The organism is Bacillota bacterium (assembly GCA_024653485.1).
Classification (GTDB): Bacteria; Bacillota; SHA-98; order UBA4971; family UBA4971; genus UBA6256.
Window position 1 is genome coordinate 1 of sequence record JANLFY010000006.1, and the last position, 115,343, is coordinate 115,343.

Here is a 115,343-nt window from a genome sequence, read left to right on the forward strand (position 1 = left end):
CCCGTCATTACTGCACTTCAGCCCCTTTGTGTGCCCAGGCCTTGTCGAACTCGGGGAGTATGTGGTCGTCGTATGCCAATGCCCCATGTCAGAATTAAGCCTGGCGAAACAAACAGAACACTTCTTGGGGGCGCTCGCGGTATCGTCCTTACAGCCGATGGAGTGAGTGAGGGTCTTGAATGATACGATACAGCCGCCAATTCTGACATTGGCGGCTGTGCCCGGCTGCATTCCTGACTGATCCAAGGCAAGAACAGTCCCCTGTTCCTTCATGTCGGAGACAACGTAAGAACAGAACTCTCAATGTGTGCCAAAGAGTATGGCACCCTGCTGCTGCAGTATTCTTTGGAGTTCCGAAACGTCCTTTTCCAGTTCTCTAGGTGTGATGCCTTGCTTCGCACATAGGACCGCAGCCACCCCAGCCGCTTGGCCGGTGACCATCGTTTGCTGCAGGAACCTATGATAAGCGTCCCGATCAGTCGAGATCATCTTGCCTGCCACCAGAAGACTCTCCACTCTCTTCGGAACCAGACACCTGTATGGGATGTCATGGGAGCCCCCGTCTTTCGGCATTACCGCGTTGGTTGCTATGGTCTCTGTGCCGACGACATGGTGTCCGCCAGCAGGAAAGCCGCTCTTTCCTATGACATCAGGGAATTTCCTCGCTTCGGCCACGTCTTGAGTGGTCAGAACGTAGTCGCAGATTATCCTTCTGCCTTCGCGGATCCTGAGCTCCGGGCAGATCCTGGTAATGTACGCGTCTTGGAAACCAGGAACGTATTTCTTGAAGCATTTGAAGGCCATCTGAATCTGTCTTCGTGCCTCGATCTCACAATAGGTCAAGTCCCACGCATCATCGGGGCTCCGACCGGCAACATGCGAGGAATGCTGGAAATGGGCGAGTATCCTCCTATTCTTGTCATCACCTTTCGGCATGATGAAGAATCCCATGCCGCTGAAGCCATGCCATTCCTTCCTGGCAAGCGCTTCTCTCAAGATGGAGAAGAAACCCCTAATCTCTCCCAGGTCGACTATGTTGTCGGCTCTCCTCAGGATCTCATACATCTCCTCGCGTGACCGTCCGGGGACGTCACATCCATAGAACTCCTCAGGATTGGCCCGCACGTAATCCAGGAACTCCTCCCAATCAACTCCGTCGCACGTAAAGGACAGAGTGTGCGGCTGCAGCTGCTCTCTGGGGACCACTTCCCAAGGCGCTCCAGCTCTAGAAGCAACATACCCCTCACCTGTACAGTCAATGACCACCTTGCCCATGATCTCCACCCGACCGTTAGGGTTCTCCACGGCCACTCCGGTAACCTTGTTGCCTTCTTGGAGGACATCAACGACAAGTGAGTGAAGGAGCAAGGTCACGCCACTCTCTGTCATCATGTCAAAGATCAACAGCCCCCACCAATCGGGGTCGACATACGAAAACGTGTAACCGGACCCTTCCCTGTATTCGCTGTGGTTATGGGGCAGTGCGTGGCCTTCCTCAAGCAACCGCTTGTGTGTCTCCTCGACGATCCCGCCGATGATTTGCTCGCCTCGCTGGTTGAACAACCATGCGTAGGCGAATCCTGGGGGACCGGATACGTTCATCTGACCGCCCAAAGCGCCGAGCCGCTCGATCAGGAGCGTATCTGCACCAGCTCTTGCCGAAGATATGGCTGCCGCCACGCCCGACGTGCCGCCACCGCAGACGATTACATCGAACTTCTTGTCATGCCTAATTGTCTCGTAAGCCACTGTTGTTTCCCTCCTTCAGACGCAACGTGGTTCGGTCCCACACACTCAGAAGACGAGCGTCCACAGGTACGAAAGCGGCATCAAGAGCGGAATCACAGGGATCGTGTTGGCAACAGGGACTCGCTTGAGCCCCATCATCCGGATTCCGACCAATAGAGTGATGATGCCGCCGCCGCCGACGAAATCCGCAATCATCACCTCGCTGATGTGAGGTAGTATGATGGAAGCGAGCGAGAAGAAAACGACACCGACGACCAACGTGGGAATGCTGAGGAGTACAATCAGGTAGCCGGCAGTCGTCGCGAAGATCATCGCCGTGAAGAAGTCGAGAATCGACTTGATGACTAGAAGTGTCGTATCTCCCGTCATTCCCTCGTAGAGAGCGCCGATGATACAGCCAGCGTTAGCGCTGAATAGCACCAGAAGCGTAACGAAATCCTCGACAGCCTTCTCATCTAACCTGGTAGCTCCCGACTGCAGTCTCCTTTGCAGCCTCATCGAGATGGTATTGAGATAGTCTTCGATACCTAAACGCTCACCGACCGCAGTCCCCAGAATCAACGCCAATACGACTGGCTCGATGTTGATAACCTTCACGATCAGGGTAATCCCAAGGGCCAGAGCGCAGGTTGCAAAGATCACCGGCAGTGTGACCTTGATCCTTTCTGGAATCCGATTATGGCCACACGCTCCGATCAAGCCTCCGAAAACAATCGCCGTGCAATCCACAAGCACCCCGACAGGCATTCGTCAGTCCTCTCTTCACATGTTCTTAAGCCGTTGGTTTTCTGACGGGCCTACCTCCAGGTTTCATTCCCGACCACGATACACGACGTCTAGCGCAGCAGAATTCTAGGCAGCCAAGTGACTAGTCCGGGAAACACGATCGCGAGGATCACGGTAAGGACCATTGCGGGTAGGTATCTTACAGCTTCCTTCGTTACATCCTTCACGGGCAAGTCATTCACGTTAGCGACTACGAAGAGACACAGGCCAAAAGGTGGAGTTATCGCACCTATGATTAGAGCAATGATCATGACAATGGAGAAGTGTATTGGGTCGACTCCCAAGGCAGTTACCGCGGGCAGGACAATCGGGGTCACCAGCAGCGCCGCGGATCCTGTGTCAATGAAACAGCCGATGATCAGGAACACTACGGTGCAAATGAGGAACATCAGGATCTGACTTTCTCCAGCTACTGCCCTTAACATTGCTTGAAGAGCTTGCGGGAGCCCTTCGAACGTGACGATCCAGGCGAAGAAACTCGCGACCGACATGATTAACATGAATACCCCTGCCGCGCGGACAGTGTCATCAAGCGTCTCCCACAGGCTCTTCCACGTTAATTTCTTGTAGCATATTCCCAGAATGATGGACCACCACACTGCAAGAACTGCCGCTTCCGTGGGTGTGCAGACTCCGCCGCTAATAGCGCCTATTATGATGACAAACGTGAGCAACGGAGGAATCGCTTCCGGGATAGTCTTGATGGCTTCGCGCCAAGGAATCCTGGTCTTCGGCCATGTCTTGCCTTCTGTGGTGAAATGAGCTCGGAATGCGACCAATCCCATGAGCGCTAAGCCGAGTATGACCCCGGGAAGGATACCTCCATAGAATAGGGCCGCTACTGAGATCTGCGCAATGGAGCCCACAAGTATCATGATGCTGCTCGGCGGTATAATCGGCCCCAAGATGCTCGACGCTGCTGTGATACCGGCAGAAAAGTCCGCCTTGTACCCGGCCTTCTTCATCATAGTCATCTCTACAAGACCAAGACCGCCGGCATCGGCGACAGCATTGCCTGACATCGACGCAAACAACATGCTAGCTAGAGCGTTCGCGTGAGCAAGGCCACCGCGGAAACGTCCAACCATCGCCACGGAAAAGCGAAACAGCCGATCGGTGACTCCTGTTGTGTTCATCATCCGTCCAACAAATAGAAACCCCGGCATCGCGATAAGTGTGAATGACAGCAACTGACTCATCATGCTCTGAGCAGCTACGGTGACCGGGATGCCGGGGTTCATCGCCACCAGCCAGACCAACGTAGCAAAGCCAAGCGAGAAGACCACGGGGACTCCTACCAGCATCAAGACCAGAAAGATGACGAACATGATGATTATGCTTGCCATGTGCTTCGACCCCCCACGAAACGGACACGTTTCGATGTCGTTTCTTCTCCTTGGCATCAGCTAGCCGCATCTGACCATCCGTACTTTCCTTTGTCTGTGTGTACCGGTTCTTAGCATGCATCCTACCCTACCGACAAGTCCCTCTCCCGTGTCAGCTTCACGACGGTGTCACGACCAGGAAAGATCTCGTTAAGGATATCGACGAGCACCGCGAAGATCATGACAACGCACATGGAGAAGAGCGGCCAGTAGAATAGATTCCTGGGGATCCCGAGGGCAGCTGTCCTGTACACTATCTTCGGTAACAGCATGTGATACGAGCTGACGCAGATTAGTGTGAAGACAGCAACCGCTAGTACCTTACTCACAAACGACACTGCACGTTTGAACCTTGGCGACGCGTTGCTTATGAGAAAGTCCGCTACGACGTGCTTCTTCTCGATGGTCACCACTGCCCCGCTTACATAGCCGAGACTAACCATCAACAGAGTAGAGATCTCTTCTGTCCACGTAAAGGGGTTGCGGAACACGTACCGGCTGACGATGCCGGCGGTTATTACCAGCAGTATCGCCGCGAGGATAAGGTTCCCGACGATCCTGAGCACCTTGTTGCAGTAATACACGGCGTAATTCAGGGCACTCATTTGAAGGTCTCTCCTCTTTGCCGTATAAGACCACCCTAGACTGCCGATTATCGGCGGTCGCGAAGGCCCCCTACTTGGCTAGTTGCTGTAACACGGCCAAGTACTTGTCGAACACTCCCTTTGACCATTTCCCGGCCTTCTCGAAGTCGTAGGCAGCCTTCCTTGCGGCAGCAGCGAACTTTGCGAGTTCCTCTTGGGGGTACTCAATGACTGTGACCCCGCTCGCAGCCATTTTGTCGATATAGCTCTTGAGCTGCTGATCAACAGCCTGTGAGTACCAAACACCGACTTCCTGACAGGTCTTGAGCAGGATCTCGCGCTGAGCAGGGGATAGAGATTGGAACTTTCTTTCGTTCATCCAGATGGCGAAATTGACGTAGCTAAGATCCAGCTTGAGGACGTACTTCGCTACTTGGTAGAAGTTCATGGTGTAGATGGTATCAAAGGTAGCCACCGCCGCATTGATGATCCCTTGTTGCAGGGCCAGATAGACTTCGTCGTACGCGACCGCAGTCGGGTTCATACCCATTGCCTTGAAAGTTGCCAGCGAATACTCAGAGGGGATCGAGCGTACTTTGAGATTCTTGAAATCCTCAAACCTGTATAGTGGGACCTTCGAAACGAGTTCTGCCGGTGGCCTTATCCAGTTGCTTGCCAGGGTCCTGACTCCAGCGGTTCTCAAGAACTCATCTTCCCAGGCCTTGTAGAAATCGCTTTGAACGAACTTGGCAAATATGTCTTTGCTTGGGCACTGACCCATGAAACTGGTAACAGCACTGTCCGGAACGCCCCAGTCAGCCATGTAATGAGCGCCCTCAGTGAACATGTCTATGTTGCCGTTGATCACCATTTCCATCTGCGTCATTGCCGTGCCTAGCTGAGAAGCAGGGAAGAAATTGATCTTCAGGGACCCGCCGGTTCTCTCTTCGACGAGTTTGGTCACCCTTCGCATCGCCTCTGACGCCAGGTCTTCCGAGGGAGCCGTGCAGCCCCACCTGAGGGTGACCTTAGGGTCCTTGGAAGCATCAGGGAAAGTCTGTTCTGAGAAGCCCGAGCCCGCACAGAGAGCAACTGCCGCCGCCAACAACAACAGCACCATCAGCCCTTTCCCTTTCATGGGAACTCCCTCCTTGAGTCTTTCGAGTCCGGACTTAAGCAGCAACCCAGAGCCGGAAGGTCTTTCTCCCTTGTCAACTGCCATGAGTCGAACAGTACTTTCGTCGTTATCGGGGACGTTGACAGCGGTCCAGCACCATTCCTCCTTCTCGCGTGCGTTGTGTTCACGGACGTTAGCAGGCCTATCTCTTGAACTCCTCAATGCTTCTGGCCCTCTTGCCATTCGGAAGACAGATAGGTTCCACGATGCCCTCGCTGTGCAGTGCCCACGGGAGAATCACACCGGAGTGGCCACCCCTGCCGCCCACGACCACGACTTCTACATCCTTCGGACTGCGTGTTACGGGCATCGGGTGCCTATCCTTGAATTCGGGAGGACGCACGGGCACGAGACCCCTGTTACGGACCATCGGAACCTCGTGGTAAGCGTATGTGTGTATGTGCTCCTGGATCATCTCCTTCGTGTAGCCGGCTTTCTTGAGCATCATGCCGTGGTCGGGCGTCAGGCACACCACCAAGGGGCCAGGGATGTAGGCGTTGTTTGAGCCAAGTGTGGTACAGCAATGCGTGATTGTGTCCAGCAGATCATGTCCGTCCAGACTCAAGAAGTCGATGATGTCGTGTAGGGGCTCGGCCTTGAGCACGTACACCGTAGTGGTTTCCGAGTCGAAATGGTCTTCATTGATCATGTTCCACTGCGCAAGCTCGGGTTCCTCTGCGAAACAGTAGGTAAACTCTGCCTGCGAAGCAAGACAGTCCAGATCACAGATACCCGGAACGGCACGACAGACATTCATTATTACCAGGTTGACAGCGCGTCCGATCGTCGCGTTCATCGGCCAGCCAGGCCCCAAACAACCCTGTCTGCCTGAAATGCCGATCTCCTGCGCGATAGGTCCGCTGACCAACACCAGGTTTCCGCCCGGATGAGAGGTCGTGACGGATTGGAGCAGATTATACTTCGGATTGTTCATCGCCTTGAACGCAGTCACCAACACAGGCATCGCTTTGGGAGTACATCCGGCCATGACAGCGGCCACCGCAACATCCTTCACTGTAATGTCTTTGCCGGTAGGGCCAACCTGGTTGCAGAGGACCATGTCCTCGTCAAAAGGGCAATAACTCATCATTCTCTCGTATCGTGCTCGTGTGGGAGGGATGATCGGAAGACCATCGCTCATGTGTTCGTCGTTGAAATACTCGTTGATCTCCTCCATGTAGCAACCAGGTTCCAGCAACTTGTCATCGTCAACCGCGATCCTCTCAGTAATCGGCAACAGGCCGTCCTTGGCTGGGGGGACTCTGTCCATCTTGAAATCGATGTGAGCTAGTTTGGCAAGCTCCTCTCCGGTAGCAGTGAGAGACCCAATTATGTAATCCCACTTCAGGTCGACCTGCTCCCTTACCTCTTCTTCGGTACTAGCCTGATAGACGTCCACCGGGCACAGGCAGAGATTGCCCGCTCGGTACACGCCCACCCCTTCGGCGATAGCCGATCCCGGAGGCGCTGTCATATACACCGTGGGGATACCCAGCTTCTCCAATGCAATTGCCACAACTGTTGTAGCTGCAGACGTACCCATATCTCCAAAGGCTACAATGGCCGCGGTCGGCTTTTCCTTCGCCAGCATCGCCGCATAATCTTCCAGCTTATCAGTATCCTTACCACGAACGGTTTCTCTATAATCAACGAAGTTCGTGATCCCCAGTTCGGCCAGGCGTTCCTTGATCCTTACGAATACTTGGTTGTAGTTGCAGAAAGACAGCTTCGTGTTGTCGTAAAACAGTATCTTGCCTTTTCTCAAAGCCTCAATGGTAGCTCTAGGCGCCAGTTCAATGACCGGCCGCTCCTGATAGCCGCGCGGGTCCAGCAGTGGGTTGAGTTTCCTATGACTCATGCCACGTCTTCCTCTCCTCGACTGATTACCTTGAGTCAGCAAGCTTGCACTCTTAGTGTAAGTGCTTAGCTGCGGAAAGATCAATTCTGAGTTGGCATGGGATCCATTCCATTCAGTCCAGACATGGTGCGCCACTGTTTCTCATGATGTTCCTGACTCAACCATGTCGCTAGTGACGCGTGCGAATCCGTGTCGCGGGGCTTGTGCGTGGCGCCCGCTTCCGCCCTCCAGTGGCGGGCCGCAACATGCACGGCTGTTATGCACTCTTCGCGAGCTCGTTCGCTGCGCGAGGGCTCCTTAACAGAAACGTCGACTTCTCTTCTCATATCCCGAGGTGCAGCAAGAGCCACCGACCGTTCCGGTGCCCCGACAACGTCTAGGCTTCTCCAGAACTCATCTTCATTGCCAGCTAGCGATAAGAAGGAGGTGATAGGCGGCTCTCGAAACTAGAGATCGAGTCCTCCAAGGCAAACGTGTTACGACTCCGGGTCGGGAGCATGTCTGAGCCACCTCTGGGAGAGTCCCGTGAACGGTGAAAGCGAAGGGAGGGTCAACGGAGTGAGGTTGGATCACTTGCGGTGTTTTGAAGCTGTGAAGAACCACCAGTGTTTTTCCGTAGCCGCTGAGAATCTATACATGTCGCAGTCAGCACTCTCAAAACAGCTAAAGGCCCTCGAAAACGAGCTAGGGGCGGTCCTCTTCAGCCGTAAGCACGCGGCGGTTCACTTGACTCCGGTCGGGGAAAGGATCTGTATCTATGTTGAGACCATTCTAGATGCGTACGACAAGATGGTTCAGGAAGTAAAGGACTACACTGCCAGCGAGAACAGGAAACTCAGGGTTGCCTCCTTTTACGACATGGCACAATATGGAGTTACCAATCTGATCATCGGCTTTGAACGAGAACAGGCCGACTTTCACGTAGAATCCAGGGAGTGCGACCACACGAAGATGCTTCACCTGCTCGACGACAGAGAAACTGACATAGTCATCGGTTATCGAGAGTTCTGGCCACAGCAGCTGGATTACTACGTGGTGCCCCTGAGAAGAGATGAGCTAGTGCTTGTTGTACACGAGAGCCACCGCCTCGCGCCAAAGAGCTCGATTTCATTGAGCGATGTCAGGCATGAGAAGTTCTGCTTCCCGAGGGAAGATGGGGCCCTATTCAAGCTCTTCTATGACGCCTGCATGGCGGCCGGTTTCGTTCCCAAGCTCACATTGTCCGATGTCCGGCTGGGGACCATCAAACAGTACATACGTGCAGGTATGCGCGTTACACTACAAACACGCATCCGCGCGGCCAACGTATTCTACGAGCCGGATTTCCGCCTGATCGACATACAGGAGACTCCTCTGCTCACGGTGACGATTCTGACCAACAAGAACCTCTTGTCAAGACTTGGCTGGGAGTTCATTCAGTACGCGTATGGGTTCTACAATAACATGGCTCAAGCTGGCATTGGAGTTACTCAATGACTCCACGATGTTGCAGCCAAGAAGCGGGCCAGGGCACGGTAGCCAGTTGCCTCGCGTCACGGCAGCACCGCTGACGACGCCATCGCCGAAGACGAGCGAAGCCATTCCAGCACGGGGTCGCGTCCCTCTCGAATGTCCCGGACGGTCGTCGGAATGGGAATGTCCGGGTAGAGCGCGTCCGCCGGGTCGAAGGCGGGGTCGGGCCTGACGAACGACGTGGTAGAAACCGAGAAACGCCAACCGGTATTAGGCATGGCGAAACCAAGTATGTCGCCGTATTCCGTAGGCGAGCCACCCGTCGGGGCTCCGACCACCTTCGCCAGGCGGTTGTCCCGCAGAATCGCCGCGAAGTCCACAGCTGAGCTGAAAGAGAGCCACGAAGTCAGGACGTACACTTCCCCTCGAAAGAGCTCGTCCGCGGCGGCCCGGGGCTGGAGCGGATAGGGCAGCCACCGTCCGTTGAAGAAAGTCTCGCCCATCCACGTAAGCAAGCGAAGCCAAGGACCTCGCTGCTTGGCAAGTTGCGGCGAGTAGCGTGTGGCACGGGACGGAGCGCGCAGGTCTCCATACTCATATGGCAAGTACTTGAGAAACGCGCCCACCACCATGGAATCTCCGCCGGCGTTGCGTCGCAGGTCGATGGCGATCCTTTCGACTCCATCCTTTCGCGCCGCGGAGAAGAACTCGTCCACTGCCCTGCGGTAACTCCTCGTGTTGTTGCATTCGTCCAGCCAAAACAGGCCGCACCGACCGGAGTGATCGATTGCCCAGCCGAACCACGGCCGTTCCTTTTCTCCGGACGTCGGCGCGCCGCCGAGCACCACTCCAATGACATACGCCGTCTCCGCGGCCCCGGTGGAACCGGCGTCCTGTGCAGACCTTGGCATTGGGCGCACGCTCAACTCAAGCCTCTCTCCCTGGCGCAGGACTTCCAGCACAAGTGTCCGCCCTTCTCGACCGGCTCTCTGAACCGCGCGAGCGAGGTCGTCCGCCGAGCGTACAGCGGCCCCGTCCGCAGCGAGCACCCTGTCGCCGGGCTTCACGCCTGCTTCAGCCGCCGGCGACCGAGTGCCGCCGGTTGCCGCGTCGGGGCCAGACACGGTCCCTGTGACCGTGAGCTCGTCCCACATGGGGATCTTCGCAGCAAGCACTCTGCTCGCGCCGGCCGCATCCTCCGGGCGTCGGACCACCATCTCAACCGTCTCTTCGACCGTCTCTTCACGCCCGGACGTCCTGTCGACTTCCCGTTCCGGTTCCCCTTCCTCTGATCCTTGCCTGGACACCAACCCCAGGCCCTTCAGGACCAGCGGGTTCGCCAGGTACCGGCCGCCGAGAGCCTTCACCCAACAGAGGTTTGCATGGGGAACCCAGGCGCAAAGGTCCTCAAGCAACCGCTCGGGCGTGCGGCCGCCGAGGCTGATGAGTTCGTCGCCGGGCTGCACGGGAAGATCCGGGTCGAGAACTCCGCTCACCACGACCCCGTCGTCGGCCCACGTCAGCTGCACGGGTAGCGTCCCGGTGAACTCTGGCAGCCGCAGGGAGGTGTGGGCGTCCCGCAAGGAGGCCAGAACCTCGTTGACCAGGGCAAAGAAGCGCCAGGCCGGCAAGGGCTCGCTCAATTCGGCTTTGGCGGCATCTACCCGCGCCGCGAACTCTTGCATTGCGGAGCGGCTCTCTGGGGACCGGCCTGCCATCGCGGGATGGACCTGCCGTATCGTTGAGCTCAGATACTCAAGGTCTTCCAGCATGTCTTCCGGCTCGAGCAGCATCTCTACGCCCCAGGCCTGGGAACGCACTTCGTCCTGGGAACGCGCTTCGTTCGAATCCCGGAGGTCTGACCCGTTTGTGACCGCTCTCGCTCTGGTGACCGCTCTCGCTGCCGCGCCGAATTCACCTGACGGCCGCACGGCGAGCCCCGCCACCACCGATACGGCAACGGATAATACCAAGAGCGCCGTGACTGTGTTCCTTCGCACTCTCGTTTGCCCATTCCGGCCGCCGCGGGTGTGGTATCTCCGCTCAAGTCGGAAGTGTGCCATCACTGCTCCTATCCATCCTTTCTATCCTTCTCCCAGCCTCTCGCACGAGCCACCGCCTCTCGCCAGCCGTCGTACATCCGCTCCCGATCATCCTCTGCCATAGCAGGCTCGAACCGCCTCTCTGCACGCCAAGCCCTGGCCAATTCTGCCCTGTCCTTCCAGAAGCCCGTCGCGAGGCCGGCAAGGTACGCCGCGCCGAGCGATGTCCATAGGGTCGTGTTCCACCCAGCCGGGCCGCGGATACATCTGCGGGAACTCCCTGGCCGCGAAGGCCACGGGCCGTGCGTCGTGGTCGAAGATCATCGCGCGGGAGCTCGTCGTGCCCAGGTCCAGTGACATGACGTAGCCTCTTCTCATCTCTCTCCCTCCTCAATTGGATCTCAGGCGAAGACCCAAACACCCGCGCCTCGGAGCACCGATGACGCCGCGAAGCATCCGGTGTGTCCTCTTAGAATCGAAATCCGAGCAGATTCCAGTGGTTGAGCCATAATGCGAAGGCGGCACATGCCACCGCCACCAACATGAGGTGCACCCGCCCTCTCAGCGTAGAACCGTGGTTCCTCCACGCCAAACCAGCGGCGGCCGCCACAGCCGGAACGAGGAGCGTGGCGACGAGCGCCAGGGCTACCAGCACCCGCAGACTCGCGGGCGCGCCGAAACCTATCTCGCTCGGGTCGCGCAGCACCACCAGCAAGAGAACGACCACGACGAGGAACAGCCCGCTGACGAGCCCCGCCAACCACCTCGCCGATCGCGTGGCCAGCCCCCGTGCTCGCCTGTGCGACTCAGACCCCGCTTGCCGACCGTGTCCTCGCTCCCGCCTCAGCGAAACCAGGGCGGTCACCGGCCAACCTATCACCGCCGAAAGAAAGAGAAGGACGCACACCGCCACTATGCCGATCTGGAAAGAAGGTGTCTTGTACCACGGCGCCTTCTCGCACATCCAAGCCGATCCCATGAGCAGCCTGTCAGGACCTCCCGCCGGACCAGCGCTGAAGGCTATCCTTCCCGGGCCGCCGACTTCCCGGAACAGGCCGGGTTCGACTTGCTCGAAGCGCTAAGTGCCGAGCACGGGCGACAGCGTCACGAGCAGCGACGGGCCTGACCCGTTCGCGTGGCCCAACGCTTCACTCGGCGGCGCCTCTCTCACCACCACGACGCTCAAGAGTTCGATGAGCCTGTCAACGGTGGTCCGGGGCACGCGGGTCGAAGTGTAGATGCCCGTGTACCTCCTCACGTCCCGCACCCGTCCCCCGCCGTCGGTCGGCCCGGCCGCCTCTGCCGTTTCGGCGCCGTCGATCGCGCCTGCGCGGAACGTGAGGTTCGTTGCGGGACTCGCCCCCGCGCCCACCCTCGAAGGTCCAGTGAGCCACTCAGCGTAACTTGCGAAGTAGCGGTCTAGAAACGCTCGCACGAGCTGGTCGCGGGCGGTCGCGCCGTCGGGGCTGTTGTACACGACGAAGATGCCCACGTCATGGGACGGTATCAGGCGTAGCTCCGAATGAAAGAGGAACGTGTCCCCGCCGTGCCCGATGGTCCTCAGGCTGCCGTATGGTTGTTCGAGAAAGCCGTGGGCGATTCCACCAAGGTCGGGGTCCTGGATGAAGCTCGTTGTGTGCATCGCGCGAGCCGTCTTGGGCCTCAGGATCTGCGTCCGGCTGTCCTCGGGCCTTTCAGCCCTCAGGTGTGAGATCATGAACTTCGCCATGTCCACGGCTGTGGCGCTGACAGCGCCTGCGGGAGCGGCGGGCAGGTATTCGAAGAGCCCAGGCTCGAAGCGTGCCGAGGCCGGCGAGTACTCGTACCCGACGGCCAATCGCGTCTGGAGATGCGGCGGGACGGGCTGGCGGGGGGTGGTGTGGTCCATGCGGAGGGGTTTGAGGATGTTTTCCTCAATGTAGGTGGCCCATGGCATCCCGCTGACGCGCTCGACGACGTATCCCGCGAGCGCAGCTCCGTAGTTTGAGTAAGCGGTGACCTCCCCAGGCGGCCGAACCCGCCGGGGCAAGGTGGCGGCGAGCACCTCGCCGAGGGGCAGGACGCTCTCGGGATCTCGGTTGAACAGGCCTACGTTCCGGTCTTCGAAACCCGCCGTATGGTTCATTAGGTGAGCCATGGTTATCGGCTCTGGATACGTCGCGGGCACGCGGAAGCCGCCGCCCTTCAGGTAGGCGTTGACGTCCTCGTCCATGTCGAGCGCTCCCCGCTCGACCAGCTGCATCACGGCGGTCCACGTGAATAGCTTCGAGACCGAGCCTATCCGAAAGAGAGTCTGCGCTGCATCCACGGGTGTCCGCGTTTCCAGGTTCGCGTAGCCGTACCCTTTGGCGAAGAGTATCTCCCCATCTTTGACCACGGCAACAGCTGCGCCCGGGATGTGGTACGCTTGAAAGTGGGCGGCCATGACTCCATCGAAGAACGCCTCGAGTTCCGCGGGGGTGAGGAGGCGGTCCACCGAAGCATCCAGGTCCTCCTGGTCCGGCGCTGCCGGTGCTGCCGCCGCTGCCTGCGCGGTCGGTACGACCGACGTGACAGGCGCGACAGGCGCAGCCGCCGCGGCCGGCGCAGCCGCCGTGGCCGCGCAGTAAGGTGTGAGCGCACACAGCGCGGTCAACGCCGTCAATACGACGGTCAACGCGACGAGCTTCACGAGCTTCGCGCGCGGGTCGGCCGAAGGACCGGGCCCGCGCGCAACCGTACCGAACACTCCGAATCTCACTCCAAGACCATCTCCCCCACCGTGACTCCGTTCCTCACCGATGCGTTCGTTCTGAGAAGGGCACTTCGACAGTGTTAGCTGCTCTTCCTCCCGAGGGTGGCGACGTTACCCGCGTCGCACGATCGTTGCCGCGCGGTCGTTTCGGGGCTCTATAGACCAGGTCCTCGCATACCTGCTTCTTCGCATTCAAATGACCCCGTAGAGAAGCCTTTCACTGAATTCCTGGTCCGAGGGAGAGGAGTCCATCACATGGGTGAAGAACGAATTGGGCGAAAGCTGAAGCGAGCGGGCCGGCGCAAGTGGCTAGCCTGCCGGGTCTTGAGCATGCCACAAAGCTGAAGAATGGGCGCCGAAAGCGGTCGGCTCTCAGCCGGGAACGCCCGTGAGCCGAGACGCGGGGGATGTCTATGAGGGGAGACGATGAGGAGCCATGGCTGGACGGCTTGCGGGCAGAAGGCTTTGTAGAGTCTCGGGCGGACTGGTGTCGCCCGCACTGTGTGTTCTTGCGGTCGCAGCGGTTGTCGTGACACACGCCGCAGCGATCGGAGGGCTTTCGGGGCTCGCGGACGCCTCACCGGCATCTGAAAGTGCCGCCCTGCACGAGCAGGCCATCCGGCAGGTCGTCGCGGACCTGTACCGGGCAATGACGCTGAAGGACATCGACCTGATGCTGTCGCTTTTCGTTCAGCGCGACTCACGAGAGGACGAGGATCCGAAGACTGTGAGGGCCCAGATACTGACAGAGCTTGAGCCGGTGGTAGCCATTGCGGGGGACTTCACAAGAGCTAGCCTCGTTCTCGGCGATGGAGTCGCGGTTGTGCGTCTCCCCGAGGTCATGACGGTGAAGGACCCACGTTCCGGGGCATACAAGGACGTGCGCGCGAACGCTGAATTGAGATTAGCGCTGACGCGGTCCGGGTGGAGAATCGAGTCGAAGCGCGCTCTGCCGCCAGATACCGCAGGGAGCCAGGCCTCTGAGATAGGAGGGCGGGCACCTGACACCACACGAACAATCCTTGTCGCGGTGGAGCCCGTGAACGTCGATCGCTCTGGTGACGGGGACGCCATTGAGGCTTCGATCGCTGATGCCGCGACGAGCCCCGCGGCGCCGCCTGTTGCGGCGCCTCTCGACGCCACGATCACTGTCGACGCGTTGCACCCAGGCCACGTCATCAGCCCTTACGTCTATGGGAGTGCCTGGGGACAATGGGTCGGCAAACTCCCCCCTGACGATGAGATCTCCGACCTTCGCGTCAAGCTCATAAGGTTCGGGGGTAACAACATAAGCCGCTACAACTGGAGGATTGACACGTACAACGACTGGTGGACGAAGAGAAACGTAGTCCAAAGGCCCGGGCTCCTCGAGTTCGTGACCTGGGCGCGCAGCCACGGCGCGGAGCCGCTCATCCAGGTTAACGCCTTCGGGTTCGCCCCAGCGGAGACCGCGTCCACCGAGATGGTGAGGATAATGGATGCCGAGGCGGCCGCGGACTTGGTGCGGTTCCTCAACATCCAGCACGGGCTCAAAGTCAGGTTCTTCGAAATAGACAACGAGCCGTTCATCTGGCACGAGACGCACCGCGACTACCAGAAGCGGCCTATCGGATACGACGAGTACCTCGAGCGATTCGCGGAGTTTTCCCGAGCCATGAAGGCAGTGGATCCCTCCATCATCGTCATGGGCCCCGCCAACTGCAACCCCACGTATTACGTTCGGAGCGCGGTCGCGGCCGACCGCGTCCTCAAGGGCGATTGGATCCCGTACATGCTGAGGTACTGTGCGGAGTATGAAGGTCGTCACGGCCTCAGAATCCTCGACGCGGTGTCTTTCCATCGCTACCCGATCTATAGGTCCTTCAACGCGAAGGAGGTCCACACGAATCCGCAGGACATCCTGGACGCGACACGAGAGTGGTGGGACCCATCTTACAACCCAAGCCTCATCGACCCTACGTCCGAGTCGGCTGTCCGGGGCATCCTTCCACTCTTCGGGCGTTGGATCGACCAGAACTACCCCGGCACCGGTCTGGCCTTGACCGAGTATAACCTTGACTTCGACAGCTCCGTAGAATATCCACCTGGAGTGCGAGCGCTCTGGCTTGCAGAGACGATCGGCCAACTCGCCCGCCACGACGTGAGGTACGGTGTGTACTGGAACCTTCAGGAAGGGGCTGAGCACGGCCTTGTGGGAATGGACGGGCGCCCCTCTGAGGCCTATTACGCCTTCAGGTTGTATTCTCGCAATTTGACCGGCAGGATGCTGCCGGTCAAGGGCGAGCGCGAACGGGTTCATGCATTCGCCGCCCTGCGCGATGACGGCACGATAGCCGTCCTCCTAAACACTCTTGACCTCGCGCAAGGCCACGACGTCGAGGTGGTGATCTCGGAGGTCTCCGGCCCGAGAAGGGTGCGCCTATCGCTCCAGCCGGGCTCGGTCGCGGCCCTTACCGTCGTCCCAGGGCATGGTCCGGCGACCGCAGAGGTCTTCGACCCCTGAGACCTTAGTTTCCTAGTCTCCTCGTCTGAGTCTCTGCGCGTCGGGACTTGGGGCCTTCACCACGAGCACGCTGAACTCCCCCGACCGGTCTGCCTTGAGCCCGTGAGGTATACCTTTCGGGCTCAGCACGATGTCTCCGCCGGACGCGCCGATCTCTTGGTCGCCGACCACGACCCGACCCGAGCTGGAACGAATGTAAAGGAACACGTCAACCGGCGTCGAGTGCACGGGTGGCTCCTGTCAACTCCTTTCTTGGGGATTTTGCGGCCTCTTGAGGCTTTCCGCTGCCGCCGCTTCTTAGTACTGACGCCTCGATGTTGACGTCCCAACTTCGAGGACTGTGGCGCTGTCGCCTGCGGCTCGGAAGGATTCCGCAATGAGTCGGAGAATCGTTTGTCCGAGACGACCACCGCCGGGATACCATGAACCGCCAAGGGCTGCGACTCGCGGAGATCCTTGCTCCCGCCGATCCGCGGCTACAATGCCTGTGTGGGATGGCGAGCGGTCACAAAGTGGAAAGCTAGTGTCAGAGAGGGTTCAGCTATCCGGCGCCGGTCGAGATCAGTAATCCGACACCGACTGAGATCGGAGACTGCCTGCTCATGAAACCGCCCAGTATCGCTGGAGGTGGAAATGCATGAAGCTCAAGGGATCCAAAACCGAGGCGAACCTCAGGGCCGCTTTCAACGGCGAGTCGCAGGCCAGGAACAAGTACACGTTCTTCGCGTCTGTCGCCCGCAAAGAGGGGTACGAGCAAATCGCCGCGATCTTCGAGGAAACCGCGGAGAACGAGAAAGAGCACGCAAAGCTTTGGGCGAAGGCTCTTGGAATGATCTCGGACACCTCCGCCAACCTCGAAGAAGCCGCGAGCGGTGAGAACTACGAGTGGACCACTATGTACCGGGAGTTCGCCGAGACCGCGCGCGAGGAGGGATTCGAGGATCTCGCCAGAGCCTTCCAGGAAGTCGCCGAGGTCGAAGAAGCCCACGAGAAGCGTTACCGTGCCCTTCTGGAGCGCGTGCACAGCGGGACTGTCTTCCGTCGCGACCGTCCGATCAAGTGGCACTGCCGCAACTGCGGGTACATTCACGAAGGCACCGAGCCTCCGGAGGTGTGTCCGGCTTGCGCTCATCCGAGGGCGTTCTATGAGCCCCTCGCGGAGAACTACTGAGAGAAGCGTCAGCAAGTTCATACCCGTCCCGCTCGAGCTCGTTACGAAGTAGTCTGCAACCCAAGGTTGAAACGGGGTTGAGGTGGCCTCCCCGCATGGAGCGTGGGGCGGGGCACGACGCCCCGCCCCACGTCGTCATAAGAACCACAAACTCCCACGGACCACGCACTTGAAATCGTGAACGAACTCCCTTAGGTCGCGGGCGGAGTTCGCCACAGTCCATCCATGCGCGCGAAGTGCTTCTGATTGAACGTCCAGACGATCTCGTGGCTTTGCCGGGCAATAGCAGCAAGGAGCGCGTCGCTGAAGTCGACACCCTTGTCACGGTAATCCGCGAGGGCCTCCAAGGCGGTGCCCTCCTCATCAACCTCGATGCCTCGGATGCCCAAGAAATCGCGTATGGCTTCGTAGGTCTGCTCCCGGCCGAGTCCTTCATGCTCTAGGACATACACGACCTCGCACAGGGTGTGAAGAGCGATTCTCAGCGGGCCCGACCCGCGCTCGCAACATTCGATGAGGGCCTTCGCTCTCGCGCTGTGGTCGGCATGATCGTTGAGGAGATGCGAAGAATTACATTGGAGTCTAACCGTCCAGTCGTCTCGCCCTTCACCTATCGTCCTGTCCTTCACACCCGAGCACTCTCTTGGCTCGAGGCTCCCTCGCTTTGGCTCGGGCTGCTTCGAGGTCCATTGGCTCCATACCTGGCCGACGCAGCTTTCCGAAAACCTGGGCTGAAGGGACGTTCGCGGGTAGGCGCTCCAAATAGACGCGGTTGCGCTCCTGCCGGAACATGATTCTATCACCCCTCTGAATCGATAGAAACTCTCGGACCTCAAGCGGAAGGGTGATCTGCCCCTTCGAGGTCAACCTTGCCACAGACAGGCTCATTTTCTTCCCTCTCCTCCCGCTTAGTCGGGCATTCATGTCCCCCCGGTGACCGCGCGCCGGGCGCGTCGGACGAAGGTCCGTCAGTCCGTCAGATCCATTATACAACTATACAACGCCCCTTTTATGGGCAAGGAAGTTGCCACTTGTTCTCAGTATGTATCGGTGATTCTCACTGTGTGCTCATCGTCTTACCGTTGACGAGTCACCGCCCCTCCCGGCCAAGCCCTTCCGCCAGCTTGGAAATGGTTTGCGAATACGGGGCAGACGTGCAGGGCTTCGGCCGGCAGCCGGGCCCAATGCCCGCAAGGCGGCTGGTGCAAGGCCGAGATTCCGACGCAAGACGGTAAGTAGTGCAGGCTGTTCTAAGGCAGCAATATACTGCAACGTTGCGAAGAGCAGGAGGACACGGCCGTGGAACGTATCTTGGTGCACAGCATCCGTCGTGTTCTGAGGTATGTTAGTTTCTGAGCCGGCGGCAACCTTTCGCGTCAGTTGCTGCCCTTTTCCGCTAACGATAGGATGGTGCTAGGGCTGCCGATGCCGCTTGATATCTGTGAGTCTCCGGCAGTTCTACCTGGAAGCCGGAATCTTCTGCACATCTAGCTTGGAGCCCCCTGACGCTTATCAGAGGTCTCCGTGCGCAAAGTGCTTCCGATTGAGGATCCCCAAGGGTCTCAAGGCCATGCCAGGCAGTACCAGCAGGCAGTGCGTCGCGAGAGCTGACTCGTCTGCCTCAGTGGTCGGCAAGGGCGATCAGGGTTGCTTCTCTTCTCTCGGTTTCAATGCCCTCGATTGCCATGAAGTCGCAGATAGCGCCGTGCATATCCTTCAACACGCGTCCCACGCTTACTGATACATAAGTCATGCCCTTAGACCTTCCCCCGTGGTGCCGGCACGGCCAGGTTGAGACAACCCTGTTGAGCAGTCTAAACGGATCGCTATGATCATCAGGAGCGGTGGCTGCTAGAGCACGCAACGCCCTCACGGAGAGCCTGAAGGGGACAGTACGGTCTGCTCAACCTGCAGGCTGCAGGGCCTGTTTTCCGTCAGTTACGTGAAATCGCATTGCTGCGATGGTTGAGGCAGGCCTTGCCGTGAACAGCTTCAAGCACATGACCCGGCCGCAACGTGCTATAAGACTGGAATCGTGTGGAGATGCTCTGGCGCACGTATGCGGCTTGATACTGGAGATTTCAGCGATCTTGTGCTGTGGAGTGGCTCAGAGGTTGTTCACTCTAGGTGTACTAATACACTTGCATTAGCCGAGCTGACTCAGTGAAACCTCGCCGAGTGCAAGGAGGAATCGGCAAATCCATGTAGAAGAATAATGTTATAGCGTGAAGTGCAAGGTCATTGCAGCGCAGGGTTTATGGTTTGGTACGAGCTTGTGAAATCGTTTGCATCCACGGTCGGGCGGCCTTTCCAGTGTGCGCTGCTGTCCTTGAGGGTGTCGGCCCTGCCGGCGTCCCAAAACCCTTGGAGCATGTTTGGCCTTTCCAGCCCCCTCAGGACTGGCCCGCATTGTTACAGGGGGACGTTGCCCATATTGACAGCTACTGGGTAATCCTGCGCGGTATTGTCGGGTATTCGGGTACGTGTACGTGCTGAAGGGACGGAAGCTCCTGAAGTCAGCGATTTGGTACTCGTGTTCCCAGGATTATCGTGCTATTGCCTCGGACCTAGAGGTACGCACTCGCCAGGATAGTGAGCTAGGCTCTAGGCTGTTGAAGGCGTCAGTCCTTCAGCAACTGGTACGCGCGCCAGGAGGCAACGGCCAACAGCGACGTGCAGCGCTGGTACACAGTCCAGATCCGTGGAAGCGCCACGGGTAGTACACAGGCAAGGGTGATCCGCGAGTGAGCAGAGTGGTGGTTGTGGGAAGCATTAATATGGATCTCGTGGCAACAGTGGAAGCCCTCCCACGCGAGGGGGAAACCGTGACAGGAACCTCGTTCAAGCAAGTGCCCGGCGGAAAGGGCGCGAACCAAGCAGTCGCGTCAGCAAAGATGAGCGCTGCGGTTGTGATGGTTGGAAGAGTCGGAGCGGACCCGTTTGGGGACGCGCTTCTTTCAAACCTCGAGGCACACGGTGTGAAGACCAGCCGAATCCTTCGAGATGGCCTCCACCCTACCGGAGTTGCCCTGATAACAGTGGACAGGCTCGGACACAACACGATCGCAGTATGCCCTGGGGCCAATGCCAGATGCTCGCTGGATGATATTGTCTTTGCCGAAGATGTAATCGCCCAGTCAGATGCGGTCATTGCACAACTCGAGGTCCCGATCACCACGGTGAGCCAAGCGTTCTCGTTTGCGAGGGCGCATGGGAGACTGACCGTGCTCAACCCCGCTCCCGTGACAGATCCCGCTTCTGTGAAAGCCCTCTTACAGCATGTGGACATCGCCGTCCCCAACGAACTGGAGGCAGAGGCTCTCACGGGCGTCCCCGTGGCTCGTCAGGCCGGCGGGACGGATGGCTCTATCTCGGCTGATTCCAATGAACCAGCCCCAGTAATCGGTGCGCTTGAGGCGGCCAATCGGCTGCGCGACCTAGGCGCGAAGCGCGTGGTCATAACACTTGGTGAACGTGGAGCAGTGTTTGTGGGTCCTGAAGGCGAGATCGTCACGCCGCCGTTCCGGGTTCAGGCCGTTGATACCACAGCCGCCGGTGATGCTTTCGTGGCCGCGTTCACCGTGGCCTGGCTCGAAGGCAGACTGCCTGACGAGTGCATGAGATGGGGATGCGCTGCAGGCGCCATTGCTGCCACGAGGCCCGGTGCTCAGCCTTCCCTTCCGACCCGGCACGAGGTAGAGGCTATGCTCTCAGGTTCTGCGTTCTTCCCGTGAACTAGCTGGGACACAGACTGTGACCCAGTGCAATGGATCTATGAGACTGACATCTGAACTTGTCACAGTGCACGCACGCTCAAGATATGCTGGCATAGACTGGCTCTCGACCCAAGACTTCAGCGAAGGCCAGCCCTACAGGCAGGACGAGCTCCTCAACAGAGTGCGCTTTACCTGTCACCTCCTCCATCGACGTCATTATGCTTGCTTCCAATCCGCAAGGATTGATCATTTCGAACCACCGCATGTCTACAGAAACGTTGATGGCGAATCCGTGAAATGTCACCCACTTGGCAACGCATACCCCGATGGAAGCGATTTTGCGGTTGGACACCCAGACTCCGACAAGACCTGGCTTGTGCTCGCCTCGTATGCCGTACCGCCCAATAGCAGTGATTATGGCTTCCTCATAGAGCGCCAGGAGCCTATGGAGGTCCCTTTCCCCGCGATCGAGTTTGATGATGGGGTATCCCACTAGCTGGCCGGGCCCGTGGAACGTGACGTTTCCACCCCGTTCTGTCTCGAACACCTCCACGCCGCGTTCCCTCAAGAAATCCCTGGATACTACGATGTTATTCCATCCCCCGCCTCTGCCCAGAGTAATGACAGGCGGGTGTTCCACCATGATTAGGCAGTCGGGCACCTCGTCTGCTTGCCGCTTCTGAACTCTCGCCCGTTGGTACTCATACGCGTCTCGATACTCCACCCGACCGAGGTTGAGTATCTCGATAGTCCTCACGGGCTAATCACTACCTTCAGCCCCTCGCGCTTCTCCGCCACTTCGAAAGCTCTCTTCGCATCATCTATGCCGAACCTGTGAGAAACCAGCTTGCCTACAATAGGGTTGTGGCGGACGAACTCGATTATCTCTTCGAACTCGTTGTTGTTGAAGTTCCTGGAACCAACGATTTCGATCTCCCTGTCCACTATGTGCTTCTGCGCGTTTACACACACGTTGGGACACACGCCCACCTGCACGAGTCTACCACGGAGTCTCAACGTCTCAAGTGCGGCGATTACCGCCGAGGCGCTGCCCGAGCACTCGATCGCCCTGTCCAGACCCTTGCCGCCAGTAATATGCATTACCTCGGGGTAAAGATCTGAAGTGCGGAAATTGACTGTGTGGTCCGCGCCGAACTCTCTTGCGGCCTCCAGCCTCTTTTCGTTTATGTCCACCGAAACCACGGTCGCTCCGAAGCGTTTGGCACAGAGGACCGCCATGATTCCAAGCGGTCCTGCCCCAAACACCCCCACGATTTCACCTGGGACTATGCCGGCCTTCCTGACCGCGTGATAAGGTGTTCCGAACGCATCACCGATGATCACACCAACTTCATCGGAGATGTCATCAGGCAGCGGCCTAAGGCTGGCCTCCGGGACAGCTACGTACTCAGCATCACCACCGTCGAGTTCAAAGCCGATGACCTTCAGATCCCTGCAGAATATGAGATCCCCGTTCTTGCAGTGTTCGCACGTCCCGCACGTCACATGGCAGTTCACGATCACTCGGTCTCCGATTCTGAACCTCCTCGCCTTGTCCACCTCTGCTACTATACCGACCACTTCATGGCCGGGCACTGTGGGAAGAGGGTTCGGGGCCGGGAGGAGGACTTCCAGGTCAGTCCCGCAGATTCCCGAGGCCGTCACTTTGACCACAACAACATCGCCCTTGGCGGCCGGCCTGGGCTTTTCCACGATCTCGACCCGGCCTCTGCCAGCAAACTTGACCGCCTTCAGTTCCACCACCCCCGGACTCAAGTCTTTGAAACCTGTGAAAGATACGCCGCTTCTTCAGAGCAAGACGAGGGAAAACGGGCGCTCCAGGCTCCTTACGACTTCGCGGAGGAAGTCTGCCGCCTGGGCACCATCGATAGCACGGTGATCAAATGAGAATGACAATCCCATCATCTTCCGAACACTTATCTCGCCGTTGCGCACCACCGGTTTGTCTGCTGCACGGCCAACACCAAGTATGGCCGATTCGGGCGGGTTGATTATCGGTGTAAAGAAATCGACTCCGTACATTCCGAGGTTCGAGACTGTGAATGTTCCGTCGGAGACATCCCTTTCTGAGAGAGCGTTGGCCCTCGCCTTAGCCGCAAGACCCTTGATCTCACCCGATATGGAGAGGAGGTCCTTTGAATCTGCGTTGCGCACCTTTGGAACGACGAGGCCATCTTCCAGGGCTACTGCGACTCCCACATTTACCTCGGAAAAGAGCCTGAGGCCCTGATCTGAAAAACTGCTGTTGACCCTTGGAAACCTGCGAAGGGCCTTCGCTACTGCCTTCACAACGAAGTCCGTGAGCGTAATCTTGACGTCCGCTGCCTCTGCATTGAGTTCCTCGCATAGACGCACCGCGTCTGTCATATCCACCTCGGTCATGAGAGTGACATGAGGGGTCGTCTGGCTGCTCGCGGTCATGCGCTCAGCAATGAGCTTACGCATCGGGCTTAACGCCAATAGATTGGAATCCGGGTCTCCGGGAAGTGTCCGGCCCTCCTGAGCCGGTGCCTGACGTGCGGGAGCGACACAAGGCATACCCTCGTCAGGAGCGTTGCCCGTGCGATCTGCAATGTACCGCTCTACGTCTTCACGGGTTATCCGGCCATCCGGCCCGGTACCGGTCAGCTCGGACAGGTCAATGCCATGATCCTTCGCTATTCTTTTGGCGATCGGAGAGGCAATTACCGCCTCTTTCAGCTCATTCCTCGCGGCAGACTCAGCTGCTGGCTGCGCCGCGAGTCCGGAGGGCTCCGAGGGACCCACCTGAGCGGGCGACTGGAAGTCCAGCCCGGCCTCGGCCATTGCGGAACTGAAATCCTCGCCAGGTGCTGCGATGACAGCAAGAGGGGACCTTACAGGGTGCTCACTCCCTTCGGGTGCAACGATCCTTACAAGCACCCCTGACGCTGGAGCCTCTATCACATTGGTTATCTTCTCGGTCATGACTTCAAAGAGAGGCTCCCCTTGAGTAACCCCGTCTCCTTCTCTCTTAAACCATGTCACCACCGTTCCAGTCTCCATCGTGGAGCCAAGCTTGGGCATCCTTACGATCGTTGCCATAGCCCGATCCAGCCTCCTTGTCTTAGTACCGCTAGCACAGTCTGGCAGCCCCTTGCCCCTTGCCTCCGGACTTGACGGAGCATCCACCTCTGGGACCGCCTTTGGGAGGCTAAAGGGTGTTCTACTGTGTCATCATCTCGCCGGCAGAGACGACTATCGACTCGCCAGTGATGTGATCAGCGAGGTGAGATGCCAGGAATACCGCCACCTTAGCTTGGTCTTCTGGCTTGCCTAGGCGCTTGAGCGCGGTTTTCTCAATCCATTCACGCTCGACCTCAGGAGTTGTCATGAAGGTCCTGCGGACCATCGGCGTATCCGTAGCGCCAGGCAGAATTGCGTTCACATTGATGCCATAAGGGCCAAGTTCCAGAGCCATGACCCTGGTAAGCCCGATCACAGCCGACTTACTTGCGCAGTATGCTGCTTCCTTCAAGGTCGGCTTCTTTCCGGAACACGACGAGATGTTTATAATTCTCCCTGAACGCTGGCTTACCATGGCCCTCGCAACAGCCTGGCCCACCAGGAATGTGCCTTTAGCGTTGACACTCATGACTTGGTCCCAGTCATCCTCGGACATGTCGATAAAGAGAGAATGCTTGAGGATTCCCGCGCTGTTAACAAGGATGTCGATTCGCGCAAACTCTCTTAGGGTCTTATCCACCATCGCCTGAATGTCGACTGCCTTTGTGACGTCGACCTTGAACGCAAGGGCACGCCGTCCCATGCTACGGACTTTCTCCGCCACAAGCTCGGCACCGTTCAGATTCAAGTCGCACGCCACTATGTGCGCGCCTTCTTGAGCGAAATGCAGAGCGATAGACTCGCCGATCCCCTGGGCAGCTCCCGTGATTACGGCTATCTTGTTGGAGAGCAACACGTGCAAGACTCCCCCTTCTGCTGGACCTACTAGATCACCAGCACATCCGGAAGTTCGATATACTGGCCGTTGATCTCGAAGTTGAGAAGAGGCCAACCCTTGGAATTCGACAGCACCGAGGTTCCTTCTGGAGTGACCATGATAAGCTCCTCAACCTTTGTTCCAGCGATTGTGGCCAAGTGTCCCATGGGCTGGTGTTCAGACACATTCCATGATGGATCCAGCATGGCAGCTGAATGGAGAATCACATACCCGGTTGGGCCTCCGACGAAGTGCGCCTTCCACTCTTCCGGAAACCCCACCTCCGCGTAGGCCTCCTTTACCTTCGCGAGCAGGTCCTGGAACAGGACACCGGGTCGGGAATGAGCTGCGTTGACCGCCTCAATATAGCATGCAGCACGATGGATCCGTACAAGATCCTCCGGGATTCCGCCAAGCGCCACCATCCGACTCACATTGCAGTGCAGCCCCCATTTCTGCGCGACAGCATGAAGGAGCGCGGTCTTCCTAATCCGTCGCGAGGTTGGTATGGGATGCCGATAATCCCTAATCCTGTCGTCTGCTGCGACGATCACTACTTCGGTCTGGATGTGTCGCGAGGCGAAAGCCGAGATGAGCCGTGCCGCGACATCGAGTTCCTGCTCCCCGGACCGAACCGAGTTCGCTACATCACCAAAGCACAGGGCGCTTTCTAAGGCTAGAACCCGGCACCGCTCGACCTCAGTCACCGTAAACGGATAGTGAAGCCTCATGATGTCTTCGGCCACATTGTCAGCACCGAAGAAGGGGGCGTCACAAGCCAAGCGGCCTCTTCCTGCGATTCTGCGAATCACTTCCTTGCGGTCGGGTTCGTACCACGGGTGGAGCACCATTTCGAACCCCTGGCCAGCGATTTCCTCCCGCATTATCCTGGGTCCGTCCATGGGGTGCGCGATCAGATACTTGGCCTTCTTGGTCACGAGCACGGGGGCACATCCATACTCCGAGTTCAGGAGAACATGGTTGTCGCCTCCGCCAGTCAACCAAGAGAAATTGGACCGCAACGTCAAGACGACGGCGTCGAACCCACGCTCGTCCATGAAGTTCCTGAGTCTCTGTTCCTTTTCGTAGACATCTCGAAACGCCTCGTTCATGGCTGAGCTCCTTCGTGAGGTCAAGGCTTAGGAACCCACCGTCTCTTTCACCGCCGCCACGATGTCGTCGACGGAGGGAAGCACGTAACGCTCGAGATTCGGGCTGAACGGGACCGGAGCAAACTTGCTTGCAACCCTCTTGATAGGTGCATCGAGGTAATCCACGGCTTTCTCGGCCACGATGGCGGAGACCTCAGCCACAACACCGAACGGCCGCCAGGTCTCTTGGACTGCTACCAAGCGGTTCGTCTTCCTAACGGATTCCAGGATGGTCTCCTCGTCAAGCGGGCTTATAGTCCTGAGATCGACGACCTCGACGTCAATTCCGTCGATGGCGAGCTGTTCGGCTGCGCGGAGGCTGAAATCGACCATGTACGAGTAGGTCACGATTGTCACGTCCTTGCCAGCACGTTTGATGTCAGCCTTCCCAAGCGGAACGATATAGTCCTCCTCCGGCACAGGCCCTTTCACCTTGTATAGCTGCTTGTGTTCGAAGAATATCACCGGGTTGTCATCGCGAATCGCCGCCTTGAGGAGGCCTTTCGCATCATAAGGCGTAGCCGGCAGAACCACTTTTAGGCCGGGCACGAAGCCAAACCACGATTCAAACATGTGGGAATGCTGAGCCGCAGCCGATAGGTACCCGCCCACCGGGGCTCTCAGGACCATGGGAACGGAGCAGGTCCCGCCAAACATGTATCTCATGTTCGCCGCCTGGTTGACCAACTGGTCAGAGGCGATGGTGATCCAGTCGGAGTACTGAAGTTCCACCACCGGGCGACATCCCGTGAGGGCCGCGCCGACGGCCGCCCCGACATACCCCGCCTCGGAGATCGGCATATCCAGAACGCGCCCCGGAAACATGTCGTAAAGGCCTTGTGTCACACCGAAAGCTCCCCCATAGGGACCCACATCAAGGCCCATCACGAATACCCGCTCGTCGCGGCGCATTTCTTCGGCTAGTGCTTCGCCGAGTGCCTGAGTGTATGTGAGTTCTCGCATCACTGTGTCCTCCTTCCGACCGCCTTCCGGAGATCACGCATAGACGTCCTCAAGAGCCTCATGGAGTTCCGGCTCCGGGCTGGTCTCGGCGAACTTCACAGCGGCCTCGAGCTCATCCATCACCTCACGCCGGATGCTCTCAAGCTCTTGGGCAGTAGCGATCTTCTCTGTGGTTAGGTACACCTCAAACCGTCCGATCGGCTCTTTGGCCTTCCACTCCGCCACTTCCTCTTTCGTACGGTACGTATCGGGCTCGCCCTCGAAGTGCGTATGCCATCTGTAAGTCTTGCACTCGATCAACGTCGGACCTTCACCTCGCCGGGCCCGTTCGACCGCCTCGTTTGCCGCCCTGTATACGGCGAGCACGTCGTTGCCATCTACTATGACCCCGGGGATAGCGTAACCCACTGCGCGGTCGGCGATATGCTCGACCTTCCGAACTTTGGACTGGCGGGTTCCGACGCCGTACAAGTTGTTCTCGCAGACATAGATGACTGGCAGGTCGAACGCGGACGCCAGGTTGATGGACTCGTGAAAGGTCCCTTGGTTGGACCCACCGTCCCCGAAGAAGGCCACGGCCACCTGCTTGGTGCCTCGCATCTTCGCAGACAGGCCCGCGCCGGTAGCTATCGGGATTCCTCCGCCGACGATGCCGTTCGCACCGAGAATTCCGAGCTCGGTGTGAGCCATGTGCATCGACCCACCCTTGCCTTTGTTGTATCCTGTCTTCTTTCCGTAGAGCTCGGCCATTGCCCTATCCAACTTGCCGCCCTTCGCGATAATATGCCCGTGGCCTCGGTGAGTGCTGGTGATGTAGTCGTCGTCGTTCAGAGCGGAGCAGACTCCAACTGCCACGGCCTCTTCGCCAAGGTAGAGGTGCACGAAGCCTGGCAGCACACCCTCGGCAAAAAGCTTCGATACTCTGTCTTCGAAGTACCTGATCCGCAGCATCTGTCGATACATTGTGATCATCTTCTCATGAGACAGTTCCATCGTTGTCACCCCTCATGCCACAGTTCGTCAGAACTCGAATATGTTCTTGACCTCAGCAAGAGCCTCCTCAGTTGAGCCCGTGGGCTCGAATTCAAATCCCACGTACCCACTATATCCAGCATGCTTCAGAGCCTCGTAAACCTTACGGTAGTTTATTTCACCAGTTCCCGGCTGGTGGCGTCCGGGCACGTCAGCGACGTGCACATGACCGATGGCGTCAATGTTCTCGGATATCGTCGTGATGAGGTTGCCCTCCATTATCTGCATGTGGTAGAAATCATAGAGCAGCCGGATGTTGGGACTTGCCACTTCTCGGATGAGCTTGAATCCGAGCTTGGAGTTGTTCAAGTAATAACCCTTGTGGTCTACCAGCGTATTGAGAGGCTCGAGAACCAAGGTCACCCCTGCCTTCTCAGCGATTGGGGCAAGCTCTTTGAGCCCTGCCAGCACGCTTTCATACTTCTCCTCAGAGGAAATCTCATAAGGCAAGGGCTTCACGGAACGGTCCTCACTCAGCTCATCCGTGAGCAAGAAGAGCCGCTTTACGCCTGCACTCCTAGCCTTCTCAATGGACGTCGCGATGTTTGCTACGAATCTCGGCCTGTCCTTGGGATCAATGAGCGTACCACCGAGGTTGCTCTGAAACGTGACGATCTCGAGACCTAGACTCGCCGCACGGTCAACAATGGTTGAGAGGTCCTTGTTGTCCCAGTTCCAGAACTCCACTCCGTCAAAGCCCCACTCTTTCGCTTTGGTAAGCCTCTCCAGAAAAGGAACCTCCGTAAATAGCATCTCAATACAAGCGCTGAACTTCATGCAGCAGTCCCTCCCGCGCCAGAGTCGTCACGGATATACGACAATCTTCACACCCTCTCCGCTCTTGAGGAGCTCAATCCCTTTGCAGATATCGGTGAGCGCCACCTTATGAGTCACGAGCTTACCGAGGTCCAGCACACCGGTCTCCAAGACTTTCACGGCCTGGGGGAAAGTCGCGTTGGCAAGCCAAGTCCCGTAGATCGTCAGGCTCTTGAAAGTGATGTTGCATTGCTGGATCTCCTGCCTGACACCGGCATTCACTCCGAATACCAGTACCGTGCCGCCTTTCCGGGCGAGGTTGACAGCGTCTGCAAACAGCCGGCCAGCCACGTCCGCGACAACATCGGCACCGATGCCAGTCTCGAGACGCACGACCCCCTCGAGGTTTTCGGTAGTCGGGTCAACTACGATATCTGCCCCACTCAGCCCGGCGTACTTTCGGCGCAGCTCGGTCGGTTCAGACACGATGACCTTTGCACCCGCAGCCTTGAACATCTGAGTGAACAGAAGACCTATGGGCCCTGCCCCAAGCACCACAGCCGTTTCACCAGGTTGGATCCTGGCCGCCTGGGTACCGTTGATTACGCATGCTAAGGGCTCAGCAAAGACAGCGATCTCCGGCGGCACCCGGGGTGAGATCTTGTGGAGTTGTTGAGCTGGAACCTTGCTGTACTTGGCGAAGGCGCCGTCGGAGTGGATGCCTATGGCAATGATGTTCTCACACACGTTGGGCATGTGATTCTGACAGTATACGCAGTGCCCACAATAGATATTCGGGTTGACAACCACACGGTCTCCCGGCTTGAGGTGAGTCACCCCTGACCCAACCTCGAGAATCTTACCAACGTATTCGTGTCCCAGAATCGTGTTCGGCGTCGCAATGTATCCTGGCGGAACAGCGACGATATGTACGTCCGTCCCACATATGCTGGCAGCCTCAACTTCAAGGAGTACGTCATCGGGCCTGCTTATCTTGGGAACCGGTACTTCATCAAGCGCCAAGTTGCCTTCGCCGCGAAAGACTGCCGCAAGCATCATTCCAGACATACCTGTACCTCCTTCCCCTAGCTCGCCAGCCCAGCTCTAGAAGACTACACCGGAGTAGAGGGCGATATTGGCGTATGACTTGCATTCACCAGTTCTGATTATGGCTCTGGCGTTCTTCGAAGCCGCCTTGAATTCCTCATGACTCACTTCGGTGATTCTTCCGTCGAAAATGGACTTCACCCTCTCGTAGAGGTCCGGACTCTTGTCCTTCATCTCGCAAGCAATCGCGACCCGCTCCACCTGGAGCTCACTGAGAATGGCATCGAGGACGTCAACGAATCTCGGAACCCCTGGCTTCACAGCCACGTCGACTTTGGTCGTTCCGGGTGGCACGGGAAGTCCGGCATCAGCTATCACAAGACAATCACCGTGACCCATGTCAGCGATGAGGCGACTAATCTCAGAGTTCAAAAGCGTGCTCTTCTTCACAGCTAGGCACCTTCCACAAACGGTTTTGCAGTTCCATACCGTCACCCGCAAGGCCAAATGGAGTGGACGAGCGCTGAAGCTCTAGGAGCCACTTACGGTTCGGACGGACTCCCGGATTATCAATTCAGTAGGAAGGACGACTCTCTTGACCTGCCTACCGCGCCCGGAGATCCTCTGGAGCAGAAGCTTCACTGCAACCTCGCCCATTCTCCTTACGGGTTGTGCAACCGTGGTGAGCTTAGGTTTTACGAGCCTTGAAAGCGGGACGTCGTCGAATCCGACCACTGATATGTCGTCTGGCACCTTGATGCCCGAGCTCTCCAACGCTTGCATGAAACCGATGGCGGCAAGATCGTTCACCGCGAATACGGCTGACGGAAGCCCCGACATCTTGGCAAGTCTCATCCCTGCCTCAAATCCAGACTCAAGGGAGAAGTCACAGTTCAAAACCCATCCAGGAACAACTTCCAGGCCTGAGTCGTTCATGGCCGTGACGAACCCCTCGGCGCGATGCTTACTGGTTGGAAGATGAGTCGGCCCCCGGAGACATCCTATCTTGGAATGCCCCTGTGCGATCAAGAACCTAACTGCGTCGATTGCCCCCGCGCGTCCATCACTGACCACCGTATCGGCCGTCAAGCCTTCGATCTCGCGGTCCACGAGGACTACCGGAATCCGCGAGTCTTTCTGAAAGCTGTTAATCGCCTCAGCGAGATCTCCAGCAGTCGTGAAGATGAGACCATCCACCTGTTTCTCACGCATCAGAGCAAGGTAGGCGATTTCGCGTCTCTTGTCGTTCTCGCTGTTGCACAAGACTACGTTGTAGCCGTACTTGCGAGCCGATGCCTCAATTGCTTTAACCAACTCAGCGAAAAACGGGTTGGCAATATCGGGGATCATGACGCCAAAAGTCTTACTCCGCCGAGAGCGAAGACTTCGAGCGAGCGCGTTTGGAGTATAATTCAGCTCTTTAACTGCTCGCAGTATTCTGTCCCGCGTTTCGGGTTTCACATTAGATGAATTGGCCAGGGCCCGTGAGACCGTGCTAGGCGACACTCCGGCCCTCATGGCCACGTCCTTAATAGTTGTCACTGGTACTCCTTCCTAATGCCACCTGCATGAGGCAGCATTGCAGAGCTTTCTATACTTCATCCTGAGTTCGGGAGAGACCTACGCTCGCACGCAGGTCTCTCCCGAAAGACCTTGCCCTAGAACTTGACGTTAGCCCACAGGTTCGGATCGTTGACGTTCTCCTTGGTGATGGCTGTCGGCGGGATTCGGTGGATGGGATCCGCAATCTTCTCGCCCTTGATGGCCTTCAGAGCCAGCTCAACGGCGGTCTTGCCCATTCCATGGAGATCCTGCGAAGCAGAACCGTCGGCATAGCCACTTCGAATAGCGTCGCAGATGTTCGGACCTCCGTCAACCCCGACGATTACCACGTGCTTCGGGTCGCCCACGGGGTAGAGTTTACCAAGCTGCTTAAGTGCAGCAAGGACTGTTTCGGTGTAGAGATTGTCAGACGGCAGGTATATCGCGCCGATATCTGGATTCGCCTGGAACGCATCCATAGTGGCAGCATTTGCAACCTCGGGCTTCCAGTATGCCGGGAGCACCGAGACGACCTGAAGGTTGGGATACTTCTTGACTTCCTCCATAAACCCCTCGTGCCTCTCCAGACCAGCACTGGTTGCCAGATCACCCTGCAGAACGAGAACCTTCACCTTTTTATTCCCGACGGCCTTGGCCATGAGCCTCACGGAGAGACGGCCACACTCCCTGTTGTCTGACTCGACCATAGCGGCCACTTTACCGCCGGTGACGGAACGGTCGAGCGTGATCACCGGGACGCCGGCTTGGTTAGCCTTCACAACGGCGGCAGAGAGAGCAGCAGAATCAACTGGGTTTAGGATAACGGCCTTGGCACCTTTGGTGATTAGGTCCTCGACCTCGGCCATCTGAATCTCGGCAGAGTTCTGCCCTGAAAAAGTGGTCAACCCGTTGCGATACTGGGCAGTCCCCATGAGAACGCCTTTGTAAATGTTCAGCCAACCAACATGGTCCAGAGCAGCCATGACGAGGCCGAGCATAGGCTCACCAGGAACGACTGCGGACTTGCCAGTCTCCGCCAGCTTGGCAAGCTCCTTGACTCTGCTCTCAAGGTCTTGCTGGGCTGCGCTGGCCACCATCGAGAAGCTGAGAAGGAGGACCACTGCAATCGAGATGAGCCGAGTGACTTTCATTCTGTTTTCCCTCCCATTGCGAATTGAACATCGACGCCGTTGACCTAATACTTCACTTAAGCCCGATGATTGCGACGACCTCGCTGGCAATTACACGGGGACCACCTCCTTATACTCCTGAACACTTAGTCGATGGTACTAGCGGTGTTTCGAATACATAACCTTCAGGGTGTCTACAAGAACAGCCACGAAAATGATGGCGCCCTTTGCGACTTGCTGGTAGAAAGCTGAGACGTTAAGAAGGTTCAGTGCGTTGTTGATCACGCCCATGAGGAGAACACCTATCGCTGTCCCGCTGATGAAGCCGACGCCACCCGAAAGGCTCGTGCCTCCAATGACCACGCTGGCAATAGCATCGAATTCGAAACCGGTCCCCATAGTCGGCCAGAAGGAGTTGAGGCGCGAGGTGACCAGAATTCCCGCTACAGCCGTGAAAAGCCCGCCAAGGAGATAGACCTTCAGGACCGTCCGTCTCACGTTGATACCTGAAATCCTGGCAGCTTCTGGGTTTCCGCCTACCGCGTATACTTGCTGGCCGAATACGGTCCTCGACAAAATCACGTGTCCAACGATAAAGGCCACGATCGCAACCACGATAGTAACGGGAACAGGGCCTATCATCCCAAAGCCGATGGCCTGGAAGACCGGAGGCAGGTTGTACCACGAACGTCCCTGAGAGACCACCATCGTAAAGCCGCGGAACGCCTGCATCGTCGCCAGAGTCACAATGAACGCAGGCATCCGGAGGTATGCAACAGAGAAGCCGTTGACAAATCCAGCAATGAGACCCCCGGCTATCATAACCAGGAGTCCGAGGTACTGGTTAAGACCATGGAAAAGCATCAACGCGACGGAAATCGCGCTCGACAGAGCCACGATGGCGCCCACGGACACGTCAATCCCTTGGGCGACAATGATGAACGTCATGCCGACCGCGATGACGCCGATCGTTGACGACTGCAGAAGGACATTGCTGATGTTCTGCCACGTCAGAAACCTTGGCGAGATTATAGCCATAGAAGCACAAAGAATGAGGAATGCGAGATAGATGCCGTAACGCAGAATGACATAGAGAGCGCCAACAGAGCGGGTTCCCTGCGCCATGGCGGTCTCTGTCTTGGTGGTCATTGTTACCTGTCACCTCCGGTCTCTAACGCCAGGACCGCTTCCTGTGTGGCCTCGTCGCGTTTGAGGTCTGCAATCAGCCGTCCGTTTCGCATCACAAGGATCCGGTCGCTCATTCCTAGAACTTCCTGCAGCTCAGACGAGATCATCAGGATCGCGGCACCTTTCTGGGCCAGTCCGTTCATAATCTCATGGATCTCTGCCTTCGCGCCGACGTCCACACCACGCGTCGGCTCGTCGAGGATGAAGATCTTGGGCTCAGCCTCGAGCCATTTACCGATGACTACTTTCTGTTGGTTGCCACCACTCAGGTACTTGACCCACCTCCTTGAGTCAGGGGTCGCGATCCGCAGGTTCGATATCTGGCGCTCAGCCGCCCTTTCCTGAGCTTTCTCGTCTACCCACCAACCCCATTTCGTGAACTTGTGGAGACTGGCGAGCACGATATTCATCCTTATGGGCTTGTCGGCAATGAATCCCTCGTTTCTCCTGTCCTCGGTAACAAACCCGAACCCGTTCCGTATGGCGTCTTCCGGGCCCCTGATCGAGATGGGGCGACCCAAGACCTTCACCTTGCCGCTATCTACCGGATCGAGCCCGAAAATGGCGCGGGCAAGCTCAGTACGTCCTGAACCCATCAGTCCGGTTATCCCGACGATCTCCCCAGCCTTAAGAGCGAAGCTTATGTCCTCGAACACTCCGCGCCGGGTGAGCCCTTCCACTCTGAGTAGCTCCTGATTCATTGGAACATTGGATTTTGGAAACATCTCCCTGAGGTCTCGTCCGACTATCATCCGGATGAGTTCCATCTTGGCGGTGCTCGCAATGTCAACCGTGCCGACCTTCTGGCCATCGCGCAGGACAGTCGCCCGGTTACAAACTTCGAAGATCTCGTCAAGCCTATGCGAAATGTACACGATGGAGACGCCTCGTGAAGCCAGTTCCCTCATGAGGCCGAAGAGGACTTTGGTCTCCCGCTCAGTGAGGGACGAAGTTGGTTCATCGAGGACCAATACCTTCGTGTTCCGGAGTAGCGCCCGGGCTATCTCTATCATCTGCCGCTCGCCCATCCGGAGCGAACGCACAGTTGCCGTCGGCGAGACATTCAGGCCTATTCGGCTGAGAACCTCCTCCGTTTCGCTGCGCAGGCGTTTCCAGTTAAGGATGCCGCGGCCATTCTGGAAGGCCTCTATGAACAGATTGGACACCACTGGCATGTCGGGGAACAGGGCCAGCTCCTGGTGGATGAAGGAGATCCCGACGTTCTGGGCAGCCCTCGGGTCCGGAATGCTAGTCTCAGTGCCATTGATGAGGATGCGGCCGCTGTCGGGCTGGATCACACCACCAAGGATGTTCATCAGCGTCGACTTTCCCGCTCCGTTCTCACCTACCAGAGCGTGGATTTCTCCCCGCCTGACTTCCAGGCTGACGTTGTTCAGTGCCACGACGCCCGGGAAGACTTTGGTTATGCCCTGCATTTCGAGGGCTATCTCGTTACCCTGGTACACTGGTTTCCCCCCCAACGTGCGAGGACTAAGCCATGGAGCTGCAGGCTACGGAAGAATCGCCTTTCGTATCACCGAGAGGGTTCTGATCGGGTTGCCAGTCTCGATGAGTTTTCCGATCTCATCCATTCCGATACGCTCGATTAGCCTGAACATACCCTTGTACCATTCGATGCCCTCAGTGACAACCTCGACACCATCCTCGCGGTAGGGAAATACATCGAGGGAGTACCAGCCGTCGTATCCCGTGCGCTCAAGCCAGTACAGGAGCTCCAGCGTCTCAAGGGTGTGCACCGAGGCTGGCATCATATCATCATCCCAGGTGCGATAGTTGTCGTTGAGGTGCAAGTGGAACAGCTTGTTGCCAAACCTCCTAATCAGGGCAACGTCATAAGCCATGCTCTCGAATCCCTGCAAGGCATGGCCGATATCCAGATTGATGCCTACGTTAGGCCTGTTGACTTCCTGAATGAGCAAGAGTGCAGTGCCCACGCTGTTGACGTGAGCATGCATGCGAGGTTCGCGAGGCTTGTACTCGACCGCGATCTTCACATCCGGTCGGTAGTCAGCACACTCGATAAGCCCCTCGACGATCCAGTCCCACTCCTTGATGTAATCGGACTGGAACACATAGTCGAATCCGTCATGTCCGAACCACGGGCTGACCTGGCTGCATCCAACCTTCGCTGCAAGGTCCATTGCCTTCTTGACCTGCGAAATCGCCTGTTCTCGGACCCTGGGATCCTTGGAGCTGAACGTGCCCCATCCCCACTTACCTTGTGACCAGAGCTCCGGAATAATCATAGAAACCTGGAATCCCGCGTCGACCACCTGCTGGAGGTCCTGATCGGCCGTCTCCATTCTGAGATGCCATCCACCGACGAGTTCCACGCCGGTGAGGTCAGGTACCTGGCGCGCCCGCTCCAGCATTTCGGCAAAGCTTCTCTTGGGAGTATAGCCCTCGAGGACGTAACGATCTGAACAAGCACCGAACGCCACCATAACCGACGAGAACTTGTGCTCTCTCATCCTTACCACTCCTCATCTATGAATATGGGACTTCGATGAGGTGCTAGCTGTCGACCTCTCATCTCTGTCGAGTCTGAAGAGCGCCGGCCCCTCTTCCAGGTCGGGCACCAATACGGCCTTCAACACTTTGCCTTGCCGCGCATCGGTAATCGCCTTTCTTGCGTCCTCAAGGGAATAGGTCGCGATGAGTTTCTTGGGGTCGATTTTCCCGGAGGACAAGAGCTCGAGAGCGAGCTTGTGGTACCTCGGATGGTACGAGAACGTTCCAACGACGGTCTTCTCGTTGTAGTGAATCTCGTTGCCGTTCAGATGCACCGTCGGATTCTGTCTCGGAAGCCCGCCGAACAGTGCAATACGCCCCCGCTTCCGTACAAGCTCCACCGCTTGGGTCGAAGCCTCTGGCGCCGGAGTGGCAACTATTGCCGCGTCAGCGCCGACACCGTTTGTCTGTTCCTGTACCGCCTCCACGGCGTCCTGAGGCGCTGCCACCCTATCCACGTGGAAAAGCGCTGCCGCGTTTGCGGCACGCTCAGCCGATGGCTCGACGAGGATGACTTGCCGCGCCCCGCGTAGATGGGCTATCTCTGCGTGTAGACAGCCGATAGGGCCTCCGCCAAGGACTACTACCGTGTCTCCGAGGCCCACCGCAAGCCTGTCTTGGGCTGCCAGAACCGAGCACATTGGCTCCGAAAGCGCGCCGTCCACGAACGAGAGGTTCGGCGGGAGGTGGTTCACGATGCCGCGCTCCAGGATGTCTTTCGTAAGAGCCATGTACTCCGCAAACCCTCCGTCCACGTCTCGGCCAAGGATCTTGAGGTTGTCGCAGAGGTTGTAAAGACTACGCTCGCAGTAGTAACACTTCCCACAACGGATATCGGCCGCCAGCGAAAGCCTGTCACCCACGGAGAACTCGGTCGCGCCCTTCCTGGCCTCGATCACCTCTCCGGTGATCTCATGCCCCATGATGGGGCTTCCCGCAACAGGACCAAAGAAGTAGCGCCTCACATCTCCTCCGCATACACCGCAAGCACGGACACGCAAGAGTATGCCGTCTTCCGGGCAAACAGGTGTTGGAACCTCAACTACACTCAGTGCTTCGATGCCTTGAAGTACCGCAGCCCTCACGCCTGTGCCTCCTTGCGTAGTGTTTTCCCTACCGCTCCACCGGGATGAGTGACGGCAAAGGACTCTTTGGTGTATCCCTTCAGCTGCTGGACCGCCACACACAATGCGTCGCCCGCAATACCGTTGGCGAGAGAACTCCCGGTGGCTATCATCCCGAATGGGTCGGCCTCGGCAGGGACCCTTACGATAACCACCTGATCTGCCATGGACGCCAGAGTTGACTCCGGCGCTTCCGTCATGGCGATCACACTGGCTCCGCGTCTCCGGGCTATCTTGGAAAACTCGATGACTTCATCAGTCTCGCCACCCTTTGAAATCGCGATGAGGACATCGTTTGGGGTTATAGCGCCAGACGAACCGTGAAGGCTATCCGTTGCGTGAATGAAGACCGACGGGGCCCCTGAGCATGACAGAAGATGGGCTAGCCGCCACGCCATTGCATGCGAGGTGCCAACGCCTGTCACGAACACATGTCCCTTGCATCCTAAGACCAGTTTGAGCGCACCAATATACCCGTCGTCAACCTGATCAGCCACCATCTGAAGCATGCGTGCCTCTTTCATGATGGTGTCGCGAAGTAGCGCCAAGATCTCCTTATCATTCATCTCGTGACTCCTCCAAACCCACCCGCGAACGCCAGACTATATTCGGTGACAGATCGGCCTCAGGGCCGGGTATAATGAACGATAGACATCGTACTTCTCCAGATACATCTCATGCCGGTCGTAATCTGGCGTGTAGACGGCTTCGGTGCGAACAAGTTGATCGACGGCCTCAGTCAACGAGGTAAAGACTCCCGTTGCTAGACCGCCGAGCAATGCGGCCCCGAGGCATGCAGCTTCGCGAACGGCGAGTGTGGCTACCGGCACACCGAGCACATCCGCTTTCACTTGTAGCCACGCCGGAGACTTGGCGCCTCCACCCACGGCTCGAAGCTCTCGGACTTCCACACCCAGGCTATAAAGCGTGTCAAGGTTGATCTTTAGTTCATAGGTTAGGCTGTCGAGAATGCCCTTGACCACATCGTATCTAGTTGTTCCCAGAGTAAGTCCTACGACAGCCCCCTTCGACTTCGGATCCGACCACGGCGTACCACTTCCAACTAAGTGCGGAAGAAACAGCACATGCGAAGGGTCCTTGGGCACACGAGATATGATGAGATCATAGACATCGCACCCGGACTCGGCGGCCTCCCGAGCCTCGAGATGCCCGAAAGTGTCTCGGTACCACCTCAGCAGGAGCCCCCCCGTATGGTTGAGCGTTATTGTGAAGTAGATGCCGGGTACCACATGGTAATAGCACGGGTACTTGCTCCTCAACATCTCATCGCTTAGAATCGGCCTCTCGAATGGAATCCCCATTACTTCTGCAGTACCCGTGGAGACTGTAGCCATCTTCTCGCGCACTACGCCCGCACCGAGCGCGGCACAAGTCTGGTCGTGCCCCCCGGTGGCAAGACTGACTCCCTTTGGAAGCCCAAGCTCGCGGGCAAGCTCGGGGGCAATCCGTCCGGCGAAGTGTCCTGAAGGCACCACTGTTCCGAGTTTCTCGGACGGGATGCCCACAGCATCCAGGATCGACGATGACCATTCTCCTGCCGAGATGTCAAATGCCATCGTTCTGGAAGCCATGGACAGGTCCACAAGCGGCTCTCCGCCGAGCATGGCCAGAACGAACTCCTCGTAGTGCAGGAACTTCCAGGTCTTCTCGAACACATCCGGGCGATTGTTCTTGAGCCACATGATCTTGGTCAGAGCGTTCAGTGGATGGATGGGCATGCCGGTGTGCCTGAAGATGTTGTGGGCTCCGAACTTGTCGTCAAGCCAGCGGCACTCTTCCTCTGTACGAGCGTCCATTCCTAAGATTGCGGGGTATATGATATTCATGTGGGAGTCCACGGGTATGATTGCGTCGCCCTGAACGGAAAGGCCTATTACAGTCACCGGGTCGTTACGCGTCACCGAAGCAACCGCGCCTCCGATGACTTCTCGCACGGCCGCCATGACTTCAAGTGGATCCTGCTCGGCCCATTTGGGGTACGGACACGAGTAACCATACTCCTTGAACGAGTACCCGATCACCTGGCCATCCTGGCTGAAGATGGCCGCCTTGCATCCAGTGGTTCCGATGTCCAACCCGAGCAGGCTCATCGCTCCTCACTCCCGCCACCGCTACGCGCCACCTTGCGAACATCTCGCGATCAATGGTGGCTACTAAGGAATTAGGGCGCTAGGAACACGCCATGGGATGGGACTGCGTGCACAGCGGCACGCAATGCTATCCATGGCAACGTTTGCAATAACGTTTCCATAACTACAGCCACCCTTCTATTTGTTCGCCATAGTATCCGCCTGTTCCTCCTATAAGCCAAGAAAAACTCGCAATGGCAGCAGTGGCATCTGCTCCCTGTTTCCCGAGTGCAGTCGCATACATAACGTGGACACTCGCTATCACGACTGATTGAGTCAACGAGACAACCATGTCGCATCCCCCGACCCTTCGACCCGTCGAAACCTCGCAATACATCCTGCGGGCTGCGGGTCACTCCTTGTTAACCCGAAGACTCTCATCGATGTATGACAACAACTCTTTCAGACTCCCCCTCCTTTTCTGGAGAACCCCAACCCATAGAGCTTCCAGCACGCACAGTTGGGCCACACGGTGGGCCATCAGCTCTCCTGTCGAGGACTCCGCAAACGCGGCGGTAAGGAGCACATGATCCGCGATCCTGACAATTGGCGAAAGGGGGAAATTGGTAATTGCGACGGTTGTAGCCCCAGCTTTCTTGCTTTGCTTCAGAGCCCGAATTACTGTAGTGGTTTGGCCAGAGTGGGATATGCCTACCGCCATATCTCCCCTTCTCAAGAGACTCCCTGTTACTAGACTCACGTCAGGATCTGATGAGTACGATGTCTGGTAGCCAATTCTCGCAAACTTGTAGCATCCGGCATGCGCTACTGCGGCCGCATCTCCGATTGCGAAGAACACCACCCTGGAAGCACTGCTAAGAGCCTCAAGGACTCTACGATATTCATCCACGTCGATGGCTGCCAACGTATGCTCGATCGTGCGGACGGAGGATTGAAACACCTTTCGTAAGATGTCTCCATAGTCGTCGCTTGGCTGCACGTCCGGATAAAAGCCCCCACCCCCGGGTTCGCTCGTTGGCTCAAGGGCGGTCCGAAATTCTCGATAGTTCTCATATCCAATCCGACGGGCAAACCGCGACAATGTTGCGGTGCTACAACCAGCTGCCCTTGCCACCTCTGCAATGCCCATTTCAACGACGCTCTTCGGGTTTTGCAGGACGAACTCCGCTGCCTTTCTCTCGGCGGAGTTGAGCGAATCATATACCCGCTTGATTTTCACCGGTGCGGGCAACATTACTGGCAAGTCCCCACCGGCATCGCTATTGCCCTCCATTGCGCGCCTCCTCTTCTAGTTGAGGATCCCGTCTTGGATTCTCCGAAGCTGTAATAGCGTGGAGTCAACGAGTTCCACCGAATCATAGGTGATGATCTCGTCTTTCCTGACGTCACGTACCAGCCTTGCACCTTTCGCAAGCCCAAGGGGGAGCATCTTCTCATTCCGGGCGATGTGTCCCAATTCTATACTGCCTCGGTAACAATACTCACCGATGCCGTCCAGAACTGTTCCAGCAGGCAGATGCCTCTTTGCAATTGCTATGCATTCGGCAGTCAGGGGCCTTTTCAGCGGCTGCATCGTCGCCTCGTGATACAAGACAGCCTGAGCCGCAGTCAGAGGCGTCTCCATCCCGCAGAGATGATATGGGCGATAGAGCAGGTAGTTTGGACCGTTTCCCATGTCCCTCTGAATCAAGCTGTCTATGAGCCGCGGCTGGTCTGTAGTCACGACTAGAAAGACGCCCGGGTGCACATCACCAATGGCAAAGTCTACGACTCCTTCTCTTTCCAAGATGCCTCCTTGGTGCTTGCGGCAGAATACCTTGGCTAGGTCTTTTACAACACACTTCGGACCATGCATCCCACGGATGTCGGGAACAAGGCCGGTTGCGTTGGCAACAGCTGCCATCTCAACCATCGTCTTTGACCCATCCACAAACTCCACCAGCATCCTGGGACTCATGCTCCTGGTCTTAGCCCTCTCGGCCCACTCATCAGGGGTTGCATAAGGATCCAAGGGATTGTTTTTTCCCTTTCCCGCTGCTACCACCTTGAGCCCCAAGGCCTTGGCAAACCTGTACAGCTCCATTATCGAGCCCGGCTCGTCGCCCGCCGTGAGAGTGTATATGACCCCAGCGTTGTCTGCCAGCTGCCTCAGAATTGGCCCAACCGTGACATCGCATTCTAGGTTCATCATCACAACGTGTTTCTTGTGGTTGATAGCGTCAAGAGCGATGCGAGCGCCCATTTCCGGGGACCCGGTGGCATCGATGACTACCTGAACCTGAGGGGTCCTCGTGGCCATTTCATATCTCGTTGACACCAAAACCCGGCTTTGGCCCAGCATCCGCGCCGCCTCGTAGGCGCTGTCCACGAGCGTAGGTTCGCGGTTGTCCTGGGCAAGCTTCAAGCCCTCGAGCACCGTTGACGAGTCAAGATCGACCGCGACGCAGATCTCTATGCCCTTCATCTGCCTAACCTGGGCAAGTATGTCTTTGCCCATCTGCCCGACACCTATCAAACCAACCCTAATAGGAGTCCCTGCTCTGTGCAGCTCCTCAAGCTTTTCGTCGATAGCGTACATCGTCTCGCCCTCCGATCTTGTACGAGCTGCGACCAACTGCTATAGCAATCTTCAGGGATTGATGAACCCGTGGCCGCTCCGCGAAGAGTGACTCCCTGTTCTGCCAAGGTGAAGAGGTCTTTCCATCGGTATCATACCATAGACACCTGGCGATGTGAAGACACATTTTGCATACAGGCTGAGTGATATGAAAGTACTGAGAAACGGGCAATGTGGGATTGCGCATAGTCGTGCGGTAGTCGCCATTATGCAGCAAACGTGGCTAGCCCATGCATTTCATACCATCGTCGCCCACATGAAAATGCTGTGACTGGTCGATAGAGACAGCATCGCGAGACCGGCTCTGAGAGGCGCGGATGCGCCGGGCGCGGGGCACCTCGGCACCAATGGAAAGTCCGGTCAAAGACGTTGGTGCTGGGTAGCGAAGGCGGTTCCCCGGAAACACTATCACGGCACGACGAAGAGGGGGGAACGGCCGTGGAACGAATCCCGGCGCACCGCATCCAGGGCATTCTAAGATCCCTTGGGTTCTGGGCTGGCGCGACCGCCACTGCCACCGTCCTCACGGCAACTCTAGATCCCGATGATCGCCTCGACCCTGTCGGCACATTCCCGCGCCCTCGCCGCGGCGGTATCCCCGTCCGCAGCTTCAGAGCGGATGTGAATGAACGGCTCCGCCGGGTCTGGAAGCACCAGCAGCCAACCATCGTCGAAGAATAGCCTGAGGCCGTCGATGAACTCTCTGGGCATGCCGCCTGTCTCTTCGGCCAAGATACGCATAACCCGTCCCTTGAACTCCCACGGGCAAGGCACCGAACGGCTCACCATGGGCGGAATGGCCAAGTTGTCCACGATGCGTGACAAGCCGATCCCCTGCCGCGCCATGAACTCGAAGACCTTTGCCAACGAGAACATGGCATCGAAGGCAGGCTGGAAGCTGGGAAAGATGAATCCTCCCTCAGTGTCGCCGGCGAACAGGAGGTCCTGCCCTGCCTTGGAGGCGAACTCCATCAGCGAGCGGGCGTCTTCCCTTGTCCGCACTATCCTCGAGCCATGCTCCGCGGCGATGCGGTCGACTGCGCTCGTGGCAGCCACGGTCGCGGCGACGAGGAACCCTCCATCCTTTGACGCCCCGCGCGATGCGTCGCACCTCGCTTCACGGCTCGCGCTGCCGCCAGTGCACCCGCTCGCGCAGCCGCTCGCGTCTCGCGTCGCCAGCCAAACCATGGCTGCAAGCAGGGTGTTGCCTTCCACCACCCTCCCCGTCTCGTCTACGAGCGCCAGCCGTTCGCCGTCGCCCTCTACCAACACTCCCACGTCGGCTCTGAGAGTGCTCACGGTCTCCGACAGCTTCTTGAGGTGCGCGCGCCGTTCCTCCAAGGTTTTCGGGGCGCGCGAGTGATCGGGATAGGCGTTTAGGGCAACCATTTCGCACCCTAGACGCCCAAAGATGCCTGGCAGAAACATGGAGAGCCTGCTGTACGCGTAATCCACCACCACGCTCAGCCGAGAGCCCGCGATTATCCCGGCGTCAACGTAGTTGAAGAACGACTCCGTGTACGGTTCCAGCACACGGCCGGGGAACTCCAGCTTGCCCACCTCGTCCGCATCCGTCCTCCGAAAGTCCTCTCTGAAGAAGATGTTCTCGATCTTGCGCTCGTGGGCCCTGGGCAGGTTAATGCCCTGGCTATTGAAGACCTCGATGAGCGTGAGCCGAGGATTATCGGGCGAGACCCGGATGTGCACTCCGCCGTCCACGCCGAGGGTCTTGACGTTGTACCGGCTCACCGGCAGAGGCGTCGACCTCAGGTCGAAGATGTTCGTTCCCACCGTCATCAGACCGCAGATGATCGACCGGAGGATCATACGAGAGGCGGGATGGTCATCGCGGCTGGTGGTGACGGTCGCGCCTTTGCCGATCGAGCTTCCGAACGAGGCCCCCAGCTTCATCGCGAACTCCGGCGTGAGCTCAATGTTGGTGAGCCCCGTCACGCCCCTGTCCTTGAAGATGGACCCCGGCCATTTCGTGCCCCATATGAGGCTCATGGTCACACGCGAGCCCGGCTCGATTATCTTGTTCGGCCATACCTTGATCTGGGGCTGGAGCATGGCGCCTTGTTCTATCCTGCACCTGTCGCCCACCACCACGCCTTCCTGACACGTGACGAAGTCCTTGATGATTGCGTGCTCGCCCACTATGGCGCCTCGTACCTCCGTCCCCTGGCCAACGAACGTGTCCTGCCACAGCAGGCTGCGTTGGATGACAGCGTCCTTCTCGATTATGCAGTTGTCCCCTAGAACCGTGTACTCAAAGCAACCCGCGCCCGGCCCTATCCGGCAGTTCCTGCCTATGACGAGAGGTCCGGAGAGGCGTGCGCTGGGCGCGATCTCCGTGCCCGCTCCGACCCAGATGTCGGTGCCGATCTTGTTGCCCGGGATGTCTACCTTCACTCTACCCATCACCGCGTCTATCTGGGCTTGCCTATACTGCTGGACGTTGCCTACATCGCACCAGTATCCCGAGGCCACGTGCGCGTATAGCCTCTTTCCATCGCGCAGCAACGCCGGGAACACGTCCTGACTGAAGTCGGCGGGCCTCCCCGCGTCCACGTAATCGAGCACTTCGGGCTCGAGGATGTATATGCCCGTGTTGACCGTGTCGCTGAACACCTCGCCCCAGCTCGGCTTCTCCAGAAACCTGCGTATCCTGCCCTCGTCGTCGGTGACCACGATGCCGTATTCGAGGGGATTGTCCACGCGCGTCGTGACGATGGTAGCCACCGCCGACTTGACTTCATGGGACCTCACGGCTTCACGAAGATCGATGTCGGTGAGCGCGTCCCCGCTTATGACGAGCAGCCGCTCCCTGCCGAAGACCTCGGCTGCCTTCTTCACGCTTCCGGCCGTGCCGAGGGGAACGTCTTCAACGGAGTAGGACAGATGAAGGCCGAGTTCCGTTCCGTCGCCGAAGAAGCTCTCGATCTCATCTGCAAGGTAGTACAGGGTCACCGCTATGTCTGTGATTCCATGGCGCTTCAACAGCTCGAAGATGTGCTGGATTATGGGCTTGTTCACGACGGGCACCATCGGCTTGGGACGGTTGCACGTGAGCGGACGCAGTCTCGTTCCCTCTCCGCCTGCCATGACCACCGCTTTCATGTCAAGCCCCCCTATCCTGTCCAATCCTAGTCCCGGCCCTCCCCCTTCGTGGACCTGGCGGACAGGACCGAGAAATCAAGCCACGGGAATGGGTCGTCGAGACGGTTCACCGCCTCGAGGCAGCGCCTGGCTTCCTCGCACTCTTCCTCGCTCATCCCTGCCCCTTCGAGCAGCCGCTCGGCGTAGTCCATCAGCTTGTCGAACCTCTCGGCGTGCTCCCTGAAGCGCCTCGCTCCATACTCCGTGGCTTGGCGCTCCGTCACGAGGAACGGCCAGTCGCTCGACATGAGCAGGAAAAACTCCCTGAGCGCCTGAACCTTGATCTCCCCCAAAAGACCGGCGCAGCGTGACCAGTCCGCTTCACGGCCTGAGACCGGCCCGCTCTCCATCTCTTGGACAGGCTTGATAGGCCGGCTGGATTCACCGGGTCGCAGCGGCTCGTCAAGCTGGCTCAACGGGTGCTCTGTCAACTCGGGTGGCTCGGGTGACCCAGGCACCCCCGCCTCGGCCTCGGAGAGTGCGGCGAGCCTCTTCATCCGCGCCTCTGCAGCGTGGATCATCTCCCACATCCAGGCGGTGCCGTCGTTGAGCCAAACGTCGTGCCTACCTCCCCGCCCCCAAGACGACTCCGGCAAATCCACGGCATCGTTCGCGGGGTGGCAGTCCAAGACCTGTCCGGCCGACCTCGCTATCACGTCCGCGCTCCCCGAGATCCCCTTGAGCACCTCGCCAAGCCAGTCAATACCCTCGTACCACCAGTGTCCGAAGAGCTCGGTGTCGTAAGGCGCCACGATCACGGCGTGCTCCCCCGTCTCCGCCCACCAGGCGTCGACGAGCTCGTGAATGAGCCCCACGAAGTGGGCGGCGTGTTCCCTGAGCCTGGACGACGCCGCGGCCGCGTCGTAAAGCTCCTTCGCCCCAAGATCCGTGTCCCTAGACGTGACCCGCCAGTACTGAAGGCCCGAGACATCGTCCTTTCTGTGGAACTCCCGGTACAGCCCATCGCCCGGGTAGCCCAGCCAGGAAGACCACACCTGCGCCGTCACTCGCTCGTTCCGCCCGAAGCAGGCCACTTTCGTTCCGCCGACGAGGTAAGGTCTGAAAGTGGTTCTTCGAGGCGCCGCGCTCCGGGCGGTCGCCGCGACGTTCCCCGTCCCGGTTCTGGCCAGGCTTGCTTCCACGCCGCCGGCCGCGCCTTCGTCCTTGGCGCGCCACCCGCCGCTCGCTACGCCTATAGACTCGCCGCCCTCTATGGCATGCCTGTCGACGAAGAAGTACTCAAGCCCGAGAGCCTGCAGGTAGCACTCAAGCCCCGGCCTGTATGCGCACTCAGGCAGCCATATACCCCTAGGGGCTCTGCCGAAGCGCTTCGTGTGACTCTCGCATCCCACGGTGAGCTGAGCTCGAATTGAGGTATCCTCTTTCAGGAGCGGCAGGTAAGCGTGGGTCGCCGCGGACGTGATGATCTCAACCGCTCCGCGTTCCTGAAGCTCGCCCAGGGCCCCCACGATGTCGCGGGCGTACTCGTCGTTGAAAGCGCGTATGGCCCGGTCGTACCTTGAGCAGTACTCCTCCGCCTGGCGCCGGCGGGCGTCATCGCCGGCGAGCCTGAACCGGCCCCGGTCGTCCTCGGCGCGCGCAAGGCGCGCCTCCGCCCATTTCACGAAGCCTTCCCTCATGTAGTCGTCGTCGAGCTGATCGAGGAGGATCGGTGTGATTCCCACCGTCACGCAAGGAGACGAGCCTCCGGACGCGGATTGCCCCGGCTTTGCCTCGCTCGCCGCCGTTTGTCCGTACCTGGGTATGGTCCGGAGCAGCTCTAGTAGCGGGATGTACGATTCCAGCATGACCTCGTACAGCCACTCCTCGCCGAAAGGCCACATCCCGGCCTTGCGGCAGTATGGTATGTGGCTGTGAAACACGAACACGAGAGAACCCCTCGGTCCGGTGTCACCCGCGCATGGACGCCCTTCACTAAGCACTTCGCTTGGCACTTCGCCAGACATCCGCCGCGCGCAGCGCCGCATGCCACGTCCCATAGGCTAGGCCGAGAGGCGTGCCTGCGTCCTTGTTGCTCGGTGGCAGAGGCTCGACGGTCGCCGTTCGATGGCCTGAGGACCGCGCTCTGCTCGGTTGGCTGCACCCCTCCCAGCTCGTCGCACCCGAGGGAAATGGCACGCGAGGCCGCTCCCCCCTTTCATGAGTGTGGTACACGTGTCTACCACGACACTCGCGCCGCTTCGTCCAAAACGCGCTGGTACACCGAGTGGGTCGAGGTCGCCGCGGTCTCCCAGCCGAACCTCGAGACCGCTTCCTCTTTGCCGCGCCTCGCGATGAAACCGCGAAAGGCCGGATCCAAGAGAACCCGCTTTATTCCCCAGGCGAGCGAAGCGGCGCTGCCGGAGCATACCTTGAAGCCCGTTTCCTCGTGCTGAATGACCTCCGCAAGCCCTCCGGTGTCGGACGCCACGACGGGCGCTCCTTTCGCCATCGCCTCCAGAGCCACTATGCCGAACGGCTCGTACAGGCTGGGAAACACCACCAAGTCGGCGGCGGCGTAGAGCGCGTCGCGCTCCTGGTCGCTTATGCGGCCCGTGAAGACCACCGCTGGCCCCAGGCCCATGTTCGCTGCTTTCTCCCGCAAGACGCCTGCGTAATACCCATCACCGGCGATGACGAACCGTGTGTTCGGTATCTCCGCGAGCACGCTGGGAACAGCGTCGAGCAGCACGTGAACGCCTTTCTCGTACACGAGTCTGCCCACGTAGAAGACGATCCTGTCCTCAGGATGCGCGTAGCGAACTCGCGTCGCGCGGACCAATTCCGCGTCTGGCCGGACTGCCGCATTGGGATCCACGCCGTTCGGGATGACGTCTATCTTATCCCCGGGAAGCGAGAAGATCCTCCTCAACTCGTCCGCCATGTAGTGGCTGCAGCATATGACCCGCCATGCCTCGTACGTGATCATCCACTCTACTTCGTGGATATACTTCTGGAGGTCGGAGTGGATACCTCTGTTCCGGCCGTACTCGGTGGAGTGGATCGTCGCGATGAGTGGGATGTGCATGGCGTGTTTGAGGGACTTGGCGGCAAAGCCGACCAGCCAGTCGTGTGCATGCAGGACATCGTAGCCCGGCCTGCCGCGCGCCTCCAGCACAGCTCGGCTGGTAAGACCGAAATTCGCCTCCATGACCGTTTGGAGGAAGCCGCCGCCCGCGCCGTATGGATCCGCTCCGGCCCGAATCGTAGACCGCGCGACCCTGGATATCTTCACGCCGTCCTGCGCGAAAGACTCGGCGTCTCCCCTGGAGCTAGCGCAGATGACATGTACCTCGTCCCCCTGTTTGACCAGGGCTTGGGCGAGGCCCGCCACTGCCGCGCCGAGCCCCCCAACCACCTCTGGTGGGTACTCATACGAGAGCATCAACACGCGCATGGGCTCCGCCTCCTGCATTGGCAGGATTCGACGACGCCCTGAGGGTATCCTTCCACCAGGCCGGCTTCTCGGCCACAAGGGACACGAAAGGCACCCGAGACCGCGCAAAGCGAGTGAGCCCGCCGGACCGGGCCGGAGGACCGGAAACCCCTCCTGATCGGGAACAAGGAATCAGCGCATCGATGTAGTAAAGAATAGGCGATGACAACGGGCAGCCGCACACGCGATGGGCCAATGCGATGGCCGGGGCGGGTGCGGAGCATCCAGATTGAGCATGATGGGACATGGGGGAACGGACATGGAGTTCATGGAAGTCGTCAGGGAGCGCAGAAGTGTGAGGGCGTATCAGGATCGGGACGTGCCTGCTGACAAGCTCGAAAGGATTCTCGAAGCGGCAAGGCTCGCGCCGTCGGCAAGCAACCGCCAAATGTGGAAGTTCATAGTGGTGCGCGATCCCAATAGGCGCCGGCTTCTTGCTGAAGCAGCCAACGGCCAGTCGTTCGTGGCTCAGGCGCCGGTGGTCATAGCCGGGGTTGCCATGAGAACGAGCCACGTCATGAGCTGCGAGGTCCCGAGCTATGCGGTGGACCTCGCCATTGCCATGGAGCACATAGCGCTCGCCGCCGCTTCGGAGGGTCTCGGCACGTGCTGGATCGGGGCCTTTTCACAGCCGAGGGCGAGAGAGATCCTTGGGGTGCCGGATCAATACAAGATCGTCGCCCTGATGCCCCTCGGATACGCCGCCGACGACCCAAGGCCGAAGGCACGAAGACCGCTGGAAGAGATAGTGCAGTACGAGCGGTTCTCTGAATAGGGTTCGTGAGAGCCTCCTCTTTGCGCAGGTCTGACCGACGGCTCCACGCTCGGTCCGCGGAGGGACGAGTGACGGTACCGGGGCTTGGCGTTCGTCCAGAGGGACGTGCGAGATCAGCGCGAGAGCAGTGCGAGATCAAGTGCGAGCTCAGAGGAACGACCCTCGGACCGACCATCGAGAACCGGAACGACTGATGACGATGTGCGAGTATGCGAGTAAAGGTGGAAGGAGGAGCCGCTTTGCGCCCGGCCGGCACCGCGTATGAAGCGCGCACGACGAACTACGCGCACCACGAACCGCGCACGGAGACGCCGTGAAGAACGGGGGCGGGAGGCGGCGACTTGCGATGGCACACAAGGGCAGATCCAAAGACGGCCAGATTCCCAAGAAGCGCTCAAACAACGGCAGGATACCCAGGAAGATCCGCTGGACTCTCGAAGAGGTCCGCGAGATGCCGACAGACAAGATCCTCGCAGCTCTTCACAGCTTTGGAATCCCCATCTCCATGGAAGCCCTCCGTGAACAGGTAAAAGAGTTCTGCTCCGCCGAAGACCTAAGCGAGCACTGGTTCGACACTTACTCGGTCACTGCCACCGGGTGGGACGAAGACTTCCCGTGGTTTGCGGCGTGGGTCCTTTGGGAGCGGCTCGACGGTGACACGATTCCGTACGAGAGTGTCACGGAGCTCATGGCTGAGGGGCTCGGCCCGGCGTCCGGCGGCTTCGGTGGGCGCGGGTATGATGATGAAGATGATCCCCTGCTGCTGATCGGTGCCGACGATCTCGACGAGGGCGCGGACGATCTGCCTGTCTTTCCCGACGATGAACGCTCCGGCAAGATTACAGAAGACGAATGGGAAGACGATGAGGCATCTGACGTGTTCGACTTTCCCGGCTCGCCAGCAAGGGCGTCAGTGTGCTGGATGCAGCTTCGGGCCTGGGATTACGTAAAGGCCCTCTTCTCGGGCAAGGCAACGTCTATCGAGGAGGCGATGGAGATCTGCTCCTGCGCTTCGTCGCTGGACGAATGGTGCGTGGCACTTGCGGACAATCTGGGTTTCGAGTCCGCTTCGAGCCCAAGCCTGGCTCGGGAGCGATTGCGCTTTGCCCGGGAGTTCTGCGAGTTGTTCCCCGAGAGCGATGAAGAGTTCATCAGGCTGATGCGGTCCGCCGAAGCAGAGGCGCTCTTCGCCCTCGGCCGCATCGAAGAAGGCGAAGAGGTCTTCGCGACCCTCATGCAGCAGTGGCCCGACTGGACGTGGGGTTACGTCTATTGGGGGGATGCGTACATCCGCGCGGGGGAAGGGCATCCCGAGCGGCTGGCCAAGGCAAGGGAAGTGTTCAGAGCCGCGCTTCGGCTCGCCGACGAGAGTGACGCGGAGATCATTCGGGATCGCCTCGAGGATCTCGGTGATCTATAGAGCGGCTTGAGAGCGGCTTGCGGCGGGAGCGCAGGTGTCACCTGATACGCGCTTGAATACCATTGTACTAGAGGTGGGAGGAGTTGGCTGAACAGGGCCCGTGTTGCGCGGTCAGGCGGGCTCAATGAGGCTGAGAACGCCGCCAAAGGGAGTCTAGCTCCGCGTGGCAAACATTGTGGCAGACATTGAGACACGTCGATAGTGGCCGTTGCCGCGGCCTGTGGTATGCCCCTGCAGACGCACGAACGGGGAGGCGTGTATATGCATGGCGCATCGTCACTCAAGGTTCTGGCCGACGTGCTGACTCTCTCGAGAGGCTTTGTTGCCATTGTCCTTCTGCGAGCCTGCAGTTTTCCGGATCCCGCCAAGGTTGTGCGTTTCGTCGTGCTCCTCACCCTGCTCGGATGGACCACCGACGTCTGCGACGGCAATCTCGCTCGGGCGTCGGGACGGACCGGGGGCAGGATAGCATCCGCGGACCTGCCGATGGACGTGCTCATGATGTGGAGCGCCGGTTATGTGTTCGCGCGAGCTGGAATCATCCCAGGCGCGCTCTTCTTCGCCTACTCCGTGGGCATGGCTCTGGCCGCCCTGCTCTCGCGGTTCAACAGAGCCGTGGTGCTCGGCTTCTGCGCACCCCTATCTGCTCTTCCGCTCGTCATGAGTTACGTGTACGCGCCCAGCTGCTTTTTCATGTTTGTACTCTGGATCGCCGTCGTTCTCATTACTGACTGGAACCGCTTCACTCAGGTCGTCGACTCGTTCATAGACGCATTGCCGGATCCTGAGCGGCGTGTCATAAGGAACGTCCTGGGACGCCTGGGGTTCCATAATACAGGCGTGTCCCGTTGAACAAGTGCTGAGCGCTTCAGGGTGCGGGAGACCCCGCGAGGGCGAGCTCCTGCAGAACGGGCCCCTGAAGGGCGCGATGGCCTGCCGTCCACCCGGCAGGCCATCGAATCCTCCTAGCTCAAGGCGGCTTTCCGCCGCCACAGACCACGTCTCCGCGGCCTAAGGAGCAGGTTTACCTGGCAGGCCACGTTGCCTTCTGCCTCGCGCGCGACTCGAGACGAGTCAGGCTTTCCGTATCTGCACCGCCTGCCAGCGGTTGCCGCAGGACTCACACTCCATCCAATAGGTGTAGAGGAACCCTTCCTGGCACGCGGTGATCCCGATGGTGTATTCGCGGCCGGCTTCTCGCCCGCACTTCGGGCAGATCCTGAGCACCCGGACCCCCCCTTCCGTGGGAATTACCAGATGAGGCATCGGGAGCCCGCGTTCACTGTCATTCGAACTCCCTGGTTGCCATAATATGCTCCCACCACCCGTTCCGGATACCATCCCAATGCCCGAAGGGGACGGGCACCTCATGACTTCTTCGCAGCCGCGACCTCGTCATCGGCGGCGATCCGCCTCATGGCCTCAAGGGCGATGGAGATGATCATGTCCTCACCGCGCAGGAAATCCTCGTCGGTTGCGTGGTTCGCGATTGGGATGCTCACCTTGCCCATGGACTTGACCACCTTGCACCTGGGCCCCCCGTCCATGACGAAGAGCGCGCCGCATCGAAAGTGCCGGTAGTGACCCAGAATGAATACCGTGTCGCTTTCCATCTCGACACAGATTACCCCGGCATCGACCAACATCTTCCTGAACTCGGGGTTGGGCGGAGCATAGAAAGCGTCACCAGCCGACACCACGCCGATGTGGATGTGAGCCCCCAGCTCGCGCGCGACGTCGTATAGAGCGCGAGTGACGAAGAAGTCGGCGACTGCGGGAAACGGCCCAGGAAGGAACTTGTACGACGTCCCGCCGTCCCTGTAGGTCGCGGTCGCGATGGCGATGTCCCCGACCCCGATGTTCTCCTGAAGCCCGCCCGCCGAGCCGACGCGGATGAACGTGTCCGCGCCCATCCTACCCAGTTCCTCCATGGCGATGGCGACCTGGGGCCCTCCCATGCCGGTTGAGCAGACCGTCATTCGCACGCCACCGTAAAAGCCGGTGTGGACGAACATGCCTCTCGTCGCGCTCACCTGCCGCACGTCATCCAGCCGCTCGGCTATCTTGCGGCCACGAATGTGATCGCCCGGAATGAAGCAGTATCTGGCAATGTCCTCGTCAAGGGCTTTGATGTGATGCTGAGTGTACTGAGGCCCTCCGACGTTCAAGACCTCCAGCCTCAGCTCACGCTTTTCCGGATTCCCGCTCCCTGCCATCCTCTCACGTCTCCCTTCCCCTGGTGTCAATCATCGAGGTGTCAGTCTCTCGTAGCTGTCGCCGCAAAGCTCTCGCCGGCGATACCCTCCGCGGGCACTCCAAGGAGGTCTGCAACGGTCCGGCCCAGATCCGCGAAACTCCCGCGCGTGCCGAGGAAAGCGCCGGGTCGTATCGCGCTGCCGTACACAAGCAGCGGGACGTATTCTCGAGAGTGATCCGTGCTCGGCGTGGTGGGATCGCAGCCGTGGTCGGCGGTGATCATGAGCACGTCGCCTTCATTAAGCACCCCCGCCAGTTCCTCCATCATGCGGTCGAGCTCGGCGAGAGCGCGCGCGTAGCCTCTGACGTCGTTGCGGTGTCCCCACAGCATGTCGAAGTCTATGCAGTTGGCGAAGATGAGCCCTCGGCCCCTCGTGCGGGCAAGGCGGATCACCGCCCTCATGGTGTCCTCGTTGTTGGCTGTGTGATCCGACTTCGTGAGACCTTGAAAGGCAAATATGTCTTCAATTTTCCCGACCCCCACGACGTCCATCCCGGCCCGCTTCACGTGATCGAGCACTGTGAGACGCGGAGGCTTGATGGAGAAGTCCTTGCGGCGCCGAGTCCTTGCGAAGGTGCCCGGTGTGCCCTCGAAAGGCCGGGCGATCACCCTGCCTACTCCGTGTTCGCCTACCAGTATCGAGCGCGCCTTTCTGCACATCTCGTAAAGCCGCTCCACCGGGATGACGTCCTCGTGAGCGGCCACCTGGAACACGCTGTCCGCTGAGGTGTACACGATGGGGAACCCGGTTGTCATGTGCTCTTCGCCGAGCTCCCTGATGATCTCTGTGCCTGACGCGGGCTTGTTGCCGAGGACCTTCGTGCCGATGGCCCTTTCGAAGGCGTAGATGACTTCGGGGGGAAAACCGTGCGGATACACCGGAAATGGTCGGTCGAGGACGATGCCGGCGATCTCCCAATGACCTGTGGTCGTGTCCTTGCCCGCGGATTCCTCCGACATGCGCCCGTAAGCAGCAAGCGGATCCGGAACAGCAGGTACTCCCGCCAGCGGCTCCCCGAAGGTTTCCGCGATGTTACCCAAGCCCAAGCGTCCCAGGAACGGCAGGTCCAGTCCTCCTACCGCCTTTGCGGTGTTGCGCAACGTGTCGCTTCCCGCATCTCCGTATTCGTCGGCGTCCGGGAGCGCGCCTATGCCAACACTGTCCATCACGATCAGAATGACTCTGTCCACGTTTGGCCTTCCCACGTGGCGTGTTCCTCCAGTTGTGTGGATTCGTCTCAGAAAGAACGCAATCGTGCTACACGGCAGTCCATCAGCGCGACCGTGTATGTCTGCCCTATTCCTGCAGCGCGGTTACGATGACCTCGTCCCCGTCCCTGACACTCCTCAGCACCTTCGCTTCACCCTCGACCCGGCCGAAGACGTTCACCGGGCTTGCGGGGCGGATCTCATCGCCTCGGCTTACTGGCGTGGGCCCAAAGAATATGCAGAAGGCCCGTCCGGGCGGCCAGTATCCCAGGTCGCCTTCTTCTACGATGTCTTTCGCGTTCTCGCTCTCAAGCCTCACGGGAATCTCGAAATAGACCTCGCTGCCCCACCTGTTCGCCCGCCCGATGATGGGCAGCGCCGCCCAGACGGCGTCGGCGGTCGCTGTAGCGTTCAGCACAGCTTCCACCTTGACGTTGCCCGCACTTATGGAGATTCTCCTTGACATCTGTTCTTCGCCTCCATCAGCACAGAAGGTTACATTCCCGCGGCGAACAGCGACACGAAGTCACGGATCCTCGTCTCCCAATCGCCGAGGACAACCAGGTGGTGGTTGCCCAGGGGGTTCGTGAGGATCGTGTCAGTGACTGCCCGACTTCGGAACTCCACGGTCAACTGGGTCCTGCACATATCATCCCTCGAGCCGCACTCGATAAGCCTGGCCCCGACCGCAAACACCTCTGCGAGTTGCCGCCCTCCTATGCGGGCGACCGTCACCGGGCCGCACGGGAGGTCGCCATGGATCGCCGCTCCGATTCCCGACTCGAAGTGCGATCTTATGGTGTAGGACGTTGCCATGGTTCTCGGCATGGTGCAATGCGCAAGAACCACCCTTGCCTCGCGGGGGTAAATGACCGTCGGGTTAGCCATGAAGCTGGGCTCCCCGGTCAGCTCGCGCAGCAAGAGCATACCCAGAGCGGAGAGCACATCAGCCTCACATGCCGCCGGAATGCCGTCCTCGTTGAGGCGGGCCAGGGCGTAGCAACCTGTGTTCTTGAGGAGCGGAAGAAGGTCAAAGCACTTCACGGTCACGGCATCGAGCCTGTGCTTCCTAACGAGGGCATCGAGTCCGACGTAGATCTTCGCGGCGCCCAGAAGGGTAGCACGGTCCGCCCCAGCCACGCGTTTCGCGCTCTTCGTAAACTCCTCCGCCGCATCCAAAGCCGCGCTTTCATCAGCATCCTGCGCCTCGTGGACGAGTTCCTCGAGATCCATGTATACGAGGCGGGGACCCCACACCCGCCTCACCTGCTGAGCCAGGCGCCAGGGATCCATCACCTCCACGTCTCGGGTCCCTACGACGCCGAGACGCGCCCGCTTCATGGCGACCCTGGCCGCGAACAAGGCGAGCTGTTCCTCGAGATCGTGCCGCCAGTCTGCGACGGCTTGCACGATGCGACCTTTCCTTCCCTCAGCAGCGAGGAACGCCAGGATTTCCAGGGCTGCCGCGACCGCGTTGTCCGCGGGGTGGGCAAGGATGAGCGCAGGTTCGTCTGACCGCGCGAGGAACTCGAGTACAGGCGCCTCAATACCGCCGCTCAGAGCCAGGATCAGGGTGATGTCTATCCCTACTCCTCCTTGGCCCTCACCATAGGTCTCCCCCTCCGGGCGGGCCTCAGGGGGCGCAACACTGAAATCATACCCTGCAATCGCCCGAAGTTCCTCGATGTAGCGCGAGACCCGTTCTTGCATACCGGCTTTGTCTCTAAGAGGCGACCCGAACGGAACGACGCTTACCCGCACCATCTGAGATTCCCTCCGGTCTGCATAGCTTTCTCATCAGGGTGCCTGCGCACCTTTCCTTTGCTCTTGCGGTCGCGCCTGGAGACGTCACTTGGGCCTCTTCAACGTGCTGCCGCATTGGGCACGACCTGAAAACCGGCGACAAGAAAGTGCCGGTCGAGCGTGAGGACTCTCTTGATGTCTCGTTTCCTGCATATTACGAAGCTGGTGCAATCAACCATCGAAAGCTTCTGATCGTCGTGCTTCTCGAACATCGCCCACGCCTCCTCGAAGATTGCGGGGGTCACCCAGTCTATGAGCAGTCGCTCATCAGCTACAGCTGTCTGCAGTGCCCGGTAAAACGACACTGCGATCCCGTGCCCCATGTTGTGCCGCAGAAAGGTGATGGTTTCGGAACAGACGTCGCTGGACGTTACAACACCCGCGCCGCGTTCCAGCACCTCGCGCCACTCTTTTGCAATGGACTCATGGTGCGGATCCTTTTCCGCGACAAGCGCTACCCAGGCCGCGGTGTCAACAAAAACCATCACAGCCTGCGGCCCCCCTTCCGACGCCCTGTGGTCGTCGCAGAGTCCTGGTTGTAGAGATACCGGTCGTGGTCTTGCGCCGCGTCGGGAGGGACATCGCCCTTGTACATACCCACGAGACCAGCCAGCGGGTCATCAGACCTGCTCTTTCGCCCTCTGCGCTCAAGCTCATCAAGGTACCCTGCTACAGCCTCCCGGACGAGCGATGCCTCCGACACCCCCCTCATAGCTGCCCACTTCTTCAAGAGGCTGTCGCTTTCGTCGTCCAGATAGATTTGTTTTCGCTTCATGTCCTCAGATCCCTCCCCATGTTGTCTATATACATCGTTATGTGTCTATTGTATACATCATACCAATTATACCATACGTCCGGCGGGCGTCAATGAGGCCGCACATGTTTTCTGCGGTGGCCTGCAGGCCGGATTCCACCGGGGTCTCCCGTGAGGGCCCCTGTGCGGGAAAGGGGATCAGGTACCTGGTGCACTGCACGCAGGCATGCAGGAACCTTCCCATTCCTAGCGAAGTTGATTTTGGAGGCCGGGTCGTTGGCGGCTGTTGGCGGTTAAGTCCCTGGAAGCTGAAGTCCCGGGTGACCAGAGTCGTGGGCGGTCGGAGTCGCAGGTAGTTGAAAGCGTGGGTGGATGGAGGTGGCCGGCGTGACCCAGGTAGACATCATACGGGCGGTGCAGTCCATCGCAAACCCCGCGCTCGACGTGGCGTTCGGTGCCATCACGATGCTGGGCGCGGAGGAGTCCTTCGTCGCGATCGTGGCGGTTCTGTTCTGGACGGTCTCAAAGCGACTTGCCATGAGAATCGGCGTGCTCCTCATCGTGTCCTCATTCGCCAATTCCGGACTCAAGGACCTTTTCCGCATGCCGCGCCCCTCTCCGGATGACGTGCGGGTGATAATGCCCGGGACAGGTGGAGGATACGGGTTTCCCAGCGGCCACGCTCAGGCCGCGACGGTCTTCTGGGGCTACCTTGCGCGCGCCGTCTCAAAGCGCTGGTTCACCGCTGCCGTCATCGCGCTGGTCTTCCTCATCGGCCTCTCAAGGGTGTACCTCGGAGTGCACTTCCCCGGCGACGTGGTGGGCGGGTTCTGCTTTGGCGCGATCATCCTCGTGGCGTACCTCTGGGTCACTGGCCGTCCGGAGCTGCGCGCCGCAGCTTCGATGCCCACTTGGTGGCTCGCGGCTGTCGTCGCCGCAGCCCCGTTCGCACTGCTTGTACTCTACAGGTCGGCTGATGCTCTCAAGATGGTCGGCTTCCTCTCCGGGGTGGGAGCGGGTTACGTATTGGAAGACAGGTTCGTCCGCTCGGATGAGTGCGCGCCCCTCGCGACCCAGATCCTGAAAATCGCTGTCGGCCTCGGAGGGGTGTTTGCGCTTCGCTTCGGCTTGAAAGCCGTCTTCGCGCCGGAGGAGCCGACTCTCGCGCTGGTGCGGTACGCCGCGATGGCGGTGTGGGCCAGCCTCGGAGCCCCATTCGTGTTCACGCGAGTGCTCGGCCCTGCCCGACGGCGGTGACGGAGTGATATGCAACAGGGAACGATGAACCGGGGGTGAGTCTCGAGATGAACAGCACGTTCGCCTTGCGGGCCAGGAAGATCCAGCGCTCCGAGCTCGCGGCTCTCTTCGCGCTGGCCGAAGAGCCAGGGGTGATTTCGTTCGCGGGCGGGTTCCCCGACCCGGAGTGGTTCCTGCCGGAGGTCGTCGAGATAAGCCACGAGATCATGAGTGCGAATCGGGGTGTGGCCCTTCAATACGGTCCTACGCCGGGCTTCACGGCGCTCCGTGAGTTCATGGCAGCTAGGCTCGCGGGCCAGGGCATCAAGTGCGACCCCGCAGACGTCCTCATAACCAGCGGATCTCTCCAAGGACTGGATCTCGTGTGCAAAATCTTCCTGGAGCCCGGCGACGTGGTGCTCACCGAGGCGCCCACGTACATCGGGGCCCTTCAGACGTTTGCAAGCTACGAAGCGGAGATCGTCAGCGTCCCGATGGACTTTGACGGGATGATCACAAGTGAGTTGGAACCCTTGCTCGTCGATGTGCGAGCGGGCAGGAGGGCAGGAGGCCGGATGCCGAAATTCATCTACACCATCCCGTCGTTCCAGAATCCGTCCGGGTGCACGTTGAGCCTGGAGAGGCGGCAGGCCCTGCTCCGAGTCGCGTCCAGGTTCGGCATCCCCGTGGTGGAGGATCATGCCTACGCCGAGCTCCGCTACGAGGGGGCGGATCTCCCTTCGCTGAAAGCCCTTGATTCCGCTGTCGGATGCGATGGCATCGTGATTCACCTCGGCACGTTTTCAAAGATATTCTCGCCCGGGCTTCGCCTGGGCTGGATGGTCGGCCCGAGGCCGGTCATGGAGAAAGCCATTCTCTTCAAGCAGGGCACGGACCAGTGCTCCAACTCCCTCGGTCAGATGATGGCGCTCGAGTACGGAAAGCGCGGCCTGATCGAGAAGCAGATAGGTGTGACCGTGGCAAGCCTCAAGAGGAAGAGGAACGAGCTCCTGAAGGCGCTCCGAGCGTGCTTCGGGGAAGCCATAGTCTACACCGTCCCCCAGGGCGGCTTCTACACGTGGGTGACATTCCCCGAGGGCGTCGACACAGTGGCTCTCCTGCCACGTGCCGTGAAGGAGCATGGCGTGGCGTACGTGGCCGGCCCGTCGTTCTACGCGGATCGCTCCGGCGCGAACCAGGCTCGCCTGTGCTTCAGCCAGCCTAGGGTCGACCAGATCGAAGAGGGCATCAAGCGGCTCGTCGCATGCCTCGGCGCCTGAGCCTCGCGGTCACCATCTCGCGCTCCTTCCGGCGCCATCGCCAGCGCGCCTCGTCCCGTTCGCGCCGCCACGGCTGAACCGGGCGAGCTCGCGCCTAAGCCGCGCCTCCACGCTCTCGGGCAGCCGGCGCACGGGAAGCGGAATGGGCTCATCCGTATCCGGCTCCACTGCACCGTTCTCACCGGCACAGTAGCCCCAGCGATTTCCGCCCCTGTCCGCGCGCTTGCGACCGTCCGACAGGTCGGATGTGCCCCGGTCCCCGCCCGCACCAGGCGTATTCGCATCAAGCGCGAAGGGCGCGAAGACATCGCCCCCGCGTTCTCCTCCGCCCCGGCCCTCCCAATCCCCCGGCGCCACCCCGGCTCTGCGCGCCGGCCTCTCCACGGGTTTCGGGACATAGGGCTCCATCTCCAATAGATCGTGGAGGATGACGAGGGCCGCTTCCTTGTCCGGGATCCGGCCCCGGGGTGAGAGATCGGGATCGTTCTGCGCGAAGGGCGGGACCGGTGCCCCGACGCATGAAGGGCAGCCGTCCTCGCACTTGCACGCCTTCACCATTTCGAGGCAAGCACGGAGCACGTCCTCGAGCGACCTGTAAGCACGCTCGGCGAACCCCACCCCGCCGGGATAGCGGTCGTACACGAACAGCGTCGGCGAGCCGGTATTGAGCGAGTCTACCACCGCCCCCACGTCCCTTGGGTCGCACATGGCATAAAGGGGCACTACTTCGGTGATGACGTTGCCGATGCCGTATAACCCCTCGGATGGGTCCCTGCCCCACTCGCGCACCAAGTTGAGCGTGGATAAGGGCGGCACGAGCCAGAAGGCGACAGTCCCCATGACTTGAGGCGGGAGGCTCACCTTCCCGAAGCCGATGCTCTCGCGACCGTGGAACTTGATCTTCTTGAACATGTACACGAGCGAGGTCACGGTGACGTCCCCGAACGACGCCGTGGCCCTGCGGAACTTCATGCTCTCTTGTTCGTTCTCGATCTTCACAATCGATTCCGAGATGGACTGCGTGAAGTAATCGACGTCGGCTTTCTCCACGAAGGCCGCCTTCTTTTCCACGTCGAGCTGGGACACGAAGTACGTCTCTCCATCGTGCAAGTAGATCGCCTCGGGGTGAATCTGCTCGAACGCGGAGAGCTCGTCCATGGTGCCGATCACGCGATTGGCCGCCGTGTCTTTCGCAGAAGGCGCCCGGCGGTCGCGCCCCGCAAACGAGCCTGTCCACGGCATCGTCTCGGACCGATAGTCCTGGGTCGTGTCCACGATGGTGTACGTGTTGTCGGACGCGTTCCTCAGCTTGACCGCTTCGGACGGGTACGAAGGATGCGACCAGTACCACCTGTTCCCACGGCGCACGATCTCCCGCTGCTCTTCGAGGATCTCGAGGATGGCAGGCATGTACTCCCCAAACCGTGCCATATCCCTCGCTCCCAGCGGCAGCTCGAACGCGGCGCAGCGCAAGTGCCTGGCGAGAATGTACGGGTTGTGCGGGTCGATTACCGCCGCTTCGGTGGACCGCCCGAAGAAGTACTCCGGATGGCTCATGAGATACTGGTCTATGGGCGTGGACTGGCCGACCAGAATCACGAGGGCTTCCTCCTGGCCGCGCCCCGCCCGCCCGGCCTGCTGCCACGTGCTGGCGATGGTCCCTGGGTAGCCCGTGAGAATGGCTGCGTCAAGGCTGCCGATGTCTATGCCGAGCTCGAGGGCATTGGTGGACGTGACTCCTAGCAGCTCACCAGAGAAGAGGCGCCGCTCAATATCGCGTCGCTCCTCCGGAAGATAGCCCCCGCGATACGGCTTGATGGCGCGTGCCAGCGACGGGCTCACCTGCTGGAGACGCTCCTGGGCAAACCTGTAGATGAGCTCCGCGACCACACGTGCCTTCACGAAAGCGATTGTCTGGACCCTCTCCCGAACCAGGTCCACCAGGAGCCGCTCCGCCTCCGCGCTGGAGCTTCCTCGTTCAACGCGCGCAGCGTCTATGAATGGCGGGTTCCAGAACACGAACTTCTTCGGCCCCCGCGGCGCGCCGTCGTCGTCGATCAGCGTGATCGAGCGGTCTATGAGCTTCTCCGCGAGCTCCTTTGGGTTCGCGATCGTCGCCGAGCAGCAGATGAACTGCGGCCTCGCACCGTAGTGCTCGCAGACACGCTCGAGGCGTCGGATGACGCAGGCGACGTTCGAGCCGAAAACGCCCCTGTAAGTGTGCATCTCGTCCACGACCACGAAAGCCAGGTTCGCGAAGAACTGGCCCCACGCCGGGTGGCGCGGCAGGATGCCCTGGTGGAGCATGTCAGGGTTCGTTAGGATGATGTTTCCCTCGTCACGCAGTTTGCGCCTAGCGTTCGGAGGAGTGTCGCCATCATAGGTCCCCGCCACGATCGGCATGTCCGGGTCTATCTCTCGATAACGGAGAAGGCCGCGCAGCTGATCTTGAGCCAGCGCCTTCGTGGGAAACAGGTACAGCGCCTTCGCGCGCCCGTCGACGGCGAGCCTCTCGAGGACCGGCGCATTGTAGCAGAGGGTCTTGCCGCTCGCAGTGGACGTCACGACCGCCACGTCGCGCCCTTCCCGAATCGCCCGTATGGCCTGGGCTTGATGGGTGTACAGTCGCTCGATGCCGACCTTCGCCAGGATAGCCGCAACGCGCTCGTGGAGCGGCGGGACGACCTCTTCGTACCGCGCCTGCCGCTCAGGAAGGCTCTCAACGTGGACGATCTGGCCACGGTACTCCGGTGCAAGTTTGAGCCGTTCTATGAACCTTGCTGCATCCATGTCATTCGTGGCGCGCCTTCGGAGCGCTTTCCCGTCTCGTCGTCGCGCCGTCGCTTCCCCCATTCCCGCGGTCCTCTTGTGGCGCTGCCTGATTACGTCTTGATCGTGAACCACGTCCCGCCCGTGAGGGCCGTCGCGTTGCCCATGAGGAGCGCCATGCCAGTGACTCGCGCTTTCTCCGCAGCCGTCCGGTTCGCGCAGCCCTACGGTCCGGAGCTACTCGATCATAACGAGAGAATACCAGTTCTGCTGCTGACTCTCGTTGGCCAGCGTCTCTATGGGAAGCCCCTGCTTTCGCGCGGTGGCGTACACATCTATCCCCATTCCCTGCATCGCCGGCCTCGCCTTGCCGGGAAAGCGGCAGGGCTTGTCCTCAGGCAGGCTGCACTCGGCGCACAGCCCGCAATCGCTCATGCTGAACGCGAAGTAGTACCCGTCGACGTACGCCTGGCTCTCTACCGCGAAAGAAATCCTCTGTGAGGAGTCCTTGTCATGCGTATGGATGAGAACGGCACGCCTGTAGCGCGAGAGTGTCATCTCAGCCTCCCACGGCTTCAGCGCTCCCGGAGCTGACGGGCACACCCAGCACTTGCCCCAAGTGGAGCATCCATACATGCACTTCAGATATGTCCTCGGATCAAACACCACGTCTCGTGCATCGATCACGACAGCATCCACGGCTCCGAGACTCCTCGCCAGTTCAGCGTATTTCTCGTACCTCTGCTCCAATTGTTTCCCCTTCTTCCACACCATATGATCTACGCAATCGTGCTGCGGCTTCGCGGCCCCGCGGCTCCGCGGCTGCACCATTTCCACCGTCGCCACGCTCCGTTGCCGAGCCCGGTGCGGTCACTTGGTACTTCGACAACTCCGCGCGGCTGTCCTGCCTCAAGCAAGAGCTCGCATCGGAAAGCGCGTACGCGGGCGCCCGCGACGCGAACGCCCTTGAGCACCTTCGCGAAAAAGGGGGCGCCCCTTCCAGAGCGCCCCCACCGCGCGGGTTACGGAATGACCAGGGTATCTCCAATCTCGATGCGGTCGGGATCGGAGATCCCGTTTGCCTGGGCGATCGCCGCGACCGTCGTGCCATAGCGCTGGGCGATCTGGAAGAGCGTTTCGCCGACCTGCACCACGTGTACGCGCCCCGTTGTCGCCTGTTGGCCGCCTCCGCCCACAGGCGGCCCAGGCAAGCCCCCGGATGGTGATGTTGCGTCGTTCACGCCTACGACGGCTGACACAGTGTCCACGCGGGTCACCATGCACCAACCTCGAAGCACGATCCTCACATTGGCTGCCCTCGGTGCGGCTTGCACCGCGACTACCCTCACGACATCCACGTCGCTTACTGCGAAGAACGCCGGAATAGCCCCCGGGACGGCAAGGGTCACGGAGAACGGCACCGTCTCTACGGAAGCGAACACCCTCTGCGAAGGAAGAGCCACAAAGAGCACGGTCACCCTGAGGGTGCCCTCCACTATCACCACGCCGTCGAGCACGACTGTGCGTGTTACCCTCGCCCGCGCGAAAGCTTGGACCACCCTGCCGATCTCTGGCAGGCTCGCAGGGATGACGAGCCGCACCGAGACGGTAGAGTTGTCCTCAACCTGGCCTACCATCTCCTCAACGAGGAAGTCCTTCGTGACAGGGACCAGAGGGTCCGGAAGGTGATCGATGGCTGTGACGAGCGTGAGATCCTTGTCGATCGTGACCACCACCGAAACGCGGAGAACGGCTCTCACTCGAAGCGTGCGCGCGTTCACGATCTCCGCGTCTGCCGCTTCGACTTGCACTGACGCGAATGCCGACATCCCCGGCTGCACTCCGGGCAGACTCACTATCGTGCTGAAGCTGAGAGCGCCGTCCACGGAGAACACGGGCTGGCCAGGGCTCACGGCCACGTAGAGCACGCGCAGGGACACCGCTCCGTTCACGACCACCTTGTTCAGGAGCACCCGAGCCGTGGACACGGACGCCGCGGCGTCGGTCCGCACGATCCGAGCGGCGCCGGGCTTGTCGGGCGGTATGGATATCGTCCCGACGGCGATGGTCTCAGCCTCACCCTGCAAGACAGCGCGTTCCACGGTGACTACTCGGCGCTTGGCGACCGGCACCACAGGCACTTTCACCGTAGGTATGACGATGGTAGGCGGCACTTCCACGACGACCTCGGTTATCTCCTCCTTGAGCACCCGGACTCGTATGGTCACGAGCACGTTGACTTCGACGGTCCTTGGGTCGATGAGCCGCGATGTCGCGAAGACGCTCGTCACGATCACCTCGGGCGTCATGCCTGCAAAGACTCCAGGCACGCTCACGCTCCCGAACAGGGAGAGCGTGCCCTCGAAGGCGTGCACCGGTTGCGAGGGCGCCGTGGACACGTACAGGATGTTCACGTTCACGTTCCCTTGGATGACCACGGCTCCTGGCACGGCCGTAACCTGGGTGATAGTGACCCGTGCCTGTGTGTCGAGGATCGACGCGATGTCTGGCTTCGGGGGCGGCACGACCAGACGCCCACTGGCCACAATGCTACTGGTGACATCAGCTACGACTACCTCCACCCGGACCTTCTTTCGAGGGAAACCCGCGACGGTCACATCTGAAGACACCTCGCTCCCTCCTTTCTTCAAGCTTCTTACCAGGATATGATATGTTTGGATGATGCGGAGCGCCACCGCCGCGTGTACCCCTCCACAGGCAGGCGGAACGGTGGAACAAAGCGGGCCGCCGTCACATAGATGAGGAGGCCTCACCCCCACGGGAGGCCGTCTCGTTACACGCATCCCATGGGATGAGACATCCCGTGGATATGAGAAGGGACCCCAGTACGAACACTGGAGGTCCCTTTCTCCGGATGCCCGCGGCTGAACCCATCCGAAGACCTTCCCGTGACGGCACTTCGCCTTGCGGGCGGCCTAGTTCATGTCTCGGAACTCATCAGGCACCAACACGTCGATGACCACGTGCTTCTGAACAGTCTTTGTGACTTTCACGAACAGCTCGATGATCGCCTGGATGAGCACGTTCCTCGTGCCGATCTCCGGCGGCGGCGTGACTCCTACAGGCAGTAGCTGGGCCGTGGCGAACTCCACTCTCGGCCTGACGAGGATGTTCATCCCGCGGAACGCGCCCGGCAGGTCAACGAACGTAGTGAAAGGCACCTCGAGGTGCATGTGGTGAACCGGCTGATCCGGGAGCGCGGCAACGTATATGACCTGCAAGACAAGCCTTCCCTCGAGGATCACCTTGCCGTCGAGGATTTCAGACCGGGTTATCTCAACGGCGGAGCTGAACACGCTTATGATCTTCGCGGCGGGCGGCTTCTCCTCCGGAATCGTGACTTCCTGGCGGATGTTGACCTGGTGGGTCACCTCATTGACGACATCCTCGATGGCCACCAGCTGCCGTACCGCGTTGATGGGGATCCTGTCGGACCTTACGTCGGTCACCACTCTCATCTGCTGGATGTCGGTGACCTTGGCGAATATGCTTATCACGAGGTCCTGCATGATCGTCATCGGGTCGACTATGGTAACCTGCGCGAACTCAACACTCGGGAACAGCTCGACCATGAGGCCGGGCATCGCCCCCGGGACCCGGATGTTGGCAAGGAAGTTGACCGTCTGGTGCATATGGTGGACGGGCTGGTCGGGAAGGTTCGCCACATATAGTATCTGAGTCCTTATCTGCCCCTGCACTATGACTAGGTCGGGGATGACCCTCACCTCGGTGGGCATCACCTCAGTGCTGATGATATCCAGGATCTTGAGCACCGGCGGTTTGCCTGCCGGCACCATCAAGGTATCGCTCAGTATCACCTGGCCAGTGTTCTCGCCCACCACCCGTTCGACTCGCACGAGGTTCTTCTCGACCTTCACCGGAATGCTCTTGAACATCACGTCGGTGACCACGTCGAGCTGCACGAGCTGCGTCACCTTCACGAACAGCTCGATGATGAGTTCTATCTCTACTTCCCTCGGGTTCCTGATCACTATGTCGGAGAACGTGACCCTCGGTCTCACCAGGACCGTCATCCCAGGCTGCGCTCCAGGGACGTCCACGAACTGAAGGAAGCTGATGGTGTGCTCCATGTGGTGCACGGGCTGCTCGGGCAAAGCAGCGACGTAGATCGTCTGCACAGTCGCCGTGCCTTCCACGACCACCTTGTTCGGCAGCGGCGTCCCGGTCGCCGAGACCGTTACGTTGACGATGCTCAAAATCTTTTGGACGTCAGGCTTTCCGGTGGGCACAGACTGCACGCTTCTCAGGGTGACCGTAGCCACCTTCTCACTGACAACCTCGAAGAGCTTCAGCCGCTCCCTCCTCAGAACCATTACCCTTCTCCCTCCCTTTCCCACAATCGTGCTTTCCCCAACTCCGCGAAGAAGCGACGGTCGGTCGGCACCACTCCGCACCCTACCGACTCGCGCACGCGCCCTGCCGAGCCAGCGCGACGCCCGCCGTTCGGCCGAAGGCCACGGGCACGGTCCCGTGGCCTTCGCCCAAGCGCCCGACGCCCGGATCGTCAACGCATGAAAGGGTGGCGCTCCTGGCACCAAGAAGTTGACCGCGATCGGTCGTCGAGCCGCCCATCACCCGGCCTAGCCTTTCGGCGCCGGGCAGGCAGGGATCTGGATGACCTGACCCACCTGAAGATTCTCCGGCTGAATGCCCGGGTTGGCCTGGATTATCGCCGCCACGGTCGTGTTGTACTTGCGCGCGAGGGCCCATAGAGTATCGCCCGGATGAATGGTGACCATGACAATGGTCGGTTGGGGGCACGGTACCTCCGGAGGCGTCACGACCACCACATTGACCACCACGTTGAGCTGGACGGGTTCAGTGACCTTCGCGAACACGCTGACGAGGACCTTCGCCGTGAACTTCCTATCGTCCACCAAATCGAAGTCCACGTGCTCGATTGCCACGCGTATCTCGGCCAGGAAACCTTCCTGAGTGCCGGGAACCTCCACCACCTGCGTGAACTTCAGGCGATGAGACATGTGGTGCACCGGCTGATCGCGCTCGGGCGTCTGGGCGACATAGAGCGTCTGGAGCTCGACAACGCCCTCGACAATGACCTTGCCGTCGATGATCCTGTAAGACGCCTCCTTGACCGACGTATCGATCCTCAGGACGCGCTCGATGTTCGGTTTCTCCCTCGGAACCTCGAGGGTTTCCTTGAGTATCGTCTGGACCGTGTCCTCGCCGATGACGTCCTCCACTCGGAGTAACCTTTTCTCCACATCGAGCACGGTGGTCTTGGAGGTCACTTCGGTGACGACCTCGAGCTGCCTGACCACCGTTACCTTCGCCGTCAGCTTGATCACCACGTCAACGCTGACCGTGCGGAAATCGAGATCGCTAAAGCTCACCGCCTCCAGCACGAGCCTCACTTGCGCCCGCATGCCCACGGCCGCCCCAGGCACCTCGATCACCTGGGAGAACCTGAGCTGGGTCGAGAAGAAATGCACCGGCAATCTGGGCAAATAAGGATCGTGAGGCACCGCCGCGTACAGGACGTCCACATCTATGAGGCCTTCCGCCACCACCTGTCCGTCCAGCACCTGAATGTCGGTGAGGCGGGGCTTCGCCTCTACGCTTATGACCGACTCTATGTCCGGTTTCTCAGGCGGCACCGTAAGCCTGCCGGTGACGAGAGCCTGAGCCATCGCCTCCCCGACCACGTCTTCAACCTTGAGGAGCTCCCTAGCCACCTGGAGATCCGCAGGGCCGGTGACCTCGGTCACCACCTCAATCTGTTCGGTCCTCGTCACCTTGACCATCGCCGACAGAACGATCCGCACATCCAGGGTCCGAACATCAACCAGGTCGAACGAAGTGTCGTGGATGTCTACATTGATGAACGCGTTCATCGAGGGGTCAGTCCCGGGGATCTCGGCGATGATCTCGAAGGACACGTCCTGCTCAAAGAGTTGCACCGGCTGGGTACCGGCAGCCACCCGCCCAACGTAGAGCGCCCTCACCCTGATGGTCCCCTCCACCAGGACCTTGCCCTTTATGAGCTGGAATGAACTGGTCAGGATGTCTGCGTCGACACTGATTATCTTCTCCGCGGTAGGCATCTTCTCAGGGATCGTGAGCATCTCGCGCAGCACCTTGCGCGCGGTGGTTTCGCCGACGACCTGTTCGACCTTGAGGAGCTCCTCTTTGAGCTCGATACCCACAGCCATCTCCTCTCCCCCTTTCTCGTGACAGGCATGAAACCAGTACACTCGCTTTTCATTTCTACTATATGCGGGCGACTAACCAAAATGTGCGCATATTTCTCTCTGCGACGCCCCTTTGGGGACGTCGCGCGCCCTCAGCTCAGCGTGCGGGCCCGGACGCCTCGCCGCCATGGGGACAGCACGCCTCTATCGTCGGTCTACCCCGCAAAAGACGCAGAGAGCCCGGGATCTACACACGTCCACGCTCCGACCACGCTCGAAGACGCCACGACCACCGAGTCCAAGCGGCACGCGTCTCCAATCCGCGCGCCGGCCGCAAGCACGCACCTGCGGATCCTCGCCCCCTTCCCGACCTGGACATTCTCGTGAAGCACCGACTCCAGCACGTGCGCCCCTTCCCCCACGCTGCACCCGTTCCCGAGCACGACCCGCGGGCCCACTTCCGCTCCCGCCTGAATCGACACCCGGTGCCCCATGAGCACGGGCCCCACTAGGCGGGCCGTCCTATGGACCGCAACGCTCCGCCCGCTCCACACGCCTCGACCCGCCTTGCGCCCCGGAAGCACCACGTCCATCCTCCTGTCGAGGATGTCCATGTGGGCTTTCAGGTAGTTGCGCATGGTGCCGATGTCGAGCCAGTAGCCTTGGTGCGAATACACGCCCACGGGGGCGCCTTCTGCAAGGAGCGCGGGGATTACCTCCCGTTCGAAAGAGACTTCGCGGCCTCGAGGCACGCCGGCGATGACTGAGGGCTCGATCACGTATATCCCCGCATTTATCGTGTTGACAGCGGTCTCGTCGGAAGCGGGCTTCTCGACGAAGCCTGTGACGCGCCCGCTCGAGTCGAAGAGGACCAACCCGTAAGCAGCAGGATCATCAACAGTAGCAGTGGTAATGGTGACCTCGTTTCCTTGCTTCTCATGTTCAGCAAGGAGCTTCCCGAGGTCTATGTCGGTGAGCACGTCGCCGTTGATCACGAGTGCTCGCTCCTCGCCCAGGCACGATTCGCAGTTCTTCATGGCGCCGCCGGTCCCGAGCGGGATGTCCTCCACGGCGTATTCAACGGACACGCCCCACCTTGCCCCGTCCTGCAGGTGTCGGGAGAACTCGGCCGCCATGTAGTTCAGACTCAGCACGATCAAGTGTATCCCGTGGGCCCGGAGCAGCTCGATCTGGTGCTCGATGAAAGGTCTCGTTACCATCGGAACGAGCCCCTTGGGGACGCTCTGCGTGAGGGGAAGAAGGCGAGTGCCTTTACCGCCTGCCAAGATCACGGCTTTCACGCGTCCTTCCCCCCACCACGGAGGTCGGTCGTGGCTGCGAAGGTGCCGCGATCCAGGCCGCTCCCCTTGCGCGAGACCTCCCACGCCACCCTGGCCCTCCAGTACTCCAGCAAGTCGGAAAGGGTCTTCTCGAACGGGATGAGAGGCTCCCACCCGGTTCTCCGCCGGAACTTCGTGGCGTCCCCAAGCAACACCGGAACGTCTGAGGGCCTCATTCGCGCGGGGTCCTGTTCAATTCGGATCGAGACGGTGGACATCGAGAGGAGCATCTTGGCGACGTCCGCGATCTTGTGGTCGCGACCGCTTGCGATGACGTACACCTCACCCGGCTCTCCCATCTCCAGCGCGAGCCAGTATGCGCGCACGACATCCCTCACGTCAGTGAAGTCCCGCCTAGCCTCGAGATTCCCCACCTTGAGCACTGGTTCAGCCAGCCCGTGTTCTATTTCCGCGATCTGCCTCGCAAAGCTGGAAGTGACGAACACCTCGCCACGCCTCGGCCCCGTATGGTTGAATGTGCGTGTGCGGATCACGCGCAGACCGTAGCTACGGAAGTACTGGTACCCAAGGAAATCCTGGGCTATCTTGCTCACCGCATAAGGGCTCTGCGGGCGGAGAGGGTTTTCCTCGTTGATGGGCACCTCGTCCTCTCGTACCAGGCCGTATTCTTCCGATGAGCAAGCTATCTGAATGAGGGGGTCGATCCCGGCGCGCCGGACAGCCTCAAACAGGTTGAGTTGCCCAAGTACGTTGTTCATCAGTGTCTCGGCCGGAGCCACCCACGACGTCGGCACGAAGCTCTGCGCCGCGAGATGGAAGATGAGATCCGGCCTAACCTTCTGAATCGCCTGATCCACGGCGGTCGCGTCCAGGAGATCGCATTCCACCAGCCTAATCCGGTCTCTGATGCCCTCGATGTTTTCGGTTCTGCTCCTCCACCTCACCGTTCCATAGACTTCCACGTCCTTGCGATCCAACAGGTAGTCCGCCAAATGGCTTCCTGCGAAGCCGGTGATCCCTGTAATAAGGGCTCTCATCATCTTGCCCCTCTCCTCCCCGTCGCCCGTCGGCGGTCACCGTCAGGCGGGTAAAACGGAGTCGCGGAGGGCTTTGAACCTGGTCTTGAACGCGTCCCATACGAGCGGGTCCTCGTCGCCGAGGTCTGCGACGGCAAGCCCGGCCAGATTGAGTTTGAGCACGAGCTCGATGTAGGTTGCGACGCTCGCGGCATCCATGAAGAAGACGGTGTGGTTCACGCGGAAGGACCGGTACCTGAACGTGCAGGCACCCCCGGGCTCAATGCGGCTGACCGAGGGCTTATACACGGAAAGGATGTCCGCGATCTCGGAGTATGCGCGGCGCGTGGGCGGCACCCCTGGAGCGGCCGAGAAGTCCACGCCGAAGAGCGGGATCTCGAGAACCGTCTTCCACGGCGGGAGCTGACGTACCATGTTCTTGAGGACGGTGCGGGCAAGCGTTGGGGACGCTGGAGCCGCGGGCGCTGATGAGCCTTCCGGTGCCTCGTGCAGCCGAACGATGACGTGTTTCGCGACCTTCGCCAGTTCCTGAAGATCCGGTGGCTTTCCCTCGGCGCGACCGACGTCAGTGGCGGCCGGAGCGGGGATCTCAAGGCTCAAGTCCCGTCCATCACGCTCGAGCACACGAGCGAGCTCCCGCACGAACGAGGTGAACGCATACACGTCCGTGGGTCCAGGAGCGCCCACGGATAGCACGATGCCGTGAGAACGGCTTCGCGCCGCAGCGGCTGATATGCTCTTAATCGCCGTGCGTCGAGCGGCTGTGTCCATCAAGACAGCGTCGAGCGTGCCGTCGTTCTTGTCGTCGCTCCCGCACGCGCGCTCGCGCTCAAGCTCGCCTGGCGGGGCGTCTTCCTCACCGTCGCCGTCCCCGTCTCCTGAGGTGTCGGCAAAGACCACGGGTACAACCCTGATGTCGGCCAAAGACGCGAGGGCCGCGATCCTCATGACTGGCTCGCCAGTGAGCGTGCCGTCAGCGCTCAAGGTAAACCATCGCGGGGCCACACTGGAGATGAACGCGAGGTGACGCTCGTAGGAATCCCAAGATCCCCCGGAGGCGTCGCGCCCTGCGCAGAACGCGAAGAGCCGGGAAACGGGGATGTTCAGACACTGGCCTTCGCTCACCTCAGGGTCGGGCAACCGGTTGGCCCTGAGGAGAAGCTCGATGGGAACGTTATACCGCCGCGCGACATACGCGCAGGTCTCGCCGCGTGCAACGAAGTGTCGGAGCATCGGTTTTGCGAGTCCGGAGTGTACCAAGGCGAATACTTCTTTGCCCGCGATGCCGTCCACCCGCAGTCGATGGGCTTTCTGTAGGTCCCGCACGGCGTCCTTCGTCAGGATTCCGTATATGCCGTCTATCTCCCCTGTGTAGTAGCCCAAGCGCAACAGCTTTTCCTGAAGCGAGGCCACATCGTGACCCCTCGTTCCTAAGCGGAGCGTCCGCTTCCACATTGTTCCATATTGGGACTCGGTCATCTCCAAAATGCCCTCCGCGCAGCGAAGCCCATCCCCGCTGCAAGCTCATGCTGCATTGTATGTCAAGATCTAGCGCAACGTTACGGAGCACTCAGCGTGCGGACCGGGTTCCGGATGTCCCGAACCTCGCGTGGGAGCATATCCTCTGCAGCAATCGACGGAGCCCGCCTCGGCTCGGGCGGCGCGCCGCCTGGTCGACGAGCGGATTGATACCAGTGACGACCTGAAGCACCACGGTCTCGAGAACGAGCCCGTCGATGCGAGCGGTCGCGAGGACGCGCACCTTGTCCTCGTCGATCCAGGCCTGCTGGAGGCCCATGGAAAAGCGCGCTTCGATGCTCATGCCTGAGCGAAGCGTCGCCTCCTCGACGACCACCCGGAGCTCCTCGGTCCATGACACGGCCCGCACGAGCCCCCCGGAGGCAACGCAGTATGCCCATATCGAGACGGTTGCGGACGCCACGGCCAGCGCGTCGAATACGTCCCACACGGGGTCGAGCACATCCAGGGTGGCACCGGCGACTTCCCGCGCGCCCTCGGGCGCGTCCCGGCACCAGCTGAGCATGAGCTCGCGCGCGATCCGTCCCACCACTCGTTCGACGCGCACAGTCTCCGTCTTGACGACGATTCCTTCAGACGCGCCCGCCTCGTGCACCGCGCGGTGCCTCCCAGCGCCCCAACCTCTTCCCAGCGTCTTGCCTCGTGGAGGAAACCCGCCCTGCGCTGCGCCTCGCCCCGGCGTCGTATTGAATGGGTATTCAGGACGGCGTGGCCGTATTCTGACGTCTGTCGCGCCTCTCACTTCCTATGGTCCGCGCCCAGCACCTCTTTGTAGGCTTTCACGGTCGCTTGGGCGGCGCGCTCCCACGTGAAGTTCTGTTTCACGAGCGCCGCGAGTTCCGGACGGCGGGGCGCCCCATAGGCCGCAAGGATCGCCGTCCTTATGGAATCGAGGTCCGAAGGGTCGCAGTACCAGGCGAGATCTCCGAAGTATTCCCTGGCCGTGCCTCTATCAGTCGACACCACGTTGCAGCCGGCCATCGCTGCCTCGAGGCTGGCGAGGCCCGGCGTCTCGAACCAGCTCGGCAGCACGTGAACCCGCGCTGCGACGTAGGCGGCGGCGATCTCCCGTTGGGGCATGGAGCCTAGGAAGTGGACGTGCGCGTCTGCCTCGTTCCGGCAGGCTTCGTAATAGAACGGGTCGTTCACGGGTCCTATGAACACCACGGGAAGCCCCAGACCCCGCGTTGCCCTGATGAGCGCAAGCTGGTTCTTCCTGGGCGAGATCCTCGCGCAGCACAGCACGAAGTCGGTCATGCCGAACTTCCTGACGAATTCCTGCGGGTCCGCGTCCGAAAAACTAGGGTCCGCGCCGTTGGGCACCACTCGGAAGGGCGCATCCACCCCCAGGTCCCTGTGGACCAGCCACGCCTCGGACTCCGCATTGGGAAGGAGCATTGCCGCGGACTCAACAACTCTCCGGCGCAGAGGGTTGTCTTGGCGCCAGAACTTGAGCAACGCGCTCCGCTGCCGAGGATTCTCGTGCATGATGTACTCCTCGGGATTCCAGTAGATAGGCGACACCACCACAGGCTTTCCCGCCCTCACGGCGTTCTCGCATTGGGCGGCGGTTTCGGCCACTCTGGTCAAGTTGAACAGGTGGACTAGGTCGTAACCATCGAGAGCAGGTGACAGTGCGCCACTGTGATCCGCGTCCACACCCAATCCGCCGAGGGCCTTTTTCGTCTCCAGTATCTGCACGGTATCGCCAGCCGGAAGGGCAAGGAGATCGCCTCTGCTCTGGAGAAGGACGCGCATGTCTTCGCCTCCCTCTGGTCCTTACGTTTGAAAGGCAGGTATCATTCCTGATACCTGCCCTGTCAAACGCACCGCCGTCCAGCAACGGTCGCGCAGCATCGAGGGGCTACGGGTCTATCACCACTCCGATCTGAGCGAATTGGGTCACCTTCACGTCTATCCTGACCACTACCTTCTCCGTAAAGCTGCCGGTCGTGGGGTCGAACTCCCAGATGATGTTCTCTATGAATGAGTGGTCCTGCTCATCCATGCCCTCGCGGACCGGCACTTCCGGATTGATGGGAGTGACCTCCACCATCTCGCTGAAGGGCAGATCCTCCGCCAGATGGTGCACTAGATCATCAGTGCCCACGTAGAAGATCTGCTTGTGCACGACTCCCTGAACGATCACCTTTCCATTCTTCACAATGGAACTGATATCACTGATCCTGGCCTCCACATCCACGATCTTCGTGGCTGCCAGCGTCTTGGTCTCCTCAATCAGCTTCTGCTTCGTGCCGTGTCCGATCACGAGATCGGTCGCGATGACAGTCCCGTACGGGTCCACGGCTACGGGTATCTGCTCCGTCTCCGTGACCTTCACTCCGAGGAGCAGGATGACCTTCTGTGTCAGAGTCCCGGTGGCGGGATCGAACTCGAACACTAGGTTGTCGACGACGGAATGGTCCTGCGAGTCCATCCCCTCCTGCACCGGGAAGTCGGGGTTGAGCGGTGGCACCTCCACGAGCTCGCTGAACTCGATGTCTTCCGCGAGGTGATGGACGAGATCGTCTGTTCCCACGAAGAAGATCTGCTTGTGTAGGGTGCCCTGGACGATGACCTTACCGTTCTTCACGACGTGCCTTATCCTGGATATGCGCGGGATGATCTCGATGACCTTCGTAGCGGCCAAGGTCTTCGTTTCCTCGATGAACTTCTGCTTGGTCGCCTCGCCGACGACCACCGCGGCCTTGATGAAAGTGCCGTACGGCGACAGAGCCACCGCGAGCTGCTCGGTTTCCGTGACCTTCACCTGGAGCCTCAGTATGATCTTCTGGGTGAGGCTGCCGGTCGCGGGATCGAACTCGAACACGCTGTTCTCGATGACCGACAGGTCACGCTGGTTCATGCCCTCGGTGACCGGACGGGTGGGATCGAGCGGCACCACGTCCACGAGCTCGCTGAAGTCCATGTCCTCCGCAAGGTGATGCTCGAGGTTGTCGGTACCGATGAAGAAGATTTGCTTGTGGACCGTGCCCTGGACAATGACCTTTCCGTTCTTCACGATGGATCGCACGTTGGTCAGGACCGGTACGATCTCCACTATCTTGATGGCCGGCACCGTCTTGGTCTCTTCCAACAGGACCTGTTTCGTGCCGTGACCGATGACCCTCTCCACCTTGATCGTTGCTTTCTGGTCCACGATCTGTGTTATGTCAACCATCTGTGAGCCTCCTTTCAAACCCCTGAGGGAGCTTTCTCTCGAGCTCATGAGGAAGGCGGGCGCAGCCTTCCTCGCGTCCCCCCTTTCCTTACGTTGTCCCCTACGTTGATCGGATGGGCCGAAACGCCCCTGTGTCTGCTCATCAAGGCGAGCGCCTCGCGAAGAACCGATGTCTTGATCCCGGCATGCCGCATCCTTCGCTTCCCGCCTTGACTGGGCTTGCTCTTCGGGCCGATCCTCAGGCAAGGACGGGGAGCTTTGCCCTGAACCGGCACCTTCCAAGTCCGTTTGACTATCTTGCTGGTCTGCGGACGCGCCTCCCTCCTCGGTCGGAGGCGAGGTCTGCGGCAACTCGTCCGCAGGCTCTCTTGAGCCCTCGAGAGCAGGAGCAAACCCTGGCGAAGCCCTGGATGCTTCCGGTGCCCGCTCACGTGCCGTTTCTTCGGCTCTTGATGCACTCTTGCCCTCGCTAGGGCTTGGAAGCACGCTGGCGCGTGGAAGCGCGAGAGTCTCCTGAGGCGCGTCAGCCTGAGACTCGTCGCGTCTCTCCGGCCATGAGCTGGTACGGAGAAGAAGGTTCCTTGCTCTTGAGGCGGGCAGAGGGCTTCTCGGTTCTCTCTCGGTCGCTGCGGCGCTACCGACGACTCTTGATCTGGCTGCGCTGTGCGTCGCGGGAGATTCATCATGCGGGAGACAGGTGGGGCACGTTCCGCAAGGGGATGGAGCGGCGCCTGCATTCCGCTCACCGGGGCGCGGCGAAGCTTGCGTAGAGCGGAAGGCTCGCTCGTCGAGCCCAGCTCGTGGGGTCTCGTCATCCAGGTTGTCGTCCCCTTTGCCGACAGCCATGGCCGCGGAAATCGTCGAACGCGACGCGTCCGAGCAGGCAAGCGATGAGAAGCAACGAGCCAGTCGCCTGCGGCGCGCTACTCCGATCAAGACCCCCAAGAGGGTGAGGGCCACGGACAAAATCGTGACGAGTTGCCAGCTTGTGCCGTGTGCCACAGCCGGTCCCCTTTCCGTGCTTTTCTCCCTATATCGTATTGGCATCCCCGCCAAAGTGTGATGAGTCACGGGTTGAAGGTCGCCCCGGTAACCACCGAAACCGGCTCGGGACCGACCGTTCCGTCCACAATCCTCACAAGAGGAAGCGTTTCCCTGGTTACCGTCGCCACCCTCGGACCTGACAGATCTGTCACGATGTCGAGCGGACGCCGAGTAACCGTGCTGTCCTCAACGACGTCGACCAGGAATCGCTCACGCGTCACGACGACGCCGGGCCCGATCACGTTCGTCACAACCTGATGGATCTGTTGAACGGACGAGCTGACGGTGACGAGGAGGACGACAAGCTGATGGAAGGCGGTTCCATCCTGAACGATCTTTATGATCACGTTCTCGACCCGCACCGAGGCCGTGACGGTCGCGTCAGGAGCCAGCCCAGGGAACTCCACGAGTGCGCTGAAGGGCAGCGTATCCTCGACATGGTGCACGATGTTGTCTTCCCCGACGAAGAACACCTGCTTCCTCACTACGCCTTCCACAAGCACCTTCCCGCCGATGACACGGAAGGTCACGCCCTCGACGACGGCGTCTACGGCCCGGATCTTGATCGCGTTCACCGGAATTGGGATAGTCTGCTCGAGCAGCACCTGTTTCCGGACCTCCACCGCTTCCGTGATCAAGATCCTGGCGAACTCGATGGTTATCGGCAGCACCCGCGTGATTATCTTCTCGACCAGGATTTGCGCTGTGCCGGCTCCAATGACCTGCTGCACTTTTACGAGCGGACCGTACGGTTCGAGCGCGACTGGGATCTGCGCCGTCTCCGTGACAGTGACGAAGACGTCGACGACCACCTTCTCCGTGATGCTCAGGCCTGTTTGGGCAGGGTCAAACACCACCGCACGGATCTCAGGCCTCACGAACACGTTCAGGCCGGGCATCGAACCGGGCGTTTCGGCAAAGTCACTGAACGGTATGGTGAACGTTTCGGCGGCTTGCGTGCCCCCAACGGTCACGTAGGTTACGTCCTTGACTATGGCTCCCTGAAGAATCACCTTGTTCTCGATGGGCCGAGCTCGCACCTCCGCGACGCGGGCGGTTATCGAGACGATGCTCTGAGCGGGTTGCGACAGAGTAACCGTGGATTCCTCCAGCACCTCCGTGGAGCCCTGTCCGATTACGCGCTCGGTCTTGATAATGGGCCCCTCACCCGTCGCGAGGACTATCTCGACGGTCTCTGTGACCTTGATGAACACGTCGAGGAGCACTTCTTCGGAGACGAGGGTGCCGGACGGATCGAGAGAGAAAGCCACGTCCTTCACAGTCGGGTGGATCTGCACGTTCATCCCCGGTTGAGCGCCAGGGATGGACGCAGTCACCGAAAAGGGCGCCGCGACTCCCTGGTGACGGTTTGACCCGTCTGTCCCTACGAAAAAGACCTGTTTCAAGATACTGCCGTTCACCACTACCTCGTCAGGGTTTACGGTGACGCTGACTATCTCGGGTGTGGCGCGGATCTCCGTCACCTTCGTGGCTGGCACACTCAGCGCCACGGTGCCCACCTCGAGCACCTGTTCCGTGGTCTCACCGACCACCGCCTCGGTGATGACCGCCGTGCCAGTCGGGTCTTCGGCCACATGGATCTGGACGAAGTCCGTAACCACCACGTCCACGTCAACGATGACCTTCTGGAGGATCTGGTTGCCGTCAGGGCTCAGAATCGCGATCACGTTGAATATGCTCGGGTGAACCTGGACGAGCATTCCGGGGCGAGCGCCCGGCACGTCGACCAATCCGGAGAACCTCATCTCTTCGGGGAAGTGATGAACGATGTTGTCTTCACCCACGAAGAAGACTTGTTTCGAGATGACGCCCTGGATAATGACCTTGTCCTGGATCACCTCGACGTCCACTCTCGTGACGTCAGCGCGTATCTCTTTGATTTTCAGCGCCCTCATCGGCAGGGTGAATTGAACCTCCGGGCTGCTTGATGCCCTCGCAACGGTGGTCATGTGATCGCCCTCCCTGAGCATCGACCTCGTGCGCCTCCACGGCACATGCGCGCACTGACTGACGGCACACCGACATGTAGGTACACGAGGGTAAGGGGCGCAGGCGGGCGGTACGCCCACTAGGACGGGTCACCCCCACAACTCATGCCACTACCGCAGCCGCCGTGCGCGCACCCGTTCGCATGAGCACCCTCACGCCGGTGATTCGTGGATCTTTGGGTGCCTTGCGGTCTCACACCCTATTCTATGAACCCGTGCTCGCCATTGCCATTCGATTACCAGCAGGTCCACGTCGGAAGAATCATGGATGCAGCTCAAACACCCAGCCGGCGAGCGGCTCCCCTGGCAGAGTGATCCCATGTGAGGCCCGTTACGACTCTTGCGCGACCGGCGCTCCCCTTCCTCGCGGCTTCGTCTCTGTGGATGAACACGTGCCGTAGGAGCTCCACGAGCGCGTCCTCGTTTGGCTCTGCCCAAGTTGGTGGACCGCATGTAGTGAAGTCGCCGACACGCATCTCGGGGAAGACCGTCTCTTTCGCCGGAATCAGGTACCCCTCGCCGTGACCGCAGAAATCGAGGGCCGCCCCATGGCCGGTCACAATGACCGGCTTACCGCACGCCATGGCCTCGAGCGCAGGGAGGCCGAAGCCCTCAGCTCTGTATGGGAGCACGAGACAGTCGCAAGCGGTGTAGTAGCCCGGCATCGCCCATGGGTCGGCGTCATCGTAAAGGTAGATCACCTCCGGCGCACACGGGTCCGCGAGCGCCGCGGCGATCTGGTCCCTCACCGGCCCGTAGAAGTAGTCCTTCACCACTAGGCACACGTCGTCGGAGCGGCGGAACGCCCGGACGTACGCCCTCAGCAGTACATCAAAGCCTTTCCGGCTCGTCGCGGCTCCGCCCACGAATAGGAAACGGTACCCGTGTGTCGCGGGAATAGCTGCCCTCGGGGCTTGGGGGTGAAAGAGCGACGGATCAACCCCGGGGGGCACGACCGCCACCTTGCCCGTCGGCACCCCGCTCCGCACGTAGCAGTCTCGAACGTGACGCGAGTATGCCCAGACCTCATCCACGTTCCCGACCACGGGACCGACCCACGCGGATGGGAGGTATCCGTACTCCCAGGGCAGAATCAGGATGAACTTGTCGCAACCCCGCGGTCTTGTAAAGTCCGGCGGCCACACGTGTCTCACACGGACGGCCGCCCGGTTCCTTGCGCCGGGTAGCCATGAGGCCGGCCCGCCATCTCCTTCCTGAGGAACCCTCATAGCATCCCGAAGGAGTTGGTACCTGCTCCACGACAACGCGCGAGACTCGGTGCCGCCTCCAGCCGACGCCACTGGCACGGGGGCGGGAGCGGGCGCAGCACGCACTCGGACGCCGTTCCGAAGGAGCGCTAGGACCATCTCCCTGTTCACGTGGGCGAAACTGTGGAAGCTCGCAAAGTCACCCTCCCAAGTTACCTGAGCAGGGAGGGTCCCGGCACTCACCCGCCGGCCGACCCACAGAGCGGGCGGGACGCCGCGCGACGATCCCAGCGCGCCCGCTCTGCGCCAGCCGGACTTCCCAGTCACGGCGAGCCACCCCTACGCCGGATGTAGTCAGCGATCACCTCGGGATGGCCCCGCGTGAACGGCCTAACCGGACGATCGTCGAGGATGGTGTCGGGGCACACTCCCTCGTAGGCGTGCTCCCCTTTCCCCTCGAGGGCGGCGTACTTGACCCATCTCCTAAACACTTCCCTCTGCGGCTTGACGTACCCGTAGTGAGCGAAGTGCAGGCCCGAGTCGGCCACGTTCGGACCCGTGCCCTCGAGGCGTTCATGGACCGCCCCCACCCATCGGAGCCCGGGCCTGCGCCTCACGAGGAAGAATTCCCTACGATAGAGGGGATCGTGGTCGCTGGTGTTTTGCATGAGACCCGGCTCGCGCATTAGATGGTAGAACCAGCAGTAGTACACGTCCACGTTTGGATCCCTGATGAGACGCGGCACCACCTCATTTATGTCGCTGTAGAACACCATGTCCGCATCCATGGGCAGAAGCCAGTCTCCGGTAGCTGCCTCCAGGGCGAGGTTCCTGTTCACCGAGTAATCAGGGCTGTCGCAATAAAGCACCGCGCGAGTCTTGTCAAAGCTTCTCGCGATCTCTACGGTGCGGTCCGTGGAGTATCCGTCTACCACGATGATCTCATCCACAACACCGTAGATTGATTTCATGGAAAATGGGAGGAACTCTTCCTCGTTCTTGACGATGTACATGGCGCTAACAGTGGGCCTCGGGTCAGAGGCGGTGTGTCCAGCCCAGCTTGACTGAGACCCGCTCGTCCAGGGGATGCTGCGGGTCGCCGCTTGCTCCACGCCGCGGGTCACCGTCCACCCGGCGCGCCGTCCGTCCACTGTCCGTCCGCTCTTCACACGATCACCCTCTCCTGCCGAACCGTCTCACGACCCGTTCCCATACGTCGTCCGGCACGGCCGCAACCCGTGGCACCCCATCCCCCATCCGTGTCCCGTTGGGATGCGACCGCCACTCGGCTTCCGGCATGCCCTCACCGGCAGCGCAAGCATGGTCATCAGGACCTGGACCGGGAACGGGGTAGAGGGCGGGCCCAGGACCGAAGGCACCGCTAGCGACACTAGTGGCAGCGAGGTTGGTGTATAACTTGGCATGCCGCTTGGCGATCTGTTCCCATTTGTGGGTCTCCACGTACCTGCGTATGCGGTACACCATCTCCTCACGTTTTGCGGAATCCGTCATGAGGTACATCACAGCCTCCGCTATCCGCGCCGGGTCTGCCGAAGGAATCTTGTAGACCTCTCCGTCAAGATCCTCAAAGTACGGAATGTCCGTGGTGATTATGGGTTTCTGCGCCGCCATGAGGACGCGCACCGCGGACGACGTTCCCACGTACGCTACCTCCTTGTACGGAAGGATGTTTATGTCCATGGCGTGCAGGCAATTCACGACTTCATTCACGGGAAGGTATTCCGCTCGCAGAATGAACCCCTCGGCAAGCCCCGCCCCCGAGAGAAAGGCGGCTAGCTCGCCTACGTACCCGCTGCCGAAGAAAGCAGGCGCGGCAAAGGCGTACACTTTGAGATGGGGGAAGACTGTCTCCCTCAGAGCCTTCGCAGCCACGGCGAGCTCGATTATGCCCTTTTGCGGCAGAGCAAAGCCGAAGTACCCGAGTGCGGGGCCCTGCCCCACGCCCAAGCTCGCGCGCACCGCGTTCTCGTCGCCAAGAGCCACCTCTGGACATCCCATCGGGATGACGTGGACTCGCTCCGGGCTGATACCCAGCTTCGAGAGCTCGTCGCGCAGCCGGGCGCTGTGCACTACTATGACGTTGAACTCGTCCCTTATGAGGCTGTTGGCCGCCACCTGTCCCGGGAGGAAGTCGTGAACCGTGGCGACTACACGTATGCCGCGCGCCTTGAGCTGTCGGACGAGACGCTGAAGCTGTGAGGGCCCGAACAACTGGTACTCGAACTGCACGTGGGCGACGCGAAATCCCCCGCGGCGCAGTATGGAGAGAACCTCGCTTTCGTAACCCCTCGCGACCTCCGCCGTAAACCCCTCCGCGCGGAGCCCATCAATGAGGAATCTCGTGTATTCGGCGACGCCGCACCTCTGACCCCACGAAGGGACGATCACCAGCACCCCTGGGAGGGCACCCTGAGCCAGACCTGGATTCGAGCTCGGACGGCGGCCTGTCGGCATGGCAGCGTACGTGCGCTTTTCCATGTTGGCGGCCGCGCTCAAGGCAGCCGCCGGGCCCCAGCGCGGACTCGGCCCACGCCCGGTCCCAGGCTGCAGCGGGCGGTGCAAAGCCCGTCGTGCGGCTCCGGAATCACCGCGCCATACGAACGTTCGGCCGCCTGGCACGCCGCTGGATAGCAGGTACTTGCTCTGCGACCCCTTGAAAACCTGCGAGCCCAGGGACTCTTGCCGAGCATCCGAAACCCACGTGAACCAGCGGGTCTTAGGATACATGCAACTACACCTCCGACACACCATGACCCGCAGCGTCTTCTTCGGCGAGCCGCTCGTAAAGCTCCGCGTGCTTGAGAGCTATGCCGGACCAGTGGTTCCGCTTCAGGAAGTCGCCCATCCGCTCCACAAGTTCGGCACGCAGCTCGGGATCTTCGAGAAGCCTCCTGAGCCCCTTCGCTATCTCGCAGGGGTGTGCGGAAGGGATCTTGTACACCTCTCCCCCCAGATCCGAGAAGAACGGGACATCCGTGACGATCATCGGCCTCTCGGCGGACATCACGGTACGCGCCGCCGCCGACGTCCCGATGAGCCCGTGATCGCGGTACGGCAGCACGTTCACATCCATGGCATGGAGGATCCTGACCGCCTCGGGCTCCGGGAGATAGTCACGTATGATAGTCACGGAGTCAGAGACTCCTAGACGAGCCATAGTCTCGTCTAGCTGCGCGGCAAAGGTGCGAGAGCTGTGGTACGGCGCGATGGACGACAGCATGAAGCATTTCAGGCCGGGATGCGTTCGGCGGACCTCCTGCACCGCGATGGCAAGCTCTATGATCCCCTTGTGAGGCAGGCAGAACCCGAAGAAACCAACGGCGGGCCTGGTCTCGACGATCGCGGTCTCGCCGTCGAACGAGTACTTTCTGCAGCCCATGGGGATCACCGTCGTCCGCTCCGGATCCGCGCCCACTCTGCAGTACTCGGCGCGCGTCTCGTGGGAGTGCACGATGAGATGATGGAACGCCCTGGCAACGAACTCATTTGAGCGCGCAAGACCCGGCGCGAAATCGTGGGCAGTGGCAATGACTGGCACTCCCAAGGCGCGCAGAGCCGACACGGTCGACGAGAGCTCAGATATGTTGTAAAGCACGAATTCGTACTGGAAGTGGACGACGGTGACTCCGCTCGCGCCGGCGTTCCCATCGCGAACTCTGGAGCCCGAACCTCTGAGGAACGGCAAGATGCCCTCCGTCGACGCCGAAGTCACTACCACTGCTTCTACGCCCGAGTGGCCCAGGTGCTCTGTCAACGCTCTCGCGTACTCGGATATGCCACAAGGTTTCCCCCATGACGGCACAACCATCAAGACGCGCGCGACTCGACGCTTCGCCGGTCCTCTCGATCCTCCACCGCTTCGCGCGTCCGAGTCAGGAAGCGTGTCCCCGCAGTCTCCTCTCCACCCCGCGTCCCTCCATGCGCTGTGCTTCTGCGCGACCCTCGCCCCAACGACGGCGGGTGCTGAGCCCTGGATAATGGAAGCCGCCTTCCAGCCCACGCTTCTCAGTGTCTCAGGGGGTAGTCGGGTATCTGGCGGCGCCTGCAGAGAGGAGCCGTGAGCCCCGTGCGGCGGTCGGCTGCCTGAGATGTCGAGTTTCGAAACTGGCCCGCGTTTCGGATTCCATCGGCGATCGCTATACAACGGCTCCTGGAGCGGTGGGACAGGCGGGGGAGCGACGGGGGAAGCCATCCGGCGTCGTTGCTCCATGTCGTTTTCTATCTCGAGCAGCCTCGCGTACATGCATCTTGCCGCCTTGTCCCAGGTGAACCTCTCCAGCACATCCCTGCATCCTCGTATGCCCACATCCTTGGCTCGTTGGCGGTTCTCGTACACCCACCTCATGAGCGACCTGAGATGCGCCTCGCTCGGGCGCGCCCAGCGGGAGCCTGCGTACACCCTGTCATTGGGTATCCCGAAGGCGGGCACGGGCTCCAGCCCCTCGACGTCTATGAGAAGGCTGTTGTCATGGCTCATGAATTCAAGGTGCGACGACCAACCCGTGCATATGGCCGGCACGCCGCACGCCATCGCCTCAATCGCGGTCATGTTCCATCCCTCGCCGCGAGTCGGCAGCACGAAACAATCGGCGGCCGCGTAAAGGCGCGCCATGTCTGCCGAGCTCATGAGGGCCGGGAGGATGATGACCGGCGGGCCCTTCGGCTTTCCTGCGGCCTCCCGAATCGACGCTATCTCGTTCCTTATGCGAAGGCCGCTGGGATCATATGAGGAGTTGTCATGGACTTTGAGCACGAGGCATACGTCCTCATCGGGCCGGAACTCCGAGAAATACGCGCGGAGCAGTATGTCGTAGCCCTTGCGGGGAATCCACTCGAATACCGAGAGGAACGTGAAGCCCTTCCTGCCCTGAATGGGTAGGGGAGGAATCCCTGGATGAAACCGGCTCCCGTCGACACCCAGCGGCATGACGCGAACCTTCGTCTCCGCAACGCCGCTTGCGACGAAGGTGTCCCTATTGAACCTCGACGGTACCCACACCTCATCCATGAGATTGCACCTATCCACCCAGTCGTGAGGTATCCGGTCGGTCTCCAGCATTGTAAGGCCGATGGAATGACAGCCGGGTTCGCGTTCGAAGAATCCCCCCAGGAAGACGAAGAGCGCCGCACCCACTTTGACGTGCGCGTTGTGCACCATTCTTCCAAGGAGGGCTTGGGTATCGGGATCAAGGTCCACACGGGTGCATCCCAGAGGCCGGGGTTTCAAGCGGATGTTGACCCCCAGCCTGTGCAGATGGAGCACGATGTTCCGATTGACCTCTGCGTACCCCGCGGCCTCGAATACGGGACCGATATCTATGAGATCCACGAAGCACCACCGTCCCGGGCAGACCAAGACCGGCCAGGCCGGGGCCTGGCATGCTCGCGGGCATGGTCAAGACTCTGCGATATACTATGCCGGCGTCTGTCATGGGTTCCGCGAGCATATTAGTTGATCCGGAAGGGGGGCACCGCTTTGACTAGAGCCGGGAAGGTCTTGGTGGTGGTGATCGTTAAGCGGGCCATTGGAAGCGTCTTTGCGGGTGCCCTCATCCTTGCCTTTCTGGCGGCGATGACAGGAACTGCGCTGCCCGCGATCGCGCTCCCCGGCTCCGCGGTCGTCGGCAAGGTGATCGTCGTTGACCCAGGGCATGGTGGAGTCGATCCCGGCTCCCATGACGGAGAGGGAGTGACGGAGAAGGAGATAGTCCTCGAGATAGCAAGGGACGTCTGCCATCTGCTCGCGAGAGCAAGGGCGGTGCCCGTCCTCACGCGCCACGGGGATTGGGAGATGAGCCCGATAATCGAGAGCGAGACCACGCGCCACAGGCGCGATCTCGCCGCCCGGATCCACATCGCCCACCGCACGAACGCCGACGCGTTCGTCAGCATTCACGTGAACAAGGTGCGCTCGACGTCCACGAAAGGGGCCATCGTCTTCTACAGTCGCAACAACCCGGCGAGCAAACGCCTCGCTGCCTGCGTCCACAGCAAGATCAAGGACATCGCCCCCCATCAGGGCATGTCGGTTCTGGAAGGAGACTACTACGTGCTGAACGCTGCCAACGTCCCCGCGGTCATAGTCGAAGTCGGATTCTTGTCCAACCCCGAAGAGAAGGAGTTACTCCTTGCTCCGTCCCACCGCGGGCTGCTGGCCGAGGCCATCTTCGGAGGGCTCGTGCTCTTTTTCGAGGGAGCGGGGGTTACGCCGGAGCAGAAGGCCCCCTCCTCCATCGAGAAGAGGGAGCCCGCACCTGTGTTGTAGTCCAGGCTGATCCACGTTCTCGGTTACCAGGTTCCTATGAAGAGCTGCGTGAACATCTTCCCATACGGGCCTCCGTTGGCCACACCAACACCAATCCTGTTGTAGTTGGGGTTTAGGATGTTCTGCCTGTGTCCGGCGCTGTTCATGAGAGCCGAGTGTGCCTGGTCGACCGTGGGAGCGCCTGCGATGTTCTCACCGGCCGTGCGGTAGCTGATGCCGGCGTTCTTCATCATCGCGAATGGATCACCATATGTCGGCGATGTGTGGCTGAAGTAGTTGTTGGCGACCATGTCCTGGCTCTTCTTGCGTGCGAGGTCCACGAGCCGCGGGTCGACTGTGAGAGGCGCGAGGCCCGCCTTTGCCCTCTCTTGGTTGACGAGGTCTATCATCCGCTGCTCGTCGGCGCTAAGACCGGGAGTCGGATTGGGCTGGGGCTGAGGTTGAGGCTGCGGCTGGGGTTGAGGTTGGGGTTGGGGTTGGGGTTGAGGCTGCGGCTGCGGAGCCGGCTTGGACGGCGCATAGGATCCGCCGCTGTAATAGTACCAGGTGTTCCCGGACTTGTAGTACGTGCCTCCCGAGCCTGAATACGATCCCCCGCTGTAGTACGTGCCACCGTAGTTTCCGTACGTGCCCGAGCTGCCGCCGCTCTGGTAGTAACCGGAATTCCCCGACCCGCTGAAATAGTAGGTCTTGTTGCCACTGGAAGAGTAGTAGGTTGCCGCGAAGGTCTGGGCTGACGCCATCAGGATGGCGAGGCTGACAACTAGGAGCACCGTGACTAGGAATGTCTTTCTGTTCACGTGGACACCTCCTCTTACTTTCATAGTAACCGCAGCATAAAGCCCATTCAACTGGGAACTCACACCAATAGGCTTCTGAGCTCGTGCGTTGTCGGACCGCGTGCTTGTGTCCCCTGCTGCCGCCCGAAAGCAAAGCTCGAACGTGCGCGCATCGCGCCGTCGGGGGAGTACCGCCCTCTGTAACCCTTCGTACAAGACGAAGGCAGGGCGCTCCGCCACGCAGCGCCCTGCCTGCCTCGAATCAGGATCCGCCTATTTCAGCCCGCACAGCCGATTCTTCTCTCGCGATCCATGTACCTTACCGAAAGCTTCACGGTCTCAGTGAGCACATCGGCGTAGGTATATGAGACGCGCTTCACCACTCCTGGCTTCTCAGACACCTTCACAACGAACACCTTGGGGTACGTATTCTCAAGGACCCCTTCGGTCTCGAGGACTCTCTTGCGTCCCTGGTTCGCTCGTAAAGTGATGGTCTTGCCGACGAACAGCTCCAGGTCTCTCTTGATGTCCTCAAGGGCGTTTCTGGCTGCCATCTTACCACCTTCCTTGGCGGGCCATACCTGATACATTTTATCATAGACTCAGGAAGCCGTCAAGAAAGGTTTATAGTATAACCAAACCACTCCTCAAGTGTCAACGGGGCCATATGGCCACGTATTAGTCGTCGTAGCCCGGAATCGCCGGGAATGACCGTTCTGTCTCCGCATGTCTCAGTCGCAGTCACTCAAATTGCGACTGCACACACTGGCCTACTCAGGCCGTTTCCATCTCGGCTCACGGCCCGGTGTTCGGCAGGCTCAACCTGAGTTTGCCCTTGGTCTCAATGCCTCCGATCCCCTTGATGCCGCTCACAGTGTTCTCGATGGCGTGGGTCACTTGCACCACGCTGTCAAACGGAGTGAACGCCACCTTCTCGGCCACAAGGATCGGGTCGTAACAGTGGATGAAGACCCGCTCAGGGGAACTCGCGAAGTTCGCGCCGGCTTCCAGGAGGGCCTCGTAGTGCGACTGGCAGGCGCCTGCCACAATGACCAGCGCGTCCTTGTCCGGCTCCACCTGCCTAGCACGCCTCACCGCCTCCACGAAGTATCGCGACGTCCTGTAATTCTCCAACTTCGTCCTGTCGCCGCGCCTCGCTATCAGGCCGTCGTGCCCCGTGAGCACGAGGATGTCCGGCAAGTGCAGGCGAATGAGCTGCGCTACCTTGTCCGGCTGCGTCTCCTCAGGAACGTGCTCTCCGACCACGGGCACCCTTAGTTCCTGGTAGTACCTGACGCAGTTACCAAGGTAGTCCCCGTCCCCATCAAGGTGAAGGACGCGCCCGGGGATCTTTCCGTAGTTCAGCCCAGGCGGCAGAACATTGGCCTCGCGTCCGCGTAGCCCGGTCGTGCTGAGCTCCTCCGCCATCCGCCGAAGGAACACTTTGTCCAGGGACTCCTTCGAAAGCCTGCGTACATGCTCTCGAGCGGCCTCTATGTCTTTCTGATGCGCGCGCACCAGATCCGCGAGAGGAGCATCCGCCACCAGGCGGGCGTTCAACCCCTTGAGAACAGCCACCGCGCGGCGCGCGGGACCCGATAGCACTTTGAGCACTGAGAATATGACGTCAGACCCGTGCGATTTCCGCGAGACGGCGTCTCCGACCCTGATAAGCTCCACGTTCTCCCCTCCATCGGCACCGTCTCGGTTACCACCAACATACTATGAGGTGGACGAGAAAAGGTGCCGACGAGGGTCCTGCCTGCTGCCACGTTCGGTCTGCCGCACGAACGCTCAGGCGCCCGTCCTACGGGCGCCTGGGCTTGTCTCTTTGCGCGTCTCACATCTCACAGAAGCATGCCGGCTCTCCCGGGCTGGTCTCACCGGCTACTTCGTGTGCTTGTCCGCCACCTTCGATGCTCCGTAGGACTCAGGCTTGATCCTCGCGGAGAACCCTGTCCCTGTCACCATGCCTACGATCTCGCGGATGAGGTCCCGGGTCTCACCGTTTTGCCCGATGTCCAGGTGGATCTCCACGTCGAGGTCGCCGTAACCGTTCTTCGCCAGTCTCTCCGCGAGCTTGCTCGCGACTCCCAGGCTCTTGGCGGTCTCGTAGAAGATCCTCTGTCTCAGGCTGCGCCCCATCCTCTCTCTTTCTTTGCTGTAGTAATACCTGGCCCCCTTGCCGACCCTGTGAACGACGATGGCCGTAACAAAACACGCATCCTCCCGGAGCTGCGAGTCCGTCCCAATGATGAGCTTGTAGGGGACGCCCGGGACTTCCTGCACGTAGCTCATGATATCCTTGAACGTCTCGTTGAAGCTGAGCTTGCCCTTTGTCGGGCTGATGAAGACCACTTTCCTCACCTTGATGTCCAGAGGATGAATGCTTCCTAGTGCCTTGCGGCCAGGAGCGCGTCAGCCAGCCTGCCGAAATCGTCGATTGTCAGGGTCTCCGCCCGCCGGTCCGGCCTTACGCCGGCCACTTCGAGGGCCTGCCGGACCGTCTTCTCGTCGATCCCCGTGAGCGCTTCGCGCGTCTCGCCCGCCATCGCAAGCGCCCGCAACAGCGTCTTGCGCCTCATCGCGAACCCCGCTCTCACCACGGCGAAGAACATGTCTTCGCTGGCGACATTGACCGGCGGCTCCCGACGCATGAGGAGGCGGACGACAGCCGAGTCAATCTTGGGACTTGGATGAAATGCCTCGGGAGGCACGATCGCGATGAGCTCCGGGACCGCGCGATACTGCACAACTACAGAAAACGCTCCGTACCTCTTGGAGCCCGGAGCGGCGATCATCCTTTCTGCAACCTCTTTTTGCACCAACACCACTATGCGCTCGAGATACCTCAGCTCTTCAAGGAGCTTGAGGATGACGGGCGATGTGATGTAGTACGGCAGGTTGGCAACCACCTTGCATTTCCTGTAAGCAAGTCTATCAAATTGCATTAAGTCTGTCAAGCAAAGCTCCAGGACGTCGCCGTGAACGATGTCCACGTTACGACAGCCCTCGAAGGCCGCGCGGAGGACTCTCACGAGCCTGTCGTCGAGCTCCACCGCTATCACATGGGCCGCCCGCTCGGCGAGGGCCCGAGTCAAGACACCGGTGCCGGCCCCAATCTCGAGCACAGCGTCAGCGCGGCCAAGATCGGCCGCGCTGACTATGACGTCCAGGTACGAAGAGTCCACTAGAAAGTTCTGGCCGAGGTCTTTCCTCGGCCTGATCGAGGGGCCTCCCCTCAACCTGCGGGCGCAGGGCTTTACGGCTCTAGAACGTATACCTTCACCCATCTCTTTCCGTATCGCAGGGCCTCCTCCACAGTGGAGAAGAGCAGATCTATGCGGTTGCCCTTGATGGCGCCTCCCACATCGGCGGCGATTGCCGGTCCATACCCCTCAACGTAAAGCCTCGTCCGAAGGGGAATGACCCTTGGATCGACCGCCACAACGCCCGGCTCAGCCTTCATTCCGATTGCCGTGTACCCGTCGGCTGACTTGCCGCAGCTCCGTGGACCCGGCTCATACGCGGTCGCAAGCATCGTGTAGCAGTTGCGGTAACGGAACGTCCCGCGGGACGTGTGCAGAGTCCGCACAGGATTGCGCGTACCTACGGCAAGGAGCTTCGATACTGGCTCTCTCAGCACCTTGCTGGACAGCACCTTCTCCTTGACTGGCCGGCCGTCTTCGTACGTCACGAGCACTTTCTGTTCCCTCAGGCCCTCCACACCCGGCCGCAGAACTTTCGTCTTTCCGCGATCCATGTTGGGATCGGGCCTCTTCTCGATCCGGTACGCCACTCGGACTTGCCTCGTCACGACCTCAGACGTCACGCGGACGACTCTTATCCGCATCCCCAGGGTGAGGCCCACATCCATGCCGGGGCTCACTCTGTCATCCGGCCTGAGTAGCACTCCTACCTGGGCGAGGACGTGTTTCACCATGGGCCCGGTGGATCGGACCTCGAAGGTTCTGCCGTCGACGACCACCTCGACTGGAACCGCCCGCCTCACAGTGATAACGGCTGAGCCGTACACCCGCTCCTGGAGCCCTGGGGTCAGCTCGTCTCCTTCGCTCAACTCCACTCCAGCCTGATTTAGGATATCGCTGACCCTCAACGCGCTTGTCGCCACCGAAATGACTTCATCATCGACGATGACCTTGACTTCCCTTGCAGCTCCCACAAGGCCCGTCGTAAGAAGAACGGCGACGCAAACCACAAGCGCGATCTCCCGCTTTCGCTCAATCAGTACGGACGCCCGCTCCCGCTTTTCACAGGGGCTAGTCGTCATTCCATCATCCTCCCTGCGGTGCCGCACCCGCCTCCTCCCTTTCGCCTGATACCTGCGAATAACCTTTGCGGACCCGCACCGCATCCTCGAGTGTTCATTTGGACCGCCAGCTTGCACGGCTGCGTGCTTGTTCCCGGCCAGGCTTGAATGAATCGCCCGGCCGCACAAAAGCTTATTCTTTGGTATTCGCCCAAAATCGTCAAAATCCTCCTCAGATCGCAAGACGTCGCGGCGCGGCCAGTCCACCTCCGTACGCTGGGTCGTCCGAAACCATTATCGGCAGGTGCAATCCCTATTATGCATTATTCACTCCTACGGATGATCGTGTCACAAGTCACACGTACCCGTCTCACATGTGTCACACGTGTCCGTCTCATATGTGCGAATCGTAGTGTCGCACGCGGAACTCCGCCTTGAGCCTGGACGCGATCCTTCTGCATCCCCACATACTCACCCCGGGCACCTGTACCACACTCAGCACCACTCGGGGTATATGTCTCTTACACTCCTGTGCGAAAGCGATCACGGCTTTGAAGGCTTGTCTACCGTATATGGGATGGCACAATCTGTCGTACACCGCGGCGTTTGACGCATTGAGGCTTATCGACATGCAATCGATGAGACCGGCGAGCTCGGGCACGACATTGCGACCGTGTATGAGGTTCCCATGACCGTTGGTGTTCATTCTGACGTACATCCCGCGATCCTTCAACCATTTGGCTACGGCCTTCACTTCCTCCAGGCGCATCAGGGGCTCGCCGAAGCCGCAGAACACTACCTCCTTCAGGTGAGCGGTCGGTGCCTTTTCGAGCTCAGCGATCACCTGCTCGACTGAGGGCTCTTGGTCGAGCCACAGGCGCTCACCGCCCACTCCGTCGGAGGTCCGGCGGATACAAAACTCACAATCGTTGGTGCAACGGTTAGTGAGATTGATATACAATGAGTCCCCGATTCTGTATACAACGGACGACTGCACTCCAAACCGCCTCCCGAACCACTCAAGCCCCTGTGGGTCCGCATACTGGCTATCACTTCGCCAGACCCCTGTCAATTCCTCTTGTCGCCGCCATCCGGGCCGCCGCGGAGGCTTCTCGCCACGTATGCGTCGAAATCCCCCGCGCGAAGCTCGCCCTTCCAGAATTCAGCTATGGCGGGTCCGATGGCCTCCCTACGCACCTCCGTCTCCTTGATGACGAGCTCGGCAGATCTGTGGCGCTGAGCGACCCCGGACGCGGCTGAGTCGATGAGGAAGCGCTCGCTTGCCCCGTCCGGCCCGATCACACCGATCACCTGCTCCCTGTCGGCGAGGTGAGCGGGCACGACGCACATCTCCCTCGCGAGCCACAGCGCCTCCTTTCTCGCCAGCAACCGCGCGAACTCCACTGCAAGCCGCGCCGCGTCCTCGCCGCCGCGTCGCGGGTGTCTGAACACCATTGCTGAGGTCACGGACGTACATGCGTTCACCGTGCCGCCGGGCGGGTGCGGCACCGGGAGCAACACGGGCTCAACCCCCGTGTATGCAGCCCCCGAGCCTCCCTTGATGATTCTCTCCCGTCGTTCCCGGATGTGGCGTGCGAAGCCAGGGCCGACCGGTCCTATGATGGCGGCCCGACCCGTCCAGAAGAGCTCGAGCATGCGCCCGCCCATCTTTGACGCGGGCTCCGGGAACGCATCTTCGTCCCTCGCTTGCTCCAGAAAGGACAGGACCGACGCCAGCGGCTCCCCTTGCCAGGCCACGCTGCCGTCGGCATTGAGGACAACTCCTCGACCAGCCGCCCTCATCAAGATATCTACCGCCGCCGTGGACGCCGCGTCGAAGACAAGGGCGTAGGCTCGGTAGCGGTCGTCGACCCCAGTCTGCCGCTCGGTCAGGGTCCGCACCATCGCAAGGACGTCGTCATACGACCACCCGAAGGTCATCACCCTCTGCACGTCCACTCCTGCCTCACGCAAGAGCTGTGCGTTGCCTGCCCAAGACTGCACGGATATCCACGCCGGCCAGGCCCATGTGCGGCCATCGACCATCATCGCGTGGAGGGCGCGGGGTTCGAAGGCCTCAGCCGGCGCGTCGCCCGCGGCGGGGCCGCGCAAGAAGGCATCTAGCGGCACGATCAGCCCGCTCTCCACGAGCGACGGATCGAACGGCGCGACAACAACGTCCGGCGGCGTTGTGTTGGCAACCGCTTCAGCGATGGCACGACCGATCTCGTCCAATCTCAGCAGCACGTACTCCACTTCGACGTTGGGATAGACCGCCCGGAACTCGGCCTCGGCCTCATCTATGAGATCGTCGTACCCGTACCCATCCTTGAATAGCGGCCAACGGGTGCTCCAAACCCTGAGCGTATACGACCTCGCCGGGTCTACCCTCACCCACGGATGAACGGGATACCCGAGGAGCCTGTAGTACAGGGAGCGGGGATGAAACGGCCCGGGGGGCATCAACTCGGGCCTATTGAAGACGGCGACCACGGTGCCGGCAAACCCTAGCACGGCTAGAGCCGACACTACCGCGAGAACGATGCGAACCCACCGCATGGTCCTACCTCCGCCTCCAGACGGCCGGCGCCTCGGCCGCCAGCGTCATCTCAAGCCCAGAAGGTACAGCTCGTTCGTCCCAGCCCTGCCCGTGACGGGAACTCCATAGAACTTCTGCATCTCCTTGACGGCGGCCTCGACGCGTTCACCGAACCTGCCGTCGAGAGGACCGGCATCGAAGGCCTCGCGTCTTAGATAATACTGCAGCACCTGGACATCCTGGCCTGTTGAGCCCGGCCCGAGCTCACGCGCGATCTCGCCTTCGGGCTCATACCCGACGATGAAGACCTTCGTCTTGATCGGGACGAGCTCGAAGAGCTCCTCCACGTCCTCGTTGAACATCCTTATGCATCCCGCGCTTGCCGCGCTGCCTATGGACCACGGGCGGTTCGTGCCGTGGATACCGTACCCGCCCCAGGGGACGTTCAGTCCCATCCACCGCGATCCGAACGCCCCCCCAGGGGCGTAATCCTTTTCGATTATCGCGAACTCTCCGATTGGCGTGGGCGTGCGCCATTTGCCGATGGCGATGGGGTACTGCTTGACGACCTTGTCGCCGGCGTACAAAGTCAATGTCAGCTTGGTCACGTCCACCACTATCCTCCGCTCGCCCTCAGGGATTTCGCTCGTCGCGAGCGCGGGGAGGGTGCGTGCGCGACCCGTGGCCATTCTGAGCCACGTGTCGGGAGTGACCACGCCATCTGGCTCGAGGTCGACGGCCAGCTGGAACGCTCGAACGGCGGCATCGGTGGACGAGTCGAACACGCCGTCAGCCTTGCCCGAGAAGAAGCCCAGAGTCCGAAGGCGCTCTTGCAGCTCCACCACGTCGTGTCCCTTGAGAGGGGGGGTCGTGAGGTAAAGGCGGCGATTGGTTTCGCCGCAGGCCGGCACGACGATCCTGTACGACGGGGGATCACTCGCGTATTCCCACTTCGCACCATGTGCCGTGTCATGTGCCGTGTCATGTGCCGTCTCATCCCCGGCTGCGGGCGCGCCGTGTACCGTCGCGCCGAAAAGAGCCCCCTCGCGTGCGGGCTCAGGCGACGCTTTTGGCCAAGCGAAATGATCAGGCGAGCGCGGGCGCGTGGCGTACCACGCGCTCACGAGGACCGCCGCTGCGAATGCCGTCAGTATACGACACGCCATTCGCTTCCATACGGCTCTCGAGGCTCCGGTCATCCGCGACACACCCCTGATCGCCCCAGTCGTCAAGGCAGGTGATTGTTATACCAAAGATATATGAGGCCTTGCACCTGCCCATGTTGTGTTCCGCTGGTGGCGACGGGAGCGAGGCCAGCAAAGCCCTCGACCTCGCCGCCGTCCTGTTGGCTGCGGAGCTGAAGGCCTCGGAGAGCCATCGCGCTCATTCGACATGGCTGCGGGGATGTGGTCGCGGACCGACGCGCTACGGATCCACGTACTGGAAGATGTCGCTCCAGTGCGTATCCTGCTCGAACTGCAGGTAATCGTACCCGTAGACGCCGGCCGCGAAGTACCGGTCCGGCAGGTAGATGGAGAGCCCGTTTCCATAGGCGCTTGCTTCAGGTCTGCCCGCATAGAGCCACGGCCCGGAGAGCGCCTGCAGAAGAGCATTGGTCTTGGCACAAATCCCATCCTTTGCGGCGGCGGACACACCGTAGGCAGGATCCGCCACGCGGGAGCTCAGCTTCCTAGCGAAGTCCACGATGTCGAAGTGCGGGTAGCCCCAGTACCGCAAGGTCTCCAGCCTGGCGGCGGCGAGAGCTTGCTTGATCCTGGAAGCGTCGGTGCCACCCGAGTTGGCTTGGATGCGGCGCACGAGTTCGTCGCTAAGAGCCTTGACCGCGGCCGCGATGCCATCGGCCTCCTCGAGGCGGAACGCGGATAGCGTGACGCCCGAGGCGGTCCCGTACGAGGCAAGGTACGAGTCAACGACAGTCATCGCGAAGTCCCAGGGGGAGGTGCCGTAGGGATCCGCGCAGAGACCCGAAAGGGCTTCATTATAGTCCCAGCCTTCCTCGGGTTCGAGCCCTTCCGAACCTACCGCGATGTCCGCGACCCCACGCATCTCGTATGCCACCTCTATCATCTGCATCAGGCACGCATCGAAGCCGATGACGGCGAGGCGCGGTAGGCCCTCGAGCGCTGCGCGCACCTGGTCCAAGTCGAGCGCGCGGCCGCTCTCTTCATCTAGACAGATCGCCCGCGGCGCGACGCGCGGTCTCCGCCATATGGTCCAGCCGTCGCCGTGATCCCAGAGCACGAGCACATAGTGCTGAGCCGGATATGACGCCATGCACCACGCGACGAAGTCGCGGAGCGACGCGGGATCCGCCATGTCCACCTCGGTCTCAGCGTTGTTCCCATCCCAGGGTGCCAACGGAGATACGACGGTGCCGTAGTCGGCCGAGCCCGGCGGGTTCGGGTCACGGGTTACGTAGTAACGCCGCGTCCCCGTCCAATCTCCGTTGCTCTTGTCGAAGCCCTTAGCCCTATCTATCTGGACCAGGATGTTCACCTCGCCGGTGGAGCCCACCTCCTCCAACTCGTTCAGGTCCGCTATCGCTGCGGACTCGAGGTTGTTGTCAGCGCACATGTAAACCATGACCGTCCATTTCCCGAGGAGGTTGCCGTACGCTCCGTTCAACGTGGTGACCTGACCGCTGCGGACTAGAACTTTCGTGTCAAGCCGGAAAGGCTCGTAAACGATGCTGACCGTCTGAGTGCCCGGCGTTATCCCGTCTTTTCTGAAGTAACCCATCGCGTCAGTTACCGCTGTGCCGCTGGACCCGGTCACGCTCACGACGGCTCCCGCGCACGGCTCGTATCCTTCTGGCGCCGCCGGCACACCGCGCCGAGCAGCCGGGGCGATCTTGAGCTCGAGCCCGTTGCGTGCGTTCTGAGCCAGACCGGCGGAGCGACTCGCTCCAGCGACCGACCGTGCCTCAGTCGGCTTGAAGACGTACCCCTCCACCGAGCCCGGTCTCGGGACAGCGCCGCCGAAGCATCCTGTGATGAGGACGCTAACAGCCACGACAGCGATGATACCCGCTATAGTCTGAGGGTTCCAGCTCTTCTCCGTCATCCTCATCGACGACCCCACACTCCTTGCTGCTTCCATTCAAGGCTAGCTCTGTGATATATGCTATCACTTACCAGATTTAGGTCAAGTCACCTAGAGGCTACCCAGGAAGGGGATACGCGAGGCTGGAACCAGGGATCGAGCGTCTCCGTCCGCATGTCTTCATTGGACTCCGTTCACTTGAAGAGGTGCCCGCACCAATCGGGATGTTCGTGGGCGTACGTCAGTGCCCGCTTAGGCTTCGACGGCGGGGTTCTCGGGTTGTGGTTGCCAAAAAACCGCGTCTCACTTCCTGCGATACAAACAGCGGCGGCCACCCCGGTTCGGGATGGCCGCCGACAGGCGTGCCTGTCGTTGTGTGTCGATTGCTGAAGGTTATGGCACCCGGTAGATGGGAATGTCTCCTCTCTCGGTCGGTTCTGCATAAAGCTGTGGCGTCTGCGATCCGTAAGGGTATCCAGTCGTACGGTTCTGCACCAGAGGCTTCGCATAGTTGAAGGCCTCGCGGGCAGTGATAAGATCGTCGCTAGGACTCGTATCCGCGGCTCGAGTCTTTATGCCGTTACACAAATAGTATGTGAATATGCCGTGCCCACCGTCGAGAGTCTCATCCTCATAAGACACCTCATCGTCATCCGACGCCATAAGCACGACGTAGCCGTACTTGTTCAGGTCGCGCGCGAGGCCCGACAGGCCCGGCCGGAAGTCCTTCATCCACGCCGGCCCGAAGGTGGAGCGAGTGACGCCCTTGGTCATGCCTCCGCTATGGCAGCTATCGAAGATGAAGAGGCAGAAATCCGTGGGAATGTGGCTCTGAATCCAGTCTGCCAACTCGTCATCAGTGATGACCTCATCATCGGCGGCTACTATGTACTCCTGCTCATAGTCGCCCGCCGGGTCCGGGTCTGGGTCAGGCTGGTGGCCACCGTGTCCAGAGAAGGTCATGACGAAGTAGTCCTGGCCGTACTCGCTCATCTTGGACCCGATTTCCTGAATCGCGGCGAGGATGCCGGCCTTGGTGGCCTCGCCGTCGGTTAGCAACTCGACCTCTCCGGCGTATCCGTTGATGCTCCAAAGCGTCTCTTCCAGTAGCTCTGCGTCGGCCACGGCGAACCTCAAGTCATGGTAGTCGTCATCTCCCGGGTCGCCGGGGTAGTCGTTTATCCCTATGATGAGATAGAAGAACGAGCCCAGCTGGGCGTCCTCGAGGTGCGTCGTCCTTCCCGCCACCACTTGCACATCCGGATACATCAACCCGTTGATGAACCTTTCGTGAGTTATGGACACGTCGTACCACCCGGGGTCCAACATCGTCAAGCGGAAGTAACCTTGGCTGTTGGAGTAGACAGTCTTTCCTCCCGGGACGGCGACCACCGTTGCACCTTGTAGAGGTATATAGCCCTTCGGGGCCTTCGAAGACCGTGAGACCATCATCTTGGGCCCAGCGCCATCGCCACCTTCGGTGCCTCTGGCGTCGCTTTGTTGGTACACGTACCCGTCGATACTCCCATAGAGCAGAGTGCTTCGCCCGCCCCCGAAACACCCGGTGAGCGCGAGCGTCGCTGCCAGCAGCGCGATAAGCGCCGCGAGGCGGAGGGCCATGGTTGACTTTTTCAACATCGATGCAAACCTCCTTGAATCACGAGTCTCTACAGCAAATCGTGAAAACCTTTGGCTAGCAAGCAGGTCGGTCCCCTCCTGTTTGCTGCTTCGGGCCGAGGACCCTGCCGTCCTTGAACCTCACGCACGGGCGGCCGTCGCATTTTGCCACGACCACCCCCACTACCTCCACTCTCGTGCCCTGATCTCCCTTGCGCCAGGGGCTAAGCCCCGGGATCGCGCCGCCAGTGACGTATATCCACCCCGTCTCGTCCTTGAGCAGCCAGTCGCTACGCGTGACGGGCGCCCCCGCTTCAGGCCCGACATCGCCGCTCCAGCCCATGTACTGGGCTCTCACCATGATCTCCTTCGAGAGAAGCCGACCCATGTTCTCGTGGATCTCTCCAACGGTCTCGACAAGCTCCATCTCGTGTTGGAGGCACTTGAGCCTTTTCGGAACGAGATCTGGCGCGACTCGAAGAAGGAGTCTATAGAGTGAGGCCAGTGCCTCGTTCAACCTCCTTTCGCGCACGGCATTATTGATCGTGGATACGCAGTCGGAACAGGGGTCCTCCAAGACGCGCGCCACCATCACGCCATTCGAGGATCCTTCCCAGGCAAGAGGCGGTCCTTCACCGCCGCCATCTGGTCCCCCAAGGGCTGGGCACACGACGGGAACGAAAGCGGCGCCCGCCGCGGCGGGCTGCGGGAACAGAATGACCGCAGCGACGGCAGCGATGGTGACAAAGACCATGAGCGCCCTATCTGAGGACGCCCCTTGCTCCACTAGGCCACCCTTCTTCCCTTGCATGTCCGCACAACAAGATATGCCGCCAGCAAGACGCTTATGAACCGCACGAACCACAGACGGAACAGACAGGTGCTTCACACTGAGGCTTGGGTCAATCAGCGCGGGCCAGTCTGGACGGGTTCAGCGACGCTTTCCACTCTTTTCGAAGAACCGCTCGAGTCTTCCAAGTCCCTCCTCGATGTTCTCCAGGGAGTTGGCGTAAGAGAAGCGCAGGTAACCCTCGGCGTTCGGGCCGAAGTCTATTCCGGGCGCAGTAGCGACGCCACATTCCTCGAGAATCTTGAACGCCAGGTCGTAGGAGTCGGCGGAGTACTTCCGGGCGTCTGCAAGCACGTAAAAGGCGCCGGTTGGCTCCACCGCCACCGACAGGCCGATCTCCTTGAGCCTCGGGATGATGTACCGACGGCGCTCGTCGTAGGTGCGAACCATCTCGTCCACGTACGGCTTACACTCGTCGGAAAAGGCGGCCACAGCCGCCCGCTGCGTGAAGGACCCCGCACATATCAGCAGGTTTTGCTGAAGCTTCTGAACAGGCCTGACGAACTCCTCGGGCAGGATGGCATAGCCCAGGCGCCACCCAGTCATCGCCCAGGTCTTGGAAAACCCGTTTATGACGAAGGCGTTGTCGGTGAACTCGAGGATCGAGTGAGCGCGCCCCTCGTATACGAGACCGTGGTATATCTCATCTGACACGACGGGCACGCCGATGTCAGCGATGGCCTGTAGGTCCTCTGCGCTCAGGAGGTTGCCGGTGGGGTTTGCCGGAGAGTTGACCAGGATGGCCTTCGTTCTCGGAGTGACGTGGGACCGCACCTCTTCCGGGACGAACCTGAACCCGTTCTCGGCCGGCACCTTCACTCGCACCGGGACACCTTCCGCCGCGCGAATGTAGTTTGGATAGCACGAATAGCACGGATCCGAGATGATCACCTCGTCGCCAGGGTCGAGAAGGGCCTCGAAGACCAGGAGAAGCGCAGGCGAGCTTCCGGGGGTCACGATCACCCGCCGGGCGGACACATCTATGCCGTACCTCTCCGAATGGTACCTGGCTATCGCCTCGCGCAGTTCCGGAATGCCGAGGCTCGGCGTATACCCGGTCTCGCCCGCGGCGAGCGCCCTCCGACAGGCCTCTCTCACCGGCTCCGGCGTCCGGAAGTCCGGCTCGCCCACTTCGAGATGGATGATGCTTCTTCCGGACCGCTCGAGCTCTTTCGCCCTGTCGAGCACGTCCATGACTATGAAAGGCGGTATCTCGCGAGCCCTTCGCGATTGCGCGACTCCAATGTCCGCTCCTGCCCCTGTCTTCCTCGCCATCTTCCCCTTGATCGCGCCCCTTTCACCCGAATGCGGAACTCCGATCCGGGACTCCGATCACGAGTCCCGGACCCCGTCATCCCACCACTGAGAGGGTCGAGGACGTCACGGCCACCCATCCAGCGCACACACGGACGTAATTCAACATCCCGAGTCATAGTCCTGCTCACGGTCCAGCCCGGCACCGTAATCCCGGGGACGACCCTTCCGCAGCCACGCGACGCGCAGCCACGCGTCGCCGCGGGCACGCCGTTCGCGCGGTCGGAAACGAGGTTCCTGCGTCGTGTCCTCGACGCCCATTCCGTGGACGCGGCGGCGAGCAGGAATCCATGTTGCGCCGGCAGATATGAGATGATATAATACGAAACAACAATAGGAGCATAATAGGTCAAAGACGATGAACGGGAGCAGTAGGCGCGCGGGAGGGCCTCAGAGAACCGCCGGATGGTGCGAGGCGGTGGACTCGGCGGAGCCGAACTCGCCCGGGAGTTTCTCGTCGAACGGCTGGTTCGCCGGGCATCACTCTTGATCGAGTGTCGCGGCAGCGAGGCGAGCGCGGTGCCGCGATGCGCCAACCAGTGCCAGTAAACGGAGACGGATCCCACCGTTACGCGGGGAGGGCATGGGCGGGTTCCGCCAAGGACTCCAAGGCGCTGTTTTCGCGGCGCGAGGAGCGCCGCACGAGAGGCCGCCGTCTCTGGGCGATGTCGAGCGTCTCACGATGAGGCTCTCGGTCAAGCTTTCGGTCAGGCTCTCGAGATGCTAGCGGCGGCAGCGCCGCGGTTCTACAGCACTCCCGCGAGTGCCCGGGTGAGTGGGCCGAGCGAGCTCGGTACGCCGAAGACGCCCGGGATGCCACGATACCGTCTGGAGCGGCGGGGCATGGCATCTGGTGGCTGCCGGAGGCTACCAGCGGCTACGGAACGGGCCGCGTTTCGGTCGTCGTTCCGGTCGCTTCGGTCAAGCAGAGTGGTACCGCGAGGGTAGCGTATGACCCCCGTCTCTCAGTGGAGACGGGGGTTCTTTTCGGGGTCGTCATATTTGAGGGTTCGTTGAGGGTTCGTCGTTCTCTTCGTTTCCTTCGCGAGGGTTCACACCGCTAGTATTCATTAGGATTCATAAGGTTTGCGCCGCCTATGTCGGCGCACGCGTACGTATGCGAGGAGGTTGAGGGCTTCCAGATGGCTACCGAGAGGGCATCTGAACATGTCGGGAGATACGACCACCAAGCAATAGAAAAGAAATGGCGCAAGATCTGGGAGGAGACCGGCGCCCACGCGACGGACGAGAACCCAGACAAGCCCAAGTACTACTGTCTGGACATGTTCCCGTATCCGTCCGGCTCCGGCCTCCATGTCGGCCACTGGCGTGGCTACGTCCTGAGCGACGCATGGAGCCGGTACAAGAAGATGCAGGGCTACGCCGTTCTCCATCCGATGGGATGGGACGCGTTCGGGCTCCCCGCCGAGAACGACGCGATCAAGAAGGGCATTCACCCCGAGGTGTCCACGGCTCGCAACATCGCCACGTTCAAGCGGCAGCTCCACGACATAGGCGCCATGTACGACTGGGGCCGCGAGATCAACACGAGCTCGCCGGAGTACTACAAGTGGACTCAGTGGATTTTCCTGAAGATGTTCGAGAAGGGCCTCGCCTACCGCAAGGAGATGCCGATAAACTGGTGCCCGAGCTGCAAGACGGGGATCGCCAACGAGGAAGTCGTGGCAGGGGAGTGCGAGCGCTGCGGCACCAAGGTCACAAAGAAGAACCTGGTCCAGTGGATGCTGAGGATCACGGCGTATGCCGACCGGCTCCTGGAGGATCTCGATAGACTCGATTGGCCGGAGAAAGTCAAGAAGATGCAGGCTGACTGGATCGGCCGCAGCTACGGCTCGGAGATCACCTTCGATGTGGAGGGGAGGAGCGATACCATCACGGTCTTCACCACCCGGGCCGACACGCTCTTTGGAGCGACGTACATGGTCCTCGCGCCCGAGCACCCCCTCGTACCCAAGATCACGACGCCGGAGAGGAGCAAGGCGGTCGAAGACTACATCGAGCGCACCCTCGCCAAGTCGTCGGTGGATCGGATGACCGCCACGAAGGAGAAGACGGGCGTATTCACGGGCGGCTACGCCATCAACCCCATCAACGGGCGGCGCATTCCGATCTGGATAGCCGACTACGTGCTCATGGACTACGGCACGGGCGCGGTCATGGGAGTGCCCGGCCACGACGAGCGCGACTTCGAATTCGCCACCGTGTTTGGACTTCCGATCCCGCGAGTGATCGCCCCGGCTGAGGTGGCGCGGCGGGACATGGCGAGAGCCGCAGCGATGCCCCTCGACCACGCCGAAGCTGAGTACGGAGTGATGGTCAACTCGGGCGAATTCGACGGAATGACGTCAGAAGAGGGTAAGAAGGCCGTTACCGAGAAGCTCGCTAGTGTGGGCAAGGCGCGCTTCACCGTCAACTACAAGATGCGCGATTGGGTGTTCTCACGGCAGCGATATTGGGGCGAGCCGATTCCCATCGTGCACTGCGAGAAGTGCGGCGAGGTGGGCGTGCCCGAGGACCAGCTTCCCGTGCTGCTGCCGCGCGTGGAGCGGTACGAGCCGACGGGGACCGGCGAGTCGCCTCTCGCGGCGATATCGGAATGGGTGAACACCACCTGTCCGAAGTGCGGCGGGCCCGCGAAGCGCGAGACCAATACCATGCCGCAGTGGGCGGGATCGTGCTGGTACTTCATCCGCTACGTCGACCCCAGGAACGACGCCCAGCTTTGCGACCGGGCGAAAGCCAACGCTTGGTTGCCGGTGGACCTGTACGTGGGCGGGATAGAACATGCCGTGTTGCACCTGCTGTACTCCAGGTTCTACGTGAAGTTCCTGTACGACATTGGAGCCATAGGGTTCGACGAGCCTTTCGCGAGGCTCTTCAACCAGGGCATGATATACAAAGACGGCGCGAAAATGAGCAAGTCCAAGGGGAACGTCGTGAGCCCCGATGAGATGGTGGAACGATACGGGGCCGACTCGCTGAGACTCTATGAGCTCTTCATCGGCCCTCCTGAACTGGACTCCGAATGGAACGACAGCGGAATAGATGGAATGTACCGCTTCCTCAACAGGGTGTGGAACCTCGTGACCTCCCAGGCATGCTGCGGAGCAGAGTCAGAGGAGAAGTCGTCCGTGCGGGCGGGGAAGGCAGCTTCAGCAAAGACCCCGGCGGAGTCCGCTACGGAGGCGGGATACGGACCAACCGCCGGCGCGACGCCGGACGCGCTCGAGCGGCAGCGACATCGTGCGATCATGGAAGTCACTCAGCGTCTCGAGGCGTTCAAGCTCAACACGGCGGTGAGCGCGCTGATGTCGTACGTCAACTTCCTCAACGACTGGGCGAGCGAGAGCGGTCCGGTCGACCGCGAGAGCCTGGACACCTTAGTGAGGCTTCTCGCGCCGTTCGCGCCGCACATCGCTGAGGAGCTTTGGCGCTGCCTGGGCAAGGAGGAAAGCGTCTTCGAGGCGAAATGGCCAAAGTACGATCCCTCCAAGACGGAAGAGGACCTCGTGACGGTGCCCGTCCAGGTGAACGGCAAGCTCAGGGGCACAATCCAGGTGCGCCGGGACGCGCCGGCGGAGGAGGTCATAGCCGCTGCCAGGGAAGCGGGCACCGTGCCGCGGCACATCGCCGGGAAGGAGATCGTCAAGGAGATGTATGCTCCCGGAAAGATCGTCAGCATCGTGGCAAGGTAGGCGCGCTCCCGGTGCGGTCCGGCCCATGGCAAGACGCAGTCCACGGACGGAACCCACGGGGGGGCCCACGGGGGAGCCCACGCAGGCCTGGCGCTGCCAGGCCTGTTCTTTTCTTGACAACACGCAGCTTCCGTCCCCGAAAGCGATGGTTCGACCCTGCCTGGTCTGGTGCACGGGCGATTCATGCAAGCTTCGCCAGCCGATACAGCGCGACGACACGGGCGCAACTCAACGACACGAGCTCAACGCGAAGGCCCGTGCAAAAAGACCCGACGCCTAGAGGAGAAATGAACGCATTGTAGAAATATATCCTACAATTCTTTGCTCCACCTTTGCGTCCCCACATTCACAGCTCTTCCAGTCGTAGGCACTTATCCCAGGAGCGTTCATCTGTCCTCAGGGGTAGCCCACGCGAGAGCGCTCGAGGATCGGGTGGTGTGCCTTATGAGCTTCCGGGTATCCGTTGGGTCCTGCTGCTTTAGTTCAGTTTCCCGCGATGGGCTGTTCGTCCTGTGGAACGTCACAGACCAGTGTAACCTTGCTTGCCCACACTGCCACGCCAGGGCGACACGGGAATCTCTGCATCCCGAAGACATGGGGCTGCGTAGAGCTGGTCTGAAGGTCGTGATGGACCGCCTGTCGGACGTGCGACCCCGCCTTGTAGCTATCTCGGGTGGTGAACCGCTTCTGTTCCCCGAGATCCTCTGGCTGCTCCGGGAATTGAGTGAACACGGCCTTGACACCGATGTATGTACCAACGGCACGGCGGCATCACCGGAGCTCGTCAGAACGATGGCAGCAACCGTTAGACGGGTGTCCGTAAGCCTGGACTCCTTTTCACGGGAGAAGTCCGCCATTCTCAAGAGATCGCCAGAAGCGTCCGAACGCGCTTTGGAGGCGATAGACGCCTTTGTCGCAGCCGGTATGCAAGTTAGTGTCTCGGTGGTGCCTACGGGGATAACCTACGAGGAGATCGTTGCGACGGCACAGGGTTTGGCAAGGAGGGGCGTTGCGTCCATCTCGATTCTACCTCTCATGGCGACCCGAGACACCAGCTATCGCCTCACTCCGATCGCGTGGAAGCACCTTCACGACAGCCTTCCGAGGCTCATCGACGTTTGTCGACGGTATGACGTCGAGCTCAAGCTGAAGGGTTTCCCCTTGGACGAAGAGACGATGACGCGCTGCGGGGCCGGCGAACACGTCGTGGCGATAAGCTCCACGGGTCACTTGTGGCCGTGCGCCTTCTTCGGAGAGGACTGCGATGAAACGGATCTGATGAAGGTCACGATCCCTGAGGCATTGGCCTCGTCGAGTTTCGAGCGGTTCAGACGCGACATATCGCGGACCGCCTGCGTTGATTGTGAGCATGCATCGTTCTGCGGAAAGGGTTGTGTTGGGGTATCGTGGGTGGAGCAAGGAGTCATCGCCCCGGACCCACGATGCGTAAGAAAGACTCTCCGTTCAACGGATATCGGGCCAAAGTAAGCCCGCCAGTGGCCAAGATGAGTGATCACGCAGTTTGGTTGGGAGCCCGATCCTGACCCCGAGCTCAACAAAGAGGGCGAGACCAATGACGGAGTCGAGCAAACCCATCAGTCTCTGTCAAATGCTCCAGCAGGGCGGGAGATTTCTCGTAACGACCCATCTGGGTCAAGCCGAATACGTGACGCCACGAGAATGGCAGGCCCTCACAATGATGGAGGGCTTCCACACGTGTGAGGAGATAGCCGCGTCCGCCGGCCTGCCGGTGAACAGCCTTCTCGAGCTCTGCGCGCGACTCGAGGCCGGTGGTTACGTGACGGACTTGGATCGCTGGAACAGGCTGAGCTGGTGTCCCGAGTGCCGAGTGTACGTGCTCTCACAGCAAGGGGTTTGCAGGTGCGGAAGACCGACAGACAAGGTAGAGCTCATGCCGCCGTGTGATACATGGATCCTCTTCCCAGAAGAACACAGAATGGTTCGGGAGCTGGCGCGTGATCGTCTGGGCCTCGAAATCAGGGAAGATGCGTTCCTTCTCGGCAACTGGGGGGTCAAAGGCACCATCCCCTTCTGGGAGATCGTCTTCGAAGGTCGAGTCATGCTAAGGATCTGCTTCGAAGGGCTTGACCGCCGCACCTGGCGGGTCGCGCCCGGAGAAAGCCTTCCGCACGCGAACGCGAGCGGACGTGCGGTAAGCGAGCGCACCGGCGCCGTCCGGTCAGGCACCGGGCATGCAACCGAAATGAACGAGTACATCGATCTCCTGGTGGAGCACAACAGGCAACACCTTGACTCGCTCGCACGGCGCTCGCACGCGATCATGGAGACCACCTTCGGCTTGTTCCCGTCGCTTCCCATGATCTACTTCAGTGGTGGCAAGGAAAGCATGGTGATGGCGCACCTCATGAGCCAGCTCGGAATCGAGTGCAACCTGCTCTTCGTGGCCACCGGCATGGACCAGCCCGACGACGTCGGCTTCTTTCATGACGTGGTCGCGCCGTGGTCGCGTCAATACAACCGTTTCCACCTGCACGTTTTCACACAGGACAGCTCGCGGTTCCTTGCCCTGGCCCGCGAGAACGGGGTTCTGAGCTCCAAGAACCCCTGGTGTCGCACGAAGATCAAGATGCCGCTGAAACACAAAGCCACTTCGGAGATTTACGGGAGCCAGTACTTCACGGCCTATGAAGGAAGCCGAAAGTACGAGACGAACTACCGACGACGCTACGCCACTGTGAATTTCCCCAGGAACTATCCGAATCAGGTTTGGGTCCACCCAATTGCGGATTGGACAGGGCTCGAGGTGTGGCTCTATCTGATCAGCAACAGGCTTCCTGTCAGCCCCGTTTACTTGAAGGGTTTCCAAAAGACCACGTGCTGGTGCTGTCCGCTCGTTCAACCATATCACTTGGAGAGATCGAGGGCACTGTACCCGGAACTCTGGGCATCTCTAAACGACGTGGCCCTGGCCGGGTTCGATGACAGAGATAGCGTGGAAATCCCGTACTAGCCCCTCGGGTGCGTTAGGATGCCTCGTAGCGCGCGTCGCACGCAAGGTATCGCAAGGTGTAGTGAGGAGCACGGGATGAAGGTCGCGCCAGTCAGGGGTGGAGGTGGAAACCCCGGTGGTACTTACGCCCCAAGACCTCTCGGAAATGACTCGAGAGGAGCGAATAGCCCTCGTCGGTCGGAAGGCGAGTAACCTAGTCGAGCTAGGGCTTCTCAAAGTGGAAGTGCCTCCCTGGATCGCTGTCACGACACGCTTCCAGGAAGCTTGCTGGCGTCATCCCGCGAATCGAAGCCACAGGGACAGAGTGGATGCCCATCTAATCAACGCGGTGGGACTGGTGCAGGCCCTGCCTTCGTTGCGCGAAAGCGTAACGCGATTGGTTTTCCCTCATGAGCTGCGGACGCTCCTCAGACAGAAGCTGGCACTTACGAACCTGGGCGAGCGCCTCGCGGTGAGGTCGTCCGGGATTCGCGAAGACTGTCGAGCCCATTCCGGTGCCGGCATGTTCGCCAGCGTCCTCGATGTTTCAGCCGATGCTGTGGAAGAGGCGATTAAGACGTGTTGGGCGTCTCTGTTCTCCGAAGCGTATCTCCTGCTCTTCGGAAATCAGACTCTCAGCACCGACAAGATTAGCATGGGCGTCATCATCCAGCGGATGGTCAAGGCGGAAAGGAGCGGAATACTCTTCACCATCAACCCAACTACGGGAGACCGCTCCGAGGTCGTGGTCGAAGCATGCCGCGGAGGATGCGCGCCGCTAGCGGCAGGCATGGGATCAGCGGAACGCCTGGTCGTACACAAGCTGAACGTGAAAGCGACCGCGTCAGAAGGTGCCACGCCGCGAGAGACGCAAGGAAGCCCGTCTGGAGGAAGGGGCACGCCGGTTCTCAGCCAAAGCGAGCTGGAGCAGCTAGCAGAGCGGGCGCTGCGCGCAGAAGAGCACTTCTGCTGGCCGCAAGACATCGAGTGGGCGATAGAAGGCGGCCGCGTGTTCTTCCTTCAAGCACGCCCTGTCACCACTCTGGAACCACATCGCCGCGATAGCCAGTACGAACCAATGGTGTTCGAGCTGCACGAAGCGGAGGAAGTTCCTCCGGAAGCATTGGGCGCTCACAGGCGCAGACTTGGTCGGTGGAAGGTCAAGAAGATCCCTTTCTACAAGGCGTGCCGCAGGGCCGGCATAAAAGCGTGCCGGTGGATCTTCCTGCGCGTCTCCACCCATACCTTTGACGCGGTCGACTGGAATGCTCTTCTCGGCATGCTCGAGGCGCCCAGCGTGTACGTGGGCATTAACGAGACGGTGATGGACCTCCAGGTCCCCACGTCGCAACTCAAGCGGAAGCTGCTCGAGGTCGCCAGCGTGTATCAAGAGGACGCCGTGACTGTCTATCTTAGGGAGAGCTTTCCGACTGAGGTCGCCATTCTATCCCAGGTGACCCCGGATGGCGCCGTCTATCTCGAGGCGGCCCCCGGCTTTCTCTCAGGAATCAACGCAGGCATCGTCACTCCCGAATCTTGTCTCATAAGTCCCGACAACCTTTGCGCGGGCAGGTCTCCTGATAGACCTGCGAACCAGCAGTGGAAAGGCGCGTCCTGCCGATTCATCGGGCCGCCTGACCTCGAGACGATAGCCGAAGGCACTCTCGCTCTGCAGCGAGAACTCGGGGACATCGTGGTCGAGTGGTGGAAGTGGAACGACAAGCTGTACGCGAACGACGTCTCTCTTGTATGGTCCAAGCTTCCTTGCGCTCCCGACGGGGCGAGCGGAGCGCTCGAGACTTCATTCATCCCGATTTCCCCCGGTTCATTCGAGGGCCCGCTTGTCAGGTTGGAGGACTTCGATGAGTACCTCACGGCATACATGAGTCACGGCCGCGGCATCAGCGTTATGGGCCGCAATCCAGACATAGACAACCTAGACTTCGTCGCATCTCTACGCGCTCGATTGAGAGGAGCCGCGTCAGGGCCTATAAAGCCCGTTGTCTGGGCGGAGAAGCCGCTTCTCTTCCTGGCGCCGTTGGTGTCGGAGGTCTCCGGGTTCGTGTTCCGCAATGCAAGCCTGCTATGTCACCTAAGCATAATCCTACGAGAGCAGCGTGTGCCGGCCGTCAGCACGGGAGGGCGAGACCTCTCCCTCAAGAACGGCGAGTGGTTCAGGTACAGCGGTGAATCGTAGGCATCAACATGATCGAGGACGGATGCTCGATGGACATTCTGCTCGTGAACGCGATCTTCGGAAAGAAGCGTCTATCGGAGCCGATGGGCTTGTGCTACCTAGCAGCTGTGTTGCGCGCGAACGGCTACCGGAACGTCACCATCCTGGAGCCGCGCATACTGGACATGTCCGTTGATGACGTGGTCCAAAGAGTCCTCTCGGTCGACCCGGACGTGTTGGGGATCTCCACGTTCTCATTCCAAAAGGGCCATGTCTTCGACCTCGTGCGCCGGTCCAGGCAAAGAGGGTTCCGGGGAGTGATCGTGCTGGGCGGCCTCGGCGCGACACTCTGCCACGAAGTGTACCTGAGGGAATGTCCGGAAATAGACTCTATCGTTTGTGGGGAAGGGGAACTCACGTTCCTAGACATGGTCCGGGCTCTCTCATCAGGCAGCCAGGATTGGAAGACGCTCAAAGGCGTGGCGTGGCGCGACGAAGCGGGGCAGGTTCACTACAACAGAGGCAGAGAGCGTATCAGAAACCTCGACGAGCTTCCATTCATGGCTCGGGACGTTCTCGAACAGAACATCTCGCTCCTGGGCAGGGAAAGGGTCACGGCGTGTGTAATGGGGGGGCGCGGCTGCTATAACAACTGCTCTTTCTGTTGGATATCAAACGCTCTCGACATGCAGGAGGGACTGCGCTACCGCCAGAGGTCTGTGAGGAACATCGTGGACGAGATCCAAATGATTGTGGAGACGTACGGTGTCACCGATTTCTCTTTCGAAGACGATAACTTCATACTGCCGGGGGCTGCAGGGATAGAGCGAGCCCGCGAGTTCCGCGACGAGGTCAAGAAGCGCGGCCTAAAGATCACCTTCTTCTTCCAAACGCGGCCCGATACCGTCACGCGTGAAGCCATCTCTCTGTTCAAGGAAGCGGGCCTTGCCAAGTTGTTCATCGGCATCGAAGCGATTACCGAAGAGGACCTGGCGCTTTACAAGAAGTGTTGCACCCCTCAGCAGCTCGAAGAGTGTCTCGCCATTCTGAGGGACCTTGACTACCTGCCAGACGTGGAGCGCGAGCACAGAGGGCGTGTGCGCTTCGGGTACATAGCATTTCACCCGCTTACGACCGTCAAGAGCCTCAGGCAGTCCCTGGAGTTCTTCCAGAGACATCGACTGACGCCCAAACGCCTGCTGACAAAGATCAACCTGTACGATGGAGACATGGACATCGCGAGGGCGTTCGCGGAGAAGGGCGCCGCCGTGGAGGGCGGCACGTACCAGTTCAAGGATCCGATGGTTGGGAAGATCTATGAGTGCTTCTCAGAGTATTGCGGTAAGGTGTTTGAATATCGAGAGGCAATCAGAAGCATCGAGAAACACCTCGCACGGTTGGGTGCGAGTAGGTCGGACTACGAAGATCTTTGTGCCGACCGCCGCAGGCTCGATGACATGGCGCTCGGTTTCCTTGGCGGACTTCTCTCGATAGCGGAAGAGTCCGGCGACATGGAAGAAAGACGTGCCCGGCTCGATCGGCTCCTCGCAGAGGAACTCGAGCGTTTCGACTGCTATGCCAGGGAAACCAACCTGAGCGGCAGGATACAGGAATGCGCCGCCAAGCACGGTGCCACTTCGGGAATGCACGACATGTACTGGTGACGACTCCAGGGGATCGCTCCGTTGCGCTCTGGTCACAGAGATTCACGTGGCGACTGGGTGGGAGCAAAAGTGGGCAACAGCAGGGGAATGATAGCCATCGTGACAGAAGAGGTGGCCGACTTCGTGCACCGGCCGGCCGATTACGACCTGACCCTGGTGCGCAGGCTGTACAAGCTCGATAACGACGTGGAAGTAGTCGGGTTCGTGGGAAACCGACGGGGGAAGGAGTTTGTGTACTTTCCCGCGCTTGGCATGAACGACCGCCTGGACGCTGTCTCGGCGCCCGTCGCTCTCTTTGGCATCTTTGAAACCGAGCCTCCGGCGGCTCTCGTTCTCGTGGCGAAGGTCGGAGGGATCAACCCGTTGCTCTGCGTCGGCGATATCGTGATCCCGCAGGACTTCGCCGATTTCACGAGCCGCCGTCACCGCAGCTACCTGCAACACGTCAACCCGCGAGTCTCCGTCCATTACAGTCTGAGGCGCCCCATATGTCGCAAGCTGGCAGCGAACCTCTTCGCCGAGATCAGCTCATCCGCAAGGGAGGAATTCCGGTGCAACACGTTTCTCGCCGGGACGTACGTCTGCACGGAAGGCCCCGGGTTTGAGACGAGGAGCGAGATCGTCGCCTTTTCCCGGATGGGCTTCGACTGCGTGGGACACACCCTCGCCCCCATGGTGTATTACGCTCGGGAGCTCGGCCTGTGCTTTGCCGCCGTCTGTCTAGTATCCAACGCCGCGGAAGGACTGGCGTCTGGCTCGGAAGCAGGTGGTAGCGCTTGGCATCTGTCGCGGGCTGAGCTGTCCAGCCGCATCGTCCGTCTTGTCTTGCTCGCGGCTGACGCGGCTCTCCCCACGGGCTGCGACGACTGCTCCAGCGACGAGCTGTGGTTCAGGCGCCCGACGGAGAGAAGCCGCCTCTTTGACTGCGGAGCTCGGTAGAGCCTTCGGCTATCCCGCCATCCGCGACCGCAAACATGGAGTGGTGACAGGGTGAGCAGCCGCCCGTTGTGCCTGAAAGACGGTTGGATCGTGACACAGGACCCTCGGCGAAGCACGTTCAAGGGCTCCGTCCTGATCGAGTCCGGCAGAATCACAAGAATACTCACGTCCGACCAGGGGTTGACATGCAATGAGATCCCAGCTGACTCGGAGACGCTCGACATTGAAGGCGCCGTATTGGTGCCCGCCTTAATCAACGGCCACTACCATCTCGGCGAGACCATCTTCCGGTCGAAGGCAGACGGCCTGGACCTGGCCGCGTACCTCGATCTCAGCCACAACAGCTACCTGGATAGCAGGTGGTATGAGCACAGGCAGCGCATTCACTCGCTGTCGGCACATATCGCCCTGCTAGAGGCGGCCCGGCAGGGCGTGGGTACGGTGTGCGTGTCACGCGGGTGGGAAGAGGTCCGCGCGCTGGGTCTCTGTTCCGTAAGCTGCTATCCTGTGATTCGCGTAAGAAAGCTCGAGGACTTGTACGCGTCTTTCGACGCCGATTTCGCCCGCATCTACGAGCGGTATCACTCCCAACAGGTGAGAGTGGGAATCTTCGTCCAGAGCCTCTCCACCGTAGATGACGAAAAGCTCCTGGCGATCAGCGGGTGGCTTAGGGAGAAGAACGACGTGATGCTGGTGATCCACGTCTCGGAAACCAGAAGTGAGGTCGAGAAGCTCCGGTCAGAGCGCGGGATGAGCCCATTTCAGCTGCTTGATCGGTTGGGCCTGCTCGGCCCCAGAACGGTGTGCGTTCACTGCGTGCACGTTGACGAACGGGACCTCGACCTGATTGCAGAGCGAAAACCCGGGTTGGTGCTGTGCCCGGTGGCCAACCTCAAGCTCGGCGACGGGATCCCTCCGGTCCGCCTCCTGACCGAGACAGGCGCGCCCGTCGCCGCCGGGACAGACGGCCTCGCTACCAACAACTCCGCAAGCGTTCTCGAGAGCGCCAAACTCTGCGCCCTCCTGGGCAGGCTCAGCGCCCAGCGGGCATTCGACTTGGTCACCACGGGTGCCGCGGACGTGCTGAAGCTGCCTCGCCAAGGTCGGATCGAGGTGGGCGCAGAAGCAAGTGTCGCGGTCTTCAGACCGTATCGCTCGTCGGCACAGCCCTGGAGTGCGTCGAACATCCTGAGCCACCTCGTCTTCAATTTCGCCGGGTTCCTCCTCGAAACGCTGATCGTCCAAGGTCGCAAGGTCATATGGCGGGGAGAGATGGTCGCCGCCGACGAAGGGCGTCTGGTGGCCCAGTTCCAGGCTATGCAGGCGGAAATGGAGCGGGCGGAAACGGAGGATGTATAGTGTGATGCTTGACAACCGTCCGGACATCGGAAACGCGAACCGCGCCTACTATGACGCCGTCAGCTGCTGCTACGATGCCAAACACGGCATCTCCTCCGTTGACATGGGTTGGTTCATCGAAGATGTCAAGAGGCTGCTTGGAGAGATGCCTGCGGGCGTCAAGGTCCTTGATTGCGGAGCCGGCACCGGACGCTGCGCCATCAAGTTTGCAAAGGCTGGCAACGAGGTCCTTGCCATCGATGTTAGTGGCAGGATCCTGGATAGGTGTCGAATGAACGCTTCCCTTGAAGGCGTTCGCGTATCTACGCTCGAGGCCGACTGCTGCAGGATCCCTTTGCCTTCCGGGACCTTCGATATAGTGGCGTTCTGCGCGGCGCTCCACCACATACAAGACGTCAAACAGGCGCTTGCGGAGGCCGGCCGCCTCCTCAAGCCGGGGGGACGCTTGCTACTGATGGCTGAACCCAAGGCATCCGTGATCCGTCCGGCTTGGATGAGAAGAATCAAGGATAGACTATCCGACGCGTACGATCGCTCCGTTTGCGGGCAAGTCGAGCTGGAAGCCAACCCTGACGTGCATATCTTCATGGTGCGGGAACTTCGGAGTCTTCTGAAAGCCTTGGGGTTTGGAAGCATAAGGGTATGGGAGTTCTTCTGTTTGACATCGATATACCGGGACCTCGTCTACTACAGAATACGCGACAATCGGGTGCGATCCAAACTGTACTGGTGGCTATACTGGATTGACAGGCGTGCCCTTGGGTTCCTGCCCAGCGCGTGCAAGGCTCTGTTCCATCTCGCCGCTGTGAAAGAAGGTGCGAGCGAATGCGGGGGCGTCTAGTCGCGGTCTGTGGTATGATAGGGACCGGCAAGAGCACCCTCATTTCAGGGCTTTCGAGGTTGGACCCTTCGGTCGTCACCGTCGCCCAGCCGCCGGAGAGATGGAAGGAAGACCCGAGGGTCCTCGACATGCTGCGAGAGAACCCGTCCGGGAGATTCTGCGGGCCCGGCGAGATAGCGTTCGCTGTCCAACTGAGGCTCAAGCAGCAAGAGGAGGAGATCGTCCCTGCCCTCTTGCAGGGCAGGGACGTCATTTGCCACCGGTACTTCTACTGCCTCGCGGCGTATTACATGTGCTTCGCTCCGGCCTTTCTGCGACTTGCTTACGAAGAGGCATCCGGAATCATCGAACCAGACCTGACCATAGTCCTCGATGCCGAACCTTCTCACGTCCTTGCTCGGCATCTCGCCCGGCGCAAGGAGGTCTTCCCGTATCAGCTGGACCTTCAGACGACGGTTCGCACGAGACAAGCCTATTTGTCCCTGGCAAGGGAGCACGGGTTCATGACAATCGACTCAACGAAGGAACCTCCAGAGGAGGTGCTGCGCAAAGCCCGTCAATCGATAGAGCGGCTTCCTGAAAAGGAGACGCTCACGGGGCGTTTCAAGCACGTCTCTCTGCCCCAGGGTCTTGCGCAACCTACGCAAGACCTCGGGCTCAAATAGGGACCGAATGGCAAATGGAAGCGCGGCCCCTATATGAGTCTCTCCAGGGCCGTCAGCGCCTGTTCCTCGTCGGGCTCCGATCCGAACACCGCCACCGACGCGTTGACGGGAACCAGCAGCTCTTCCATGGTTCTCCTCATGTCCTCGATATCCAGCGAAGAGAGCTCCCTGGCGGTCTCCGCGGGGCTTCTGCCCGTCCCGAAGAGAGTTTCGAAGCGAGCGACATGGCTCACGGCAAAGTAGATCTCATCCGACTCCATCGCGAACCAGCCGAGATAGCGTCTCCTTGCGCGCTCGAGCGCATCCCGAGGAAGGCTCTTGACTCTCTTCAGCGCCGTGGCCAATAGTTGC

Annotated in this window: 91 protein-coding genes and 4 pseudogenes (1 of these 95 running past the window's edge); 19 read left to right on the forward strand and 76 right to left on the reverse strand. The window is 60.3% G+C overall.

The features are described from left to right. Positions 1-300 precede the first annotated feature (300 nt). The 6 genes from NUW12_05930 to NUW12_05955 all read right to left on the reverse strand — a co-directional run bounded on the left by NUW12_05930 (position 301) and on the right by NUW12_05955 (position 7,539). Positions 301-1,749: an FAD-dependent oxidoreductase gene (locus NUW12_05930; protein MCR4402311.1), complete on the reverse strand. Its 1,449-nt coding sequence runs from the start codon at positions 1,747-1,749 to the stop codon at positions 301-303. Positions 1,750-1,794: 45 nt separating this feature from the next. Continuing rightward, complete coding sequence (locus NUW12_05935; GenBank protein MCR4402312.1) at positions 1,795-2,496, reverse strand: DUF554 domain-containing protein; 702 nt, start codon at positions 2,494-2,496, stop codon at positions 1,795-1,797. An 89-nt stretch (positions 2,497-2,585) separates the two neighbouring features. Next, a complete protein-coding gene (locus tag NUW12_05940) occupies positions 2,586-3,881 on the reverse strand; it encodes a TRAP transporter large permease (protein ID MCR4402313.1) in 1,296 nt (431 codons plus the stop codon). Between the two features lie 122 nt (positions 3,882-4,003). Further along, on the reverse strand, positions 4,004-4,525 hold the full coding sequence (locus NUW12_05945) for a TRAP transporter small permease (GenBank protein MCR4402314.1): 522 nt from the start codon (positions 4,523-4,525) through the stop codon (positions 4,004-4,006). A gap of 70 nt (positions 4,526-4,595) precedes the next feature. Continuing rightward, positions 4,596-5,843 (reverse strand): TRAP transporter substrate-binding protein, encoded by a 1,248-nt coding sequence (locus NUW12_05950; protein ID MCR4402315.1) that lies wholly within the window; start codon positions 5,841-5,843, stop codon positions 4,596-4,598. Continuing rightward, positions 5,824-7,539, reverse strand: coding sequence for a hypothetical protein (locus tag NUW12_05955; protein ID MCR4402316.1), 1,716 nt, complete (start codon positions 7,537-7,539; stop codon positions 5,824-5,826). The genes NUW12_05950 and NUW12_05955 overlap by 20 nt, the downstream gene beginning before the upstream one ends. Positions 7,540-8,112: 573 nt before the next feature. Between NUW12_05955 and NUW12_05960 the strand changes: the two genes are divergently transcribed. Then, positions 8,113-9,015, forward strand: coding sequence for a LysR family transcriptional regulator (locus NUW12_05960; GenBank protein MCR4402317.1), 903 nt, complete (start codon positions 8,113-8,115; stop codon positions 9,013-9,015). 56 nt (positions 9,016-9,071) lie between these two features. On the opposite strand, the gene NUW12_05965 is transcribed toward NUW12_05960, so the two are convergent. The 5 genes and pseudogenes from NUW12_05965 to NUW12_05985 form a co-directional block, all read right to left on the reverse strand. Next, positions 9,072-10,991 carry a S41 family peptidase gene (locus NUW12_05965; GenBank protein ID MCR4402318.1) on the reverse strand — a complete coding sequence of 640 codons (1,920 nt, stop codon included), beginning with the start codon at positions 10,989-10,991 and terminating at the stop codon, positions 9,072-9,074. Between the two features lie 71 nt (positions 10,992-11,062). Then, positions 11,063-11,260, reverse strand: a pseudogene (locus tag NUW12_05970) (glycerol kinase). After that, positions 11,256-11,411: pseudogene (locus tag NUW12_05975) on the reverse strand (FGGY family carbohydrate kinase). The pseudogenes NUW12_05970 and NUW12_05975 overlap by 5 nt, the downstream one beginning before the upstream one ends. Positions 11,412-11,502: 91 nt before the next feature. Further along, positions 11,503-12,012 carry a hypothetical protein gene (locus NUW12_05980; GenBank protein MCR4402319.1) on the reverse strand — a complete coding sequence of 170 codons (510 nt, stop codon included), beginning with the start codon at positions 12,010-12,012 and terminating at the stop codon, positions 11,503-11,505. Positions 12,013-12,111: 99 nt separating this feature from the next. Next, positions 12,112-13,773, reverse strand: a complete 1,662-nt coding sequence (locus NUW12_05985) for a beta-lactamase family protein (GenBank protein MCR4402320.1) — start codon at positions 13,771-13,773, stop codon at positions 12,112-12,114. Positions 13,774-14,203: 430 nt separating this feature from the next. Here NUW12_05985 and NUW12_05990 point away from each other — a divergent pair, with 430 nt between their 5' ends. Next, the gene (locus tag NUW12_05990; protein MCR4402321.1) at positions 14,204-16,270 is read left to right on the forward strand and encodes a glycoside hydrolase family 44 protein; all 2,067 of its coding nucleotides are present in this window, start codon (positions 14,204-14,206) and stop codon (positions 16,268-16,270) included. A 12-nt stretch (positions 16,271-16,282) separates the two neighbouring features. Here NUW12_05990 and NUW12_05995 read toward each other — a convergent pair whose 3' ends face one another. After that, a complete protein-coding gene (locus NUW12_05995; GenBank protein ID MCR4402322.1) occupies positions 16,283-16,498 on the reverse strand; it encodes an AraC family ligand binding domain-containing protein in 216 nt (71 codons plus the stop codon). Between the two features lie 409 nt (positions 16,499-16,907). Here NUW12_05995 and NUW12_06000 point away from each other — a divergent pair, with 409 nt between their 5' ends. Continuing rightward, positions 16,908-17,441, forward strand: a complete 534-nt coding sequence (locus tag NUW12_06000; protein MCR4402323.1) for a rubrerythrin family protein — start codon at positions 16,908-16,910, stop codon at positions 17,439-17,441. 191 nt (positions 17,442-17,632) lie between these two features. On the opposite strand, the gene NUW12_06005 is transcribed toward NUW12_06000, so the two are convergent. The 3 genes from NUW12_06005 to NUW12_06015 all read right to left on the reverse strand — a co-directional run bounded on the left by NUW12_06005 (position 17,633) and on the right by NUW12_06015 (position 19,194). Further along, positions 17,633-18,070 carry a PIN domain-containing protein gene (locus NUW12_06005; GenBank protein MCR4402324.1) on the reverse strand — a complete coding sequence of 146 codons (438 nt, stop codon included), beginning with the start codon at positions 18,068-18,070 and terminating at the stop codon, positions 17,633-17,635. Next, positions 18,048-18,329 carry an AbrB/MazE/SpoVT family DNA-binding domain-containing protein gene (locus tag NUW12_06010; GenBank protein MCR4402325.1) on the reverse strand — a complete coding sequence of 94 codons (282 nt, stop codon included), beginning with the start codon at positions 18,327-18,329 and terminating at the stop codon, positions 18,048-18,050. Before NUW12_06010 ends, NUW12_06005 begins: the two co-directional genes overlap by 23 nt. 733 nt (positions 18,330-19,062) lie before the next feature. Beyond that, positions 19,063-19,194 carry a hypothetical protein gene (locus NUW12_06015; protein ID MCR4402326.1) on the reverse strand — a complete coding sequence of 44 codons (132 nt, stop codon included), beginning with the start codon at positions 19,192-19,194 and terminating at the stop codon, positions 19,063-19,065. A gap of 991 nt (positions 19,195-20,185) precedes the next feature. Between NUW12_06015 and rbsK the strand changes: the two genes are divergently transcribed. Further along, complete coding sequence (rbsK, locus tag NUW12_06020) at positions 20,186-21,175, forward strand: ribokinase (protein MCR4402327.1); 990 nt, start codon at positions 20,186-20,188, stop codon at positions 21,173-21,175. Positions 21,176-21,254: 79 nt separating this feature from the next. Here the strand turns inward: rbsK and lipB are convergent, their stop codons facing one another. From lipB to NUW12_06135, 23 genes are all read right to left on the reverse strand, one after another. Further along, positions 21,255-21,914, reverse strand: coding sequence for a lipoyl(octanoyl) transferase LipB (gene lipB, locus NUW12_06025; GenBank protein MCR4402328.1), 660 nt, complete (start codon positions 21,912-21,914; stop codon positions 21,255-21,257). Beyond that, positions 21,911-22,918, reverse strand: coding sequence for an alcohol dehydrogenase catalytic domain-containing protein (locus NUW12_06030; protein ID MCR4402329.1), 1,008 nt, complete (start codon positions 22,916-22,918; stop codon positions 21,911-21,913). Before NUW12_06030 ends, lipB begins: the two co-directional genes overlap by 4 nt. A 48-nt stretch (positions 22,919-22,966) precedes the next feature. Beyond that, positions 22,967-24,241 carry a 2-oxo acid dehydrogenase subunit E2 gene (locus NUW12_06035; GenBank protein ID MCR4402330.1) on the reverse strand — a complete coding sequence of 425 codons (1,275 nt, stop codon included), beginning with the start codon at positions 24,239-24,241 and terminating at the stop codon, positions 22,967-22,969. A gap of 121 nt (positions 24,242-24,362) precedes the next feature. Continuing rightward, positions 24,363-25,118 carry a 3-oxoacyl-ACP reductase FabG gene (locus tag NUW12_06040; GenBank protein MCR4402331.1) on the reverse strand — a complete coding sequence of 252 codons (756 nt, stop codon included), beginning with the start codon at positions 25,116-25,118 and terminating at the stop codon, positions 24,363-24,365. Between the two features lie 29 nt (positions 25,119-25,147). Then, positions 25,148-26,251, reverse strand: a complete 1,104-nt coding sequence (locus NUW12_06045) for an aminopeptidase P family N-terminal domain-containing protein (GenBank protein MCR4402332.1) — start codon at positions 26,249-26,251, stop codon at positions 25,148-25,150. A gap of 27 nt (positions 26,252-26,278) precedes the next feature. Continuing rightward, complete coding sequence (locus tag NUW12_06050; protein MCR4402333.1) at positions 26,279-27,256, reverse strand: alpha-ketoacid dehydrogenase subunit beta; 978 nt, start codon at positions 27,254-27,256, stop codon at positions 26,279-26,281. 30 nt (positions 27,257-27,286) lie between these two features. Continuing rightward, complete coding sequence (locus tag NUW12_06055; protein MCR4402334.1) at positions 27,287-28,246, reverse strand: thiamine pyrophosphate-dependent dehydrogenase E1 component subunit alpha; 960 nt, start codon at positions 28,244-28,246, stop codon at positions 27,287-27,289. A 27-nt stretch (positions 28,247-28,273) separates the two neighbouring features. After that, positions 28,274-29,062, reverse strand: a complete 789-nt coding sequence (locus NUW12_06060) for a TIM barrel protein (protein ID MCR4402335.1) — start codon at positions 29,060-29,062, stop codon at positions 28,274-28,276. Between the two features lie 27 nt (positions 29,063-29,089). Then, positions 29,090-30,109 carry an alcohol dehydrogenase catalytic domain-containing protein gene (locus tag NUW12_06065; protein MCR4402336.1) on the reverse strand — a complete coding sequence of 340 codons (1,020 nt, stop codon included), beginning with the start codon at positions 30,107-30,109 and terminating at the stop codon, positions 29,090-29,092. A 36-nt stretch (positions 30,110-30,145) separates the two neighbouring features. Next, on the reverse strand, positions 30,146-30,538 hold the full coding sequence (gene rbsD / locus NUW12_06070; GenBank protein ID MCR4402337.1) for a D-ribose pyranase: 393 nt from the start codon (positions 30,536-30,538) through the stop codon (positions 30,146-30,148). Positions 30,539-30,619: 81 nt separating this feature from the next. Continuing rightward, positions 30,620-31,630, reverse strand: coding sequence for a LacI family transcriptional regulator (locus NUW12_06075; GenBank protein MCR4402338.1), 1,011 nt, complete (start codon positions 31,628-31,630; stop codon positions 30,620-30,622). 116 nt (positions 31,631-31,746) lie between these two features. Next, on the reverse strand, positions 31,747-32,781 hold the full coding sequence (locus tag NUW12_06080; protein ID MCR4402339.1) for a sugar ABC transporter substrate-binding protein: 1,035 nt from the start codon (positions 32,779-32,781) through the stop codon (positions 31,747-31,749). Positions 32,782-32,919: 138 nt separating this feature from the next. Beyond that, entirely contained in the window at positions 32,920-33,909 is a 990-nt protein-coding gene (locus NUW12_06085; protein MCR4402340.1) for an ABC transporter permease, read from the reverse strand. A gap of 2 nt (positions 33,910-33,911) precedes the next feature. Continuing rightward, positions 33,912-35,384 carry a sugar ABC transporter ATP-binding protein gene (locus tag NUW12_06090; GenBank protein ID MCR4402341.1) on the reverse strand — a complete coding sequence of 491 codons (1,473 nt, stop codon included), beginning with the start codon at positions 35,382-35,384 and terminating at the stop codon, positions 33,912-33,914. Positions 35,385-35,459: 75 nt separating this feature from the next. Further along, positions 35,460-36,440 carry a sugar phosphate isomerase/epimerase gene (locus NUW12_06095; protein ID MCR4402342.1) on the reverse strand — a complete coding sequence of 327 codons (981 nt, stop codon included), beginning with the start codon at positions 36,438-36,440 and terminating at the stop codon, positions 35,460-35,462. Positions 36,441-36,452: 12 nt separating this feature from the next. Further along, positions 36,453-37,565, reverse strand: a complete 1,113-nt coding sequence (locus tag NUW12_06100; GenBank protein ID MCR4402343.1) for an alcohol dehydrogenase catalytic domain-containing protein — start codon at positions 37,563-37,565, stop codon at positions 36,453-36,455. Further along, positions 37,562-38,170 carry an SIS domain-containing protein gene (locus NUW12_06105; protein ID MCR4402344.1) on the reverse strand — a complete coding sequence of 203 codons (609 nt, stop codon included), beginning with the start codon at positions 38,168-38,170 and terminating at the stop codon, positions 37,562-37,564. Before NUW12_06105 ends, NUW12_06100 begins: the two co-directional genes overlap by 4 nt. Positions 38,171-38,206: 36 nt before the next feature. Then, positions 38,207-39,715: an FGGY family carbohydrate kinase gene (locus NUW12_06110; protein MCR4402345.1), complete on the reverse strand. Its 1,509-nt coding sequence runs from the start codon at positions 39,713-39,715 to the stop codon at positions 38,207-38,209. A 391-nt stretch (positions 39,716-40,106) separates the two neighbouring features. After that, the gene (locus NUW12_06115; protein ID MCR4402346.1) at positions 40,107-40,988 is read right to left on the reverse strand and encodes a MurR/RpiR family transcriptional regulator; all 882 of its coding nucleotides are present in this window, start codon (positions 40,986-40,988) and stop codon (positions 40,107-40,109) included. A gap of 15 nt (positions 40,989-41,003) precedes the next feature. Further along, positions 41,004-42,293, reverse strand: coding sequence for an NAD(P)-dependent oxidoreductase (locus NUW12_06120; GenBank protein ID MCR4402347.1), 1,290 nt, complete (start codon positions 42,291-42,293; stop codon positions 41,004-41,006). Positions 42,294-42,866: 573 nt separating this feature from the next. Continuing rightward, complete coding sequence (locus tag NUW12_06125; GenBank protein MCR4402348.1) at positions 42,867-45,476, reverse strand: mannose-1-phosphate guanyltransferase; 2,610 nt, start codon at positions 45,474-45,476, stop codon at positions 42,867-42,869. A 2-nt stretch (positions 45,477-45,478) separates the two neighbouring features. Beyond that, the gene (locus tag NUW12_06130; GenBank protein ID MCR4402349.1) at positions 45,479-47,380 is read right to left on the reverse strand and encodes a DUF1957 domain-containing protein; all 1,902 of its coding nucleotides are present in this window, start codon (positions 47,378-47,380) and stop codon (positions 45,479-45,481) included. Between the two features lie 290 nt (positions 47,381-47,670). After that, positions 47,671-48,888, reverse strand: coding sequence for a glycosyltransferase family 4 protein (locus NUW12_06135; GenBank protein ID MCR4402350.1), 1,218 nt, complete (start codon positions 48,886-48,888; stop codon positions 47,671-47,673). 298 nt (positions 48,889-49,186) lie between these two features. Between NUW12_06135 and NUW12_06140 the strand changes: the two genes are divergently transcribed. The 3 genes from NUW12_06140 (at position 49,187) to NUW12_06150 (ending at position 51,974) form a co-directional block, all read left to right on the forward strand. Beyond that, positions 49,187-49,702, forward strand: a complete 516-nt coding sequence (locus NUW12_06140) for a nitroreductase family protein (protein ID MCR4402351.1) — start codon at positions 49,187-49,189, stop codon at positions 49,700-49,702. A gap of 346 nt (positions 49,703-50,048) precedes the next feature. Beyond that, positions 50,049-51,122 (forward strand): hypothetical protein, encoded by a 1,074-nt coding sequence (locus NUW12_06145; protein ID MCR4402352.1) that lies wholly within the window; start codon positions 50,049-50,051, stop codon positions 51,120-51,122. Between the two features lie 261 nt (positions 51,123-51,383). Continuing rightward, positions 51,384-51,974, forward strand: coding sequence for a hypothetical protein (locus NUW12_06150; GenBank protein ID MCR4402353.1), 591 nt, complete (start codon positions 51,384-51,386; stop codon positions 51,972-51,974). Positions 51,975-52,196: 222 nt separating this feature from the next. Here the strand turns inward: NUW12_06150 and NUW12_06155 are convergent, their stop codons facing one another. The 7 genes from NUW12_06155 to NUW12_06185 form a co-directional block, all read right to left on the reverse strand. After that, positions 52,197-52,349, reverse strand: a complete 153-nt coding sequence (locus NUW12_06155) for a hypothetical protein (GenBank protein ID MCR4402354.1) — start codon at positions 52,347-52,349, stop codon at positions 52,197-52,199. Between the two features lie 140 nt (positions 52,350-52,489). Then, positions 52,490-53,338 carry a nucleoside phosphorylase gene (locus NUW12_06160; GenBank protein MCR4402355.1) on the reverse strand — a complete coding sequence of 283 codons (849 nt, stop codon included), beginning with the start codon at positions 53,336-53,338 and terminating at the stop codon, positions 52,490-52,492. Between the two features lie 41 nt (positions 53,339-53,379). Beyond that, entirely contained in the window at positions 53,380-54,585 is a 1,206-nt protein-coding gene (locus NUW12_06165; protein ID MCR4402356.1) for a phosphopentomutase, read from the reverse strand. 91 nt (positions 54,586-54,676) lie between these two features. Further along, a complete protein-coding gene (locus NUW12_06170; GenBank protein ID MCR4402357.1) occupies positions 54,677-55,054 on the reverse strand; it encodes a cyclophilin-like fold protein in 378 nt (125 codons plus the stop codon). A gap of 29 nt (positions 55,055-55,083) precedes the next feature. Next, on the reverse strand, positions 55,084-56,352 hold the full coding sequence (locus NUW12_06175) for a hypothetical protein (GenBank protein ID MCR4402358.1): 1,269 nt from the start codon (positions 56,350-56,352) through the stop codon (positions 55,084-55,086). 98 nt (positions 56,353-56,450) lie between these two features. Next, positions 56,451-56,876: a PIN domain-containing protein gene (locus NUW12_06180; GenBank protein MCR4402359.1), complete on the reverse strand. Its 426-nt coding sequence runs from the start codon at positions 56,874-56,876 to the stop codon at positions 56,451-56,453. After that, positions 56,876-57,166, reverse strand: coding sequence for a ribbon-helix-helix domain-containing protein (locus NUW12_06185; GenBank protein MCR4402360.1), 291 nt, complete (start codon positions 57,164-57,166; stop codon positions 56,876-56,878). The genes NUW12_06180 and NUW12_06185 overlap by 1 nt, the downstream gene beginning before the upstream one ends. Positions 57,167-57,532: 366 nt before the next feature. Here NUW12_06185 and NUW12_06190 point away from each other — a divergent pair, with 366 nt between their 5' ends. After that, on the forward strand, positions 57,533-58,402 hold the full coding sequence (locus NUW12_06190; GenBank protein MCR4402361.1) for a phosphatase PAP2 family protein: 870 nt from the start codon (positions 57,533-57,535) through the stop codon (positions 58,400-58,402). A 35-nt stretch (positions 58,403-58,437) separates the two neighbouring features. After that, positions 58,438-59,661 (forward strand): PLP-dependent aminotransferase family protein, encoded by a 1,224-nt coding sequence (locus NUW12_06195; protein MCR4402362.1) that lies wholly within the window; start codon positions 58,438-58,440, stop codon positions 59,659-59,661. A gap of 9 nt (positions 59,662-59,670) precedes the next feature. Here NUW12_06195 and NUW12_06200 read toward each other — a convergent pair whose 3' ends face one another. The 16 genes from NUW12_06200 to NUW12_06275 all read right to left on the reverse strand — a co-directional run bounded on the left by NUW12_06200 (position 59,671) and on the right by NUW12_06275 (position 85,293). Next, positions 59,671-62,514 carry a DEAD/DEAH box helicase gene (locus tag NUW12_06200; GenBank protein ID MCR4402363.1) on the reverse strand — a complete coding sequence of 948 codons (2,844 nt, stop codon included), beginning with the start codon at positions 62,512-62,514 and terminating at the stop codon, positions 59,671-59,673. 153 nt (positions 62,515-62,667) lie between these two features. Further along, complete coding sequence (locus tag NUW12_06205) at positions 62,668-63,180, reverse strand: DUF2284 domain-containing protein (GenBank protein ID MCR4402364.1); 513 nt, start codon at positions 63,178-63,180, stop codon at positions 62,668-62,670. A gap of 272 nt (positions 63,181-63,452) precedes the next feature. Beyond that, a complete protein-coding gene (locus tag NUW12_06210; GenBank protein ID MCR4402365.1) occupies positions 63,453-65,060 on the reverse strand; it encodes a DUF3794 domain-containing protein in 1,608 nt (535 codons plus the stop codon). Between the two features lie 306 nt (positions 65,061-65,366). Further along, complete coding sequence (locus tag NUW12_06215) at positions 65,367-66,785, reverse strand: DUF3794 domain-containing protein (GenBank protein MCR4402366.1); 1,419 nt, start codon at positions 66,783-66,785, stop codon at positions 65,367-65,369. 267 nt (positions 66,786-67,052) lie between these two features. Further along, positions 67,053-68,645: a DUF3794 domain-containing protein gene (locus tag NUW12_06220; protein ID MCR4402367.1), complete on the reverse strand. Its 1,593-nt coding sequence runs from the start codon at positions 68,643-68,645 to the stop codon at positions 67,053-67,055. 194 nt (positions 68,646-68,839) lie between these two features. After that, positions 68,840-69,925: an NDP-sugar synthase gene (locus tag NUW12_06225; protein MCR4402368.1), complete on the reverse strand. Its 1,086-nt coding sequence runs from the start codon at positions 69,923-69,925 to the stop codon at positions 68,840-68,842. Next, the gene (locus tag NUW12_06230) at positions 69,922-70,962 is read right to left on the reverse strand and encodes a GDP-mannose 4,6-dehydratase (protein MCR4402369.1); all 1,041 of its coding nucleotides are present in this window, start codon (positions 70,960-70,962) and stop codon (positions 69,922-69,924) included. The genes NUW12_06225 and NUW12_06230 overlap by 4 nt, the downstream gene beginning before the upstream one ends. Before the next feature lie 42 nt (positions 70,963-71,004). Next, positions 71,005-72,441, reverse strand: coding sequence for a peptidoglycan-binding protein (locus NUW12_06235; GenBank protein ID MCR4402370.1), 1,437 nt, complete (start codon positions 72,439-72,441; stop codon positions 71,005-71,007). Between the two features lie 91 nt (positions 72,442-72,532). After that, on the reverse strand, positions 72,533-73,096 hold the full coding sequence (locus NUW12_06240; GenBank protein MCR4402371.1) for a hypothetical protein: 564 nt from the start codon (positions 73,094-73,096) through the stop codon (positions 72,533-72,535). A gap of 143 nt (positions 73,097-73,239) precedes the next feature. Continuing rightward, the gene (locus NUW12_06245) at positions 73,240-74,259 is read right to left on the reverse strand and encodes a glycosyltransferase (GenBank protein ID MCR4402372.1); all 1,020 of its coding nucleotides are present in this window, start codon (positions 74,257-74,259) and stop codon (positions 73,240-73,242) included. Between the two features lie 106 nt (positions 74,260-74,365). Next, positions 74,366-75,682 (reverse strand): DUF3794 domain-containing protein, encoded by a 1,317-nt coding sequence (locus NUW12_06250; protein ID MCR4402373.1) that lies wholly within the window; start codon positions 75,680-75,682, stop codon positions 74,366-74,368. A gap of 1,067 nt (positions 75,683-76,749) precedes the next feature. Beyond that, on the reverse strand, positions 76,750-78,696 hold the full coding sequence (locus NUW12_06255; protein ID MCR4402374.1) for a DUF3794 domain-containing protein: 1,947 nt from the start codon (positions 78,694-78,696) through the stop codon (positions 76,750-76,752). A gap of 314 nt (positions 78,697-79,010) precedes the next feature. Continuing rightward, on the reverse strand, positions 79,011-79,889 hold the full coding sequence (locus NUW12_06260) for a glycosyltransferase family 4 protein (protein ID MCR4402375.1): 879 nt from the start codon (positions 79,887-79,889) through the stop codon (positions 79,011-79,013). Positions 79,890-80,266: 377 nt separating this feature from the next. Then, a complete protein-coding gene (locus tag NUW12_06265) occupies positions 80,267-81,112 on the reverse strand; it encodes a glycosyltransferase family 2 protein (GenBank protein MCR4402376.1) in 846 nt (281 codons plus the stop codon). 4 nt (positions 81,113-81,116) lie between these two features. Further along, positions 81,117-82,691, reverse strand: coding sequence for a glycosyltransferase (locus NUW12_06270; GenBank protein ID MCR4402377.1), 1,575 nt, complete (start codon positions 82,689-82,691; stop codon positions 81,117-81,119). A 4-nt stretch (positions 82,692-82,695) separates the two neighbouring features. Then, positions 82,696-85,293, reverse strand: coding sequence for a glycosyltransferase (locus NUW12_06275; protein MCR4402378.1), 2,598 nt, complete (start codon positions 85,291-85,293; stop codon positions 82,696-82,698). 147 nt (positions 85,294-85,440) lie between these two features. On the opposite strand from NUW12_06275, the gene NUW12_06280 reads away from it, so the two are divergent. Then, entirely contained in the window at positions 85,441-86,229 is a 789-nt protein-coding gene (locus NUW12_06280; protein ID MCR4402379.1) for an N-acetylmuramoyl-L-alanine amidase, read from the forward strand. 23 nt (positions 86,230-86,252) lie between these two features. Here NUW12_06280 and NUW12_06285 read toward each other — a convergent pair whose 3' ends face one another. The 14 genes and pseudogenes from NUW12_06285 to NUW12_06350 form a co-directional block, all read right to left on the reverse strand. Next, entirely contained in the window at positions 86,253-87,029 is a 777-nt protein-coding gene (locus tag NUW12_06285) for a CAP domain-containing protein (GenBank protein ID MCR4402380.1), read from the reverse strand. Positions 87,030-87,286: 257 nt separating this feature from the next. Then, on the reverse strand, positions 87,287-87,562 hold the full coding sequence (locus NUW12_06290; GenBank protein ID MCR4402381.1) for a Veg family protein: 276 nt from the start codon (positions 87,560-87,562) through the stop codon (positions 87,287-87,289). 241 nt (positions 87,563-87,803) lie between these two features. Then, the gene (yabG, locus tag NUW12_06295; protein MCR4402382.1) at positions 87,804-88,688 is read right to left on the reverse strand and encodes a sporulation peptidase YabG; all 885 of its coding nucleotides are present in this window, start codon (positions 88,686-88,688) and stop codon (positions 87,804-87,806) included. A gap of 207 nt (positions 88,689-88,895) precedes the next feature. Beyond that, entirely contained in the window at positions 88,896-89,366 is a 471-nt protein-coding gene (locus NUW12_06300; GenBank protein MCR4402383.1) for a ribonuclease H-like YkuK family protein, read from the reverse strand. A 35-nt stretch (positions 89,367-89,401) separates the two neighbouring features. After that, positions 89,402-90,301 (reverse strand): 16S rRNA (adenine(1518)-N(6)/adenine(1519)-N(6))-dimethyltransferase RsmA, encoded by a 900-nt coding sequence (gene rsmA, locus NUW12_06305; GenBank protein MCR4402384.1) that lies wholly within the window; start codon positions 90,299-90,301, stop codon positions 89,402-89,404. After that, positions 90,271-90,459 (reverse strand): annotated as a pseudogene (locus NUW12_06310) (3D domain-containing protein). The gene rsmA and the pseudogene NUW12_06310 overlap by 31 nt, the downstream one beginning before the upstream one ends. Positions 90,460-90,624: 165 nt before the next feature. Next, a pseudogene (locus tag NUW12_06315) lies at positions 90,625-91,299 on the reverse strand (ubiquitin-like domain-containing protein). Positions 91,300-91,672: 373 nt separating this feature from the next. After that, a complete protein-coding gene (locus tag NUW12_06320; GenBank protein ID MCR4402385.1) occupies positions 91,673-92,275 on the reverse strand; it encodes a TatD family nuclease-associated radical SAM protein in 603 nt (200 codons plus the stop codon). 71 nt (positions 92,276-92,346) lie between these two features. Then, positions 92,347-93,837, reverse strand: a complete 1,491-nt coding sequence (locus NUW12_06325) for a hypothetical protein (GenBank protein ID MCR4402386.1) — start codon at positions 93,835-93,837, stop codon at positions 92,347-92,349. 45 nt (positions 93,838-93,882) lie between these two features. Continuing rightward, on the reverse strand, positions 93,883-95,016 hold the full coding sequence (locus NUW12_06330; GenBank protein MCR4402387.1) for a peptidoglycan-binding protein: 1,134 nt from the start codon (positions 95,014-95,016) through the stop codon (positions 93,883-93,885). A gap of 226 nt (positions 95,017-95,242) precedes the next feature. Then, entirely contained in the window at positions 95,243-96,907 is a 1,665-nt protein-coding gene (locus NUW12_06335) for a clostripain-related cysteine peptidase (protein ID MCR4402388.1), read from the reverse strand. Positions 96,908-97,273: 366 nt separating this feature from the next. Next, positions 97,274-98,518: a caspase family protein gene (locus NUW12_06340; GenBank protein ID MCR4402389.1), complete on the reverse strand. Its 1,245-nt coding sequence runs from the start codon at positions 98,516-98,518 to the stop codon at positions 97,274-97,276. Positions 98,519-98,573: 55 nt separating this feature from the next. Next, complete coding sequence (locus NUW12_06345) at positions 98,574-99,284, reverse strand: hypothetical protein (GenBank protein ID MCR4402390.1); 711 nt, start codon at positions 99,282-99,284, stop codon at positions 98,574-98,576. 144 nt (positions 99,285-99,428) lie between these two features. Next, entirely contained in the window at positions 99,429-100,622 is a 1,194-nt protein-coding gene (locus NUW12_06350; GenBank protein MCR4402391.1) for a pyridoxal phosphate-dependent aminotransferase, read from the reverse strand. A 1,181-nt stretch (positions 100,623-101,803) separates the two neighbouring features. Between NUW12_06350 and leuS the strand changes: the two genes are divergently transcribed. The 9 genes from leuS to NUW12_06395 all read left to right on the forward strand — a co-directional run bounded on the left by leuS (position 101,804) and on the right by NUW12_06395 (position 114,992). Next, on the forward strand, positions 101,804-104,377 hold the full coding sequence (gene leuS / locus NUW12_06355; GenBank protein ID MCR4402392.1) for a leucine--tRNA ligase: 2,574 nt from the start codon (positions 101,804-101,806) through the stop codon (positions 104,375-104,377). A gap of 444 nt (positions 104,378-104,821) precedes the next feature. Further along, positions 104,822-105,865, forward strand: a complete 1,044-nt coding sequence (locus NUW12_06360; protein ID MCR4402393.1) for a radical SAM protein — start codon at positions 104,822-104,824, stop codon at positions 105,863-105,865. A gap of 85 nt (positions 105,866-105,950) precedes the next feature. Then, positions 105,951-107,369, forward strand: a complete 1,419-nt coding sequence (locus NUW12_06365) for a phosphoadenosine phosphosulfate reductase family protein (GenBank protein ID MCR4402394.1) — start codon at positions 105,951-105,953, stop codon at positions 107,367-107,369. Positions 107,370-107,484: 115 nt separating this feature from the next. Beyond that, on the forward strand, positions 107,485-109,545 hold the full coding sequence (locus tag NUW12_06370) for a hypothetical protein (GenBank protein MCR4402395.1): 2,061 nt from the start codon (positions 107,485-107,487) through the stop codon (positions 109,543-109,545). A 29-nt stretch (positions 109,546-109,574) separates the two neighbouring features. After that, on the forward strand, positions 109,575-111,188 hold the full coding sequence (locus NUW12_06375; GenBank protein ID MCR4402396.1) for a cobalamin-dependent protein: 1,614 nt from the start codon (positions 109,575-109,577) through the stop codon (positions 111,186-111,188). 69 nt (positions 111,189-111,257) lie between these two features. Next, the gene (locus tag NUW12_06380) at positions 111,258-112,127 is read left to right on the forward strand and encodes a hypothetical protein (GenBank protein ID MCR4402397.1); all 870 of its coding nucleotides are present in this window, start codon (positions 111,258-111,260) and stop codon (positions 112,125-112,127) included. 90 nt (positions 112,128-112,217) lie between these two features. Further along, complete coding sequence (locus NUW12_06385; protein ID MCR4402398.1) at positions 112,218-113,486, forward strand: amidohydrolase family protein; 1,269 nt, start codon at positions 112,218-112,220, stop codon at positions 113,484-113,486. Between the two features lie 4 nt (positions 113,487-113,490). Continuing rightward, a complete protein-coding gene (locus tag NUW12_06390; protein MCR4402399.1) occupies positions 113,491-114,327 on the forward strand; it encodes a class I SAM-dependent methyltransferase in 837 nt (278 codons plus the stop codon). Further along, positions 114,312-114,992: a deoxynucleoside kinase gene (locus NUW12_06395; protein MCR4402400.1), complete on the forward strand. Its 681-nt coding sequence runs from the start codon at positions 114,312-114,314 to the stop codon at positions 114,990-114,992. The genes NUW12_06390 and NUW12_06395 overlap by 16 nt, the downstream gene beginning before the upstream one ends. 29 nt (positions 114,993-115,021) lie before the next feature. Here the strand turns inward: NUW12_06395 and NUW12_06400 are convergent, their stop codons facing one another. Next, positions 115,022-115,343 carry the 3' end of an insulinase family protein gene (locus NUW12_06400; GenBank protein MCR4402401.1) on the reverse strand. Its footprint extends 983 nt past the window's final position, so 322 of the gene's 1,305 nt are visible here — the last part of the coding sequence; its start codon lies beyond the right edge, outside the window; the stop codon is at positions 115,022-115,024.

Coding starts and splice junctions, on each gene's coding strand:
- NUW12_06360 (MCR4402393.1), top strand. CDS start 104,822: ATGAGCTTCCGGGTATCCGTTGGGTCCTGCTGCTTTAGTTCAGTTTCC.
- NUW12_06160 (MCR4402355.1), bottom strand. CDS start 53,338: ATGGCAGGGAGCGGGAATCCGGAAAAGCGTGAGCTGAGGCTGGAGGTC.
- NUW12_06395 (MCR4402400.1), top strand. CDS start 114,312: ATGCGGGGGCGTCTAGTCGCGGTCTGTGGTATGATAGGGACCGGCAAG.
- NUW12_06055 (MCR4402334.1), bottom strand. CDS start 28,246: ATGGAACTGTCTCATGAGAAGATGATCACAATGTATCGACAGATGCTG.
- NUW12_06325 (MCR4402386.1), bottom strand. CDS start 93,837: ATGCGGTGGGTTCGCATCGTTCTCGCGGTAGTGTCGGCTCTAGCCGTG.
- NUW12_06000 (MCR4402323.1), top strand. CDS start 16,908: ATGAAGCTCAAGGGATCCAAAACCGAGGCGAACCTCAGGGCCGCTTTC.
- NUW12_06200 (MCR4402363.1), bottom strand. CDS start 62,514: ATGGGGGAAGCGACGGCGCGACGACGAGACGGGAAAGCGCTCCGAAGG.
- NUW12_06290 (MCR4402381.1), bottom strand. CDS start 87,562: ATGGCAGCCAGAAACGCCCTTGAGGACATCAAGAGAGACCTGGAGCTG.
- NUW12_05945 (MCR4402314.1), bottom strand. CDS start 4,525: ATGAGTGCCCTGAATTACGCCGTGTATTACTGCAACAAGGTGCTCAGG.
- NUW12_06230 (MCR4402369.1), bottom strand. CDS start 70,962: ATGAGAGCCCTTATTACAGGGATCACCGGCTTCGCAGGAAGCCATTTG.
- NUW12_06365 (MCR4402394.1), top strand. CDS start 105,951: ATGACGGAGTCGAGCAAACCCATCAGTCTCTGTCAAATGCTCCAGCAG.
- NUW12_06065 (MCR4402336.1), bottom strand. CDS start 30,109: ATGTCTGGAATGATGCTTGCGGCAGTCTTTCGCGGCGAAGGCAACTTG.
- NUW12_06010 (MCR4402325.1), bottom strand. CDS start 18,329: ATGAGCCTGTCTGTGGCAAGGTTGACCTCGAAGGGGCAGATCACCCTT.
- NUW12_06375 (MCR4402396.1), top strand. CDS start 109,575: ATGGACATTCTGCTCGTGAACGCGATCTTCGGAAAGAAGCGTCTATCG.
- NUW12_06245 (MCR4402372.1), bottom strand. CDS start 74,259: ATGCGCGTCCTTCTCCAGAGCAGAGGCGATCTCCTTGCCCTTCCGGCT.
- NUW12_06175 (MCR4402358.1), bottom strand. CDS start 56,352: ATGGTGCGGGTAAGCGTCGTTCCGTTCGGGTCGCCTCTTAGAGACAAA.
- NUW12_06270 (MCR4402377.1), bottom strand. CDS start 82,691: ATGTATCCTAAGACCCGCTGGTTCACGTGGGTTTCGGATGCTCGGCAA.
- NUW12_06085 (MCR4402340.1), bottom strand. CDS start 33,909: ATGACCACCAAGACAGAGACCGCCATGGCGCAGGGAACCCGCTCTGTT.
- NUW12_06060 (MCR4402335.1), bottom strand. CDS start 29,062: ATGAAGTTCAGCGCTTGTATTGAGATGCTATTTACGGAGGTTCCTTTT.
- NUW12_06185 (MCR4402360.1), bottom strand. CDS start 57,166: ATGAAGCGAAAACAAATCTATCTGGACGACGAAAGCGACAGCCTCTTG.
- NUW12_06090 (MCR4402341.1), bottom strand. CDS start 35,384: ATGCAGGGCATAACCAAAGTCTTCCCGGGCGTCGTGGCACTGAACAAC.
- NUW12_06145 (MCR4402352.1), top strand. CDS start 50,049: ATGGCACACAAGGGCAGATCCAAAGACGGCCAGATTCCCAAGAAGCGC.
- NUW12_06335 (MCR4402388.1), bottom strand. CDS start 96,907: ATGAGGATGACGGAGAAGAGCTGGAACCCTCAGACTATAGCGGGTATC.
- NUW12_06250 (MCR4402373.1), bottom strand. CDS start 75,682: ATGGTTGACATAACACAGATCGTGGACCAGAAAGCAACGATCAAGGTG.
- NUW12_06180 (MCR4402359.1), bottom strand. CDS start 56,876: ATGGTTTTTGTTGACACCGCGGCCTGGGTAGCGCTTGTCGCGGAAAAG.
- NUW12_06135 (MCR4402350.1), bottom strand. CDS start 48,888: ATGCGCGTGTTGATGCTCTCGTATGAGTACCCACCAGAGGTGGTTGGG.
- NUW12_06095 (MCR4402342.1), bottom strand. CDS start 36,440: ATGAGAGAGCACAAGTTCTCGTCGGTTATGGTGGCGTTCGGTGCTTGT.
- NUW12_06120 (MCR4402347.1), bottom strand. CDS start 42,293: ATGTACGCTATCGACGAAAAGCTTGAGGAGCTGCACAGAGCAGGGACT.
- NUW12_05980 (MCR4402319.1), bottom strand. CDS start 12,012: ATGGGATCGGCTTGGATGTGCGAGAAGGCGCCGTGGTACAAGACACCT.
- NUW12_05955 (MCR4402316.1), bottom strand. CDS start 7,539: ATGAGTCATAGGAAACTCAACCCACTGCTGGACCCGCGCGGCTATCAG.
- NUW12_06035 (MCR4402330.1), bottom strand. CDS start 24,241: ATGGCAACGATCGTAAGGATGCCCAAGCTTGGCTCCACGATGGAGACT.
- NUW12_06045 (MCR4402332.1), bottom strand. CDS start 26,251: ATGAACGAGGCGTTTCGAGATGTCTACGAAAAGGAACAGAGACTCAGG.
- NUW12_06150 (MCR4402353.1), top strand. CDS start 51,384: ATGCATGGCGCATCGTCACTCAAGGTTCTGGCCGACGTGCTGACTCTC.
- NUW12_05935 (MCR4402312.1), bottom strand. CDS start 2,496: ATGCCTGTCGGGGTGCTTGTGGATTGCACGGCGATTGTTTTCGGAGGC.
- NUW12_06255 (MCR4402374.1), bottom strand. CDS start 78,696: ATGACCACCGTTGCGAGGGCATCAAGCAGCCCGGAGGTTCAATTCACC.
- NUW12_06110 (MCR4402345.1), bottom strand. CDS start 39,715: ATGAGCCTGCTCGGGTTGGACATCGGAACCACTGGATGCAAGGCGGCC.
- NUW12_06115 (MCR4402346.1), bottom strand. CDS start 40,988: ATGGAGGGCAATAGCGATGCCGGTGGGGACTTGCCAGTAATGTTGCCC.
- NUW12_06015 (MCR4402326.1), bottom strand. CDS start 19,194: ATGACTTATGTATCAGTAAGCGTGGGACGCGTGTTGAAGGATATGCAC.
- NUW12_05990 (MCR4402321.1), top strand. CDS start 14,204: ATGGCTGGACGGCTTGCGGGCAGAAGGCTTTGTAGAGTCTCGGGCGGA.
- NUW12_06390 (MCR4402399.1), top strand. CDS start 113,491: ATGCTTGACAACCGTCCGGACATCGGAAACGCGAACCGCGCCTACTAT.
- NUW12_05940 (MCR4402313.1), bottom strand. CDS start 3,881: ATGGCAAGCATAATCATCATGTTCGTCATCTTTCTGGTCTTGATGCTG.
- NUW12_06235 (MCR4402370.1), bottom strand. CDS start 72,441: ATGACCGAGTCCCAATATGGAACAATGTGGAAGCGGACGCTCCGCTTA.
- leuS (MCR4402392.1), top strand. CDS start 101,804: ATGGCTACCGAGAGGGCATCTGAACATGTCGGGAGATACGACCACCAA.
- NUW12_06215 (MCR4402366.1), bottom strand. CDS start 66,785: ATGGTTCTGAGGAGGGAGCGGCTGAAGCTCTTCGAGGTTGTCAGTGAG.
- NUW12_06340 (MCR4402389.1), bottom strand. CDS start 98,518: ATGTTGAAAAAGTCAACCATGGCCCTCCGCCTCGCGGCGCTTATCGCG.
- NUW12_06170 (MCR4402357.1), bottom strand. CDS start 55,054: ATGTCAAGGAGAATCTCCATAAGTGCGGGCAACGTCAAGGTGGAAGCT.
- NUW12_06220 (MCR4402367.1), bottom strand. CDS start 68,645: ATGGCTGTGGGTATCGAGCTCAAAGAGGAGCTCCTCAAGGTCGAACAG.
- rsmA (MCR4402384.1), bottom strand. CDS start 90,301: ATGGGTGAAGGTATACGTTCTAGAGCCGTAAAGCCCTGCGCCCGCAGG.
- NUW12_06330 (MCR4402387.1), bottom strand. CDS start 95,016: ATGACCGGAGCCTCGAGAGCCGTATGGAAGCGAATGGCGTGTCGTATA.
- NUW12_06350 (MCR4402391.1), bottom strand. CDS start 100,622: ATGGCGAGGAAGACAGGGGCAGGAGCGGACATTGGAGTCGCGCAATCG.
- NUW12_06080 (MCR4402339.1), bottom strand. CDS start 32,781: ATGAAAGTCACTCGGCTCATCTCGATTGCAGTGGTCCTCCTTCTCAGC.
- NUW12_06140 (MCR4402351.1), top strand. CDS start 49,187: ATGGAGTTCATGGAAGTCGTCAGGGAGCGCAGAAGTGTGAGGGCGTAT.
- NUW12_06105 (MCR4402344.1), bottom strand. CDS start 38,170: ATGAATGATAAGGAGATCTTGGCGCTACTTCGCGACACCATCATGAAA.